Below are 112,124 nucleotides of genomic sequence, written 5' to 3'. Positions count from 1 at the left end.
CAAACGCAGGATATCTGCATAGTATTCATTGAGCCGTGTAACCTCAATATTCCCAAGCTCTGCTGGCTGTACGGGCCGGAAGCTCACCGTTTCCCTGAGCTGTGCAGCGTGCCATTCCAGTTCTTGTCGTAGCTCGTCATCGGCGACAAGTCGACTCAGAATGACAGTACCGTATAGAATTGCTTGGTTAGCAGTCGTGTCTGCCGTTAGCTCATCATACGTACACTCAAACCATTCGTCTTTAGCTAAGACTCACACCTCGGTTGTGTAGCGGTAGCGAGCGTCTCTTGTAAGATCGGTCGTTGTTGGTGGATCTTCTGAGCATCCTCGATCAGCCGCTCCAGCAACGGCGGTGGCGAGTAGCCGAGGTACTCACCGAGTTCGTGGAGGATGAGCTGGGCGTGCGACCGGAAGGTCGCCGCCCAGCGTTCCGGCGGAAACACGATCTCATCGTCGGCCTGCTCGGTGACCAGATCCAACAACTCTCGGCTCACCAGCAGTGACAGCAACGCAGCGTATAGTAGAATTTTCACGACATCAGGGTTGTTCGTGTCGAATTCGTCCAGTTCGTACTGCGTTTTCAACTCACGGAACAACGTTTCTACCTCCCATCGACACCGATACAGCGTCGCTAGATCCGCCGGGAGAAACTCCTCTCTCGGCAGATTCGTGATGTACAGGTGGTAGTCGTCGGCGTCCTCGTTGCGGACGCCGACGACGCGAAACCGCTTCGTGTCCAGCGACCGAGTTCCCTCGTACTGGCCGCGCTTGAATTCTGCTTCCACCTCTACGTCGATGTACTTCCGCGAGAGATCATTGACCACGTCGTGGATCTGCTTGCCCTCCAAGGGAATGGCGCGGCCGCGCCATTCCCGTAATTCCGCCGTTATCACCGGATTTGCGTTCTGCTTCAGCCGACTCACAAAGTAGCCGTCGTTCTCGTCGATCAACGCAAAGCGGCGGTATTTGAAGTACGCCCGATCAAATAGAACCAGTCGTCCTTGCAGCCACGATCCCGTCTTGAACAGCGCGCTGTCGTGCGTTTTCTCATCAGTCACATCGATCCGTTCAATCGTCTGGTCGGTGGCGTTGTGGAGCAGGTGGAGCTTCGCTCCAGCCTGCTCCTCGTGGCGGGCTTGAAACTCATCAGAGAGGAACTCGTGCAACCGCAACACGGTTCCATCAGCGATCATCACGTCCCTGAATCGGTCGATATCAGCGTCAACAGCATCAGGGACAGCGACCTCGTCGAGCGCGGCCTCGACGAGGTCGCGGAGATACTCTGCAAGAGTAGGCGTCAACCGGTGATAGAAACCGCCAGAAGAGATCGGTTCGTCAGCTGTAGCGTTGTAGCAGCGTCTAAACCCAGCGAGTGTTCGGCTCTCGCCTGCGGCGAAGCCGAACACGAGCGCCCACACGAGGACAGGAATCTGAAGCTTGCCCTCTCGCTCGACCACGCCGAGTTCCTCGGCGTGCTCTTCGAGGAACTCGGAGGGAAACAGTGTAGTGAGCCGACGCATGATTCTCGACGAGGAGGTGTCAGTGTGCACAGCGGACTCCTCCTCATTCCTCTCGAAAAGTAGCCTCGATAAGCCGCTGCTGTCACGTGGTTCGTCTCTTAGCTAAAGACAGATGCATACGTACACTCAAACTTAGTCGGCACCGGACCTTGACGCTGGAGTTGGCGCTGGACATCTAACCTACCCCGGAGTTGTTTCTCTTCACTGGATACTGTCTGATATTCGGAGTGTAACCCACGTCGGAGGATTTCTTGCAACTCTTGGTTGAATAGGGCAGCGAGTGCATCGACGAATGAGTCTCCCTGACCTAAGCCAGTTTGCTGCTCAATCGTAGTTGGACTGACATTCTGTGCATACCGCAAGAGGTACAGCAAATTGTTACCAGCAGCCTTTGGACTTATCTGGATCGTCGGTCCATCAGGCAATGCGACAACCCCGACAAATTGTCGGGCACGAAATGTTGCTCTCCCTTCCCGATCGAACTGATATTCAAGACGCTTCTTATCAGCATTAACCTCGGTACGTAGCGTATCCTCATCCGATGGTGAGAGCTCAACCCGCTCCTCGCTGGTTTCCCACTCCGTTAGTTCGATAACGTGGTCGCCCTGAGCATCGACCAAGCCAGCAATAGGTGACACAGCAGCATCGTCAGAACTCATCGTTACCCCGCATTAACGATTGCTTGAAGCGACTCTCTGAGTGTTTCGGGGTCGAAGTCTTTGATTTGTTCGCGCTCCCAGTCGACCAGACTATCTCCGTTTTGATTGAATAGCTCCTGCCTGATGCGGCTTAATTGCCCGTAGAAGTACTCCTCGAGAAGGGGGAGAATCTCATACCGCCAAGCATCGACCAGCGCCTGCTCGTCGTCTGGGTCGACTAACAGATATGAATGTCCGATCTGTTTTCCCTTTCCTAGATCAGGGAGTTCGATAATCGTCTCGTTGAGCTGCTCGACTGCTTGAATTGAAAGCGCTTGGAGTTGCTCAAGATCAGACCGTTCTCCTCTGGCTGCAGACGTAAGATCATACTCAGTGTCGAAACCAAACCGTGATCGAGCAACTCCGTAGTCAGGTGGAAAGTCGATAAATCGGAAGCGTCGACGTAGGGCCGCGTCGACAAGTGCAACTGACCTATCGGCAGTGTTCATCGTTCCAATCACATACAGATTTGGAGGAATAGTGAAAGACCCTCCTGAATGAGCGAGATCGACGTGTAATGTACCCCGTTTGTCTTCTTCTAATAGAGTGATTGTTTCACCGAAGATTTGAGCCAGGTTCCCCCGATTAATCTCATCGATCAGTAATACGTAACGAGGAGGCTCTTCGTTTGGCCCTGTCTCCTGATATGCGACCCTGGCATCTTCACAAATGGCTTTGAATTTTCCAGGCTTGATATCATAGCTGACGCTATTTTCGGTAGCATTTGCAGTCAGCCCTTCAATGAAGTCCTCGTAGGTATACGATGGATGGAAGGTAACCGAACGGACTTGACTTTCTCTCGGTTCAGACTGTAGGTTATGGAGCCACCAGCGAGCAAACTGCTGTGCATTGTATGTCTTCCCGGTCCCTGGGGGGCCATAAAAAACGACTTGACCTACTTCTTCTAATTGTCGTGCAATATTCGCATATGCCTCCTCATCGCGATCTGCTTCATCAAGAACTTCATCGACTACGGAATCATCGCCCTCGTCAGGATCTTGTGACCCGCCGGATGTCTGGATGTGGTTGCCGTCTGTTCGATTGGCGTTAATGTATCCCTCGATACTACCATATTCGTCGTTGATCTCGTCGACGGCGCTGCCGCGAAGCGACTGAAACCCTAGAATATAATTCTGCTTGTAACCAGCGTAATCGGCAATCTCATTTGAGTCAATATTGACCGGAATGGGCTCATTGAGGTAAATGATGAATTCCCAGGTATCCTCAAAACCAGGCCACAGATGCTCTGCTAGCCCCTCGTTTTGGTCTGTGGCTAAAACTTCTGCAACCTGTGAATACGTCTCATCACCTGTATAAAAGAAGAGATAGTCTCCCGCATCGATATCCTGCCAATGTGATTCGTTCCCTCCCTTAACGCCCCAAATAGAGACGGAATCTCCGAACCCAACGTTCGTATATTGTCCATAATCATCCCGGTCGACACCATTGATCACGGTGCGCTTGAGATGCTCCTGTGCATCGTTATTGCTGCACGGAGCGAGATAAATACCCGAATCAACAGCCATTCGTACCCGTCCAGAGACCGGTGATCCTCTTAAACCTGTACATACATGAAGTACAAGCAGAACTATTGCCATATCTAATTGACGTCTCTTCGAAACTTGGACTCGAGTCAATCTTCGAAGCCAGTCTGGAATCACTTGACTGTTCAGACTGATGTAAAATCGAGTTCAATTCGACACCAACCAGATACGCACCTTCTTATATGATCAGGCAGGAATCGATGACGATGGATAATAGTCTCTTTGCAGACTTTGCTGGATCTCTGGAGAGGGTCAAAATCAACGGCGAGGAGCGTTCTTTTGCCGACTGTGATGGAGTCATTCTTCGCCCCAAAGATAGCGATGAGCCGGAATTTTTCTGGCTATCAGTTACTGATCAGAATCGACTGCGTCTCTCATACCCTGGGCCAGGGCCAACTGAAACGATCTCACTCAGAACTCTAATTGATCTGTTCATGGCCAGGTGTTGTACTGTAGGTGTCGTGGATACGAACGGCCAGATCCGAACCCCTGATCGGAATCCTGCTACCCGATCTAGTCATAACCACAGGTATGAGATTCGAATCACGGGTCCACTGAATACCGAACTTGTGTATGGTCGGGATGACCAGAGTTCGGTGCTTCGAGATGCTACAAACTACCTGATCCGAGAGCACGACCTTATTCGAGCCGTTAGTCCTTTACCATGGGTACCCGGCCGCAACAAGGCCGTAATCAACGATACTCCAACCTATCCGGATGGCAACGAACAGATGCGCCAGTTCGAAGAACTGGATGGTGGATATTACCTCGATACGCACTACAAAATGAGTGACAAGAAACGTCGACTACGTCAAATGTGTGATGCAGTGTCCTCAGAGCTCGAAGTGTCGTTTGCAGGTGATTGGTGAAACCACTACAACTTCGAAATAGTTTCTGCTGAAAGGTTTTCGAGGCGGTGGCTCGCAACTCGCTGGAATCCACTCACAACCGGCTGCCCGTCATACCCGAGCTCTTCCCAGACCCGGTGAATCGATGGTGTCTCAGTTGAGAAATCTTCAACGGTGAAAATATACTTGCTGTCAGGATTATCCCAAATGAACTCGCCGATTTCTCTGTCGATGAATGTTGAACCAACTATCCCAGTACCGATGAAGTCTCCATCGTGGTAGAACAGGATATGGTCTCCTGTATCCATTTCTTCAGCATGTTTCTGTTTCTTTTTGCTCTCCGTCGCAGTCGTTCCCCAAATTCGATCTGCAGAAATATCACGAAGACTCTGGGGGACATCAGCGACTAACTCGAGCGACAACGCTGACATGACTGTCTGATTGAATTGTGGAAGCCACCCGTCTGAGACCGGAATCAAGTATAATTCTCCGGATAGACTGGACTTATCATCGGAATCCAAGTCGTCCTCCTCAGTTTGCATCTGCATCGAAAAGACGATCTCTTCGCGTTTCGCTTCGGGATTAGTCTGCCAATTCCATTCAACGACATCCACTAATCCGCGATATTCCCATTCTTGATCATCAGTTCCCTTATAAAAGAAGAATATTGGAATCGCCTCGTCAACCGCGTCGATAAGCACACTATTGCCCGATGAGCTAGTATTTTGATCACCGTTTTCTGGCATTCCTTCTCCAATATACTCGAATTCTTCATCTCCAATGTTATCTTCATATGGCCCATCTTCCTGAGAGAACAGCAGAACAAAACGGTCTCCCTCTTCTGTTCGCCGTGGATTTATGCCTGATATTTGATACCCAAATCCGGTATTGAACCACTGTTCGATCGCTTCCTGATTGAAACGCTGTCCAATAGAAGGTGTCTCAATGTTGAGCAGGTCACTCTGTTCGCTGCTTTGCTGCAGATCAACATCTGTGTGTGATTCAGTTCGGAAAAAGTCTGTCAGATCAGCTGTCCCCTCCAATTGGCTCTTGAGGACTGCTCTCACGTCTTCGTTAGTCCCAGCGTGGTCCAACAGCTCTTGGAAATAATCGTCTCGGTGTTCTGGCTGCAGCGAAGTGATGGCCCCTTGCAAATTATGCGTCGTGAATGAAACCTGATCCCAAGGCTCTGTGTAAATCTCATCCAATTCCCGCTGAATTGGCCTGCAGTAGAGCACGTACTCGTATTTTGCATCTTTCCAGGGAACGTTAGATTGGTCTCGAATTTTCTGGGCCTTGTGGAACCGCCAGATACCTAATACACCGTACGGATCACCAGATCCACTGGTGCGTCGAGCTAAAACCAAATCGCCACGATTGAGGCCGTCTGGCTTGTTTCTTGCTGAGGTACTAAGTCCGTGCCACGGTTCTCCAACATTCTCATTACCGTGAAAGTCACCATCAACTGGCCCACTCGAGCAAGAGTCCCAGTTCTCTGGACTAATATTGAATACCCAGGTGTTCGAGTGGCGAACCATCTTTCAGTATGAATTCGCTTGATCGGTTTGTGTCTTCCTTCTATCGGTCTTCCTCTTCATGCTCAGGACGGTCCGTTTGAGAACACAGCTCGACCTCACTGACCAAGAGTCCGGAACTTCGATTAGACGGACTACGACGTTTCGCAATTAGAGGTGGTCAGTGGGATCGACCCACGGGGTTAGACTCAGATGTAACGCCAATCCTCGATGTATGCACCCGTGGGCTGTGAGCCGTGGGCTACGGTGCATAGAGTCAAGCAGGTTGAGCTGGGAGCTTGCCTTGATCGCGCCGACGCCCGGACCCAGTTTATCAAGAACCGCCCCGTCGCTCACTCCAGAACGACGCGAATTAACCCCCGGTACATACACCCGTTTAAACAATGACCCGACGAACTAGTCTCAAGATTACTGACGAACGGCAGCGACTACTGGATGAGGCGAGTGCGATTGTGGCGAGCGATCAGCACGACGACCCACCGATGTCCGACGTGCTGGACGCGGCGTTGACCCATCTGGTCGAGAGTGAAGAGAATATCCAGAATGCGCGTGAAAAGTTGAATCCCGAGACGATTCAGCAGTTCAATACTAGCGTTCTTGGGTTGCGGTATCGGACGAGTGTCGAGAGTCGGTGGCGATAATAGGTCCTCCCACTGAGAGATTTATGTTTGGTGTTTTGACTGGTACTGATTTTAAATGGGCGCGTGGACCAGCTCATCGGTGGTACCAATATCCCTCAGTGTTAGTAGTATCATATGGCAACGAAGGGATACCCGAAAGCTACTGGTGCGAGGATCGAAGAAATATTTGATTCTATTGGCAATAGCGATTCAGTGAAAGAATTAGCAAAGGATACAGATGAAAGGGATTCAGTTATTCTTTCTGATGTTATCGACGCTCTCAAAAATTCAGAGGGTGCTCTAACTCTCAAGTTTCCATCAGCAGAAGGGCACCACTACATAACATATGCTGAATCTGGGGAACTTGTCGGGATCTATTCAGGACCATTCGGTCCTGAGAACCGTCCAGCATCGATGTCTCAAGAAGCGATTGAGCAATTATGGAAATCTGCTGATAATGCGACTGTCGAGGCTACAGAACAGACCCCATTAGCAGGTTCGGTTGTCGGAGATCTTCTCAAAGAATAGTGGTTTGCGGGCTATGCTCTTCGGTCAGCCTCAGTTACTTCCAGAACTCCCAGCGGAATGGGCCACCAACAACGTCGTCGGCTATCTGGTCACGAATGAAGTCTTGTAGGTCGCTGGTTGACTTGGACTTCGCACGTGATAGGTGGCTCGCCGCGTATCGCTTCACCAGACCCAAGAGGTAATCACGGTCGCCCGTGAGAACTTCGTAGTTTCCGCTGATGATTACTGCAGGGATACGCGTTGTCTTCGCACCGTCAATCCGACCTTCAGCCTTCATTTCTTTCGCGTTCTCTCGTGTGTAACTGTTGCTGTAGTCGATACCGTTCGCAATCTCGTTGACCGTTGACTGACCGTTTTTAGTCAGGTAGGTTTCAATGTCGTCTTGTACTGTCATCGATAGGGCGGAGATCCGGGCTCTCCGTAAGCCGCCATATTTCCGCCCGTGTTCACCGAAGAGGCTAAGATGTCGCAGTCACAAGACCAGATAGAGGCCAGACACAGACACCACCCCTTCTCCCACAGGGGACGAATTCGGCCGCCATCAACGACCGAATTCACCTTTTCTCCTTTGCCGTTCATCATTTCAGTTTATTCTGCTCTTCTTACGTACGTGTACGCGCTCTGTTATTATAAAGGGTGGAGCTCGTGTAGTAATTCGTAGATGTTTGCCATCCCATTCAAAAGTGAGCTACTAGCCGTTTTTGGCATTTTAGACGTTCTAGACATTTATCGTAAATAAATACCTACTGGATAATCTAGTTAGGAATAATCTTATATCCTACGCGGATTTTTCTCGTTTCATGACACTCCAGACCCCGCTACGAGTCCATATCGCCCCACAGGGATATGAAGAAGAAAGAATTTACAAACCAGCCATTGAGAGCAGAGCCGATGTCGTTTATTTGTTAGTAACAGAGGATGACGAACAATCCAACCAGTGTCAAGAAGCGGTGGAACAAAATTTGGCTGATGCGGGAATAGAATGTAAGGAAACTGTATGTGATATATTCGACATGAGTGAATCGATGCAGACTATTTCTGGCTTGATACAAGATCACCGTGATGATAATGTGAAAGTAAACATATCCACGGGGAGTAAAATAACTGCTGTAGGTGGCACATTTGCTTGTATGATGTATGGGGCTACACCGTACTACGTACAGGCAGAAGATTATGGTGAAGAAACGGTTAGTGTTGGTGTCAAGGACTCGTTTGAATTACCTGCATATCCAATTGAACCACCTGAACCCGAATTTGTTAGTATTTTAGACTTTCTCGAAGAGCAACGGTCTGAAGGTAATAAAGTGAAAATCAGAGATTTAAATACATTTGTTATGGAAAAAGAATTTGACGCAGTTCAAGGAGTAGAAAGAAAAGACAACGACAACATCTATGATATCGTACAGGAGGAATACCGTGAACCACTTTCCAAAGAGGGATTTATTAGAGAACAACCATATGCTGGAAGTAAATATATCACCCTCACGGAGAAGGGTGAACAAACTCTTGATTTCTCAAGGCATTTAGTAGATTAACGGGAAGTCCATTAATCAGTGTCCTCACCGGCCACCCGATGGTGTATTTCCAGTGGCACCAAACTCACCGGGAATAATTGAATATTGACGTTCATTCTTGCTTCCACCCACACAATACCCATAATTCGTTACATTAGTCTACCGGACTATACGTTTGACCCGCCACCTAATTCAACTTCCCACCGGAAGATCTCGGTCTGGCTCCCCCCATCACGGGCATACGCAACGAGTTCAGCACCCTCTGGAAGAGGGTCAAGGGTATTTGATGAAGTTCCAGAAGCAATGACTTCCGTTTCACCGCTGGCAATTCGCTCCACCTCTTCACCCTGATACTTGATTATAATTGATTCCGCTGCACCCCACGTATTCACTCCGGCTTCAACATAGTATCCCTCACCACTCTGTGACCGCTGAGAATAGAATGCAATCTCGGGGCCTGGAGTTGAAACCGGCTCAGGCGATTTAATCTCAATAGAGTCATCCGAGTCAGATGTTGCTGTAGCGGTCTGGACTGTGCTCTGTGATACGGGTGTCTCTGTAGATGGTTGTGGGCTACCAGAAGTAGTAGGAAATACATCTGCGATAACCAATCCACCCACTGCCAGCCCAGCACCCAGAGACATGGCAATCCCAAAGCCGATTACATAAACAGTTCGACGTTTCACAGACAGGACAACGAGAAATAAGAACTTGAAACTATTCGTTGTCTCACGATTTCGAATCCTACTTTTTTTGTCATTCTATATTACAGCCAACAATCAAATCAACGTAACCATCTGCCTTCACAGCAGGGCTCCGCTATGTGTGTCTGGCGAGTTATTTGATTTTCTCTCGGAAGTGTCGCACCAGTTTATATCCCTGTCTGTTCTCACCCTCACCCAGCATGATCGCCGACCCTGCTGTCTTCGACGACGAGCACCTCCCGCGTCGCCTCCTCCATCGAGAAGCCGCCGTTGACCACCTCTCCCGTGCGTGGGAACCGGCACTTGGTGGCGATCAAGCCCACGACGTACTGGTCCACGGCCCACCGGGCGTAGGGAAGACGGCGCTGACCCGGCACTCCCTACGGAAGCTCACTGGACACGCCGACGTTCAGACAGCCCATGTTCGCTGCCTCGGGAAAACGACTGCTGGTGTTGTCCGCTCGGTCCTTCACGATCTCCCCGGTAGTGACCCGTCGGTGAACGTCCCTCGCGAAGATCTTTGTATCCAGCTTCAGGAGCGCGTCACCAGTCCGGTGATCGTCGTCCTCGACGAGGCTGACGGTCTCCCATCGACTGATGCACTGAATCGGCTGGTTGATGTCGAGAACCTGTCTGTCGTCGTGATCTGCCACGACCCAGATGAGTGGCTATCCCGACTTGATGGGAGACTCCGGCGGCGGCTGTCATTCGCGGAGTTCGGACTGGACCGCTACAGTGTCGATGAACTGGCGGACATTCTCGAAGCACGGGCGAACCTTGGGCTTCCGTCGGAATCGGTCACCCGCGAGCAGTTGGAGACAATAGCTGATGAGGTAGCTGGTGTTGCACGGAACGGGATACAGGCACTCCGACAGGCTGCACTTCGGGCGGAGGAGCTGCAACATGATCGAATTACCGACGAGGATGTGAGAGAGTCGTTCGAGCGGGCGCGACGGCATATCCGTGAGTTGAATCTGGAGTCACTGCCGTTCCATCATCAACTGCTGTACGAACTGATCCGCGTGGGCGATCGGCTGGAGGCAGGTGAACTACACGACCGGTACGATGCCGTCGCTGATCAGGCGTACCGTGGGCGTGAGCAGACTCCGATTTCGGAGCGAGCGCGGCGGACAAAGCTATCGAAATTGGTAGAGTATGACTTGGTTGAGATAGAAGGAGAAAACCGTCACCGGGTATATCGAGTTCGTGATCGACAAGTAGTCGCACAGGTTTTGCTGAATCACGTTATTTGATTCAGCAATCATTAGGTCTAATTGATATCAGAACTATTTTTGATTGTACTTCTATTATATTTAGTAAGAAGAAGTCGCTCAGTCGTCAATCAGTATAGACGGGTCCCCTTTTCCTTCCTCAAGAACAGCTGTTATATTCCCATCAACATCAGTTTCGACGACAGCAAAATCTTCTGTTTCAAACGTTGTAGTCGGTGACTCAGGATGGTTGTCTCTCCCCGCTTTTGCTCCAAGGTGCTTCATGATATGCTGCCCTGTAAAGGTATCTCGGCAAAATGGACAGTATCGAGTTTCTTCCCCGATCTTTTGCTTATTCGGATATTCCATTGCTACCTTTTCAGTACCAGCAGATTCAGCTGAGTCAACACTGAGGTGTTCTGGAACCTCGAATTTCGGCCCATGACCATCACCGCTACTCATACGTATATGAGGGCCTATCCTTCGATTTGCACCACTGAAATCACATCCATCAGCAGGACAAATAACTGCTGGCTCGTCATTTGTATGTCGCGTCTTTCCTGATCCATCGCTAGAGCCATTCCCATCGTTATCAGATTGCTCCACCGCAGACATAAGCCCATCAATATTGAGTCCCATGGTCTTAGTACAAATGAAAGAATCATAATTAAGTCTTTGTAGTGTATGAAACACTCGCCTTTTCAGAGCTGCCAATACCCATTCAGCTCTTACCGACCTGCTGTGGTGGCCAACGTGATAATTCGTCACTCTATGTGAAAACTTGATATCAACCATACATTTTTCCAGTAGATACGCTTTTTCAGCCATCAATGTGACAACCCAACCCCTTTCACAATGTTACTCGTGTACACATCCGCATGAGTGTAATCGAGTTCAACGACGATACGGAAGACAAGACTGCCACACACGTAGAAGTCCACGACGAGTGGGTTGTTGCAAGGATTGAAGATTCGAATAGTAACATCAACCGACACTGTATTCCTCGAGAGAGAATCCGGCAAATCGTTGGCCATAAAAGCGGAGATGATCTAGACGTTAATTCATAAGTAGACCATCAGTACCGACCAGTAGAGAGTTTTCAAGGAATTTTGAAGATGCTCTGAGGTTCGGCCTCTCGGAAGTATAGTACCTTTTTAACCCGTTTCTTCCCCTCAGCCCACAGTGTATGGAAGGAACAATCGAAGTCTACACTGGTGAGGAGGTGAACGTCGAGCACATCAAAGCTCTCGGGGATGGTGGTGCGCGGTTCGACATCACCGCAGAAGACGGCCGGAAGTGGCGCGTCGACGTGGCCCGCGACGGCGATACAGAGATCGTGACGAGCTGGCACGACGGCAAGTTAGCCGATCTCGAATTACCGGAGTGGGCCGGTGACGTGACGGCACGACTCGCGAGGGTCTAAGAGAATGTCAGTCGGCGTCTTCGACAGGTGCGAGTTCGCTGGCGTCGAGTTCCTCGTTGAGGAATGCACGCCCGTCATCGGTCAGTCGGTAGAGACCGCGCCCGATCTTCTCGACCAGCCCGTACCGGGTAAGCTCAGAGAGTCGATCACGGGCGTAGTTGGCAGCGGCTATGTCGAAAGTATCATCGAGAGCTTGGGGAGTCATGTTCCCTTCATCTCGAATCGTTTCCAGAATTGCTTCGTCAGTCTGAGTCATCCAATCAGCACGCTGCCTAGGCACATCAAGCGGTGTGGCTGTGGAACTCATAGGTGTATCGGTGCATTAGACATCTATTTGCAATCACTTGTATCTCAGCGTAGTAGCACAGATTAATCTGTGCAATTCACAGAAAAGTATTTCAGTAGAGGCGTTATACAGGTGAAGTGACCCGCCCATCGGACCAGAAAGGTCCGGCGTGCTGGCACACGCCGGGTGGGTCGTTTCCCGTTTGAGGCTTAGACGACCCATGAAAGACGAGAACGAGCGGGCTATTGAAAGTAGCCCAACGAGCAGTGGTATAGCCAGTCGACCAACCTGCGGAGACCGGTACGTCCCGTCTGGAGGTGCGTGTGCGTGAGCGACCGCGTCATCGAAGACGTGGATAAATGCGAAACGGACGGCTGTGAGAACTTCTGCTATCCCGGTGAGTCCCGCTGTCTGGGCTGTTACCGGAAGCGAAAGCGGGGGCAAGCATGAGCGAGGATCTGATGGATCTCTCGCCGGAGGAAGGTATCGAGCGGTTCCTCCGACACCGCGAACCGTCCGTTCGCGAGAGTACGATGCGGAACGCGAAGACGCGACTCCGATTCTTCAACGAATGGTGTGAGGAGCGCGACATCGAGAACCTGAACAACCTCACTGGCCGCGATCTGGCTGACTTCGTGGCCTGGCGACGGGGTGACATCGCGGCGCTGACCCTCCAGAAGCAACTATCGACGATTCGTGAAGCGCTCCGATATTGGGCCGACATCGAGGGCGTCGACGATGGGCTGGCCGAGAAGGTCCATGCTCCCGAGCTGCCCGACGGAGCCGAAAGCCGCGAGGTCCATCTGAGCGCAGATCGGGCACACCAGATACTCGACTTTCTTCACGACTACCGTTACGCGAGCCGGGACCACGTTGTCTTCCTGATCCTATGGAAGACGGCAATGCGCCGGTCGGCCCTTCGGTCACTGGACGTTGACGACCTTCGGCCCGACGACTATGCGCTGGTGCTTGAGCACCGAATCGACGAGGGAACGAAACTCAAGAACGGTGAAGACGGCGAGCGGTGGGTCTACCTTGGTCCGAGTGATTACCAGGTCGTCGACGATTATCTCGACAACCCGGACCGCTACGAGCGAACCGACGACTACGGCCGGAAGCCACTCATCACCTCGCAGCACGGCCGGCCCGCAGGTGATACCATCTACAAGTGGGTGAACAAGCTCACCCAGCCGTGCGTTCTCAATGGCTGTCCACACGACGCCGACCCGTCGGACCCGTCGACCTGCGAGGCACTGGGTTCGCGTGCGGCCCACAGTAAATGCCCGTCTTCCCGGTCACCCCACGGACTCCGACGTGGCAGTATTACCTACCACCTGAACAGCGACGTGTCTCCGGAGATCGTCAGCGAGCGATGCGACGTATCGCTCGAAGTGCTGTACGAGCACTACGACGTGCGGACGAATCAGGAGAAAATGGCGGTTCGAAAGAAGCAACTGGAGCGAATCTAACATGACCATTACCAAACACAACCCCCCGTTGTCGTGTAAATTTCAGACTACTACCCGGCGAGTCCATACCAGATTTTCGTCATGTAGAATGTGATGGAGGAGCGACAGCGTCACGCTTGCAGGACAATTCCGATGCTACCCTGGTGTATTGTAAACTTTGCACTGATTACGTACCGTTGCTGTTGCGGGTAGGGAGTCTGTTCGCCCTATCGGCACGGCCGTCTAGTATTTTCCCGTAGGAATGCTTTCCACAAGAACCGGCTATCGTAACACCCGCGTTCGGGGCGGAGGGTTCCGCTGGGCAGAATGAAGTGGAAACGACGGAGTATCTGTAGCCGCGACGACGGTCGCGACTCACTGCTCTCCTTCCCGTCGATAGCCGAGCCAGCCAAGCAGCAGCGACAGCGAGACGACAACGGCGGCGAGACTGAAGCCGGGGCCGGAGCCGTCCGTTGTTGGCGTCTGCGTATCCGGGTTGGGTGTTGTCGTGCCGGTCTCAGCCTCCGAAGCTGTCGTCTGTCCAGCAGCCTGTGATGTGGTGGCCGTCTTGGTGTCGGTTACAGTGGCCGACGCCGTCGAATCCGGCGTGGATGGTACGGTCACGGTTGCTGTCCCAGTCGTCGTCTTGTTTCCGGTTGCGTTCGTCGTCCCGTCCGTCGTACTGTTTGCCGCCCGAACGGTCACGTTACCCACACTGGTCGTGTTGAGTTTCACGGCGTGGACACCGGAGGAGTTGAACCGGACTGTGAGGTTCACCTGACGCTGTTCTCCGTTCGGGATTTCGACGCTCGCGTTCGTCCCGGTCACTGTTCCGTTATCATAGACACGCGCCTCAAACGTCCCGTCCCCGTCACCAGCATTCTCGATGGTTCCAGACACCATGACCGACTGTCTGGGCGCGACCGATGTTCTGTTGAGCGACGTGTTTATGACCGAGAACGATGGTTCAGGTGGGGAGATAGCACCGCCTCCGCCCCCACCCCCACCGCTGTTGTCATCGTCATTATTGCTATCGTTGCTGTCGCTATTGTCACTGCTACCGCCGTCGTTGCTGCCGTCAGAACCGTTGGTATCGTTTCCATCTCCGCCGCCATTAGTGTCGGTCGCTGTTTCGGTAGCCGTTGCCGTGTCTGTTCCTGACGGTGTCGCGGTGTCTGTTGGAGTCGTCGAACCATTGTTGACGCGTAGCTCAATACTGTTGAAGGCTGCAGGTGCGACAGTCTCGCCGTCGCTGTTCGACAGTTTCGTGTCCGCTTCGATGAAGGCGAGTTGTGTGGACCCGGCCGCATCTGCTGGCACTGTGAGCGTGATTTCGGCGAGAACAGGGTCGCTCGTCTCTCTGGACCGAAGCTGATTGAACGCCACCCATCCGGCCTCGTTGTTCACGTTCGTGACGGGGCTGTCGAAGTCGTCGCTGCCGGCAACGCTGTCGATCTCCGCGATGGTGGGGTCGAACGTAACGTTGGTCTGGTAGCCACGCACCGCTGTTGCGTTGGCCCAGACCTGCACGGTGACTGTTTCACCGGGAGCAACGGAGAGCGCGTCGCCGGATGCTTCCGGGACTGTGTCATCGAGCGAAATCGCGCTTGCAGACCCCGGTGCCAGTGCGGCGACCGCTATCGGGAGCGTTCCGACCACGACCGTGAGGGCAACGGCGACGACAAGCGTTCGGCTGGTTCTCATTGGTCGTCCCCCGCCAGATTTCGGGCGGAAACAGCATCGCCGATGTCGACGTCACCGTCGCCGTCGATGTCTGCCGCGTCCCGGTCAATATCACTGTCCTCGCCGGCAACCGACCGCTGGATCCGGTCTACGTCGTCAGTGTCGACGTCACCGTCGCCGTCGGCGTCGCCGGCCACGGTTTCTCCGGGGGTGTAGCTGACAGTCAGCGTCGGTGGTATGGCGTTGTCGGCGCTCTGGATATCCCAGCCGTCGTTCCCGAGCGGGCGAAACACCCATCCGGCGTTCTGTGCGCCGTTAACCCACGCGTCTACGCTCGCCGTTACATCAATCGAAATCTCACCTGTTTCTACCGCGCCGGTCCGTGCGACCGCATCGGCGACGGCCTGGGACCCATCCGCCTGGACGCCGCCGTCCAGCGACGCCCATGTCGAATCAGCGCTCCAGTCCGTTCGCAGTCGGTGGACCGCTGCGCCATCCCCTGCGTCCGACGTCTCAAGCGTTACAGTGGCCTGTTTCACGTCCGACCCGGGCGGTATCTGCCCGCTCTCTGTCCCGGTGATACTACCGAACCGGAGGAGTGCCTGCGCGCTACTGCCCGACCCCTCTGGGTCGCTGCCGTCGATAGACAGTGTTTCAGCGGTGCTGTAGCTCGTCTCCGGATCAGCGGCGCGTATCATCGTATCAGTTGTCCCGCTGTAGCCGTCCGTCCCCTGCTGGAACGTGGCCGTCGGTCCGTCTGGCGTTTTCGGCGTCTCCGTTGGCTCCGGCGTCTTGGACGACGACCCAAACCGGGCGTCGAAGTCGAGGTCGAACCCGAACTGCGAGTCGCTGTCGGTCTTTTCGGCTCCCGTACTCGGCGAGTACGTCCGAACCTGAATCCGGTCTGGCGCGTCTGCCCCATCTCCGGGACGGAACTCGATGCGGCGCATGAAGCCGTTCCCGCCGTTGGGTCGGAACTGGTAGTTCGCCAGTAACTCGTACACTGATGCGCCGGCGTCGTTTGTTGACACCTGATGGGCCTCTCCGCCACTCTCGCCTGTGCCCTCGTGCCAGTGGCCACAGAGGACCATGAATATCTGGTCGTTTGGGGAGACGAGGTCTTCCCAGACGGTCTGACCCGTATTTCCGATTTCGCTCGCTTCCTGCAACTTCCGGGTCCGTCGCTGTGGTTTGTCGCGGAGATACGAGTGCGTTGTGAGTATCGCCGCCCGGTCCGGATACTGGTCGAGGACGCTCTGGCCCCATCCAAGTGGGGTCGATGGGTCGTCTACGGTTCCCGGTGGCTCCCACTCTAAAGCGAGATGCAGGAAGTCGTAGCCGCCGGCCGAAAACAGCTGGTAGGTGTTGAGGTTATCCCGACCTTCGTCACCGTTGCTCGGGCCCGCTCCGCCGAACCAGTCCCGTCCCTCGTACCGTGACGGGCCGAAGTACTCCCGGTACTTGGCAACAGAGGAATTCCGGTCCCATAGTGTCGCGTAGTCGTGATTGCCCGTCACGGTGGCGTAGGGGACCACCCCGTCGAGCGTGGACATGGCCTCATCTATGTACTGCCACTCCGCGTCGTCGTCGCCGTGGTCGACCACATCGCCTTCGTGGCTGACGAACGCGATGTTCTCTGCGGCCGTGTTGTCGGCGATCCACTGCGTCTGGTCCTTGGCGTAAGGTGTCCTCTCTTTGGCGTACACCTGCGTGTCCGGCAGTGCGACGACCGTCCAGTAGTCCGGCTGCTGGCCGGTACTGGCGGTGGTTCCCAGCGCGGTAAGGCCGACGCCAGCACCGGCGGCTTTGAGCACCCGTCGTCTGGTCGTCGTGGCCGACCGTTCGAACCTGTCGCTACTGTCCATACGCACACCCGGGACAGGTCCTGTGGTCAGTCAGGGCACAACCCGACCACTTCCCTGTGGTCCATCCGTTGTCTCGCCCGCCACGATGGCACCGTCGCATCTGCCATCTGCCGGCAGTTTCGGCATCCGATCGATACATTGCTAGGCTCTCGAACACAGACCCATCCGCCGGACGGCGATTAGTTATTGCTCGGTTACTGCGAGTATGCCGTTGTTTTTCCGCGCTATCGTTACAGGGACTCTTCGTCGCATCTATTCCCTTAGTCATAACCAGGGATTTCAGTGTCACTCTCGGTTTCACTCCGTTTTCACGACGCATATACGATACTCGGCTCAGTCCATCGCCTGTATCACACGCGGGGAATCAAGCGATTCGACGGCCTCAACAATGGCAGTGTCGAGGTTGTGGTCGCCCCAGTCCCGTGTCCGGGGGATGTGTGCGCGGTAGGTCGCAACGTCGTCGAACAGCTCTCGGAACGTCGCTCGCTCCTGTTCGACGACCGCATCAAGAGCGGCAACCATCGAGCCGTCGTCGACGAGTGAATCGTAGGCGTGGAAGTATTCCCTGAGCCGTCCATCCCATTCGAAGTTACAGATAGACGATGTGGCCGACATCGCGGTGTCGGTCGAGATGCCTTCTACAGTGATTGTATCCACGTTCGGCGCGGCCTGAAGGAACACGACGCTGTCGACCGTCGATTGCTCGACGTATTCTGCGCGCGGATACAGGTCTGAGATATTCGTGAAATCCCGGCTATCGTCGCCGAGAAACGTCTCATTCAGGAAGTTGAGCGCTGTTTCCGGGAACGAACCGGTTCTGTCGACTCGCTCGTCGATAGCCCTGTGGAGTTCACTGCACAGTCGGTCCCGCTCTGTGTCGTGCTGTCGTTTTATTTCGGGGAACGACTCGATATTGAACGGCTGGAGGTTCACACCGAGCGGGTAGCCGACAGCCGTGCCGTCCGCGCCGACCCAGAGCCGGTCGTCGGAGAGAAAGTCCGCGCCCTCGCGCAACAGCGACAGCAGGGTGTTGGTCTTGCCGGCCCCGCGCCAGGCCGGGAACAGCGTCGTCTGGCCGTCGAGTCGCACGCCTGAGGCGTGTATCAGTGCCTGCTGTCGCGCGGCCCGCTGCTGTCGGATGCGGAATTCGACCGGATAGATGGAGTAAAACGGCTCGAAACCGCGTGTCACTCGGAAGTGTTGCCAGCCCGGCGTGACGGCAATAAAGTCTGCCCCGTTCCGGATGACGAACTCGTCGCCAGTCCATGCGTAATGGTCGCTGGGGTCACCGAGGACGATCTCCGCGTGGACTTCGTCCGTCGTTTCCTCGATGACGATGTCAGGGTCGTTCGCGGGCGTGTCAGTCTCGAACTGATCGTACATCTTCCGGTACTGCCGGCTCGTCCGCCCGTCAGCCCCGAGAACCGTTACGACAACGTCGCCAAAGAAGTCGTACGAGCGTTGGTTCATAGCCACCTCGATAGATGCCGGCCCGGCGTCGGACCGAGATAGACAATCATCTGACTCATCGTGCTCATCTGTACGCGAATACTGCATATTGTTATATATGCGACAATATGCCACGGCTCACTACTAACGACTGATTAGTTCTTGAAAGCCACACATACGGTTCGGGACGAAGCATGATACGAAACGCCGGAGTCATGCTGTTCCACGGTGGGTTTTCGGGTAAGGCTGGGTTATGAACGATTTAGCCGCTTAAAAGAACTGAAACAGGTCGTCCCGCTGGACCTCGTGGAGGTGGTGTCGGACGGCTTCGTTCAGTGGCTCGGTGGAGCCGTGCTTTGCGCTGATCGGTGCGATAGTCTCCTGCCACTGCTGCCACGGCGGGTGCAGTCCGAGGCGGTCACAGAGTTCATTCAGCCGCGCATCCTTGTCGTCGACCTTGTCCATCTTGTTGACGGCGACGACCGGCTCGACGCCAACCTCCCGAAGGAAGTGAAACATCTCCACGTCGTGTGGAATCTCGTCGGGACCGGAGTGACGGTCGATGATGTCGATGACCGACTTACCGTCCACGACGAGAATGCCGACAAGAATGTGCTCGGCGTTCCGCTCGACGTACTGGACCACGTCGGTCTTGATTTCCTCGCGGACGTCTTCCGGGACGCCCTTCATGAACCCGAAGCCGGGGAGGTCACTGATAACGAAGTCGGCGCTGGCCCAGTCGAAGTGGTTGGGCGAACGCGTGACGCCGGGCCGCTGGCCCGTGTCGAACGTGTGGCCCGTTATCTCGCGCATCAACGTCGATTTCCCGACGTTTGACCGACCGATGAGCACCACCTCGGCGTCCCGGTCTGGTCGTGATTCGAACATACCCCGTATACTCCGCCGGCGGGGAAAAGCGCGTCCGTTTTGCAGGGACCGACAGTTTCCGGATTCACGGCCGCGTTTCCCGCTCGCTCTGCACCCGCGACCCACCGACTAGCCGCCTTTTTATTGTCGGCGGTCCCACCCGGAGCCGTGCGGCTGGTACAGCTACTAATTCCGACCGGGAAGCGAGACGCCGTTCTGGGCGTGTTGACCGAGGAAGGCATCGACTACGTGCTTACCGACGAGACGAGCGGTCGGGAGTTCACTGCTGTCGTCACCTTCCCAGTCCCGACTAATGCGCTTGAACCAGTCCTCGAAGCGTTGCGGGATGTCGGTATCAACGATGACGGCTATACCGTCGTCGTGGACGCGAACACTGTCATCTCTAGCCAGTTCGAGGAGGTAGAGGAGACGTACGCCGAGGAGGAAGACGAGGACCGCATCGCCCGCGAAGAACTCACATCGAAAGCAAAGGACCTCGCCCCCTCGCTGTCGAACTACGCGCTCATGACCATCATCAGCGCGATTATCGCGACCGCGGGGCTCCTGCTCGATTCCCCGGCCGTCGTCGTCGGTTCGATGGTGATTGCGCCCCTTATCGGGCCGGCGATGACCGCCAACGTCGGGACCGTCGTTGACGACAACGAGATGTTCGCCCGTGGCGTCAAACTTCAGGCTGTCGGGCTCGGACTTGCTGTCGCAAGTGCGACTGCATTTGCCCTGCTCGTCCGGTACGCTAACGTTATTCCGCCGCTCGCCGACGTGACCGCGGTTGGCCAGATACGCGAGCGGGTCGCCCCTGACTTCCTCTCGCTGATCGTCGCGCTTGGCGCTGGCGCGGCCGGCGTTGTCAGCCTCACCAGCGGCGTCTCGACGGCGCTCGTCGGCGTCATGATCGCCGTCGCGCTCATTCCGCCAGCGGCCACGGTCGGCATCGGCATCGCCTGGGGCCAGCCGCTCGTCAGTCTCGGGTCCGCCGTGCTTTTGCTGGTGAACGTTCTCTCAATCAACCTCGCAGTGCTCGTCGGGCTCTGGTACCAGGGCTACCGCCCGGAACACTGGTTTCAGGAGAGCAACGCACGGTCGGCGACTGTCAAACGCATCGGCGTCCTCGCCGTCTCGATACTCGTCCTGTCGGCGTTTCTGGGCGGCGTGACGCTGGACTCCTACCAGCGAGCGACGACGGAGTCGGACATCCGCGAGGGCATTGAGGAGAGCGTCGACCCGCCGGCGAGTGTCCTGTCGGTCGAAGTCGAGTCGACGAATACTGCAATTTTCCAGCGGCCGCGCCGCGTCGTTGTCACCGTCGGATTGCCGCCGGATGCGGAGCAACCACTACTTGCTGACCAGATCGATACCGTGGCCGACGACGCGGCCGGCCGAAACGTTGCGACGGAAGTCCACTACGTCACTGTTGAACAGAATGGCTGACGCTCAAAGCCGCGTTTGAGCGTTCGACGGCATAAATACCGCTGGGTGTGTCGGCGACAATATGGTATCACGACCACTCGCAATCGCTGGTGTGCTGACATTGCTCGTCGCCGGTGGCGTCGGGTTCGCACTCGCAGACACCGGGTCCGTCGCACCGTCGACGAATTCGACCGTGAGTGTCGACGCCGACGCGACCGTCGAACGCGCGCCCGACCGTGCAACTGTCGCCGTTGCCGCCGTTGGCCGCGGTGAGACCGCCGAAGCGGCGCGCAACAATCTCAGCGGTGATGCCGACGCCATCACGTCGGCGCTGGAGGACGAGGGCGCAACCGTGACCTCCTCGCGGTTCCAGATCCGCCCCGAGTACGAGGAGAGCCGCGACGGTCGCGAACAGGTCGGCTACGTGGCGATTCACACCGTTGAAGCGGAAACGAGCAACGTTTCGACTGCCGGGACATTCATCGATGCTGCAGTCGACGCCGGCGCGGACCGCGTCGAGGGCGTCCGATACTCCCTGAGCGAGGAGACGCGACAGGACGCCCGTGAAGAAGCGCTGACGACTGCTATGGACAACGCCCGGACGGACGCCGAAGTCGTCGCCGCTGCGGAGGATCGGTCCGTCGGTGACGCAGTCACGGTCCAGACCAGTAACCACGGCCGCCCCGTCGTGTACGCGGAAGCGATGGTCGCCGATGCCGGCGGACGGACGAACATCCAGCCCGGCGAGGTCACTGTCGACGCCTCCGTTAGTGTCACGTACGAACTCGAGTAAGCCGCTCTGATTCGCTATACCGCTCCCTGTTCGTGTTTTCAAACGACCGCTTGGGAGTGACTGCAGTCATTCTGAGAGTGACCACAGTCCTCGCGGGTCGCTGCGCTCCCCGCTCGGAGTTTTCGAGACGCCTCCCGCTGGTCGGCGTCTCGCTACCTCTCGCTACTCGTCAAACGGCAGTTCGAGTTCATAATCCACTGCGTCGATAGCGGCCTGCAACACGCCGTCGACGTTGTCGTCTTCGGTGACGCTCATGTAGTGGTCAGCCTCGACGTCCGTCGAGAGGTCGCTCTTGTTCGCGATGGTCAGCACGGGCACGTCGAAACGCGCCTCGATGGCGTTTCGCAGTTCCAGCTGGTCCGCGAGCGGATAGCCACACTCGCCACTCGGGTCGATGAACACGAGGACAGCGTCGGCGAGGTGTTCGAGCGCGCTCACGGCCTGTGACTCGATCTCGTTGCGGTCTTCCGGCGGCCGGTCGAGCAGGCCGGGCGTGTCGACGAGCTGGTAGCGGATACGCTGGTCCTCGAAGTGGCCGACGCGGATCTGCGTCGTCGTGAAGGGATACGAGGCGATCTCGTTGTCGGCCCGCGTGACGCGGTTGACGAACGACGACTTACCGACGTTGGGGTAGCCGGCGACGACGATGGCTGGCTCGTTCGGGCGGATGTCGGGGATGTCTTTGAGGGCGTTGTGCGCGGTCGAGATAGCGGCGAGGTCGTCTTCGACTTCTTCGACGACGTCGGCGATACGGGCGAAGGCCTGCTTGCGGAGCTTCCGGGCGGTGTCGATGTCGCCGCGGGCGACGCGGCTCTCGTACTCCTGACGGATCTCGACGACCTTGTCGGCGGCCCACGAAATCTCCGAAAGGTGCTGTTTCAGCGCGTCGATACCGGGGTCGTCGTCCGCGGGGTAGGCCTCGCCGACGACGGCGTCGGCGAGTTCGACGTAGAAGGGGTCGAGGTCGTCAATCGTCGGCCACGCGGTCACCACGTTCTCCATGTTGTCGGAGGCGATGTTCGACGCCGTCATCAGCATCGACTGCTGGGCTTCGTTCCCGTCCTTGGCCCCGCCGGCGCGTGACGCCCGCGAGAAGGCTTTGTCCACGAGCTCCTCGGCAGTGGGCGTCGTCGGCAGACCCTCGAAGGGATGGCTCATAGGTCCCGTTGACGGCCGGAGCGTAAAAGCGCGTTCAATCGCTCCCCAAACTGTTGCGAGTCACGTTTTTGAGCGTCCCGGACACAGTTCCGGCATGGCACAGATTGACGCCGGCGAGATTCTGCCCAACGACCACGTCCAGCAGATGGCTGCTGAGGGGCGGGTCACTCAGATGCACCGCGGCCACCAGTACGCCGACGAGGGCGACACGTTCGAGATCGACGGCACCGAGTTCGAGGTGACAGACGTAACACACCGGACGCTGGGCGACATGACTGACGAGGACGCACAGCGAGAAGGGTCGGAAGACCTCGCTGCGTACAAGAACCGGATGAAGAAAGTCCACGGCAGCTTCGAGTGGGACGACGACAGCGAGGTCGTCCGCCATCGGTTCGCACCTGCCGACGAGTAGCGCCCCGACGACTGAGCGCCCTATTACTCCGATACCACGTCGACGCCAGTAAACTCGAAGCGTGTGCCGCCGCTCGCGCTTTCCGCGAGCGTGACTGTCCAGCCATGCGCAGTGGCGATCTGTGAGACTATCGAGAGTCCGAATCCGGTGCCGTCAGTTGTCGTCGAGTAGCCGCTTTCGAACACCGCCTCCCGGTCGGCGTCGGGGATTCCCGGGCCATCATCCGAGACAGCGAACCCACCCGGAATCTCACTAATCGTCACCGTCACGCCCGGACTCCCGTGCTTGTCGGTCTCGCTGGACTGCCTCCGACTGTCCGCAGCGCTGTGCTCTATGGCGTTTCGGAGCAGGTTCTCCAGCAGCTGTTTGAGCCGCGTCATGTCTGCCTGTACCTTGCGGTCAGTGTCGACCACCAGCGCCGCGTCGCCGGTCTCGACGACCTCCCAGCAGTCCTCGACTGCCGTTCCCAGTGCCACCGTTTCCATCTCGGTGATGCTGTCGCCGGTCCGGGCCAGCAACAGCAGGTCGTCAATCAGCGCCTGCATCCGGTCGAGTGCCTGTTCTATCGCAGCGATGTTGTCGTCGTCACACTCCTCTTTCAGCGCTCCCAGCCGGCCGATAGCGACGTTCAGAGGGTTGCGAAGGTCGTGACTGACGACTGTTGCGAACTGTTCCAGACGGTCGTTTTGCGTCGACAGTTCCTGCTCACGGTCACGGAGCTGTTTATCGCGCTCAACGGCGGCGAGGGCCGCCTCCATGTTTGCCGCGAGGACCCGTCCAGCGACGATGTCTGCTTCGTTGAAAGCGTCGACAGCCGCCGATGCGGCGATGAGAAGGCCGTGTTCCCCCAGTGGCAGATATAGCTCGCTGCGTATCGGCGTCTCGGGGTTCTGCACATCCTCTTCCAGCCGCACGTCTGGAACTGCAGTCGCCTCGCCACGTTCGTACACCCGCCAGGCAATGCTGTCGCCCTGCTCGAACGTTGGGATATCACCGACCAACTCCCGAGCCGACGCGGTCGCGGCGACGGGTTCTAACTGCCCGTCATCGTTGATGAGGTGGACGGCGTTTGCGTCAAGTCCGATAATCTCTGCGGCAGCGTTGACACCGATACCGGCGACTTCGTTGTGGACTTCGGCGGCCATCAAGTGCCGGGTGGCCTCGTGTAGCGCTTCGAGTCGATGCTCGCGCTCGTCAGTATCGCTTCGGTCGCTGATGACCGACACTGTGCCGTCGTCGCCGTCCCAGGTCACGTCACACGCTGTGATGCTGGCTTGGACGCTGTTGCCGGCCAGCGTCCGTATCATCCGTCTGGCCTGGCCAGCCGTTTGGTCGTCCTCGACGACACGTTCGACGGTCTCGACTCCGCCGTCAGCCGTCGGTTCAACGAGGTCAGTCAGCGGCCGGTCGCGGAGTTCGTCGCTGTCGGCGGCACTGAACAGATCAACTGCCGCCGGGTTCGCGTACACGACGGTGTCGGCGACGCTGACGAGGACCGCATCGCTCGTTGCGTCGAGAATCCGTTTCGTCCGTGCCTGTGTGGCGTCGGCCGTCGCTTTCGCTCTGACTCGCTCGACCGCGTTTCGGACTCGCTTCGCGAGGACGGCGTACTGCTGGGTCCCGTGCGATTTTTGAATGTAATCGGTGACACCGGCCGAGACTGCCTCGCTCGCAAGCGCCTCACTCCCCTGACTTGTAAACAGTAGAAACGGCATGTCCGGGTCTCTGGCGCGGACCGTTTCTAGAAACTCCAGTCCGTCGGTACCGGGCATATCGTAGTCACTGATGATGCAGTCCACGTTGTGCTCGTCCAGATACGACAGCCCGTCCGTAGCGCTCGTGACCCCGGTAGCGTCGATTAGCTCGTCGTTGCGTTCGAGATGTGTCGCAATGAGGTCGGCGTACGATGGTTCGTCATCGACACAGAGGACTGTAACGCCCGACACCACATGGCCCATACACCATGATATGCACCGTGTTAGTGTCAATCTGTCGTGCGGTGAACCTGACGAGAGGGGGTCCTATCGTCGCTTTGCCAGTTCCGCCCGCAAATCGTCGATATCCATCTCCTTCATCGACAGTAGGACGAGCAGATGATAGACGATATCGGCCGATTCGTGGGCGAGTTCTTCGGTATCGTCGTCTTTCGCCGCCAGAATCAGTTCCGTGGTCTCTTCGCCGAGCTTCTCCAGAACGGCGTTTTCGCCCTTCTCGTGGGTGAACAGCGACGCCGTGTAGGAGTCTTCGGGAAGGTTCGCCTTGCGGTCCTCGATGACAGCGAACAGTTCGTCGATAACGTCGCCGGTGTCGTCGCTCATAGCCGTCGTTCGGTCAGCGGGGCCTTCAGGCCGTCGCTACGACTCCACGGAGTCGAAAAAGGCCAGATCGTGGATGCGCGGGTCCTCGGTCAGTTCGGGGTGGAACGACGTGCCGACGACCGGCCCGTCACGGACCGCGACCGGGCGGTCGTCCCACGTCGCCAGCACTTCGACATCCTCGCCCACGTAGTCGATGACTGGTGCGCGGATGAACACCGCCGGGAATGATTCGTTGAGCCCGGTCACGTCAAGCGGGGCTTCGAAGCTGTCCCGCTGTCGACCGAAGGCGTTGCGTTCGACGGAGACGTCGATGACATTCAGTGTGTCGACGCGGTCGTCCTGTGCGTCGGTCGCGCTGACGATGAGCCCGGCACACGTCGCCAGCACCGGCTTGCCCGCCTCGACGTGGGACTCGATTTCCTCTGCGATGCCTTCGCGGTGGATGAGCCGCGAAATCGTGGTGGATTCCCCGCCCGGTAGCAACAGGACATCGCAGTCCGGGACCAGTCCCGCCTCGCGTATCTCGACGACCTCTGCGGTCCGGTCGTGGGCCGCTGCTGCCCGCTCGATTGCGTCCCCGTGTTCAGAGACATCGCCCTGAACCGCGAGTACACCCGCGCGTAGCGTCATGTGTCCCTGTTGGTGGCCCCGTGCGAAAAGCCTCTCGTCTCCTGCAAGTGTCCGTTCCGGCAGGGGGTGTCCTGACTGAGCACCGTATCGTCGCTCCCGCCGCCCAGTGCTCCTTGGTTATACCCGAACCAAACGGTTAGGTGAGACGGGATGCAGACGTGAGACATGGGAAAGCGACGGCAGGACCCGGTCGAGGCAAACGCTGACGGGTCTGCTGATCTCTATGAGATATCGACTTGGGAGCCCCGGTCGACACTGGACCGGTTCGCCCACTGGCTCTACCATATCGGAATACGAACCCTGCGGTATCTGGTCATCGTTGCGGCCATTCTGATTCTCCTCTTGCAGGTGGCGTTCGGGAGCCTCGGCGCAGTCGGCGACCAGCCGTTGTTTGCTGGGATGGCGATTCTCTCCGCCGTGCCGGCGCTCGGACTCGCGGCCTACATCTACTACGCTGACGTGACCACGCCGGAGCCGCTGACGCTGCTCGTGGGGACATTCCTGCTGGGCGTGCTATTTGCCGGCTTTGCCGGCATCCTCAACGGTGTTTTCGGCACCCCGGTGCAGGCAATCGGCTCCGGGTTCGGCCTAGTGCCGTTTCTCGGACAGGTGTTTTTCTTTTTCCTTATTGTCGGCCCCGTGGAAGAAACAGTGAAACAGCTCGCGGTGCGGCTGTACGCCTTCCGTGACGAGCGTTTTGATACTGTCGTCGACGGTGCCGTGTACGGTGCTGCCGCCGGTCTTGGCTTTGCGACTATTGAAAACGCGCTGTATATCACCCAAAATGCCGAGATGGCCGCCGGGACTGTTGAGTTACTCGCCGCCAGCAGCGACATCACTGCGGTCAGAGCGCTCGCGGGGCCGGGCCACGTCATCTACTCGGCCTTCGCCGGCTACTACCTCGGCCTGGCCAAGTTCAATCCGGACGACGCCGGCCCGATTGTCCTGAAAGGGCTGCTCATCGCCTCTGTCATCCACGCCGTCTACAACACGCTAGCTGGCCCAGTTACGGCCATTGCGGCGACCATATACAACGTTGACTTCCTCGTCGCGTTCTTCGGCTTCGTCATCGTGTACGACTCGATCTTCGGCCTCCTGTTGCTGAAAAAGGTTCGCGCCTATCGGCAGGCGTACACTCGTGCTCACGAGGACCCGGACGAGACCGAGCTTCGCCCGGAACAGACCGAGTTCGACCCTTAAGCAAGCTGTTCGACGTACTTTGCGACCACGTCGACCTCCAGATGTACCGGATCGCCGACCGACTTCTCCGACAGCGTCGTCTCGGCGTACGTCGTCGGGATGATCGCCACATCGAACTCTTCGGAGCGACGGTCGGCGACGGTGAGACTGATGCCGTCGACTGTTATCGACCCTTTTTGAACCAGATAGTTCCGATGGGTCTCGGGTAGGGAGAACGTGAACGTCCAGTCCTCGCCTTCCTGCTCGATACCGACGATTTCGGCCGTCGTATCGACATGGCCCTGCACGATGTGGCCGTCGAACCGGCCGTCGGCGGGCATCGCCCGCTCAAGATTTACCTGGTCACCACCGTCGAGATTATCGAAGAACGTCCGGGCGAGGGTTTCCTGGGCGAGAAACACCTCGAACCACTCGCCGTCGGCCGCCTTCTCGACGGTGAGACAGACGCCGCTGACGCTGATCGACTGGCCGTGGTCGAGTCCCTCGAACGGCGCGCCGATCCGCATCCGGCGCCCGCCCTCGTCGTCAATAACCGCCTGCACCTCGCCGGTCGTCTCGACGATTCCGGTGAACATATGTCAGATACGGCGCGGCTGGCGGAAAGCACTTCGCTTCCCGGAGACGTAACATAGACTCGGAATCGAGTAATTATTTACGCTAATTTTGCAGAAGGAATTTACACTCGCCGCTGGTAACGCGGTATATGGCAGCCACGCCCGACGCTGACCACGACTGGACTGGCCGTCACGCACGGACGGAGCCGACCGAAACCGGTCGGATCGTCGAGGTGCCCGACGAACTAACCGAGGACTGGGACCTGCGACACGCCGAGACGAAAGGCCGAAGTTAACGCTGCAGCACTTCGACGCCGACCAGTTCCGCGCCGGTCAGTGCCCGGATGTAGGCCCCGCCCGCGATAGAGACGTGGCCGAACTCGTCTTCTTCCATCCCGTACATCTCGATAGCTCGCGAAGTGTCGCCGCCGCCCACGACGGAGAAGCAGTCGGTGTCGGCAATGGCTTCGAGGACGCCGGCAGTGCCGACCGAGAACCGCTCGTCTTCGAACATCCCCAGCGCGCCCTTCACGAAGACGGCCTCGGAGTCGCGGATGACCGGCGAATACTCCATGACGGTCTCGCTCCCAACGTCGAGGTAGGAGACGCTTTTTTCCTCGATGTCGTCGACGGCCTGCTCGGCGCGGTCACCGTCGTCTTCGTAGGCCAGATCGACCGCGAGCGTGATCTGGTCGCGGTGGTCTTCGAGCATGGACTCGATTTTCTCGCTGTTTTCCTCCCACTGCTCGTCGTAGAGGTTCGCGTCGTCGATGTCGTAGCCGACCGGGTAGCCAGCGGCCCGCAGGAACAGCTCCCCGGCGATACCGCCAAGCAGGAAGTCGTCGACCTTCTCATCGAGGTGGGTCATCACGTCGATAACGTCCGTTGCCTTCGTTCCGCCGACGACCATCGTCACCTGCCCGTCGAACTCCTTCTCGGCGATGGCGGTGTTGGCCTCGTACTCGGTTTCCATCACGCGGCCAGCGTAGGCGTCCATCACCAGCGGGAAGCCGACGAGTGAGGCGTGTGAGCGGTGGGCCGCAGAGTAGGCGTCGTTGATGTATGCGTCGAACTCGTCTTTCAACGTCTGGACGAACTCTGTCTGTGATTTGACTTCGGGGTCTTCCTCGGGCAGTTCATCGTCGCACATCCGCGTGTTCTCAAGCACGAGTACGTCGCCGCCGTCGAGGTCAGCGATGTCGTGAATCGCCTGTGGCCCGTAGGTCTCGTCGACGAAGTCCACGTCGTGGTCGATATGGTCGGCGAGGATCTCGGCGTGTTGCGCAAGCGAGACGAAGTCGTCGCGGCCCGGGCGGCCCTGATGGGCCAGCACCGCGACCTCGAACCCACGGTCGACGAGTTCGCTGACCGTCTCCGCGTGGCGGTCGAACCGTCGATTGTCCTGTACCGTGCCGTCCTCCACCGGTGAGTTGAGGTCGAGTCGGACGAGAACGCGCTGTCCGTCGTCGAGGTCATCGAGCGTCTGGAAAGTCATCACTCGAGAGGAAACCTGCCGGCCGCTTAACGGTTTCCGAGTCCGAACAGCGAGCGGCCTGTTGGAGGAGTAGCACCGCTATCTGCTCTGGTTGCCAACGCAAAAGCGAGGGGTGGGAGAGTGGGGTGGGGACACCTGCACCGGACACAGCCAACACCGGGTCAGGGTGTGTCAACTGCGGGCACAGTCGTCTGTCCGATACACAGAGACGGCCAGTGGTCAGGCACTGGCTCGGGCTCTGTGTGTGGCATCGTTAGTGAATAATAATTATAAATCTTACTGGCGTCGAAAACCGTTTCCGCGCTTACTCGGTGATGTACTCGGCTACGTCGAGCATCCGGTTCGAGAAGCCGTACTCGTTGTCGTACCAGGTGAGGATCTTCGTCATTCCGGAGACGACGTTCGTCGACTGCAGGTCGACCTGCGTGGAGTACGGGTCCCCGAGGATGTCGGAGGAGACGACATCATCGCTCGTGACGCCCAGCACGCCTTCGAGGTCGCCGGCGGCGGCTTCCTCGAAGGCGGCGTTGACGTCGCTCTCCGTCACGTCGTCGTCAAGGTCGACGACGAACTCGGTAATGGAGCCGTTCGGCACCGGGACGCGGATGGCCATCCCGTCGAGCTTGCCCTCAAGCTCGGGCAGGACCTCGGTGGCCGCCTGCGCAGCACCGGTCGAGGTCGGAATGATGTTTTCGGCGGCTGCACGGCGACGGCGGGGCTTGCCGTTCGGGCCGTCCATCAGGTTCTGGGAGCCGGTGTAGGCGTGGACCGTCGTTAGCTGGCCGGCGTTGATGCCGAACTCCTCGTCGAGGACCTTCGCGACCGGCGTGATGGAGTTGGTCGTACAGGAGGCGTTCGAGACGACATCTTCGCCCTCGTATTCGTCGTGGTTGACGCCGTAGACGAGCTGCTTGACCGGCTCGTCGCCCTTCGGCGGGGCGGAGATGAGAACCTTGTCGGCCCCGGCGTCGAGATGCTGGCTCGCGTCCTCCTTGGTGCGGAAGATGCCGGTCGCCTCGAAGGCCACGTCAACGTCAAGGTCCTCCCATGGGAGCTGTGTGGGATCGGTCTCGTGGAAGATGCCTGCCTCGAAGTCGGTGCCCTCGACTGTGAGGACGCCGTCGTCGACGCTGGCCCCTTCGAGTTCGCCCATGACGGTGTCGTACTGGGCGAAGTAATCGATCTCGGAATCGTCCATGACGTCGTTGATACCGACGATCTCGACGTCGTCGTTGTGTAACGATGCGCGGAATACGTTGCGGCCGATACGGCCGAAGCCGTTGAGGCCGACGCGGACTGGCTTACTCATTGGTGTCTAGAGAGGCAGTCGGTCAGTGTAAAATGTTTTCGGATTTGTTGTAAATTTGTGTTTGTTTATGCGTGTTCGGGCGCGAATGATTAATAGTGATGGTGCTAGCCCGACTGAGAGTGTCCCCTCGACAGTGTCAGCTAACAGGGACTAGGTTCGTCCGAAGGCTTTTGAAACGGACGGACGTACTGACCTATAGGAATGAGACGCGATGACAGTGACGACCCGTTCGACGAGTTCTTCCGGGAAATAGAGCGGATGATGGACGAGATGATGGGGGCCGAAGGCGACGTCCATATCGACCGGGACACCGGTGGCGGTGGGGCCGACCTCCACGTCGACGTTCACGAAACCGACGAGGAGATCCGGGTCGTCGCTGACGTTCCGGGTGTCGACAAGGACGCGATCGACCTCAAGTGCGACGGCACTGTCCTCACGATCAACGCCGAAAGTCCGGAGCGCGAGTACCATGAACGACTGACCCTACCGACCCGCGTCGACGAACACTCCGCCGCCGCGACGTACAACAACGGCATCCTCGAAGTCACCTTCGACCCCGAAGAGGACTCCGCGGACATCGAACTGTAGCGCGCACAGTACACCGTCTGTTTTTAAACTGAGAACAGCGCACTCGCTTCGCTACTGCTCCGCTGTTTGCCGTATCAACGCCGCCAGGTCGTCCCAGAAGCCGTCCTCGTACTTCGTCGCCGAGTCGATCGTCGGGCGGGCGTTCGTCTCGTTGACTACTGCACGGTCCTCGGTTACCAGCAGGTCGACGCCGAGGTACGGAATCGCCAGCTCGTCGGCCGCGTCTTCGGCTAGTTCCCGCAGCGCTGCTGGTAGTGCCTGCCCTTCAGCATCGGCCCCGCGGTGGACGTTGTGCTTCCACCGGCCCTGCTCGCGGCTCGCTTCGGGGAGGCGGCGCTCGACCGCCCCGACGTACTCACCGTCGACGACCATCACGCGGTAGTCGGCAGCGTCGGCGATGTACTCCTGCACGAGAAACGACTGGTCGCCGACCGCGCGGTAGTCGTGGACCAGGTCGAGGTAGTCGACGATGCCGAGAAACGAATCCAGGTCGTGGGCCTTTGCGACGCCGACGCCGCGGGTCGTCGAGTTCGGCTTCACGACCACGGGCGGGTCGAACTGCTCGAACGCCGCGGTCAGCTCGGCCTCACTCGCCGGGTTCGACACCATGACGGTCTCGGGAACGGGCACGTCCGCACGGCCGAGGCGTGCCAGTACGTCGGCCTTGTTTCGTGAGCGGAGGATGGCCTCGCGGTCGTTGACCCACGGCACGTCCAGCATGGCGTCGGCGACCGCTCCCTCCATGATTCGGGAGGGATAGACGAAGCCTATGTCGTATTCGTCGAAGGGGCTCTCATCAAGCGGCAGCGTCCGCTCGGCCGTTTCGACGTGGCCCACCTCAATATCCCGGGCCGCCAGCGGGGCCTGCATCCGCTCGAAAGTCTCGGCGTTCGTGGCGACGGCCAGCCTGTGCATGGCTTTTCGTTGTCGTGGAGAGATAAAATACGCTCGCAGCCACACAGTCGAAGCCCTGTCGCGCGCCTCGTTCCGACTGCCACAATCCACAGAATAGCGGGTAGAGTGGATGAATACGCAACTATATTCAAAATTGTCAGACAAATACTAAGTATGTTGGGGAGAATAGGCCACGCGTGTACGACGATATCCTCTTTCCGACAGATGGGAGTGACGGCGCAGACGAGGCGCTCGCACACGCGCTCGAACTGGCAGCGACGCACGACGCGACGATTCACGTGCTCTCTGTCGTCGATTCGACGTATCTCGGAAGCGCCGCGGCAGAAGCAACGACCATCGAATCGCTGCAGGAACAGACCGAGCAGGTCATCGACGAGACTATCGATGATATCGCCGCCCACGGCGCGGCCGTTGTTGCCGAGCACCGAATGGGCGACCCCTATGAGGAGATTATCGACTACGCCGAGACGGCGGGTGTCGATATGATCGTCATGGGAACCCACGGGCGGAGCGGTCTGGACCGGTTTCTGCTGGGGAGCGTCACCGAGAAAGTTGTTCGGACGGCGGACGCGCCGGTGTTGACGGTCCGACTGTCCGGCGATACGTAGCGGGCACCCGCTAGCAGCGCCGGTCACCCGTGTGGTGTGGCAGACCGTTCTGCCGAGTCACTCGCCGCTTCGACTTCGCCGGAGCACCCACAGCACGAGGAGTGCGCCCTCGACGCGGGCGGCGCTGTACACCCACGGCCGCAGGTCTACCCCGTCGCCGTTTGTCGTTGCGAGCCCCATCCAGAAGTCGACGACTTTCCGGGGCCGGAGTAGTTCGAGGACGCCGAGAGCCAGGAGTACGAGTCGGAACGCCATACGTGATGGTACGCTGGACGGGCCCAAGAGTATTGTGGGTGCTGGTAACATACAACAAGACCGCGGCTACGACTGCGTTATCCAGCGACTGGGATGGGACTCTTTGGAGCGACGCGGAAAAACGAGGCCGAGGCGGTTGTCCCGCCTGTGAAGGCGAGAAAACACCGCTGTCCGACTTACGCGGTACGCAGTTCTTCGCCACGTTCTGCGAACGGCGAGTGGCCGTTGCTGATTGACTTACGCAATCAGCAGCTCTTCGCCGCGCTCGACCTTGATGCGGCAAGAAGGAGTGATCTTGTTGTAGGCACGGCGGAACGCTTCCTTGACGTGCTCTGCGTCTTCGACGTTACAGTAGGCGGTGAACAGCTGTTCGCCGGCCTGAACGCGGGCGGCGGTGCCGACGATCTTCCCGAAGGCGGCACGCATCCCGTCGGAGACACGGTCGGCCCCGGCACCGGTCGCCTGCTTGTTCTCGCGCAGGACCTGGTGAGGGAACTTCCGCAGCGTCATCTTGTAGTCACCCTCTTCGCCGAGCTCTTTGATCAGGTGGCGGTTGGCCGACAGGCGGGAGGCCTCCAGCGAGCCGTGACGGAGCTGGACAGTCTCCTCGACGATGAGGCTGATCTGGACGGGGTAATCGTCGGCGTCCTTCTGTTTACGGCCCATCTTGTGCTGTGCGATCTTCGACCCGGGAATGCCTGTGATGTATTCGCGTCGGGTGTACGCGGGCTTGTCGATGTCCCGGTACATTGAGGCGGGTTTGTCCGACATAGGTACTCTTGGAGAATACGTCGCCGAGCGGCCCAATAAGGGCTTCGAACCCGCCCGGCGGCGTGCTGGTGTGTCCCACACAACCGTGAGCGGGCCCAAACTGGCCGTTGCTGTGATGGCTGTGTCGGCAGTTTGCTGTCCGTGTGGGTGTCAGTGTGTTCTGGTAACACCGCTGTCACCGCGTTCTTTTACGCTTTGCGCACATATCATAGATACCATGAATACGCTCGTTGACGGCGAGTGGCGGACTGACGCATACGAAACTACGAACGAGGACGGGGCCTTCGACCGGCAGGACACAACCTTCCGTGACCGGGTCGAGGACGACCCCGACGCGCGGTTCCAGCCCGAAGCCGGCCGGTACCACCTGTACGCTTGCCGCGCCTGTCCGTGGGCCCACCGGATTCTGGTCGCCCGGAAGCTGCTGGGACTCGAAGACGCCATCACCGTCGACTACGTCGACCCGTTCCGCGGCGAGGACGGCTGGCAGTTCACGCCCGAGAAGGCGGGCTGTACGCCGGATACGGTCAACGGGTCGGACTACCTCCGCGAGGTCTATGTCGAAGCCGACCCCGACGCGACCTGCCGCGTGACAGTGCCGGTGCTGTGGGACAAGCAGGAAGAGACCATCGTCAACAACGAGTCCGAGGAGATCCTCCGAATGCTCGATACCGAGTTCGACGACGTGTCGGACAACGACGTTGACCTCTACCCCGAGGGCTATCAAGACGAGGTCGACCGCATCATCGACGACATCTACGAGCCGATCAACAACGGCGTCTATCGGTCTGGCTTCGCCGATAGCCAGTCGGCCTACGACGAGGCCGTCGAGGAACTGTTCGACGCGCTGGACCACTGGGATACTGTCCTCGAAGACCAGCGTTTCCTCGCCGGCGACCGCCTGACCGAGGCGGATATCTGTCTGTTCACGACGCTCGTTCGCTTCGACGAAGTGTATCACACCCACTTCATGTGCAACCACAAGCTCATCCGCGAGTACGACAACCTCTGGCCGTACCTCCGGGACCTCTACCAGCTCCCCGGTGTCGCTGAGACGGTGAACATGGACCACATCACGGAGCACTACTACACCACCCACCCCGACGTGAGCCCGAAGCGTATCGTCCCGATGGGTCCCGACCCTGACTTCGAGGCTGTCCACGACCGCGACGAACTGCCGGGCGACCTCCCCGAGACGCTCTTTCCGACGGCGTAACCGGGCAGTATCGCTGTCGGATATCGAACGCTGAGTCGACGCTGTCCCTTTTATACACCCAGTTCTCACCTGTGTTCAATGAGTCGGGTAGATGAGCGAAGACGGGCTGTGAGCCCGGTCATTGGTGTTGTTATCCTTGTCGGCATTGTTGCAATTCTCGCCGCCACCGTCGGCGTGTTCGCGCTCGGCTTCAGCGAACAGCAGCCGACACAGGCCCCACAGGTCGCTATCGTGGCTGACTACAACGAGCGGACCACCGGCAACGGGGAGTATCTGAATCTCAGCTTCAGCAGCGGTGACACCGTCTACAGGAACAATCTCTCTGTCGTCGTCTCCGGTGCCAAGAGTTCCGGCGGCACCGACGTGACGCTTGACACTAATCCAATACAGGCACAGGCCTCGACGCGGATTACGTCGGGGACAGAAATTACGATACATCAGGGGCAGTTCACCGGCATCCCGAGCGGGGACCATCTGGACCTGCGTGACGCGACGCTGCGACTCGTCTGGAACCCCGCTGACGAACCGGAGTCAGAAACGTACGTTATCTATCGCTGGCCGGACCCGAGCCAGCGCAACTGAGCCGCTTGGGTTTCAGGCGGGACGAAGTCCGTCACTCGGCCAGCGAGAGTGTGACTGCGTCGGTTTCGTAGTCCTCGAGGAACGACCCGGAGCCGCCCAGCGAGACAGTCCGGTCGCCGATATCGACGACCAGCGTGTGTTCGATGGGGTAGGAGTTTGTCTCCGGCTCGACGAGGCCCTGTTTCGTCTCAACGACGGTCCCCTCGATGGTGGTGGTGTCGTCGTCGGCCTGTACCGCCCGCACGTCTGCGGAGACGTGGATATCGTGGTCGGCGCGCAGGTGGAGCGTCGCCTGCAGAACGGCGTGACGGAAGTCGTGGTATGTGGCCGGGAGCGGAGCCGGGTCGGTGACGGCCACCTCGGTGGCCATCAGCCAGTAGTTCCCGAGGAACGACCCCGACAGTACCGGGACGAGTTGTTGCTGGACGAAGGCGATAGCGCGCTGGTCGGAGTTGGTGCGTGTCACCATTTCGGCCGGCGAGACGAGGCCGAACTGGGCGTCGACGGTGAGCATTATTGGCATCGGCTGGTCCCAGGACCGGACCACGGAGGCCAGCCCACTCGCGTCGTCCGAGCGCAGGTTGTCGGCGCTGCTGACGACCAGCATCACGAGGACGCCGCGGTCGACGGCCGCACCCAGTTCCTCCGAAATCTCCGGGAGGTACTGCTGGGGAACCGACAGCATGATTTCGCGCTCCGCGTTCCTGATGTACTCCGTGAGCCGTTTGATGACCGTCACCCGCGACTTGATGACGTCGAACTGCTGGGGTTCTCGCGCACTCGCAGAGTATCGGGAATCGAGTGCCCCGCTCATCTCTTCGAGCCGGTCGGTCAGGGCGTCGATGACCTCCTCGGGTGGCCGGGCGCGGATCGTCGTGGGCACGACGTGGTCGTTGACCTCGACGAACCCGCGGTCTTCGAGCGATTCACTGATGCTGTAGACGTACCGTTTGGAAACGCCGGTGTCGTCGGCGATTTCGCTGGCTGTGGCCTCGCCGCTGCTGAGAATCGACAGGTACGTGTCGACTTCCTTCTCCGACAGGCCCAGTTGTTCCAGCCTGTCCCTGAGAGTCGAATCGTCCATCTGTTCACATCTGGTAACGGCGGCGGATAACTGTGTTTCGGTGCTGTGTAGCCCGGAAACGCCTTCGAAGCTGCCGGCACGGGTATCTACCTTCGACTGCCCGACACTGGATTTATAAGAATGAAAAACTATTACACCATATTTTATATCCCCTGCAGTGGTGTCTCTCTCTAATGACGCTCCGGACGGCACTCAACGACTTCAAGCGGACGCGGGACCGCCGCCACCAGTTCCCGGGTGAACTCCGCTCTACGACGGGCAGTTTCTCCGGACTTGACAGCCGCTTGGTGCATGTTGACAACGACGGCTCGCTGCGGGACTACTCCTATCCGCTGTGTGGGCTCACAGGAATCGACCGCTCGCGGTTCGGCATCGAAACGGGTTCGACGACGTGGTTCAGCGCCGACGCTGACCAGCGGTATCGCGGTGACGCCGGCGTCGTCGAGACGATCCACGACTGCGGCGACTGGGCCGTTGTCCAGACGGACTGCACCATCGAGCAGGCCCACGTCACCCGGTTCGAACTTCGCGGCGACGCGCCCGCCGACGTATCGCTTCGGGCGTTCGTCGATTTCGCACCAGACGGACGGACCGGCCAGCAGAGCCTGCTGATGCACGGAAACTCCGTCGAGGCCTACCACCGGTCCGAACACGACTTCATTGGCGTCTCTACCGAACTCGACACTGTTGCGGGCCAGATTCCCGAGCGGTTCTCCGAACTCGTCGACGACGACCCGGTCTCGTTCCCTCGGGACACCGGTGCGCGCCGGTACGAGGACACGACGCTAACTGGCGGCGTCCTGCTGTCCGCGCCGTTCGTCGACGGTGGCGTCACGCTGACGACGCTGCTGACGGACGCGAACGACACCGACCGCGATACGGCGCTGTCGACCATCGACCGGCTGGTGAGCGACCACTACACTTCGGAGACACTGCTCGAAGCAGGCCAGGCACAGCGGCGATGGACCGTGCCCGCAGAGACGCCGAACCGGGAGAGCGTCGTCGCCGACCTCCGGGTCCTCTCGCTGCTTTCGGCCGCGAACGGGGCCAGAATCGCCGCGCCGGACTTCGACCCGTACTACGTCACCTCCGGCGGCTACGGCTACACGTGGTTCCGCGACGACGCCGAGATATCGGCCTTCCTGCTCGAAGCCGACGGGACGTTCGACCTTGGACTCGATTCGTGGCACCAGCGCTCCGCCGAATTCTACTGTCGCACGCAGCAACCGGACGGGAGCTGGCCCCACCGTGTCTGGCCCGGCGACGAGACGCTCGCGCCAGGCTGGGCGAACGCCCGGCTCGAAAGCGGTTCTGACGCCGACTACCAGGCCGACCAGACCGCGAGCGTCACCAGCTTCCTCGCGACGTATCTCCGGACCGGCGAGCCGGCCGACCCGGAGTGCATCGAAGCCACGCTCGGGCGCGCCGTCGAGAGCATCGACGACACGCTGGCCGACGACGGCCTCCCCATTGCCTGCCAGAACGCCTGGGAGAACATGCAGGGTCGGTTCACGCACACCGCTGCGACCTTCCTGCACGCCTACGCGGCCGTTGCCCGCGCGCCCGTCTGCGCCACGCTCCGAGACCACGCCCGGTCGCAGGCCGAGACGGTGTTGTCTTCGCTGGACGCGCTGTGGACCGGTGACCGCTACGCCCTTCGTGAACACGATGGGACCATCGACAACCGACTGGACTCCGCGACGCTGGCCCTCCCCGCTGCCTGTCGCGTCGCTGCCGAAGCTATCGACCTGCCAGCGGAGACCCGCGACCGGCTCTACACCCACGTCGAGACGACACTTGACGGGCTGGAACGGGACACCGGCGACATCCGTGGTCTCATCCGCTTCGAGGGCGACGACTGGCGGCGTGGCTCGCAAGACCGCGAGAAAATCTGGACCGTCTCGACGGCGTGGGGCGCAAACAGTGCCGCCCAGCTGGGTGCCCTCCTGCGTGACGCCGACGACAGCAGAGCGGCGGCGGCCTACACCCGGTCCCGGGACCTGCTGGGGGAGATTCTTCCCGGCGGCTCACTCGTCCAGTCCAGCGGCTACCTCCCCGAGCAACTGTTCGACGACGGGACGCCGGACTGTGGCACACCGCTCGGCTGGCCCCACGCACTCCGGCTGGCCACTGTGGCCCACCTCGATGACGCCGGGGAACTCACTGCTGAGCCGCTGAGCGTCCGCGAATAACTCCTTCTACGCGGCCTGTTCACTTCGGAACGTCGCGAAGGAATGGAAGAATGTCTGCCTGACCGAAAACAGTGACTACGTCCGGGACCGGACCACTGACTGCTGCCCTACTGTGGCGTTGCAACGGGCGCGTCCTCGCCGGCCGTAACAGCTTCTCCGGTCTCCGGGTCGAACAGATGGACGGCGGATTCGTCGAACGACACCTGCACACGGTCGCCGATGGCCGGCTCAACGTCGGTGCTGACCCTGGCGATGAAATCCGGCGCGCCATCGCCCTCGAATCCGGTCTTCGATTCGCCCAGGTCGAGATAGAGATAGTTGTCGCTGCCGATGGGTTCGAGCACGTCGACTGTCGCCGGGACGGCGTTCTGGTCGCCGCCGTCGCTGACCGAAACGTGCTCCGGTCGGATACCCAGCACGTACGACCCGCGCTGGATGTCGCCGAAGGCACTGGCGCGGCCGCCCGTGAGGTCATAGGAAAAGTCGTCGTGCGCGCCGGTAAGCCGTACGCCGCTGCTGAGCGGCTCCGCGGTCACGTCGAGGAAGTTCATCGAGGGCGAGCCGACGAAGCCGCCAACGAACTGGTTGGTCGGGTTCTCGTACACCGTCTTCGGCCGGCCGGCCTGCTGGAGCTTCCCGTCGTTGAGGATGACGATGCGGTCGCCCATGGTCATGGCTTCTTCCTGGTCGTGGGTGACGTAGACAGCCGTAATTCCGAGCTCCTCTTGCAGGCGCTGGATTTCCGTCCGCATCGTCGTCCGGAGCTTCGCGTCAAGGTTGCTGAGTGGCTCGTCGAAGAGGAACACGTCGGGCTCGCGGACAATGGCGCGCCCGAGCGCGACCCGCTGCTTCTGGCCGCCGGAGAGCTGGTCCGGCGTGTCATCAAGCAGGTCGCCGATACCCATCATCTCCGCCGTCTCGGTGACCCGCTCCTGCCGTTCCGCCTTCGAGAGGTCCGTGCTCATCCGGAGGCCAAACGCCATGTTCTGTCGGATGGACTTGTGCGGGTACAGCGCGTAGTTCTGGAACACCATCGCCACGTCGCGCTTGCGGGCGTGGACGTCTGTTACGTCCTCGTCGCCGATGCGGATACGGCCGCTCGTCGGCCGCTCAAGCCCGGCAATCATCCGCAGTGTCGTCGATTTCCCACACCCCGACGGGCCGACGACCGTTACGAACTCCCCATCGTCGATGGACAGGTCGATGTCGTCGACCGCCACGATGGAGCCACCGTCGAACTCCTTCCGGAGACCGTCTAGTTCGAGACTCGCCATTACACAGAGTCTCACACCCATCGCTAATAAGTTTGATGGGATTTTTCATAGAAGTTCTAGCAGAGTCGGTTCGGTTGTGGAACCGAGCGCTGTCAGCGCTCTCTCGTCGCCGGTACCACAACGATATCGCCGACCTCGACTGTCCCGTCGCCGCCGACCGGATTGCCGCTGAGAAGGTCGGTCTCTTCGTCGATGGTGTCGAGTGAGACCTTCGCTGTTCCGTCGCCGAAGTGCAGGACGACCACCAGCGTCTCATCGCCGTCGGTGCGCTCGTACGCGACGACTCTGTCAGCATCGCCTGTCTCGACGGTGTGGGCAACCGGGCACACCCCGGGCACGCGCAGTGCCGCGTGGTCCGCTCGCAGCGCCACCAGTCGCCGGTGGAAGTCGGTCAGTGCGTTATCGCCGTCGTGCCAGCGCATCGTCCCGCGCTGTTGTTCGACGCCCCGTTCCTGGCCGGCGTAAACCATCGGCGTTCCGGGGAGCGTGAACGTGGCCCCGACGGCCGCCTGCAGTGACGCGGCTCCGCACTCGTCGAGATAGCGGTCTTCGTCGTGGTTGTCGACATACCGCATGTGGCCGGCACGGTCGGGGTAGCCGTGCTCGGCCGTCGCGTCGAGCGCCTCGAACAGCACCGACGCTGGTTCCTCGCCGGTCCCGATGTCGCGGAGCGTGTCGAACAGGTCCGTGTCGTAGTGAACGTCGAACTCGTTTTCGGCGAAGGCGGCGTCGCGTGGGACCGTCTCGTCGAGCAGCAGGAACTCGGGGTCGTCAGCTTTCACCCGCTCCCGGACTTCCTTCCAGAACCCGTGTGGCACGCCCCAGGCGACGTCACAGCGGAACCCGTCGACCACGTCGCGCCACTCGTCTACCACGTCGAGCATCCAGCGCCGCACCGCGAGCGAGTCGTAGTTGAGGTTCGGAATCCGTGTCCAGTTGAAGTAGTAGCCCGGTGCGTCCGTTCCTGCCCAGTCGACGTCGGAGACATCCTGTGACACCGGGATTCGCTCGTAATAGTCGGCGTACTCGGGGACACCGGCCCGGTGAAGCTGGAACGCCGGGTGGTCCCGCGAGCTGTGGTTGATGACTAGGTCGAAGACAACCCGAATCCCGGCGTCGTGGAGTCGGTCGACCAGCGACTCGAACTCTTCGCGTGTTCCCAGGTCCTCGGCAGTGTCAAAGAAGTCAGTGATGTGGTAGCCGTGGCGGGTCGGACTTGCCTGAACAGGGGTGAGCCACACTACGTCGACGCCCAGCGACTCGATGTAGGGGACCCGCCGCTCGATAGCCTCGAAGGTCGTGTCGACGGTTTCGCCGGCGAACGACCGGACGAATATCTCGTAGATGGTGGCGTCGCCGGCCCAGGCCGGCGGGTCGGCCGGCCGCGAGACGGACACTGTCTCGCCTGTGCCCGTCTCCCCGTTCTCTCCGCCGCGTTCCACGACCAGCGTGTCCGCGACGCTGTGGCGCTCGGCGACGGCAACCGCGTGAACGCGGGCCATCTCCGGCAGGGCTTCGTGTGGCACCCGGAGTTCGTCGCCGTCGATGGTCACGGCCGACTCTTCCAGCGCGTCGCGGCCGTCGAGATAGAACTCGACTTCCGGTTCGCTCCCCGACGGGGCCGCGCGGGCGTCCGCCGAGACGACGAAGTCTCCGTCCTCCGCCTGACTGGTGAGTTCGACCCGGGGGCGACCCGGTCCCTCGACAGTGACCTCGTCGGTCGCGGTCGATTCGAAGGAGCCGTCGAAACTGAAAATGGCGTGGTGGGTTCCCGGTGGGAGGTCGGCCTCGATGACCCACTCGTCGCCGTCGCGCTCGGCCCAGTGGGTTCCCATCGTGAAGTCGTTGAACGTTCCGATGACGATGGCGCGGTCGGCGACGGTGAGCTCGTCGCCGTCGAAGTCGTCCGCCGTGACGCTGAATCGAGCCGTCTCGGTGACGCCCGGGAACGCTCGGATGACTTGCTCGTGCGTGCCGTCCGGCACGATTAGCTCGGCACGATAGACGCCCGGCACGTCGGGTTCGAGGTGACAGACCGGGCCGTCGCCAAGCGTTGCCGTACTCGCCGCCGGCCGCTCGACTAACCGCCACTCGGCAGCCATGCCGGGGTCGGGCTGGCGCGGGGCCAGTTCGACCGATTCGCCGACGGTGGCGAACCGCGGCGGGCCTGGATGGTGCATACGCCTACGGTACGGGGTCGGTACTGTGAGTGTTACGCTTCCGGTTGAATTTTAGAAAAGATATTACTTCGTTTATTCTCCCCTATCCGATCTGTTGAAACCGATACACAGCGGGACGATTTCACACCGACTCTCGGAATCTATCATCATTGTCTCCTTCTATTTCCGAATGATTTAAGTTGTGAAAGACTATTTCATCCCATATCTAACCATGACAATGGAACGACGGACGGTGCTCAAACGGATCGGCGGTGTCGGGGCGGCTACAGCCCTTGCTGGCTGTAGTGTGCAAGAGCAGGGCAATGGCGGCTCAGAGGGGGAAACGGCTTCTGGCGACGGATCGGGCGATGGGGCAAGCGGCGGGAGTCAGCAGTCCGGCGGGACCGCGACGGCGTGGTACCAGCTTCAGGATTCAGAGATACCTGCCCGCGAGGACGCGATGGAGACGTTCGCGAGTGAGACGGAGTTCGGCGTCGACGGGTCGGACATCTCCAACATGGAAAAGAAGACCACGAGCGCGATTCCGGCCGGGCAGGGGCCGGAGGTCTTCGAATGGGCACACGACTGGGTGGGCGACTACTACCAGCGCGAGTTCGTCGTCGACCAGTCCGACGAACTCTCCGTGAGCTTAGACCAGTTCACGGACGCCGCCGCCTCCGCCGTCCAGTTCGACGACGCCGTCGTCGGCCTCCCGCACTCGGCGGAGACGGTGACGCTAATCTACAACACGGACATCGTCGACGAAGCGCCCGAGACTATCGACGACATGGTGTCGGCCATGGAATCGTACCACGACCCGAGCAGCAGCCAGTACGGCCTCGCCGCGCCGTTTGACCCGTACTTCACGAGCGGGTGGATACAGGCCTTCGGTGGCTACTACTTCGACCCGGAGCAGGACCCGGCGCTCGGGCTGGATGCCGACGAAGCTATCGAGGGGCTCCAGTTCGCTCTCGACACCCTCCGTCCGTACATGCCCGACGACCCGAACTACGAACCGCAGGCTGCGACGTTCTCCGAGGGGAACGCCGCCTTCGCGGTCAACGGACCGTGGTATCTGGCGACGCTGAACCAGAGCGACGTGAACTACGAAGTGGCGACGTTCCCCGATATCAACGGCGGCGAGGTGACGCCGTACACCGGCATCTCGATGTGGTACTTCGCGGATGGGATGAGCGAGGGCGGGGCCGACGCCACGGCCGCCCGGAACTTCGTCGAGTGGTTCGCTACCAACGAGGACCACGCCACGCGACTCGCCGAGGAGCAGGGTTCGATTCCGGTGCTCGACAGCCTCGTCGGCAGCGACGAACTCCCCGACCACGTCCAGACGTACTCCCAGACCGTCAGCCAGGGGGTCCCGATGCCGACCGACCCGCGCATGAACAAGGTGTGGTCGCCGCTTGAGAACGCTCTTATCGAGGCGTTCAACGGCGATTCGAGCGCCGAAGACGCACTGACAACCGCCGCCGAGGAAATCCGCAGCAACTGGGAGTAAGAAGCGCCCATGAGTACCGTTTCACGAGCGGCGGACCGCATCGAGTCGGTCCCGTTTCTGACGCGGGACGACGCGTCGTTACTGTTAGTGCTCCCGGGGCTGTTCGTCTTCTCGGCGTTCATGCTGTTCCCGGTCCTTTATCTGCTGGGGATCTCCTTTACCAACGCCCAGCCGGCGAATCTATTCGCCGGCGAGGGCGTCGTTGCCGTGCTCACGTTCGGTGACGCGCTGTTCGTCGGGCTGGAGAACTACGCCGACGTGCTGACTGACGGCCAGTTCTGGAACTCCTTCGGTGTCACCTGGCTGTTTGTTGCCACGAGCGTCACGCTCAAAATCGGAGCGAGTCTGGCTATCGCACTCGTCGTGACCAGCGAACTCGTCCGTGGCAAGCGTGTCCTGCGCTCGCTCATCATCTTCCCGATGGGGCTGCCGCCGATTTTCACTATCACCGTGTGGCGCGGCATCTTCAGTTCCGCCGAGTTCGGGCTGATGAACCAGCTACTGACCGCGTTCGGGGCGAGTTCGGTCGCGTGGCTTTCGGGCCGCTGGACTGCCTTCGTCGCATACAACGTCACGGAGGCGTGGCTGGCGTACCCGTTCATGGTCATCATCACCGTCAGCGCACTCCAGGACGTGCCCGAAGAACTCCACGAGGCGGCCGTCGTCGACGGCGCGGGGTTCTTAGCACGCTTTGCGCACATCACCCTGCCGTCGATCAAGCGGCCCGTCCTGTTTGCGTCGATTCTGACATCTGCGGCGTCGTTCCAGCAGTTCCTCATTCCGTTCGTGTTCAACCAAGGCGGCCCGGCACGGGCGAACGAACTCATCGTCGTCTACGGCTATCGTGAGGCACTGTCGTTCCAGCAGTACGGTCGTGGTGCGGCCATCAGCATCATCGCGCTCGTGTTCATCGGCGCGTTCATGTGGCTCAACGTCAAGAAAGGGAAACTCGCCGACGGGGTGAACGACTGATGTTGCTCGGTGCAATCGCCCGGAAGCTCAGCGATGACATCAAGACGTTCGCCACGATGCCCGCCCGAACCGTTCGAAAGTGGTCCTACACTGTGCAGGCGGTCCGTCGCGGCGAGCTACCCGCGTCGGAGGTTCTGAAGGTCATCCTCTCGACGATTGGCGCGACACTGGTGGTGCTGGCACTCCTCTTCCCGATCTACTGGATTCTGATGGCGGCTCTCTCCGGCTCCGGAAGCTCGCTGTACACCTCAGAGAGCTTCTCGCTGTTTCCCGCGAATCCAACGGTCAAACCGTTCATCTGGGTTATCGGTGACCTCATCGTCCCGTCGTATTCGATCTCCGCCGCCATCCCGTTCACTGACCTCGCCTTCGTGTTCCAGACGCCGGGGATCGAAATTCTGGACGCCTCCGACTACGGCGTCGACCGTCCGTCGGATTTCAAGCACTTCCTCTGGAACAGCCTCATGGTAGCGATTCCGACCGTGCTGATCGCGATGTCGCTCATTATTCCGGCAGCGTATGCCCTCTCGCGGCGGGAGTTCCTTTTCCGTCGGAAAGTGCTGTTCCTCTACGTCCTGATGACGCAGGTCGGAGGCGGTCTCGGCGTGGCCTTGCTCATCGGGATGTACGCGCTGTACGTCCAGTTCGGCATCAACGACAGCAAGCTGGCGCTTGCGGTGTACTACGCTGCGACTGCCGTGCCGTTCAACACGTGGTTGCTGAAGACCTACATGGACGGCATCCCGGTCTCCTACGAGGAGGCCGCCGTCGTCGACGGCGCGCCGCCGTGGCGCGTGGTGACGGAGGTCATTATCCCGATGTCGACTGCCGGGCTGGCGACGGTGTTCATCTTCGTCTTCCTCACCGGCTGGACGGAGTTCGTCGTCGCCCAGACGCTGCTGGGGACGGAGAACTACACGCTGCCGGTCGGCCTGTACGCGATGGTTGACGAGTACTCCATCCCGTGGGCGCGCTTCTCCGCGTTCGCGCTCACCTTCGCCTCGCCGATCATGCTGGCGTACCTGTTCGCCCAGCGCTACATCGAAGGCGGCCTCTCCTTCAGCGGGATGGAAGGTTAGGCCGGCGCGACGCCCGCCGTCATCCAGCAGCCCTCGTAGGGCGCCTCGGTCTGCTTTTCCACCGTCCACCGGTAGCGCGTCGTCGTTTCGTTCGCGTCAACGACCGTCACTGGCTGTGAGGCGGTGTCGCCGTCGCGGTCCAGCGGCCCGTACCGCACGCCCGTCGCGTTCAGGAGCGGTTCGAATCCGCTCTGGATTGTCCGGACGAAGTTCGCGTACGGTCCTGTCAGGTCCCGGTTCGACGGGGACGCGAACTGCCAGGTGGTGTTGATGCCCTCGTTCGTCGCCGGGTCGTTGTTCTGCAGCGCAAGCACCTGAATGTGGACGACAAGTCCCGGCGGCCGCTCGCAGTTCGGTCGTAGTTCGAGGACCCGCGGCTGTGTCACCGCCGACCTGTTGGCGTCGACGGAGACGTTGCCCCAGTACCCGCTCGTCGTCTCCGCCGCTTCCGGCTCATCCGTCGGCACGGCGGCGGGCGTTACCGTCGCCTCGGAGGGTGCCTCTCCGCCGCTGCCGAACAGCGCCCCGCAACCGGCCAGCGAAACGAGAACGGCGATCGCGACGAGCACGAGCGGCCGAACGGCTGTCATACCCCTGTATTGGGGTGGAACCCCTTCGGTGTTCTGTCACCGTGTCCGCGCGCTGTGTCGCCTGGCAGCGGCCGAGCTGTCACGCGAGCCGGTCCTCAACCGCGTCGATGTCGCCCGGTTCGTTGACGTTGTGACACCACCCGTCGAGTTCGACCGCCTCGACGCGGTGACCGGCACTCAGCAACAGGTCGATTGCGTCGGGGAGTTCGTACTCGCCGCGTTCGGAAGGTCGCGTCAGCACGCAGGCGTGGCCGATAGCCGGTTCGAAGACAAAGAAGCCCCGCGTGACCAGTGTCGACGGCGGGTCCGATGGCTTTTCGACGAGGCCGGTCACCCGGCCCTCGCTGTCTGTCGTGACGACACCGGTCGACCTGGCTTCCGCCCGCGACACGCTCTCGACGAGTAGCGTCGCGCTGGCGTCAGTCTCGCGGTGACGGGCAATCGCGTCGCTCAGGTTCGCCCGGCAGACGTTGTCGCCGTTCAGCACGACGAAGGTTCCGTCGACGGCGGATCTGGCCTGTTCGAGCGCATGGGCAAGCCCCAGTTGCTCGTCCTGCCGGACGTACGCTATCGGCGTGCCTCGGTACTGGTCGCCGTAGTGAGACAGGATGTCGTCGGCGCGGTAGCCGATAACGACGACCAGCCGGTCGCCGCCGACTGACCGTAGCGTCTCGAAGCAGTGTGTCAGCAGCGGCTTTCCGGCCACCTCGACCAGTCCCTTCGGCTTGTCTGCAGTGAGCGGTCGCATCCGCGTCCCTTCGCCGGCAGCGAGCACGACGCCGTCCATATTTGGTCCCATGCTCGTGCCGGCTAAATGCCTGTGGACGAGCGGGTTCTGTCTGTGGCCCGCCAACAATCCGTATGGCTGAGGAGTGTGATACCTGCTCCCGGTCGGTCACCGTTGAGGAAGCCATTCGCCGGGCGACGTTCGGTGACCTCGACATCGACCGCTGGCAGACGCTGTGCTGTCCAGATTGTGGTGCGCGGCTCCGGACGGCATTCGTTGGGGCGCACTCCTGACGGGGAAAGAGACAGGTGGGAGTGGCGTGTGACTCTAACACATGGAAGACGAAGCGTGGCGCTCGGTCGACATCATACGGGACAACGACGGCATACCGCACGTCCTCCAGCAGAAGATGCTGGTGTTCACCAGCGGCGTCTCCGAGGAGTCAGCTGGCTACACCAAGCCGGCGATGGAACACCGGCTCGTCCCGCTCAAGGACCTCACGAAATTCGGGCGGTCATAACCTTTCGTCGGGGCAGTCAGCGCTTCGACCGATAGCCCGAAGACCGACTGGTTGGCCAAAAAACACCTCGGGATACACTTTTGCGCCCGTCGGAACGAGTATTCATAATGGCGGAACCGTTGTACGTCGGCGTCGATCGAAGCGACGAGTCCTGGGTCGCTGTGGCGTTCACCGGCGACGGCTTCGACCACACGTCCGTGTTCGATAGTATCGGCGCGTGCTGGGCAGCTTACGAGGAGCGCGCCCGCCGGATTCTGGTCGGGGTGCCGATCGGACTTGTCGAATCCGGCGAGCCGGACCGCCGGTGTGATGAACTCGCTCGGTCAGTCCTTGGTGAGCGAAGCACGACGGTCCGCACGCCGCCAGTACGAGAAGCGACCCGGAAACAGCGATACTCGACGGCCAATCGCGTCCACAAGCGCAAGACTGGACACGAACTCTCCGAGCGGGCGTTCGCACGGAGCGACAGCCTCGCCAGAGTCGACGAACTCCTGCAGGAACTGCCCGAGGCCGCCGCTGCCATTCGGGAGTCTCATCCGGAAGTCTGCTTCCGAGCACTTGGCGGCGAGCCGCTCACTCACCCGAAGCACACTGCCGGAGGGTACGCTGAGCGGATGCGGATTCTCGCGCATTACGACCGTGACGCAGCCCCGACAGTCCAGAAAGCCGCCGAAGCGACCGGTGGCACAGCGGTGGCCGTCGACGACGTGCTGGACGCCGTCGCTCTCGCGTACACAGCACAGCCGGGTGATGGAGAACTGTACACGCTCCCGCCCGAGCCGCCGCGAGATGCGACGGGGCTGCCGATGGAAATCGTCTATCGGGCAGCGTCGCCACTGATGACGTAGTGACGCGCCGGCGAGCGCTGTTGCTCGTCGTGAGTTATGTACGTGCCAGCGACACTGCCGTGTACGCTATGGTACACCGCGACCGCTGACAAGTGATTATAATGCTAGACTGAAGACAGATGCCGTCTTACAGTCGCGTGAGGTTGGTCGCACGCGGACCCTTGTCCGCCTGCTCGATGTCGAACTCGACTTCCTGCCCCTCTTCGAGGTCAGGGCCGCCGACGTCTTCCATGTGGAAGAAGACGTCTTCGTCCGCATCGTCGGTTTCGATGAAGCCGTAACCACCAGTGTCGTTGAAGAAGTCGACAGTGCCTTCCGCCATTGTTAGAGCCTCGTGACGTTGTTGGCGCGCGGACCCTTGTCCGCCTGCTCGATGTCAAATTCGAGCTCCTGTCCTTCCTCGAGGTCCGGGCCGCCGATGTCTTCCATGTGGAAGAAGACGTCCTCGTCCGCGTCCTCAGTGTCGATGAAACCGTAACCGCCAGTGTCGTTGAAGAAATCAACCGTTCCTTTCGCCATTGCAACCAAAGAGATGCCAGCACCACGGATAACAGTGTCGGTACGATGCTCTGGTGGGAAACAGAAAGATCCGACCGCTGTCTGGCGATTAGGGAGTGTGTAATACTGTCATGGCACATGCGCCGCCGGCTCTCCCGGCTGGCTATAGACGCCACGGCGTCGCGTTCGGTCTTACCGGATCACTAACCAAATGGAATTAGCCGTTCGAGCACAAGTCATAATTATGTACCGTGGTAGCCGGGCCCGCCTTGCGCCGTGGCTGCTTGCTGGCTTCGGACTCGCGTTCACAGGTGCGGCCATCGTCTGGCACCTCGGTATCGAGACACAGCGTATCGGACAGGTCGGCGGCCCTGCGCTCGCGTTGGTCCTCGACGGGCTACTGCCGCTGGTGCTAGTGTATGGCAGCTATCGCCTCGTCTCGTCGTCGACACCGGGGGAGCAGATATGGACCGTCTTCGTCTGGAGCGTTATCGGCAGCCTTGCAGTCGGGGCTGTCATCGGTTTGAGCGTCTTTATCCGCATGATGGAGGGTCGAACAATCGCCGAACCGGTGTTCGTCACCCTGTTGGCGATGGAGACGGGCGCTGTCACGGGACTCATCGCGGGCACGCTTGCGGTTCGGGCCCGTCAGGATGCCAGTCGCGCGACCCGAACCGCGAACACGCTGTCGTTCGTCAACGACCTGTTTCGACACGATATCGCGAACGGACTCGTCGTTATTGATGGCCGCGCGACGATCATTCGACGGAACGCCGACTCGGACACGGTTCAAACGGCAGCGGACGCGATCCACGAGCAGGTAACCGAACTCGATAGCTTGGTCGACAACGCCGGGGCGGTCGTTGAGACCCTCAGTTCCGACCCGGCATTCGAACCGACCGACATCGTCGGGATTGCCGGGGCGGTGATACAGCGAATCGAGCAAACACATCCCATCACCATCGAACTTCAAGCCCCGGACAGCGCAATGGCATACACCAACGAGGCCGCTCGCCCGGTTCTCCGGAACCTCATCGAGAACGCTATCGAACACGGGACGCCGGCAGCAGAACTCTCCGCTGAGGGGACCGCGACGGACGGAGCAGCGCTGCCGAGCGAGGCACAGCGGGCGGAGACGACAGAGTTGACGGGAGACAGATATCATCAGCCATCGGTGTTCGTCGCGATCCGCGAGACCGACGATGTCATCGAGACCCACGTTGTCGACGACGGTCCGGGAATTCCCGACGACCAGCGTGACAGCGTTTTCGACCCGCGGGCGGGCGACACGCACGGCGGCGGACTCCATCTCGTCGAAACGCTCGTTACGAGTTTCGGCGGCGATATCTCCCTCGCTGACACCGCCAGCAAAACCGACGCGGCCTTCCCCGATACCGACCTTGACGGCGCGCACTTCGTCGTCGAACTCCCGCGAGCGTGACACCTGTCCGCACGACCGACGTTTCTTGATTGTGGGGGGCACAGTGAGGCGTATGTTCCCTCGCTTGCGTGCACAGGGTCCGACCGTCCTCATCCCGCTGGCGTGGCTGCTCGTGGGGCTGGCCCATCTCGATGTGGTCACTGACCGGACCGTGCTGATATTCCACGTCGTTGCCGCCGTCCTCATCGCTGCGTTCGCCGTCCTTTCGTGGGACGAGATGGTGACGGGCGTCCTCCGGATCTGGCGCGATATTCTGCTCGTTGGACTCCTGCTCACCGTCGGCGGCATCGTCGGTTTCCTCTACTCTCCGCTCCGGGTTCCGTTCCTGACGACGACACTACTGGGGTGGATGGCTGTTCCGGGCGTCGGCCTCTACTACACTGGGAAGCACGTTCCGGCAGGCCAGCGGGCGTACACGGCCGGCGCAGTGCTGAGTGTTCTCGGTGCGGCGGTGTACGCTGGCGCGCTGTTCCCGCCGGCGGAAACCACGTTGCTCGCCGGCATCGGACTTGCGCTGGTCGGCCAGACGGTCGGCATCGTTCAAGCGGTTCGCCAGCCCGACGAACCGTCAGGCTAGGGCCGCATCGAGCTTCTCCACCGGATGCGGCGGTTCGCCGTCGCTTTCGTCCCAGTCGTCCAGTTGCGTGCGACAGGATGCGCCGGGCGCGACCACGGTGTCGCCGCGACTCTCGCCGATCTGATCGAACAGGATCGCGCCGATGGCTTTGCTCATCGAGAAGTGCTCGGCCTCGTAGCCGAAAGAGCCGGCCATGCCACAACAGCCCGAATCCAGCGGGTCCACGTCGTAGCCGGCCCGTCGGAGGACACCGACGGCGTGGTGGTCCTTCTTTGTCGCCTTCTGGTGACAGTGGCCGTGGTAGGTCAGCGTCTCGGCCGGCACGTCCCAGTCGGCCGCTTCGTCCAGTCGGAAGGTATCGAGGTACTCACAGACGCCGTAGGCGTTGGCGGCCAGCGTCTCCACGTCCTCGCCCGACAGCAGGTCTAGATAGTCCGACTGGAACATCACGGCGTCGCTTGGTTCGACCAGCACCACGTCCCAGCCCTCCTTGACCGCGGGGACGAGCGCATCAATGTTGTCCCGCGCGGTCGCCCGGGACTGGTCCAGAAAGCCCTTCGAGTGGGCCGGCCGTCCGCTGTCGGTTCGGTCGGCGAGCTGGACGTGGACGCCCGCGGCTTCGAGGACGCGAACGGCGGCTTTCCCGACCTCGGGATGGCTGTAGTTCGTGTACGTATCGGGGAACAGCAGCGCCCGCCGCTCGGCTTCGTCCGCCGGGATTTGCGGGCCGCGTTCGTCGAACCAGTCCTGCAGCGTCGTGCGCTGGAAGCTCGGCAGCGTGCGGTCGGGGGCGATACCGACCGCCTTCTCCAGCACCGTTCGAGCGCCCGGCACCTTCGTCGCGAGGTTTGACAGTGGCGCGAAGGAACTGCCTAACCCGGCCAGCGCGTCGACGTTGGCGAACACCTTGTCCCGCAGGCTGGACCCGTGTTCCTGATGGTAGGCGTGTGTCACCTCGGCTTTGAGCTTCGCCATGTCGACCTCGCTCGGGCAGTCCTTCGCACACCCCTTGCAGCCGATACAGAGGTCGAGCACCTCGTGCATGAACTCCTCGTCCGTAGGGTCGTCCGGCAGGTCGCCGCTCATCGCTTGCCGGAGCATATTTGCCCGCCCCCGCGTCGTCGTCATTTCCTCCTCGGATGCTCGATAGGTCGGGCACATCACGCCACCGGTCGTCTCCTGCGGGCCGCGACAGCCGCCACAGCCGTGACAGAGTTCGACCATCCCCTGCATCCCGTTGTCGTTGTCCCACTCCAGCGCGGGGTCAAAGCCCGCATCGAACTCGTATTCCGGGTCGAAACGGAGGTTCTCGGTCATATCGACAGTGCGCGCCCGCTCGGGCATCGCGCCGGACTCGACCTCGCCCGCGTCGACACCGACGACCTGCCCGGGGTTGAGCAGCCAGTCGGGGTCGAACGCGGACTTGAGTTCCTGGAAGGTCTCCCAGAGGTCCGGGCCGTAGAGCTTCTCGTTCCACTGCGTGCGGGCGCGGCCGTCACCGTGTTCGCCCGAGACGCTCCCGCCGTATTTGACGACGAGGTCGGTCACCGCGTCGGCGATGGACTCCATGGTCTCGACGCCCTCGACCGACTTGGTGTTGATGAGCGGCCGGATGTGGAGCACGCCGGGGCCGGCGTGGGCGTAGAAGGAGGCGAAGGTGTCGTGCTCCTCCAGAATCTCTTGAAAGTCGGCGACGTACTCCGGGAGGTTCGCCGGCGGGATGGCGGTGTCCTCGATGAACGAGCCGTGTTTCTCGTCAGTCGTCCGCGAGAGTAGTATCGGGAGGCCGGATTTGCGCATCTTCCAGAATTTCTCGCGTTTCGCCTCGTCGTGGGCCTCCATAGCGTCGAACGCCCGTATCGGCGTGTCAACGACGGTCCGGTCCGCGGTCGGGTCGGCGGCGGGGTCGACGCCGTTCGTTCGGTCCACAAGCAGGTCGGCGACTTTCTGTCGCCCGCTCTCCTCGTCGTCGGCGTAGAACTCTACGATGAGGACCGCCCGAGTCCCCTCGGGCAACATCCCAACCACGTCTTCGAACTCGGCGGTGTCTTGGGCCAGGTCGATGAGTACGTCGTCGAGCACCTCGACGGCAGCCGGATCGTGTTCGAGAATGTCCGCCACGTCTTCCATAGCCTCGATGAGCCCCTCGTAGGCGAGCAGGCCCATCGACTTGGTTTCTGGAATCGGCTCCAGAGACACCTCGGCCTCGGTGACAATTGCGAGGGTCCCTTCGCTGCCGGCCAGCAGCGAGGCGACGTTGATGGTCCCGTCCTGTGCGTCGTCGAGCACCCAGTCGAGGTTATACCCAGAGACGTTGCGCTTCAGGTCCGGGTAGTGGCTCTCAATCTCCTCGCCCTCCTCGGCGAGTATTCGCTCGATTTCGGCGTAAATCCGGGCTTCGAGGTCACCGTCGGGGTCCGCTCGGTCGCGCAGTTCCTCGCGGGTGACCTCGCCGAACGTGGTGACGGTGCCGTCCGCGAGGACGACCTCGCACTCTTCGATGTAGGCGTCGGTCTTGCCGTACTGCAGGGAGTGTGCGCCGGTGGAGTTGTTACCGATAGCGCCGCCGAGAACGCTCTTGTCGCCCCACGCCGGGTCCGGCGCGAACTTCAGCCCGTGGTCGGCCAGCTCCCCGTTCAGGTCGCCGAGCTTGATGCCCGGCTGGGCTCGCGCTCGCCGGTCGTCGGGCCGGGCCCCGACGAGGTCGTTCATGTACCGTGAGAAATCCAGCACGACGGCTTCGTTGACGGTCTGGCCGGCGAGGCTCGTCCCGCCGCCCCGCGGTAGAACCGGAATCTCACGCTGGGCGCAGTAGGACATGACCGCGGCCACGTCCTCGGTTGACTGTGGATAGACGACGCCAATGGGCAGCACCTCATAGAGGCTGGCGTCGGTCGCATACAACTGCCGCGAGTACTCGTCGAACCGGACCTCGCCGTTGACGCGCGCCTGTAGGTCGTCGACGAGGCCAGACCGAGCGACAGTCTCATTCTGGTAGTCGTAGTTCGATACCTCGTCAGCCGAAGGGTCTATCCGGGTGCCGGAATCGGTTGCCATGGTGTGTTTCGTGTCCAGTCGCCCGGCCACCGACGGACCGGGTACTCGGCGGTTATCTGTGGCTGTTCTAGCTGTACGCCTGACAAAACAGTTCCGCTACGGTATCTCACCACGCATTTTCGAGCCGGCCGAACGCAGCCTACGGACGGCACTTCCGTCTCCCCGTGATAGCACGTGTTACGCAATTGTTAATATCAGTACGAGCTTATATAAGGTGATTATGACACACAGCAACGACCCCTTCGAGACAATGTTCCGACTCTTCGCACAGACGCAACGAGAGATGATGGACGACAATCTGGGCCGGCGGATGGATGACGATTCGAGACGCCGAATGGCTGACAGTCCCGGATACCGTGCCGACCGACCAGCCGCTAGCACGCGCTCGGTCGACCACCGCCAGCACGGCATCGACACGAACCTTCATGTCGACGAGACCGACGACGGGTACGCCGTGATGGTCGACCTCCCGGGCTTTGAGCGCGACGACCTCGCCGTTCGCTTCGAGGATGGTGTCCTCAGTATCCAAGGCGAATCGACTGTCGCTGCGGAAACGAGCGATGGCGCTCGCCGACACAGCCGACGAGTCACCGAACGTGTCACCGTTCCCGAGCCGGTAATGGACGATGACATCACGGCCACCTACCACAACGGCGTGCTCGAAATAACGCTGCCGCGCGCGGACGATGCCAGTGACTCGAACCGAATCGAAATTGAGTAGCCCTCTTTTTTCGACTGTTGCTTGCCGATGTTAGACGGCTTCCCCAGCAAAAGCGCTCTTAGTACCCTGCTATCCCGCTATTCCTCAGCTACTGTGATATCTTATCCCCTCTATGGTCGCGTGCGCCCGCTGTCGACTCCGTAAAAACAGACGCTCGGGTCGCAACTGATGCTCGAAGCATCTCCGAGCCGACTGCGCCGGCGCGGCTTCCCGACCTGTATGAACGCACGGAGCGCGTCAAGTGGTGGAAGTTCGTGTGGGCGAGTGTCCCGAGTCTGTCGCGTGACTACAGGTCGACAGTCACACGCAGTTCGCTGTCAGTTATCGTTCCGATGGCGTCGGCGGCGACCTCAATGTCGTCCTCGTCGGCGTCACCGAACCCGAGCCCCTGCACCCAGGCCTCGGTGAGGTCCGGGTCCGGTTCGACGTACGCAATCTGCCCCTCCGGGTCAACCTCGGTCACGATGCCGATCTGTTCTCCCTGTGCGTCCATGAGAAATTTCCCCTCGTCTTCTGTCGATAGTACTGCCATTTCGACTGACACCACAGACTGGACCAAGTAATAAACGTCGGTCACGCCGACTCCGTCCCCGTGCCCTTTCCCGCCTGCCGTCGGCTGGCATCCGCCCTTGTTCGCTAATATCGCGAGAAGTTCTCGTCGGGGTAGACCCCTTCGTCAGTGATATCCACCACGTCCAGCGTCGCCAGTCGACTGAGGCGGTCTGCCGCGTCTTCTTCGTCGACACCCAGTTCCACCGCCCGCGCTAGCACGCGGTCGCGGCTGGGCACGGACTCGATGAAGCCATCCCTGTCTGTCTCCGTTTCCTCTGCGATGATCGCCTTCAGGATGGCCCCGTGTTCCCGCTTCGAGGGTGTGGTACTGTCGCCGGTCCAGTCCACGCTCAGCGTCCCATCCTCGTTGACGTGGGAGACGACGAATCCGTCCGGCAGCGCTTCCGTCACCGCCGCCACCAGCGCCGCCCGATCAAGCCGCGCCTCGAATCGAAACCGCTTACCGTCTTTGGACTGCCCGAGACTCCCGACGTTCGTCCCCGCTTTTGCTATGGCCTCCGAAACCGCGTCGGCAAGCCGGTCCTGTACTGACGCCGCAACGGCATCCCGCTCCGCATCGAGGTCTGCGAGTTCGTCGGTCAGGGTCGCATGGTGCTCCATCTGCTCGTGTGCTGGCTCCTCTGTCATACCCATGCTACTCGTCGCCACGGACGTACCTGTTCCGGCGACTGTGCCGAGTCAACGGGGCAACCAGTGGTCGCTACTTACTCACCTTGTTCAAATCCGCTCGAGAGCGTTTTCACTGTTCACTTTGTTCGTAGGAAAATGCCGCCTCCCGGACCTCAACTGGTGGTTTACATGCCCATAACACAACCCCCCGTGTAGATGACGAGAAACGCAGATCGTCGCATCGAGAATCTGCAGGAGCGTATCGAGTGCGCCGAAGAGATGAGTGAAGACGACCAGGACGTGCTGCAGGCCTTCGACAACAGGCTTGCCCTGCTCGGGAGTCAGTACGGAAAGGAGCGCCGTGAGAAGCTCCTCAGACACTGTGTGCGAATCGCCGAGGAAGTTGGCGGGCTGGCTGACACCCTTGACGACAAGCGAGCTGCCGAGGACATCGTCCGCTGGATTCACGATACCTACGGCAACGAGGAGTCCAACCGGGACTACCGTGTCGCCTTCAGGATGTTCGGGAAGCACGTCACTGATGGCGACGAGATTCCCGACAGTATCGCGTGGGTCTCGGCGACCACGTCGAAGGACTACAACCCGATGCCGAACCCGGCCAAGATGCTCTGGTGGGACGAACACATCAAGCCCATGCTGGATGAGTGCCGACACGCCCGTGACAAGGCGCTCATTGCCGTTGCGTGGGACTCCGGAGCCCGCAGCGGGGAAATCCGCAACCTGACTGTTGGAGACGTTTCTGACCACAAATACGGCCTGCGTATCTCCGTCGACGGGAAGAAGGGCGAGCGGTCGGTCATCCTGACGACCGCTGTTCCCCAACTGCAGCAGTGGCTGAACGTGCATCCAGCGCCGGAACAGCCCGATGCCCCGCTCTGGTCGAAGCTCAACAAACCGGAGGATATCAGCTACCAGATGAAGCTCAAGATCCTCAAGAAGCACGCACGAAAGGCGGGCGTGAACCACTGCGACGTGACCTTCACCCGTATGCGGAAGTCCTCCGCGTCCTATCTTGCTTCGGACGGCGTGAATCAGGCCCACATCGAGGACCACCACGGCTGGGACAGAGGATCTGACGTTGCCTCTCGCTACGTCGCTGTCTTTGGCGACGCCAACGACCGCGCTATCGCACAGGCACACGGCGTCGACGTTGAGGAAGACGAGTCCGAACCGATTGCGCCGGTTACGTGTCCGCGGTGCCGAAACGAAACGCCCCGAGACGAACCCACCTGCGTCTGGTGCAGTCAAGCGATGGACGCGGCGGCTGTCGAGGAACTGGAAGCGGAGCAGCGGGAGACTCGGGCGGAACTGCTCCGTATCGCTCGGGATGACCCCGAGCTGCTCGACGACCTCGACCGCGTCGAGCAGTTCATCGAACTCGGAGACGAGAACCCCGAAATCCTCCGAGAAGCCCGGGAGTTCGCCACTACCGGACAGGGCTGAAGCGGACACCGGCTACACCTCCTCCTTGGCGCGCTCGATCTCGTTCTGTACGTCGTGTAGGGCCGGTTCGTCCCCGTACCGAATGAGTGCTCGCAGTGCAAGCGCCCGGACGAACTCGTCGTCACCGTGCTTGATGATGCGGACGAGCGTGTCCTTGTTCTCTTGGACAAACTGGTCACCGTCTGCGCTCTTCGCCGTCATTGAATCACCCCCTGCGGCGACAGTCCGAACTCACTCGGTCGATGCGATGCGACGTGGTGGGAGACTCGCTTGTCCCGAAGGTCGATGCCACAGACCGGACATTCGACGAGTCGAATCTTGTCGTGGCCGAACCGCTCAATCATCCCGCTCACCCCCAGACTGGCGACTGTTCAGGTGGCGTGCGATACTTCGCTGGGTCGACGTTAGCTCATCGTGTCTGAATTCCATCGTCCGATGAAGGCCGGTTAGGCCGGCGACACCGGACCGGGAGCACGTCATCCCCAAGTGCTAAGTATCTAGCTCTAGTAACTAAGAGTGGGAAGACATCTTCCCGGTCCACTCGATTCAAAACGTATGGCCCAAGCCTGGTGAGCTTGTCAGGGCCATACGTTTGCACTTTACCACTTTTGAGAGTCATCTGTCTGAATCCTGTAAATTGTGAGTTGGCTGTGTTCTGCGTACTGAGTCCCTATTCGGTGGTTTCACTTAGTTTCTGTTGATTAGTTAATAAGTTAATTACTTAGTTAATTACTAATCACCCATCCACAGTTTCGGGCAGTTTTGTGCGCCATGTGTATCCCATAGTGACTGGCTCTACTTAGTATATGTCAATGAGTGAATGAGTGATTAGGTTAGTTACGCCTCCCGTTGGGGTGTGTTTCGGCTTCCTTTCGGAGTTGAGAAAGGGCGTCTTCGAGTTTTGGAATCGCTTCAGACCTGTTGTAGTCTTGGCGTGTCAGCGCCCGGAGGGCGGGTTGGACGTGTTCAGTGGCGACGTGTGCGGCGAAATCATCTGGGATAGCGGGCTGTGGGTCCGCTGGTAGGTCGACCGAGAGTGTGGCGACCGTGGCCGCAGCACCGAGAAACTGCCGTCGGCTTGGATCGTTCGTTGAGGCGATGCTTTCATTCCCGCGTGTATCGTCAGTTGACATGGGTTCTTGACTCGCTTGAGAACCCGTGGTCGGTGTCCTTGCACCGGCCATCTTCAAAATGGCGTAGCCACGGTATTCCCATTCCCATTTGTGGGAACGTGCTACTTAGTATTTTGCCATATATGGGAAGTTGCCGCAATTGGGAATCTTATGAGCGGATAGAAGGGTACTGTATAATGTGATGCCTCACAAACAGGGCTCACAAATGGGACGCCGCCGCGCGCTACTCACAGACACAGAGCGTGAACTTCTAGAAGCCGAAGAGAAATCTGACCGGTACTACCAGGCTGTTTCTCGAATACGCCGGAAGATCGATGAAGAACTGTCTGAGGATCTTGATATTCTAGAAAAGCATCATCCAGAGTTGTTCGAAGAACTATGTGAAGCTGTTGAGGAACAAAGTTAGAACTTCTAGAAGCCTCGACTGGGCCTTCTCAGGTACTATAACACGCTGAAAATAGGATCTCTTGATGTCTTATTCAGCAACCGCGTCAAGTCGTTCTTGCAGATAAGCCTGCAGCTCATCATCACAACAGTAGATATAGCACCCTTTCATCCCTCGTGTCATGAGCGTCCGGTAAGTATTCTTGATTAGTTCACCAGCCAGCTCCTGTGCTTCCTCAGGCTCTTCGTCAAACATCTTCTTCATACCGAAGACAGAGCGATCGCTGCTAGCGCGTTCCTCGTAGTCGGTAATTATCTCGCCATTCCGATACCGGAGATCGGGACCAATGATCACTCCTACATAGTCGAACTCGAGCCCCTGGCACGTGTGGATGCAACCCACCTCGTCGATTGAACCTTCGTCGATAGCCCATGGATCGCTACTTTTGAGATTCCAGCTACGTCTGTAGTCACCTATCTCGATATCGACGTAATCTGGGTCACTCTGGCCATCCGTATCCCACTCCCAGCAATAGCCGGCCACGACTCGAGACAAATCGGTTTGCTCATTCTTTCGCTCAACAGCTTCATGGAGTGTTTCTGGTGAATCGAATAACCGAACATCATAATCAAGACCAATGTCTTCAGGTGTTTCTGTATCGCCTATCTCCAGCACATCATCAACCCATTCAATGTAGTCTCCGGACCCGCCACATCGTAACTGAGACTCCAGCGCAGTCTCTTTTATTTCCGCGCCCAGCTCATCTGCGAACTTTCTGATTTCGTCCTTAGACCCGATATCGTCGATATGCACGCGCTGACTCTCGTCGATAAAGAATACACTGAATTGCGCGGCGTTGATAATTTCCATAATCTGGTTCTCGCCACGACCAAAGAAGTTCGACTCCTCGTTGAGACGGTGTGCTTCATCGGCGATGAGCGCTGGGACCGCATTTGCCTCTTCATCGACATAGCTGCCGGCACCCTTGAATAGATGATTGATGGTCTTGACCATCATGTCGCCTCTGAGCTTCTGTTCGTACACATCTCGGGGTGCGGCGTTCTTCGAGACGTACTGTGCGGTCAGATCGTTTTGCAGTAGCTCTGCTAAAATATTAATCGCCACAACGGTCTTGCCCGTTCCTGGCTCTCCCTCCACGAGAAGAACACGTTTCTGTCCGTCTTCTTGGCACTGCTCCGCCAGCTCAACTGCTCTTTCGAAGACTACCTTCTGTGAATCGAGTAGGGTAAACTCATGATTGCCGTTGAGCATCTCCTGAACCGAATCTTGTAGCGATTTACTGGGCCTGAGACCGCTGTCTGCAATCTCGCGGAGCAGCTCACCTCTGTCACCGACCTGAATTCGCTCCTCCAAGTAGTCCCGGAACTCAACGGCATCGCCCTTGAGGTACAACGGTGCTTCCTCTGTATACGGTGCGTAGATTTCGTTATCGATAGCCGAGCGATATTCGGGCTCGTAGTTATGGAGGTATGCGACCGGATGAAGGTTGATCGGTGTCTCCTGGATCTGGATATTGAAGTCTCGAAGGAAATTCGCGTAGGCCCACGCTTGGTAGCTCGGGTGCGTTGTCTCCCGGATACCACCACCGACGTACGTTTCTACGATACCGTCTTTTCCACTGACTCGCTCGGTGTCTTCCCCTTCCCACTGTTTCAGCTCCACCACGACGACATTCGCGTTACCGTCTTTGTCCCTCCCAGAGATCATGAGATCCACACGCCGTGATGTTAGCGGAATTTTGAACTCAATGGCAACACCAGCGTCGTCTGGAATTTCGCTTCCAGCGAGGACCTTGTGGATATACTGGAACGAGTTCCGCCAAGCCCGTTTCTCATTGGGGCTCACCCCACCGAGCCCCTTCGCTGCGTACTTGGCCTCTATTCGTGAAACAAGGTCATCCGACAGAATATCCTTCAGGAGTCCCGATTTGGTGTTCTCGTAAATCAGCATTTAGGTTACTCGTTATATTTTCTGTTGCTGGACTCGTATTCTTCTTTCGGGTACCGCTCTCGGTTCTTTTCAATCTTCTTCTCCAGCGCGTCCTCAAGATCAATGTCATGTAAATCTGCAAATCGCAGGAGAAAGAACAGTACATCGGCGAGTTCGTCTTCAACCTCGGATTGCCTATCTGGGTTGGATATCATCTCTAATTGTTCGCTCTGGCTCTTGAAACGGAAGATATCGAGCAGTTCGTTGGATTCGGTGGAGAGCCCAATAGCGAGGTCTTTCGGACTGTGGTACTGACTCCAGTTGCGCTTCTCACAAAACTCTCGGATCTCTTTGTTTAGATCGTCGAACTCCATATCCCCGACTGGGCGTATAAAATACATAACTGCAATGCTGTGAGCGAACCATACTGGGTCGGTTGACTATTTACGGTGTGACGTACCTGATTTTAACAATAGAAAACTGGCTTTCTGGGGGAGGCTTTCCCTCTGGAGAGTACAAATACAGTGATGGGTGGACGCTTGCTATGTGTTTGACTTTGCTTTCTCCGTGATTGCGTCACCCACACAGGCACAAAAGCCGGTGTGGATCTGTTCATCTATTAGTTCAGCCTAATTAAGTAGCTATACGTTTATCTCAATGTTTCGGCTACATCACTACAGACGGCTCATCCTTTCTGGCTGCCCTTTCCCCTTCGCTTCAGATCTAGCGGAAAATACCACAGTACAGGCGGTATTTTAGCCACTGGTCGCCTTGCCGTTTGAGCGCTGCTTGAGGGCGCTCATTCCCCTGTTTTGCTGCTCTTCGATTCCAACCACTGCGACCAACTTGAAACGGGGTGAATCACCTCTCTGAATACCCCTGTCTGGGTCCTCTCTTCCCTCTTCGTTACAGATCGAAGGAATATCAACCACTCAGGCGCTACTCTTAGCGCTGGTAGTTCTACCGCTTGTACGTTGCTTGAGTTACTTCTTCTCCCTGTCTTGGCTGCTCCCCGATGCCGATCATCGAGACCATGTTTTCAGGGGGGTAAACCACCCCTTTAGCACCCCTGCTCTGGCTCCTTTCGCCCCATCATCCCAGATGGAGCGGAACCGACCACCACTCAAAGACTACTCTTGCTACTGCTAGTTCTGCCGCTTAAGCGCTGCTTGAGGGCGCTCGTTGCCCTGTTTTTCCATCGTTGTCGAGACGAGGGAGAAGAGCAGGCAGGTTGAGGGGATTATGTTACCCCTGATACCGCCGCTTGAGCGCTGATTGGCACCGCTCTACTGTTCGTTTTTGCTCGACATGGTTGAAGCGCCCCTTGAGCACCGGTTTACCCCCTGCTTCGAGTGAATGGGGAAAGCGCTATTTATTATCCGAAACCATCGAAATTCATGTTGAAACCCTCGGTTGTCCTCCAGCGAATCGCTCGCGATTTTGCCGATGTGATTCCGAAGGCCGATGCCGACGCACAGCACAGCCGGTGGAAGTCTGGCATCGGTCCCTTCGAGGAGGAAAACCAGATTGAGATGATCTTGGACGAACTGCCAGCGGAACGGGCTGGCGAGATCAAGACCGAAGTTCCGTATCCGGGCAACCAGCAGCGGTGTGACATGGTGGTCGAGGCCGGCGGTATCCGCCTCCCAATTGAGGCTAAGCTGCTCCGGTTCCGGCTGGATAACGGGAATATCGATCCCAATATGTACAAGAGCGTCTTCAGCCCCTTCCCCGAGCACAGCTCATCGTCGATGCTCACCGATGCTCCGAAGCTTGTCGAGTCAGACTTCGACCAACCGACCGGGCTGCTCGGGCTCTACTACGAGAAGAACAGCGAGGAGTACGACCAACTACGAGCGGAGGCAATAGCCGAGAAGTTCCAGCGTGACGTTTCGTACTGGTACGACATCAACATCGAGACCACGGCCATCGAGCCTTTCGATGGACTCCAGCACCCACACCACCAGCACGGCGCAGTCATCACTTGGCTGCTCTTAGATGACTAAATTCTCTGAGCTATGTGATTCGTTGCTCCTTACGATTTGAACTCTCCGTTTTCGAGTCGCCCTGCCGATGTATTCCTCTATAACCCACCGGAAAGCGATGAACACTGCAGCTCTTGATGATTAGTCGACTCTCCTAACCTGTGGATTACAACCGAACCGGCACATATCACAGACACATATGGTCCAGTTCCATACATCCTCCTCGACGGAAGATTCCAATACTCAGAAGACTCCACACGAGAACGAATCTGATGCGTTCAAGCAGCAGATTGGAGAGGTAGTTGTGACCCATCTCAGTGGAGCGGAATCGGTTCGCGTCTGGTACGCCGATGAGATGATTCAGGTGGCAGAATCTGGTCAGTCAAGCGAACGAGTGAACCCAGCGACAGAGTCCCCACCTCCCAGCGATAGGGAGACGGAGAGAAAAACAGAAAATCTAGAGATAGCACCCTCGTATCTACCAGACTCACAGGCTGGCGATAGAGAAAGTTCCCTACCAGCAGATAGCGAGACAGCAGGTCACGAATCGAACGGGCTTTCGAACGTTCAAAACCTCACAGAGAAGCAGGCCAAAGCGTTCCTGCTCTTGGAGCAAACAAATGGTGAGATCCCGATCAGTGAGCTGGCTGAGCGAGCAGGCTATTCCAGTAAAGGTGGTGCCCACAGTGCGAAGGAGAAATGGAGAGGCTCTCCGGACTGATCTTAGCTTATGAGAGGGTTGTTCCCTCGAACTCCTCGTTGACTACGCCAGCGGTCGGCGCATTCAGATACGGTTCGATGGCAGAGAACGACGACCAGCCACCGACTTCCATCACTACACGGGGATTCATCCGCTCTCTGACGAGCAGTGTCTGAGCATAGTAGCGCCGGAGATCATGACTCGATACTTTTTGCCAGTCGGCGTTTCCTGTCTCCTCCCCCACGCGCTCCGCTGTTTCCTTCACACGTCGTTGCACAGACCGCTCGGTTAGATCAATGATCGGCTCGTCGCGATCAATCTCTTCGACGTTAGCGTAGCGAAGGACTTCGCTTTCAACCTGCTCCGGGAGATATGCATCTCTGGGCTTCCCACCGCTACCTTCGGTGTCCTTTCCCTCGGGAACACGAAGCCGAGCGTGCCCATCGACCTGCGTGATGTGCTTTGGACAGACCTGTGGGATCTCGAAAGAACGGAGCCCGACTTCACCGCCAAGCTGAACAATGAGCGAATCTCGATAGCTCCCAGCTGTCTGTTTGAGTTGCTTGTACTCATCTGGGGTAAGCCAGCAGCGATACGAGTGATGATTCTCGTTACGCTTGATTCGCATGGATAGTTCTCAATGACAAGTCTGACATCATAAACCACCGTTTGGATCGAAGCAGTCAGCTATAACCCGATATATCGGGTTACGTGTCGTAGTTCTTGGACAACTCAGACATCACCTACATATGGTGAACCGTTGTGTATTGAATATAAGATGGTAAACGAGTCTGGTATCTATAACTTGGATTGGTTGGGCTTCGACTGGTCTCCGTGGTTGTCTCTTGATCCAGACAGTGAAGAACTGGCAGCTCTCTCGACCGATGCCGGGCTCTATCGAGTCCGTCATGAGACATATGGCGGACTGATTTATATCGGAGAAACAGGGAGAAGCCTGCGCGGTCGCATCCGGTCATTAATTCGCGGTGTGTTTGATGACGAGATGCCATTCAGCGATCCACACACTGCATCACCGAGTCTCTGGGCTATTGCAGATCGCCATGGATCTGGGTTCGAGGTATCAGGAACAACGCCACCAGAAGCTGAAGACAAGCAGCAACGAAAGGCAATTGAGGATGCTCTTATTGCGCTGCATCGGAGAGAAACCGAAACGAATCTCATCGGAAATTTCGGACGGATGCCACCGGGATACAGTAAATCGAAGAAGCGTAGCTCAGGAGTCCGTGGGGGACACAGTGACGACGATACGCTTCGAAGTTTTCTGCGAGGTATTGACCCACTCCCCTGGAGCAACCCTACCGGGATCACTGATCAGGATTGGATGGGTCTCTCTTGGTCATCACCCAGGCCCCTGAGCGAGTCCGCTGGCAACGTTCCTGTAGATGGTGGACTGTATCGGATCTGGAACCCTGATAACGTTCCACCGCTTGAATATATTGGAGAATCTGTTACCCTCAGTGATCGGCTCAATCGTCATCGGCGCAACCGTGATAAGGGCCTGTACTTTTCTTACGTCACTCGTCCGGAGTTTGAAGAAAAATTCCAGCTAAGCCAAGCTGAATCAGAACTCCTCGGGGCACACTGGCTTGCTTGTAGGAAGGCTCCTCGCGATCAGTATTAGACAAGATGGTGTTGGTCTGAATTCTTCAACAACTGTGACAGTAAAATGTGCTCTCAGTAAATCACAAACCTTGGTGAGTGTGTATCAGATACGGTGATTAAACATTCCAGATGTGTATAGATGGCGACAAATATTAGATTCTGTTCCTCTACAAGACTGATATCTCTCAGAATGTCTTCGCAAAAGGTAGTTCGCCAACCATTTGTGATGCTTTAGAATATTTTAAGATGGTATCTCTTTGTACCGTAGCTCTCTTGGCGGATTTCGATATTAGCTGATTTTTTTCCAATCCGGCTCAACCTCTCCTTCGCGTATCGCGCTTAGATATTTCTCAAACTCCATCTCATCATTGTAGTCTGTCTCGTCAAAGAGATAGGTAGATTTACTCCACTGAGCAAGATCGTCGCTACTCATACGTCTGGTCATATTTGTAACTACCTCAACGAGGTCTTCGACATCACTAGGGATGTCCAGATCCTCTATTTCGCCTTTGTAGGTTGTTTTGCTATTCCGATACCTATGCTGATTCTCTGCTTTCACCTCTGGATCACCTCTTAATTCAGAGAGCGTATCATCGACATCTTCGGAGTATGCACCGTACATATACGGCTTATATTCAGCCTCAGTCAGCGGACGTCCTTCGTGTTTTTCACGGTACATCAACTCTGCAAGATATATTAGCTTCTGTAATCGGTATTGGTGTAAGAATTGGTGTGTCTGCAGAAATGCTTTAATTACCTCTTGAAGAGAGACTGGAGGATCCTTATCGGAGCCCACATCTGAACCGCTCTCTTCAACAGACATAATGATGTTTCCTCCCTGTTGGTATATAAATAATAGGCTTCAAACCAATAAATGCTCTTGCCGTGTTACAGTTCTTCAGTGCTGAGTTGATGTCTAATCCAGAATAGACGTAGTGTATATCTCTGTTCATTCTTCACCAGCGTATAACGAAAATTCTGCTACAAGGTATTCCACATAGTGCTCTTTATACGTCCCAGCAGCATCCAAGAACAGAATACAACTAATTGCTAGCATTCCTGGTATCAAGCTTGTCTGATTGAGAGGGAATACAGTGGCAGCCACTGAGATATAATCAAATTGGCTGATAATATATCCTCTATTCGCTATGTATATCACGAAATGAATGATTGAGAATATCATTAAGGTAACCCACATTGATCGACAAAATGAATAGATCGACTGAAAGCGGCGAAATTCCGCGCCTCCAGACCTAGTTACCTCCCCTGTTATCAATGGATAAATTTCCATAAGCTCTGACTTATTGGTCTTTGGGAGGTCTGTATCAAACTTCTTCTCGAAACTATCGGCAAATTCTTCGAATATTTTCTTGGGTTCTTCGTCTTTTCTTGGCCCCCATTTTGTTCCATAATTTGTCTCACAGGTTTCTGCAAACAGCCTTCGATGACTTTTAACGGAAGCATTCAATCCAAAATATCGCTTTTTATACCATTGCTTGGTATTAGCGATAACCCTATAAACGCGTGCCTCAGACGGGGTCGCGGCAGCGTAGTCGGTGTACTCTGAATTCAGAAATCTATGTAGTTCTGGCAAATTATCACGAACAAACCCGGCCGCACTGATTGCTCTTCTCCCCAACCAAGCAACAAACTGCTCTGAATTGTTAGCGAGTGTGTGAATTGCTTCCCCAAAAACTAACCCCATGCCAATCGCTAAGAGCAAAATGACGACAAAGTTACCTGCTGGTAGTTCTGACCAGTTCGTTAACTGTGCAAATAGCTCGGACTGAACCGGGAGCACTGAAATAATCCCAAAGAAAAAGACGGCTCCTGGGAGAGATTTTCCGAGGATGTCGTACGAGGAAAATAGACCAACTAATTTATTTTGAACCATCTGTTGCAGCCTCGCTTTCTCCTTCATTCACGTCCGTGTCACCATCGTCACTTTCGTCGTCGACATCAGTTTCGCCCGCCATGTAATCTTCGGCACTATGGTCTTGACCTGGGGAGGGGTCGCCTTGTCTCGAGGATTCCGTCGAGTCATCCCCATTCCAACACCACGCTACCAGTCCTGCAACCAGAGAAATCAGGCCAACAACCCCCACTATTTCTGGTCTCCCACTCATTTCTGGGACTAATCTGGGCATTATCTGCGCTTCCGGACCATGAAGAGTAATGATAGAAAAAGCGACCAGTGATATCAAGAACGTTGGATAACTGTCTTCAACTCTATCCTCCTTCCAACGGGATAATTCTCTTAGACTGAGTGAGATCCCTGATGCGCCTATGATGGTCAAAACAGCGATTATAATGCCAATATCGACCCCTGGAGAAAAAAGAATGACAGGCACTATAACAAGGCCAGCGTACAAACTTCGCTCAGCTGTTGACACGACTGATACCAATCATTGTAGTACGATGTAATAAAACAATATGCATCGAATGCTTAGCAAGCATTTCATTGTCTAATGTATTTCTCTAAGACAAATCACGGAACCACACTCTCACCTATTGTTGACTGTGACTATGTTCTTCTGAACTCGTCGTTGACAGCATAGATCCTTCCAGCCTCTTTCAGCTGTTCCACATCATACTGCAGTATCTCTTCCTCAAATTTAACCTTGTCATCTATTTCACCTACTGTCGCACCATCTAACCGTTCTATAACAGTAACAATCCTTTCCCGACGCTCGCGCTGATTCTCCGACAATCCTGTCTCGATGATATCAGCATCAAACTCACCACTCTCAGGATCATATCCGACCTGTCTCATGGACTTCGTCACCAGTTTAATCGCCCGTTCAATGTCTTCAATCTCCACAGTATCCGAAAGACGAACCCTTGCACTCGACTCCGCAAGCCGCTGTATCGCCTCTACCTTCCGAAACGTCACCGGAATCGGTGAGTCGTCGTCTTGCTCACCAGCCCCAGCTCGGAACTCGACGAAGAACTGTTTCAGTCGCTCCGCCACTTCTTCGTCCTCAATGATCGGATGACATATCTGCTTGGCGTGAGCGATGTAGGCCCGCATCACCGACCGGTCTATCGCGGGCTCGACCCGCTTCTGTTCCTCTTCACTCAGATTCTCTCCTCGGGTGTGACGACCTGCAGCCTGCCGGCTCTGGAGCATATGTTCGACGACATCCGCATCGTCCTCCCGGTCTGGCTCGTCGGACACCATGAACATCAGGTCGAACCGAGAGAGAAGAGTCGGGCCCATGTCGATCTGCTCCCCTTTCGGACGGTAGCGGTCGAAGCGGCCGTCCTTCGGATTCCCTGCCGCCAGCAGCGAAGTCCGAGCGTTCAGCGTAGCGTTGATACCCGCCTTGTTGACGTGGACCTGCTGGCTCTCTAAGGCGTCGTGCATTGAGGACACTGCGTCGGACTGCATCTTGTCGATCTCGTCGACGCAGGCGATACCACCGTCCGCCAGCACCAGTGCGCCGGCTTCCAGCCCCCACTCTGTATCACCAAAGTCGTCGGATACAGCTGCTGCCGTCATCCCTGCCGCCGTTGCCCCCTTTCCCGAGGCATACGTCGACCGTGGTGCTATCTGATCGACGTAGCGGAGGAAGGTGGACTTCCCACAGCCGGGGTCACCGAGAAGGAGCATATGGCAGTCACCGCGGTCGCGGCTTCCGTCCGGGTATTCGTGAGCCCAGCCGCCGAAGAGCTGCAGTGCGACGGCCAGCTTGACGTGCTCGTCGCCCCGGTGCTTCGGGTTGATCGAGTCGATGAGCAGCTGGTACGGGTCACCGCGTTCCCCGTTGGCGATAGCTTCGATCTCATCGAGGTGTTCCTCTACATCGACATCGTCGTAGTCGCTCTCCTCTTTCACGACTGAACGCGCATCGAGGTTCGTGTCGAAGTCGAGCCCCTGGTCGGCTCCGGGCTCTTCGATGTCGAGAACCCCAGTCAGAACCACCCTGTCACCAGCGTCGAAGCCTTCGATAAGGTCATCTTCGAGATGTGCGTCGACGCTCTGCGCTTCCCCACCGTTCGTTTTCTCGGGCGGCTGCTGGATACGGGCGTACTGGTGGTCGATCCAGCTACTGGCACTTGCATCGAGCGAGAACGGTCCCTGTCGTTCGCACCCTTGGCACTCGTGCGGTTCTTGCAGACTATCGCCGTGCTGTGGAATCTCAGTCTGAGTTCCGCAGCGTTGGCACTCCCAGACAGCCTCTGTGAGGCGCGGCTTCACGTCGGACACCTTCTGGACCTGTCCGCGGATATCGAGCAACTGCCCGATGTTCTCGTGGCGAGACACACCAGAGGGGTCGAAGACGTGTATCTCCGGAAGATTGTAGATGCGTACGTGGGCGTCGTTGAGTTCGACTGCTACCGGCAAGTCGTACAGGCGGAGTGCTTCTTCCAAGTGTTCCTGCAGTTCCTTCGGATGGTTCCGCACGTCGTCGGCAATACCCGGGTCGAACCGGTACAGGTCGTCGTAGTCGACGTGGAGTGATTTCTGCTCTCGTGGGTAGCGTTGTGCGAGCTGTGCGATCTCTTCCGAGTAGTAGTCCCGGAAAAATTGTATCAGTTCTTCGACGAGTTCGTGATTTTGGGGCATCGTTGATTTCTGTGAAGTCTTCACAACAGCCGCGACGGCTGTTGATTCGTCTTGACTGCGAGCGGTGCGAGCGGTTTGCGAGCGTACTAACAGCTAATCGATAGTTGTTTACACAACCGTCCTACCCTGCAAAATCTAAGGTTTCAGACGGTTTCGCTCAGAGTGGACCAATCCGGAGGGGGCTTCCCCCATCGCATCTGTTGTGAGGACTTCACAGATTCTCGCCCTCTTGGTCAGCCGTGTACTTGCGGGGGAGACTCCCGGCGTCAAGATCGAGCCGTAGCTCTCCGTTCGTGTACTGGAGCGCATCGCCATCGATCAACCGGGCCGCGCGCTCCATGTCCCGGTAGATCGTCGTCCGGTCAATGTTCGGGTAGTGAAGCGCTTCCTCGGCCTCGTCCCGGTCGACGGTCGCTGCAGGCGGCTCGTCACGCCGTTCACGCGCTTTCGCCGCTCGGTGTAGGTGCTGGACCAGCGTGACCGCGCGCTGCTTACCAGACATCTTGTCAGCGTTCTCGACGACTTCCAGAATGTCGGTGCGCGCATCGAGGCGCGCAACTTCAGCCTCCAGTTCGTCGATGCGTTCATCACGCGCAGCCAGTTCGTCCTCTAGCTCTTCACGTTCGTCGCGCTCGTCGTGAAGTTCCTCCCGAAGTCCCGAGACTTGCTTCGAGAGGGCGTCAAGACGTGCTCCCAGCGCTTGAACGGTGGTTTCGAGGCTCTCTTCCCTACAGTTTTCGTCGGGAGAAGTGCCCTCGCTGTCGGGGTCCGAATCGGTCACGCCGACCACCCCCTGACAGACCCCCGGCTAAGTGGGGTTGTCTTTCGGGCATGTAAACCGAGAAGGGTATGCCGCCTCCCGGATTTGAACCGGGGACAGCTCGATCTTCAGTCGAGTGCTCTCCCAGTCTGAGCTAAGGCGGCGCGCACTCCAATCGATGACGAGGGTAGAAAAAAGCATTTCGAAAGCGGGCGGAGGTTTTGTGGCATCCGCCGGGAGGGTCGACCGCTGATTACGGGAGAAATAGGTCCGCGCTGTCGAACGTCTCGCCACAGTCGTCGCATTCGTACTCAGTGCCATTAGTCGTCGAGACGTCCCCGCTGCAGGCCGGACACGTCGAGCCATCTATCATGTCATGCACTACCACCACTCCGGATATATGGATTACGGGCGACTATCAATCGAGATAGAGGGCCCCGTTTCTGCTGGCTGTGGGTGTTTGCCCCGCTGTAGTTGGCTCTCCCACAGACCGAGGTGTAATTGAATGCCCCGAGAAGCCCGGTTGGTCCGGGCGTCACAGGCTGGGTCTGAGCGGATTCGAACCGAAGGAAGACTCACTATGTTCGTCTTCCGGGGCTCGAACCACCATTTCCCACACAGACACCGCTGGCTCCGCGTTACACTCGTCGCAGTCGGTGTCAGAAGTGGGTCTGAACGGATTCGAACCGAAGCCAGACGTGCTCACTGCGTTGCGCGCGACTGGCAGGAATCGAATCCACAGGAACCATCCGCTCCTCACGTCCGTTCGTCGCAGGATGGGTCCGGGCGGATTCGAACCACCGGCCTCGGCCTTGTAAAGGCCACGTCATAACCAACTAGACCACGGACCCGTACTCCACCGTTTTCCATCGGCAGGAATAACGCTTTCTCTCTCGGTCGACAGTGGGCACCGACAGTATTACCCACGACCTACCCCTCACACGGAGTATGCAGCGCCCTGCCGTGGTTGTCCTCGGACTGGTTGGCCTGCTCGTTGCCGCCGCCGTGGTCCTCCAGACCGGCCTCTGGGTCGAGGTGCTTGGCACCGGCGAGTACGAGGAGGGCACAGTAACGGTCCGTGAGGGGTCAGACGCGGTGACAACAACCGCAACACAGCCCTCCACGGATGCTTCGACGCCAGGGACGACCGTCGCGGTGCGTGAAAAAAATGCTGGGGAACCGCTGGGGACGGTCGAGGTTCGCATCGCACAGACGTTCGATCAGCGGTACGTCGGCCTGAGCAACACCGAGTCGCTTGGGCCAAACGAAGGAATGCTGTTCGTCCACGACGAGGCGGGCCAGTACACCTACGTCATGCGGAACATGTCGTTCCCGCTTGACATCATCTTCATCGACGCCAACGGCACTATCACGACCATCCACCACGCGCCGCTCCCGCCGGAGGGGACCTCCGAGAGCGGCCTGACAGGCTACGCGGGGCGGGGCAAGTACGTCCTCGAAGTGAACCGCGGGTGGACAAACCGGACCGGCGTTGCGGTCGGCGACCGGGTCGAACTGCCGCCCGAAGCCACGTAGCCCGACGGCCTTTTGCGGGTTCGGCCCCTGAATCCGATAATGGATTTCGACGCGGGTTCGGACGACGACGTGTTCGAAGACGCCAGGGAACGCGTCGACCGGCCGATGCTTCGACTGTTCACCGGTTACGGACAGGGCCACTGGGGAGCGTTCGTCGTCGGCCTCTGCAGTTCTATTGTCGCTCGGATGCTGGACCTACTGCCACCGATCCTCTTGGCGCTGGCTATCGACGCTATCTTTCTACAGGAGGCCGAATACGGCCTCTTCCTGATACCCGACGCCTGGATTCCCAACGGGCAGGGGCCACAGCTGTGGCTCACTGCCGGCATCATCGCCGCCTCGTTCGGCCTCGGGGCCGTCTTCCACTGGAGTCGGAACTGGGGCTGGAACAAGTTCGCCCAGCACGTTCAACACGCCGTCCGCACCGACACCTACGAGACGATGCAGCGGCTGAACATGGACTTCTTCGCCGATAAGCAGACCGGCGAGATGATGTCGGTGCTGTCGAACGACGTCAACCGGCTGGAGAAGTTCCTCAACGACGGCCTCAACTCCGCTTCGCGGATGATAATCATGGTCGTCGGCATCGCCACGTACCTGTTCTACATGAACTGGCAACTGGCGCTGGTCGCGCTGTTGCCCGTCCCGATTATCGCCGTGTTTACAAAGCGGTTCATCGACGTTATCCAGCCGAAATACGCCGAGGTCCGGTCGACGGTCGGCAAGCTCAACTCCAGACTGGAAAACAACCTCAGCGGCATCCAGATAATCAAGACCGCCAACACCGAGCCGTACGAGGCCGACCGAGTCGAGGACACCTCTGAGGACTACCTCGACGCCAACTGGGACGCCATCGAGACGCGTATCACCTTCTTCCCTGGCCTCCGGCTCGTCTCGGGCATCGGCTTCGTCGTCACGTTCATCGTCGGCGGACTGATGGTCACCGGGCAGGCACCCGGACCGCTGACGGCGAGCCTCTCCCGCGGGCAGTTTGTCGCCTTCATCATCTACACCCAGCGGTTCGTCTGGCCGATGGCGCAGTTCGGGCAGATCATCAATATGTACCAGCGGGCCTACGCCTCCGCTGAGCGCGTGTTCGGGTTGATGGACACGCCCGGTCGCCTCGAAGAGGCCGAGGACGCGCCGCCGCTTGCCGTGACCGACGGTCGCGTCGCGTACGAGGACGTGGTCTTTAGCTACGATGGCGACGACGAGCCGGTGCTTTCGGACATCTCATTCGAGGCCGACGGCGGCGAGACAGTCGCCCTCGTTGGCCCGACCGGCGCGGGGAAATCAACCGTGCTGAAGCTCCTGCTCCGGATGTACGACGTTGACTCCGGCACGGTTCGCATCGACGGCCAGAACGTGCAGGACGTACAGATACAGAGCATCCGTCGCGCCATCGGCTACGTCAGTCAGGAGACGTTCCTGTTCTACGGCACCGTCCGCGAGAACATCGCTTACGGAACCTTCGACGCGACCGATGAGGAAATCGTCGCCGCCGCGGAAGCCGCCGAAGCCGACCAGTTCGTCCGTAACCTTCCGGACGGCTACGACACGATGGTTGGCGAACGCGGCGTCAAGCTCTCGGGCGGCCAGCGCCAGCGCATCGCCATCGCCCGGGCGATTCTGAAAGACCCCGAAATCCTCATTCTCGACGAGGCGACAAGCGACGTGGACACGGAGACGGAAATGCTCATCCAGCGCTCGCTTGACGACCTGACCGCCGACCGGACTACGTTCGCCATCGCGCACCGTCTCTCGACGGTGAAAGACGCCGACACGATTCTCGTCGTCGAGGACGGCCGTATCGTCGAACGCGGGAGTCACGCCGAGCTGCTCGCCGCTGACGGCCTCTATGCCAACCTCTGGGCAGTTCAGGCCGGCGAAATCGACGAGCTTCCGGAAGAGTTTGTCGAGCGGGCGATTCAGCGACGGGCGCGGACGGATGCTGATGACTGAAGCGGCGAGGACGGCATGTCCGAGCCGTCAGTGGTCGGTATTGGCTAATGCCTGAACCAGCGAAAACACCGGTTTCTGGTTGGCCGAGCACAAACGATTATTACGCATTGTGTTGTAATGCTATCACATGTCAAACACGTACCTCGCTAGCATGGCACTGATGGGTGCGTTAGTGGTGGCGGTGGTCACATGGATGGTCCGCGGGCGAGGGTGGTATCACTACAGCCCGGGGTCGTCAACGAGCGGCCGGTCTCCAACGAGTGACCGCGAGAGTCGCTTCGAGACGTATGCCGACCAGCCGATGGTCTGGGTCGGCGCGTTCGCGGTGCTGGTCGTCGGCCTCCTCGTCGGCGTCGTCGCGTCTATCTCCGGCCCCGTCGAGACCCAGTCGATAGCGGGGCTTGCGGTCGCCGTGGTCGGTGGGGCGGGCCTCTGTGGCTACCTGCTGTTTGGGGTGTATCTCTCGGCGACGCGACGGGGACATCCCCGCTCGCTAGCGGTCGCCGAGTCCGCGACTGTCGCGGGCGTTCTCTTTCTCATCGCGGTCGGTTTCCAGCTTGTCGGGGCCTGATACCCTCACAGTATCGAGTACGCCGCCGCGCCGGTCAGCGCGAGCGCAGCAACAGTCCCGCCTAGCACGAGGTACGTGACGGCCCGTGGTTCCCAGCGGAGGTGCTGGTAGTACGCGGCGACGCCGACGGCCTTGACGACCGACAGCACCATGATGAGCGCGAAGGCGGGCCAGTAGGCGCTGTCGACGAGGCCGGTGAACTCGACGACGGCCTGCGCGGTCGCGAAGGCGAACAGTACGACGTATATGACGGTGTAGCCTTTCCAGTCCATTGTTCTATAGGATGTAAAACAGCGGGAACAGGAACAGCCAGACGATGTCGACGAAGTGCCAGTACAGGCCGAAGTACTCGATGGCCCTGTCGTCGCCCTGGTAGGCCCCGTTCCAGGCCCTGACGGTCATGTACGCACAGATGATGAGCCCGATGATGACGTGGGCCCCGTGGAGCCCAGTCGTCAGGTAGAACGTCGACGACGCGATGTTCGTCGAGAGGTTCCAGCCGTTCGGGAACGCCTCCGTGCTGATGTGGAACAGGTGGTTCCACTCGATCCCCTTGTTGATGAGGAAGCCGACGCCGAGCGCGAACGTCCCGACGAGCGCGGCGACGGTCCCGCGCTTGCTCTCGCGCTCGGCGGCGACCATCGCCAGCACGACGAGGAAACTCGACGTGAGCAGCAGGTACGTGTTGATGAGGCCGGGCATCGTCACGTGCTCGGCGGGGATGAGGTCGTGGTGCCAGGCCGTCCAGCCGTACGCGACCCGGACGAATGCGTAGGAGCCGATGAACGCGCCAAAGAGGACGATGTCGCTGGCGAGGAATGTCCACATCCCGAGTTTCATCTTCTCGACCTTGTCGAAGGGCCACCGTTCGGCGATAGCCATTTCCGGCGCGTGGAACGGTTCGCGGGTCATCCCGACGAGCGAGCCGAACGTCGTCACCCCGCCGACGGCCGCCATCGACAGGTAGAACACGCTCCCTGTTCGCACGCCCGAGAGCCCGAGGAAGGCGATGAACCCGCCGAGGCTGACGAGGAACGGCCAGAAGCTGGCGTGGCTGGCGTGTTCCTCGCCGCTGACCTCGTGGGTCGACTCCATCGCCGTGGCCGTCGCTGCGGCCCTCGCCGTCACCGCGCCGCCGTCCGTCGCGGTCCCGCCGTCGGTCGCCGCGTGGCCATGCGCCGCGGCTCCGGGTATGCTTTCGGTCCGCTCGGCGACCGTCTCCTCGTCGAGGAACTCCAGTTTCCCGGTGCCGTAGCTCGGTACACCGGGGAAGTTTTCGAGCGGCGGCGGTGAGGCGGCGGCCCACTCAGCGGAGGTGGCGTACTCCCAGGGGTTCGGCCCGACGTCCTCCCCGCGCCAGAGGCTCACGAAAAGGTTGTAGAACATGAGGAGGAAGCTCGCGCCGAGGATGAACCCGCCGACGGTCGCCATCGAGTGCCATATCTGCAGGCCCTCGGGGTAGACGAACACCCGCCGCGGCGTCTCCCAGGCGATGAACATCGGGAAGTACAGCAGATTGAACCCGAGGAAGTAGACGCCGAACTGTATCTTCCCTAGCGTCTCGTTGTACATCTTCCCCGTTATCTTCGGATACCAGTAGTAGAGGCCGCCGAACAGCGCCGTCGCGCCCGCGACCATCACGTAGTGGAAATGCGCGACGACCCAGTACGTCCCGCGGAACTGGTAGTCCAGCACGATTGCGCCGAGGAAGACGCCGGTGATGCCGCCGATGATGAACAGGATGAGCGCGCCCAGCGAGAATAGGAACGGCGTTGTGAACCGGACCCGCCCCTTCGCCATCGTGTAGATGAGCGAGAACACCATCAGGTCGAATGGCAGGGAGATGCCGATGGTCGTCGCCATGAAGATGGTCTTGATTGGGAGGTTGATGCCGGTCAGGAACATGTGATGCATCCAGACGACGAAGCTCTGGAGCGCCACCAGCACCATCGAGATGATGAACCACTTGCGGCCGACCAGCCGCCGGCCGGTGAAGGTCTGGAAGCACTCGGCCATCACACCGAGCGCGGGGAAGAAGACGATGTACACCTCCGGATGGCCGAAGAACCAGAACAGGTGCGCCCACAGCAGCGACGCACCCGGATTGTCCGCGTCGGTCGCCATCGTCGTCCCGTCGATGGAGTACTGGAAGTAGGTCGTCCCGAGGATGTGGTCCGAAGCGAGTATCATCAGCGCCGCAAGCAACGCCGCGAAGGCAAAGAGCATCATCCAGACGGTGAGGTTGATCGATAGCGAGAAGATGGGGATGTCCCGCATCCGGAGCCCCTCGGCGCGCATCCGGTACATCGTCGTCAGGAAGTTCACCGACCCCAGCGTCACCGCGGCGGTGAACATGATGAGTGCCAGCACGACCGAGGTCGCCCCCAGTCCCTCGCCGGGGATGTACGCCGGCGTGTTCAGCGGGGCGTACATCGTCCACCCGCCCGCGAAGGTGGTCCCCTGGAAGAAGGAGACGCCCATCAGGATGCCAGAGAACAGGTACAGCCAGTACGACAGCGCGTTCAGCCGCGGGAAGGCGAGGTCGTCCGCGCCGATCTGTAGCGGGACGAGGTAGTTCGCAAAGCCGAAGGCAAACGGCGAAATGAACCAGAACACCATCAGGAGGCCGTGGGTCGACACTGCCTGATTGTACCCCATCGACCCCAGCAAGTCAGCGCCTGAGGAAATCAGTTCGAGGCGGAATAGCAGGGCGAGAACGCCCCCAAAGACCAGAAAGAACAGCGCGGTGATGAGATACAGCACGCCGATGTCCTTGTGGTTGGTTGTGAGGAACCATCGGCTGACCGACGACTTCGGCGGGAGGCCGTGGTCGTGGCTCATGCTGGGGCACCTCCGGTGGTCGCTACGTCGCCTGCGGTCGGTGTCCCGAGGCTGGTCGATTCGGTTGCGGTCCCGTTCGCGGCCGGTTGGTCTCCGCTTCCGGCCGAACCTTCAGTCCCGTTGTACCACGCCTCGTACTCGTCCTGTGGCATCACAACCACGTCTGTCGTCATCAGCGAGTGGCCGCTGCCACACAGTTCGTAGCACTTGGCGGCGTAGGTTCCCGTCTCGTTGGCCGTGAACCAGGCCGACGTGTACTGGCCCGGGACGGCGTCGGTCTTGACTCGCAACTCCGGGATCCCGAAGTTGTGGAACACGTCCGTCGAAGTCACCTGTAATCTGACCACGCGGTCCTGTGGCACCCGGAGCGTGTTGGCCGTGTGTCCGTTCGGGTAGATGAAGTCCCAGCCGAAGCGGTACCCTTCCACATCGATTTCAAGGGCCTCCTCCTGGGCCGGGTCGGGGCCCTGTTCGATGTACAGCAGTTGCGAGTACGTCCAGGCGATGAGCGAGACGACGATGATGGCGCTGATACTGAACGAATAGAACACCTTCCGCCCCCCCGTGCCGCCGGTTGGCAACTCGCCCATCTCGGGCCGCTCGACCTTGTCGGCGTACGGGTCCGTTCCGCTCCCGTCGTCGCGGTACTTGAGCGCGTGGTACATGGTGTAGGCCACGACGACCACCCCGACAGCTGTCCCCAGCAGCAGGAACACCTCGAATATTTGCTCGAACACCGCACTGGGTGCCCTGACGTCGCCACCGTGCAAGGGGAACACAACCGTGGCGTATGTTATCAAGGATGTCGCCATTTCTTCATGATTCTTCCCACCCTGTAATAGGTATTGCGGACAGAAATCTGACACATATCCTTTGGTGGCCTAACGTGTGCGGGAACCTTTTTGTCCACTGCCATGTTACAACACACCATGGAAGATACGTCATCCGGCGTCGAGGACCCGCCCGTCAACGACGACGGTCTCACCGAGGCCGAGGAGTTCGATAGTCTCGCCGGGATTCTCGCTGACGGCGTCGTCGGCGCCGCCGGTGGACTGGTCGGGACAGCGATGATGACGGTCGTCTTCCTCATCGCCCAGTCACTGGGCGCGTTCAACCTCGAGGACTTCGCCATCCTCACCGAACTCGTGGGTCTGACTGGCTACGTACCGGAGGTCCTGTTCGGCTTCTTCATCTTCCTCGGCGGCGGGATGTTCCCGTGGCCGCTGCTGTTCGCCTCGTTGAAAGCGTACCTCCCGGGCCAGTCCGACCCCGTCAGCGGCGTGTTTTTCGGCGCGGCCATGTGGACTGGATTCGTACTCGCCTTCTATACCGGTCAGTCCGGACTCATGTTGGTGCTGTACGCAGTGCTGACACTCGTTGCTCACATCGTCTACGGCATTGGCCTCGGCGCAGTGTTCAACTACTTCTCGACGCGCCCGGACTCTATCGTCTGAGCCGGACCGCCGGCATACTTGAGCGATTAAAGGGTGTCGCACCGACCACCTGAACAGCAGTCAGGCTTGGCTATAGAGCCGAGCACGGTGGTATATCGGTCCGAAAAAACGCTGGACGACGCGAGCGACGCGCTAGCTACCGGCGGAGCACGCGGCGAGCATTCGCCGGAACGTGGCTGTCCCGAACTCAGGCTTCCGCTTCCGCGTCGGCGTCGCCGTCCGCCTCCGCGTCCGCCCCGTCTTCACCCTCGAATTCTTCGAGCGTGCTGCGAAGCTGTGGAATCGTCGCTGTGAGGTCGCCGACCTGCTCGCGGGCATCGTCCACATCGTCGATGAGGTCCGCGATGGTCTCGATTTCTTCAGCGAGGTCATCAGCGTCCTCAAAGGCGTCCGCGCGTTCGCCCATCGTGTACCACTTCTTTGCGTCGCGGAGGTGGTCCTCGGCGTCGCCCACATCGAGTGCTGTCTTGAGCGAGTTCAGCACACCGAGCGTGTTGTCGGCTTCCACGTCCCAGACCGAATCGGCCGCCGGGAGTGCGTTTCGGGCTTCTGCGAGCGACTCCTCGACGTCGGTTCGCATCTCGTTTGCGGCCTCGCCGAACAGTTCGTCGTCGTCCAGACTTGACTGACTCATATGGGACGATTTGTGTGGTAAGGGATTAAAAGCCCGCCTGAAAGTGAAAGTGAAACCGCAAGACGTGACCGACTGGTCAGCCCTGAAACCGAAAAGCCATTCTAGTTACTCGGCCCGGATGTCCGAGCGCACCTCTGGAATCGGGTCCATGTCGGCGTCGATGTCACCCAGCACGAGCATCGCGTAGTATCGCAGGAACGTCGTCAGCGGGACCTGAATGAGTGCACTGAGGACGATGAAAACCAGTCCGCCTAGCAGGCCAATAACGCCGGCTACAGCGATTCCGACAGTCCCCTGAACGACAAGATAGAGTGCGAACGCGCCGAGTCCGACCGGAATCCCAACGACGATGAGTGCGATGATGCCGAGAATCGCGCTGACGATACCGACACCAATCTGAAGGACGATAGAGAAAAACAGGTAAGCGAGGTACTGCTTGGGGTGGCGTTTGATTGAACCCCAGAGTCGCGACCAACCCGAGAGAACGCCGCCGTTGTCTGCCGTCATCAGCGGGACGACAAACACCGTGGTGAAGCCAAAGACGATGCCGTAGCTTATCGCGAGCACCGCGAACACAGCGATGAACAGTCCCGATAGCGCGAGGACGCTCGATGCCCCGACGTTTGCGGCCTCGCCACCGAGCACGAGGAAGAACCCGGCTGCGCCGATTACGAGTGCGATGCCGAGCCAGATAATCCCGAGGACAAGTCGAAACAGGAACAGCCGTATGCCGTTCCCGACGTGCTCGCTGAAATATCGGCGGACGTGTATCTCGCGGTCGATGAGCGCCTGGGTCAACACGAACTCCATGAAGTTACTCAGGACACCATACGCGAGTGCTAGCAGAATGAACAGGCCGATAACGGCGAACACGAGGAGCCCAGCCCCGGCGAGTAGTTCGTCCGGCACACCGGACGGGACACCGGGTTCGGAGACTTGCAGAGCGAAGTCCCCCGGCAGGGACAGCACAGTTTCGAGTGGCGCGGTCAGCTGAAAGTCGCTTCCCGGACCGCTGGGGCCGCCCGGGCCGCCGTTCCCGCCGAAATCACCGAAGTTGCTGAACGACTGGACGTTGTTCAGTCCGACACCGCCGCCACCGATGAAGAACACGACGAACGCCATCCGCAGCCACGTCCATTTCTCGAACGGGAACAGAAACGACTTCGTCGCGTCAATTGCGTCGTCGATATCGTCGACTGCGTGGAGGGCCATGTCGGAAGTCTCACAGCCCGCTCTGGTAAAATTTTCGGGGCTGTGCCAGGGATTCAGGCCGCTCTCTGGCTATTTCATTCCTGCACTGCGTCGACCTGCATCAGCGGGTACCCGTCCTCCATCGCCATGCTCGTCTCGACCGTGACCCCCTCGTATTCGATTTGCATCTCGACGTCGATGAATCGCCCGGTAAGTTCCGTGTAGTCCGCCCCGCCCTCAGCGATAGCGCTTTCCAGCGCCTCCATGCGGACGCTGACGGTGACCGCCTCACAGAACGGCTGGTTCTCGATGGCCTCCTCCATCGCCGCTGCGAGCGAGTCAGCACTGTCCGGGCTGATTGGTGTCCCTGCGAACTGGTGATACAGCGAGCCGAACTTGACGCCCGCTTCGAAACACGCCTCCTGCGGAGCTGTGGGTTCCATACAATCGGTCCGGCTGGGCGACACAAAAGCGAACCGCAAGCTACCTATTGCGTGCGACGTATCGTCTCATACGAATGGACGACCCGGTTCTGCTCACCGGCGCTGGCGGCGCTGTCGGGGCGGCCATCCTCGAAGGACTCGAGGACGCCTACGAGTGGAAACTCATGTTCCACAGCCCACCCGCCGAGGAGCCCGACCACGAGTACCTCGTCGGGGACGTGTCCAGCGAGGGCGACGTGGCCGCGGCGATGGACGGCGTCGGCGCTGTCATCCATCTGGCCGGCGACCCCCGGCCGGAAGCCCCCTGGGACTCCGTCCTCGAAAACAACATCGACGGCACCCAGAAGATGTACGAGGCCGCTGTCGACGAGGGCGTCGAGAAGTTCGTCTTCGCGTCCTCGAACCACGCCGTCGGCTCCTTCGAAACGGACGAGCGCACGCCCGAGATGTATCGCCCGGACGACCAGTACCGCCTTGACGGGACCGAGCTCCCCCGCCCCGGCAACCTCTACGGCGTCTCGAAAGCCACCGGCGAGGTGCTGGGCCGCTACTACCACGACGAGCACGGCCTCTCCGTCTGTAACATCCGTATCGGCAACCTCACGCGGGGCCACCCGCCGATAGACTACGAGCGCGGGCAGGCGATGTGGCTCTCTTACCGGGACTGCGCCCACATCCACGACTGCGCGCTGCAGGCCGACTACGAGTATGAAATCGTCTACGGCATCTCCGACAACGACCGCAAGTACTACTCCATCGAGCGCGCCAAGGACGTGCTTGGGTACGACCCACAGGACAACTCCGCGCACTTTGACGGCGAAGAACGCGTCGCCGAACCGGAACCGTAGCCGTCTCCTACTTACCGTCGCCCGCTATCCCGAGCCGTCGAACAGCCCACGGACGTCGTCGTCTTTCTGCTGCTCTAGTTCGACGTGGTCTCGAAGCCGCTGGTAAACAACGGGCCGCTGGTCGCGCTCGCGCACGAACGAGAACAGCATCCCGACGAACTGCGAGTTGCCGTTGCCTCCAAGTTCACTCCGGGCGCGGGCAACAGCGTCGGCGATGACCGCCCTGTCGTACCGGCCAGCCTCCGCCAGCACCTCGGCGGTGATGACCGTGGCGTCGAAATCCAGCGCGCCGTAGCCGACGGCTTCGCCGTCATGTGTCAGCGTCGGCGGGTCCGCCGCTGCGTGGTGGGGGTCAGCCGCTGTTGCCGCGAGGAACGACCGGACCTCGTCTAGCGCCACGCCGTGATACGGGTCGGGCAGGCCGTCGAGGTACTCCGCCGCGCTCTCGGCCAGTCCCTGCGCGCCCGACCAGTTCTCCTCGCTGGCGTGGTAGACGACCGCAGTGAACTGGATGAGGCCGTGCAGGAATCGTTCATCGTCGCCCGGATCGAGGTCCAGCCAGTACTCTTCCCACGCGTCATGTGCGGCGTGGTAGCGACCTTCGTTGTACACTGCGATGCCGGCACGGAGATGGTCGCGCACACAGCGAGTTGGATTCGCGGTCGGAAAACCGCATCGGCGTTTCGAACAGAGTTGTTGCTGTGGATTCTTCTCTTGTATCGGTCGGAGTGATCCACAGCACTGACCGCTCGCTACGCTCGCGGTGTTGTGCTGTAGAGAAACGTCCGGACGGAGATTTGAACTCCGGTCCCTGGCTCCGCAAGCCAAGAGGATAGTCCACTACCCTATCCGGACTCATATCGAGAGAGGGTGGTGCACCTAAAAAGGGTGACGATTCGCGTACCGTCACGCGACTGGTAGGCACACTTCGCTATAACGCTGGCTTGAACAACCGGGAGTCCCATTCAACGACCATATCTTAGGGTGAATATGAAGCGCCACCAACTCCTGCAATACGGTGGTCTCGGTTGTTCGATAGCGCTTGCTGGCTGCTTCGGCGGTGCGTCCGGTAGCGGGGAAACATCCACGGAGGGTGCGTGTGAATCCCAAGTGTGAACGAGACGACATTCAGTATTATCAGGCGACAGTCCGGCGCACAGACAAGTTCGGCGACGGTGGCTTTCGACGGGGATCAGGTCGTCGTTGACGGGACTATCTGGGGGTCTAACGGGTGCAAAACGGCCGACCTGACAGACATCTCGTATGATACGAGTGCCGATGAACTGAGCCTCAGCGTTGGGACGAGAGAGATGCCAGATGCCGGCGATATGTGTACGCAAGCCATTCTGGAAATCAACTACCGGGCTACGGTGACGTTCGAGAACGGGCTCCCTGATACGGTGTCTGTCTCCCACGACAGTGGCGACGGCCTGAACCCTGTGACAACAGCGACACCCTAACGGCTACCTGCGCCGCTCTCACCGTGGTGGAATGTGAGTGTCTGCTGTCGAGCCAGCGGACGAGAGTTTATATCCCATCCCGTAACCACTTTCGAGTCATGGACGAGACACGACCGAAATCGACCGACAACGGCCGCTCGCTCGCCCAACGACAACGCTTAAGCGCGCCCCAGCCCAGCGTCCCATAGATAGATGGGTGCGATAGAGGACATTTACGAGGACCTAGAGACGGACGTCCCCGAGGAGGAGTTCCGCGAGGCCGTCGAGGAGAAGGTCGAGCAGATGGGAGGGCTCGCCGACGAGGAGACGGCCGCGATGCTGTTGGCCCACGAACTCAACGAGAATGAGGTCAACGCCATCGCCGATATCGAACCTGGGATGGACGAGGTGAAGTTCCTCGCCAAGGTGATGGCCATCGGCGACCTGAAGACCTTTGAACGCGACGACGAGGACGAGGACGGCCGGGTCATCAACGTCGAGGCCGCCGACGAGAGCGGCAGCCTCAGGCTCGCCTTCTGGGACGGTCAGGCCGTCGACATCGACGAGGGGAAACTGGAGGTCGGCGACGTGCTCCGGGTCAAGGGTCGGCCGAAGGACGGCTACAACGGGCTGGAGGTGTCCGTCGACAAGGCAGAGCCGGACGAGGACGCCACAATCGACGTGGAGCCGGGCGCTGGCTCGTCCATCGACGCGCTGACGATGGGACAGTCCGATGTGACGCTGCGCGGGCTCGTGCTTGATACCGATTCGATTCGGACGTTCGACCGCGACGACGGTAGCGAGGGCCGCGTCTCGAACCTCACACTTGGCGACGAGACGGGGCGCATCCGGGTGACGCTGTGGGACGACCGAGCCGACCGCGCCGACGAACTCGATGCGGGCGCGGCCGTCGAAATAATTGACGGCTACGTTCGGGAGCGGGACGGCTCGCTTGAACTCCACGTTGGCGACCAGGGGGCCGTCGACGAAGTGGAAGACGACGTGGCCTTTGAGCCCGACGCCGACCCAATCGCAGAGGTCGAACTCGAAGAGACGGCCGATATTGCTGGCGTCGTGCGCTCGGCCGACCCCAAGCGGACGTTCGACCGCGACGACGGCAGCGAGGGGCAAGTCCGGAACGTCCGCATTCAGGACGCCACCGGCGACATCCGCGTGGCGCTGTGGGGCGACAAGGCGGACAAGGACATTGCACCGGGGGACGAGGTGCTCGCGGCCGATGTCGAAATTCAGGACGGCTGGCAGGACGACAAGGAGGCCTCGGCGAGCTGGAACTCCACGATTGTCGTGCTTGATGACGGTGCGGATCTGGCGACTGGTGGCGCAGGCGGGGGAGCCAGCGCCGAGACGACCGACGCCGAACACGCTGGCCTGTCCTCCTTCGGCGACGAAGGGGACGACACTGACGCTGATAGCAGCGGCAACGAGGCGGCCGCTGTCAGCGCCGGCACCGGCGACACGTCACCGGACGGTGGCGCACAGAGTGCCGGCCAGCAGGTTGAGTTCACCGGCACCGTCGTCCAGACTGGCGACCCCGTCGTACTCGACGACGGTGAGCAGACGATGAGCGTCGAAACCGGCGAGCGCGTGCAGTTAGGGCAGGAAATAACTGTCCGTGGGGAACTCCGTGACGACCGGCTTCACGCTGAGGACGTGTTCTGAGTCGCCGAGCGACGCTACGGAAACTCTTAAGACCGCAACACTCCCGGGTTTGGGTATGAGTGTCGAGCTACCGTTCGCACCGGTGGATGCGGTCATTCGGCGGAACGCGGGCGGGCTCCGGGTGAGTGCCGACGCTGCGGAGGAACTGGCTCGTCGAATACAGGACCACGGCGCGTCGCTTGCCGTCACGGCAGCCACGGAGGCCACCACGGACGGGCGAAAGACGCTGATGCCGGCCGACTTCGGCATCGAGCAGGTCCCCGAAAAGGACGGCCTCGAACTCCCCGTCGCGCCGGTCGACCGCATCGCACGGCTCGACATCGACGACGACTACCGCGTCGCCATGGATGCTCGCGTCGCGCTCGCGTCTCTCCTCGAAACGTACGCCGACGAAACGGCCGCCGCGGCCGCCGCGTTGGCTCGTCACGCTGACCGCCGGACGATCAAGGCAGCTGACGTTGAAACGTACTTCGAACTCGAACAGTACTACTGAATGAACTTCGGCTACCGCGAGGTCTGTCTGGACCACGACACCGGGCCGCGACATCCGGAGAGTCCCGACAGACTTCGAGCGATACGGCGCGCGCTCAAGGAAAATCACGGTGTCGAGTACGTCGCCGCTGACAACGCAGACCTCGACCTCGTCCGTGCGGTCCATGACACCGACTACATCGCGGAGTTCCGCGAGTTCTGCGACGACGGCGGCGGAAACTGGGATGCCGACACCGTCGCGGTTGAGGAGACGTGGGACGCCGCACTCGCGTCAGCCGGCCTCGCTGTCTGGGCAGCAGAAGCCGCGCTTGACGGCAATACCGGCCGTGACACGCCGTTCTCCTTGGGCCGACCACCCGGTCATCACGCAGTTGGCGACGACGCGATGGGGTTCTGTTTCATCAACAATGCGGCCGTCGCGGCACAGGCGGCCCTCGAAGCCGACGCCGACCGCGTCGCCATCTTCGACTGGGACGTTCATCACGGGAACGGCACGCAGGACATTTTCTACGACCGCTCGGACGTGTTCTACGCCTCGATACACGAAGACGGGCTCTACCCCGGTACCGGTGATATCTCGGAGACTGGCACGGGCGACGCCGACGGTACGAATCTCAACGTGAAGTACAAGCCCGGTGCTGATACCGCCGACTACCTCGCCGCAATCGACGAGTGCATCGCGCCGGCGATCAGGGACTACGATCCCGACCTGCTGCTCATCAGCGCCGGCTTCGACGCGCACGAACACGACCCGATTTCACGGATGCGCGTCTCTACGGAGGGGTACGGCGCAATGACTGACCGGATGCGCTCGCTCACAGACGCCTGTGACGCTGCACTGGGAATCATCCTCGAAGGCGGATACGGACTTGACACGCTCTCGGATTCGGTTACAACCGTTCACGAGGTCTTCGACGGCTACCAGCCGATGGAGCCCGACGACGATGTCAGCGACGACGCCCGCGATGTTCTCGATGACCTCGCCGATCAGGGCTTCGGATCGAAGTAGCTCGCCAGATCGACACCGAAGCCGTCGGCAAGCGCTGCGATATCTGTACCGACCAGTACCTCGTACCCGTTCTCCAGCGCCGACTCGATCCGCTGTCCCAGCCCAACGTCGTAGACGGCAGCACTCGACAGGAACCCAGTCGCTGTGGTAAACGCTCGCTGCCGTTCGACAACGTATCGGTCGCCGTCGATGAAGGGGCCGGCCACCTCGGAGTTGTCGTCGTACTTCTGGAAGAACCCGCTCGCGTGCTCGCGGACGTGCACTGGTGGCCCCTCGTGACGCTCAACAGCCGGCTGCTCGGCGACAGCGAACTCAAGCAGCAGGACGACGTCTCGTCCCCGGCTTTCGGTGTCCAGCGTTTCCGGCTTACCGCTGTCGTCCTCAACGAATGCGGCCGACCGCAGGACTTCAAACCCGCGTCGGTCGAGTTCGCTGCAGAGCCCGTCGAGGGACTTCCGGAGCTGTGGCCAGAGCTGGTCATCGACGACATCCGGGGCCGCGAAGCGAAGCGCGACCGGCGTGGTGCCCCGCTGTGATACCGCGGCTTCAACGTCCGCTGCTTCGAACGGGCACGGGTCGTCTTCGGTGAACAGCGACACCCGCGGCTCGGCGAGGAGGTCCCGGGCGTAGTGCTGGAGTGTGGCGACGTTCGTTTCGGACAACACTGCCGCGACGTTGCGCTCCGGGTCCGTCGGGTCGATGACGACCAGCGGGTCGTCGAACGTCTCGCTCCCGTGGTCGTCCGGGTCCAGTCGAACTGGCGGGTGCCAGTCCGCGACCGCTTCGAGGAACGCTCGGAAGCCACCGAACTCAAGCACCAGTAATTCCGTTAGATAGCCTGAGAACCCGCGTGTCCGGAGGTCGCTCCCGTAGACGCCGATCCCCTTCAGGAACTGCTTTGCCACCCGCACCTCTGCCGCGCTGTTGTCGTCCAGTCGCTCCTGCAAGTATCTGGTGTGAAACGGCGTCCGGTCCACCGCGGACTGGATTTCTGTGGCGTTCTCGACCGCATAACAGGGCACCAGATCCACGGCGTACCCCTCGCGCTCGCCGACGACGTAGGGGTGTTCGGCGTACTCCTCACGCCCATCGGGCAGGACATCGTGCCCGACAGCCAGTCCGTACTCCTCCAGCGCTTCGCGGTCGATAGACGGCGGAAAACAGACGAACACGTCCACGTCTCGGTCACCGGCGGTCCACGTCCCTCGCGCCGTCGAGCCGACCTGCACCACTTCCGCCTCGACTGGAAGGTCAGCGATAGCTGCTTCGGCGTCAGCCATCACCGCGTCGGCGACCCGCTGTAACTGCGCTCGTTCGTCGTCGGTCGGCGAGGCCCGTGCTCGCACCTTCCCGACGACGGCGTCGAACTCATCGCTCATACCGCCGCTTGCGCACAAGTGCGTGAAAGCGTGTCGATGCCGACTGGAAACGAAAGCCCTAATTACCAACTCTGGCAATGATTGAATGCGTTCGCGCCGCCGTAGCTCAGTTGGTAGAGCACCTGGTTGTTACCCAGGTTGTCCCAGGTTCGAGCCCTGGCGGTGGCGTCGTTCTTTCACTCACAAATCGACGAGCGCTGCGACTCCGTCACTGCGGCTTTCAGGGCCGCTGGACGGTGAGATATGCAGCCGATGCACGAAACTCTCTGTATCGACCCACCTGTCTCTCCGAACCCCACCACTCCAACCCGACAGGCTAAAGATGCGGACTCATCAACACCATTCTGAAGGGCCCTTAGCTTAGTCTGGTTAAAGCGATCGGCTCATAACCGATTGAGCGCTGGTTCAAATCCGGCAGGGCCCATCCAGTTTCTGCCCGAAGCGTATCTGTTACGAACCGGCAGCGATAGGTGTGCGAGCGGGCGGAGAACAGCGGAATCGGGGTACGAAGACACCCCCGCTAAATTCTGAGTTCAACAAGCATCTTGTTGGGGGTAGCCGCTGTCTGGCGATTTTGCGATCCGGAGGTGCGGGCGATGAGTAAGGCGTCAGCGCCCACTACGCTGCCCGAGAAGGGCGTGCGGAACCGTTCGCAGTACGCGGACACGCTACACCGCCTCGATCCGGACGCTGCTGAGCCAACACCCGCCTGTCCCGAAGCCGATTACCGAAGTGACGCGGACTTCACGGAGGTTCCCATTGCCGCGTATCGGCCGCACTACAAACTCTGTGGGAACCCGGAGTGTTTCGGAGGTGACTGGCGGTGAGCCCCCAGTCTTCTCTTTTCGACTACGAACCGGACCTGTCGCCGCTGACTGACGCCGAGCGAGAGGTGTACGAGGCTGTGGGCATGGGCCAGTATGGGCCCCGCGAGTACGCCCGCCAGACTGGCCGCTCGCCCGGTACTGTCGGGAATCTGCTCCGTCGAGCCCGCGAGAAAGTGGAGGTGACTTCGGCATGACGGGGTTCGTCCGAGCATCCCGGCTGTACGATGTAGAAGCGGGTGAACCCCTTCAGTTCGACTGGACAAATCACCAACCTCTCGAACAGAGTCAGGCCGAAGTCGAGCAGGCCGTCGCGGAGATTGAGGCCCGGAGGTAGGGATGTCGCGGCATCTCAAATGCGCCCCTCATGAGGGCGACGTGCGCTTTACGATTGGTGTGCATCCCGATCCCGGCGTCCCGGACTACGGGCTGAAACCCTACTACGCGATGGATTCGCTCATCAAGGAGTGGGGAGACCGGTGGGAGACCGAAGGCAAACCCACGCGGGATATCGAACTCGCGGGTGAGACATGGGCAACCTGCTTCGACTACTCCGAGAGCGGGCTGGACGCTTGGGACAATCCGGAGTTCCAGATCCAGAACGTCCGCGAGTTCCAGTTCTACTTCGTCGCGAAGGATTCGCCCACGTACGAGGGGAAGCGGGCAGATCGGGACAAGCGCGTGAAAGGCGGGACGATAACCGTCCGCCCACGGTGGCCGAATCTCACAGCTGATGGCGAACCCGTCTCTGTGCCCCAGTACGGCGAGCCCTACATCGACGTGCAGGTACAGGCGTCCAACATCCCCCACGAGCGGTATCTGTCGCTCGTGAAGCGCGTGATGGACGCCTACGGGATTGCCGCGCGGTACTTCGACCAGCCACACCCGGACAGCCACATAAACGATCTGGCCTACTACGTCCGGTTACACCGTGAAGACAGCGGGCCGCTGTACGCGCCGGATGGACCGATAGCGCGCTGTCACACACTCATTCAGGGTGACCGCTCGGGGTATCGCAAGCACGTCGAAGACAACACGAAACTGCCCGGCTACTACGTCACGGCCACGGTCGAAGACGAGAAAGCCGACCAGCTGGTCCGTGGGCATGGGCTGGGGAAGGAACTCAAGCACTACTATCCGAACCACCCGGACAACTACGAACCGGATCAGGCCCCCTACCATCCGAAATTCGAAGTGTCCTACCAGACCAGCCGAACCGAGCAGACTGTTCGGTGGGACGACCTCGACGACGCCCGGCGCGAGTTGGAAGAGACGATCTTGAACTGTCTGGATTGGTGTGGGCTGGCGACAAGCGCCGAGAGCAGTGTGTTCGTGGATTTCGATCCGTTCTGGAACATTCGGGATACGACGGAAGCCCGGAAGTTCGTCCAGTGTCCCTTGCCGAAGATCGAAGACGACCAGGAACACCGCGTGATGCAGCTGTGGGGAGACATGACCACTGCCGACCGCGACGTGACGGAACTACTACTCACCGACGGTGGGAAGGTCTCACCACAGAAGGCAGCCGAAAAGACCGGCTACACGTACCGGACGATCCGGACTGTCATCCAGCGGATGGAGGGGCTGATCGAGCACACCTACGGCGAGATGGAGCTGTCCTCGAAGAAGATCCAGCAGGAGCTACTGAAGCGAGTCCGCGCAGCGGGCGACCGCTTCGAGCAGGAGATCGGGAGCGCGACGATGGAGCTGGCCGACGCGGCCGAAGAGCGTTCCCGATCACGGTGGGCGCGAATCCGCCGTGAGTATGCGATCACGGAAACCGACGCTGACGACTGCCGGAAACTGTTGAAGGTGGGCTATACGCCGGCCGACTTCGAGGAAGCACAGACCATCATGCGGGAAATCCAGACGGCCTACACCGAGTGCGTCGAGGAGAACACCTACGGCGTTCACGTCGTCGTTGAGACCGCGGAGACCGGCCGTGAGCGGTTCCGCGATCTCTCGAAAGCCTTCGAGACAGCATACCGATCCGGCGACTATCTGCGTGAAGCGCGGGCGGCCGAGAAGGGCCGCGAAGGCTTCGACTTTGAGGCGTGGCGGGCGGCCGGCTGCCCGCCAGCTGACGAGTGGCGCGGCGGGTAGCGCGCCACCTGCATAGAGGCATCACTGTCCAACACACTGATTTTGCGGCAATACTGTGGTCTTTCCCCGAAAATCGCGTGTCGCGCGGCTGGGTTCGTTCCCGTTGGTCACGTCACCCAGCCGCGCGACCAGGGGGAACCCGGAAAGCGAGTTTCCGGGTTCCCCTTAGTCGTGTGGCTAAGGCCACTTCTCCAAAATACACAGCACAACTGTCGGGGGATATTTTTTTAACGCTCGGTGGAATCTCTGGGATAATGCAACGTGCCTATCTGGATTATAAGTCGGAAATGGAGAATCGAATAGAGGCCTGTATTAGTGAATTAAAATCTCAGCCTATTTTGTTTGTTGGGACAGGACTATCAATCAGATACTTTGGTGCACCTAATTGGACCGAGTTACTGAGAAAAATCTCTGAAATCAGCGCGATTGAACGAGATTATGAATTCTATGAGCAAACAAAAAACAATGAGAGGGAAATTGCAGAAGAATTTGCTCAAATGTATAATGAATGGGCATGGAACAGCAGCGAGGATGGAGGAAAAGACCAATTTCCACCTTGGTTATTTGATGGGGATGCTCCCGAAGATATCTATCTGAAATATGAAGTTGCAAACTTAATTCGAAATTTAACCCCATCTTCCATCTCGGATTTGTCCAATCGTAACAAAGAAGAGATAGAATTATTAAAGGATATCCAACCTCATGCCGTTATAACCACAAATTACGACACATTTCTGGAAGATTTCATCTTTCAAGATTATGAAAGAGTTATTGGACAACGGCTGATTGAGGAACCTTTTGCTAATATTGGAGAAATATTCAAAATCCATGGTTGTGTTACCCGACCATCAGAGATTGTCCTCACTGAGTCTGATTTTACTGACTTTGATGAAACGAAGAATTATCTGAGTGCAAAACTATTAACATTCTTCACAGAACATCCCGTCCTAATTGTAGGATACCGTCCTAACGACCCGAATGTAAAAAAGATCTTGTCAGATGTCAAATCTGCAATAGAAACGTCTGATCGACAGCCAAATATTTTCCTGGTAGATTGGGAGAGTGATATTCCTGAAAGTGGTAATTTTAATCAAGAGAGACTGATTGACTTGGGAGATGGTGATCAAATGACGGTCAATTATATTATTGCTGATGATTTTGACTGGGTTTTCGATGCCTTTTCTGGAGGCGGTGAAATAAAAGGAGTAAACTCTAAACTACTCAGGAAACTTCTGAACAATACGTACGATATCGTTCGTGAGGAAGCTCCACGGAGAGAAATTGCATTTAGTGAGTTAGAATCAGTCGCAGATAACAAAGACAATCTGTTGAATATCTTTGGAATTTCACCTTTGGATGGTGAAGATGGTAGTGTTGGTAATAGTACAAACCCATCGAGTATCGCTGAAGCGGGAGTTCCTGTTGGACAAATTATTAGTGATGAAGATGTAGATAATTTAGATGATATATTAACAGTCGCAGTTGAAAGTTGGAACCAATATGATGTCTTGATGGAACATCGAGAAGCTATCTATACCTTCTATAAGCAGAGAAGAGAACTAGAATTGACAAATGAAAAAATAGATTTTCTATATCGAAGTAGTATAATTAATAATGTACAGGGTTCAGAATGGCTCATACGATACGAAGGAGATATTGATAACCTATTGACAAATATGCATAGTATTCTTAATGGACGAAATATTGCAAACCTAGAGCGAAATTTACTGATTTTAGGGAAATCTGAGCATATTTCTGACATTTGTGATACTGAATTAGCGGATTCAAGTTATTCAAACGCCGAGAGATATCTAGAACTCTGCGAAGAACCTCTTGAAACAAGAGTTCGAGAGTATGTTGGTGAATCTATAAGATTCCAAGATACTGACTATTCTGTTGACGACCTGTTGTCCGGGAATGAGAGTATTATAAACCTTTTAGATGATATCGTTGATTCCCTGATCGCTGACGATCAAGGACCTACTCGTAGGGCTTTCAGAAACATTGAATTAGTCAGAATTGCAAATTCACCACTAGGGCAAAATTAATCAAATCTATTCATATATTTCTATAAGTTTAATTTTCCCTTGTAGCGACTTCCGATGTTCACCACCACCGTGCCAATGTATCTGAGGTAGTCGAGAGGAATGTCTCATCTCCCACTCTAACACTTTAACACCACGTCCACACACCCGATACACACCGAACACGTACCATCCGTTCGCTGCCCGTAATCGTTCGTGGTACTGGTCGTATAGCTTGAACGTACCGGGCTGGCCATCGGCATGCCGATGCATCGCGGCCTTGATTTCGACCGGCGTCCCGTCAGGTCGCTTCGCGTCGTGCCAGCTGCATCGATCTAGTTCAAGATCGTACCGCTCGGCAGCTTTCCGCTCGACGAGCGTGCCGTAGTGATTGGCCTTATGACTTCGACTCATTCGCGCACCTCGCGTGCGTCATATATAGATACTCCTCCGGGCTGTTCGCAGCCGTTGCCCATGGCTCGCGCGTGCTCGCACCGCGAGCGCACGCCATGGGCCAACAACAGGGCTACGCCGGGGGGTTGGTTGTTGTTGGGTTGGTCGAATCCCATCGCTGTCATGCGGTTAGATCCGTCACCTCACCAACCACATTGCGGTGCTTGCCATCGTCCTGATACTCGTTCCAGCGCTGTCGGACCCATTCGGCGCTGTACGGGACGAAATCGGCAATTTCGTGGTTTGGTCTATCCGGTTCAGATTCCTTGGCCGTGATGACCGTGTAGATCGCGAGCTTCCGAGAGAGGTCTTCCGGGTCCACTTCGTCGTCATCATCTTCCCCGCTCGACCACGACCACGTAGTCGGTTCTTTGTCGTCGTAGCGCCAGTCTGTTTCGGGGATTCCGGACACGGAGAAGATCGGGTTGACGCCCTTCCGGTTCCGCACGTCTTCGTAAAAGGTCGCTTCCTTCAGCCCTTCCTTGTGGACACAGACGCCGAGTTCCCGAACGAGCGGGTGGACGTCCCGGCCGTCGTGGCCGATGATGATGAGCGACCCGCCGTATTTCCGGATCTTGTAGGTGAGTGGCCCGAGTTTCGTCTTCGTGTCGTAGCCGTCTTTCCCGCTGCCGCCGGCATTGCTGCTGGCCTCGTCGAAGATGAACAGCTTCGGGACCTGCTCGTTGTGCATGGGATCACCGTCCTGTTTCAGCCACTCGTTCAGCTCACCGTAGTTGGCGAGCCAGCCATCACGACGATCTCCGTCCGAGTCGGTCCACTCGTCGGTCTCTTCGAGTGTGCGGATGTTTGAGGCCACGAGTGCATCCGAAGGCTGCTGTTCTTTCCAGAGTTGGCCGAGCAAACAGGCGAAGTTCGACTTCCCTGTACCCGGTTCGGCCCATTCGTAGAACATCGGCGCGGGACCAGTCATCTGTGCCCGGAGCTGGTCGATGGCTTTGATACCGGAGATATCGGCCCGCTGGCCGGCGTCTCCAGTGAAGTGCTTCAACGACTGCATATCGCCGTTCGCCATGGCCTGTCGGGCTGTTTCAGTGCCTTCGATGCGGACGATCTCCCGAACGTGAGAGAGGTCCTTGGCTTGTCCTGGCATCTTCTCTGGACGGTCGCAGTGTCGTGGATCGTAGTGCGTTTCGAGTATCGAGAGGTAACGGGATAGCTTCTCATCGCGAACGATTCCGGCGTGCTGGTGTACCTCGTCGGGATTGCGTTGGCCGTAGCCGTCCTGATACTCGCGGAACTGTGCAGGCGTGTAGAGGTCGTTGCCGTCGTCAGTCATCGTTTAGTCGTGGGTCCTGCGGTTGCTCGCCGGTCGGTTCGTCTTGCCCATAGCCCACAGCGGCGTCTGCTGTTGGGTCGGGTGCGTCGGTGAGGTCGTGGATGGTGGGTGCGTCTTCGGGATTCTCGCCGTCTTCGATGAGGTCACCGAAGGTCTCCTTGGCCGCTGTTTTCTGAATCATCTGGCCGCGCTCGTTGGCTTCGGCGTCAGCAGTGACGAGCTTCTTTTGCAGCTCGACGGACCCACGGGACCACCGACCACGGATTGCGGCGAGTTCTTCGGCGCGGTCGATGAGCCAGCCGTGGATATCCTGCATCTGCTTCTTGCTGGTCATCAGCTGGGTGTCTTGGCAACCTTCGAGCCAGACGCCCTCGACGCGGAGCTGGCCGATGTCTTCGAGGTATTCGTATTCGCGGACGGCCCACGCGCTGCCACCGTTGACAGGATATGGGTCCGGGCCGTCGATCTCTTTCTCGCGCCAGAGTTCCGGGGGGACATAGTACTTCTCGGTCGTGTCCTCGACGGCGTTGACGTGGTGAACTTCGACCCAGTTACGTCGACGGAGCCAGCGGGCGATCTTCGCACCGACAAGATAGCAGGGGATCGCCAGCACGAGCCAGCCGACGGCGATGGCGGGAATCCACGTCGGCAGGGTCGGCAGCTGCGGCTGGTAGTAGGCGAACAGCACGGCCGCACCGACGAGCATCCCACCGATAAGTAGCTTGTACTCGGCAAGCAGGTAGACAAGCCGGTCGCGGTTGTTCTGGAAAGTCGGTGCGGGCTTCATGCTACCTCCGGACGGCCATTCTCGCCGCGAATTACGTTGTAGCCGGCGACGATCATCCAGATAAACGCGACAGTTGCCCCGGCGAGCCACGCCTGCAACGATGAGAGTGCGCGGAGGATTTCGAGTCCGCCACCGGAGGGCCGTTGTACGATTTCGGCGTATAGTGGCGTGTTCGCCGTGGAAATGGCGACGCCGACGTAGCCGTCCTTCTCAGTGACGGGAATCTCGACAGTGGCGGTGTCGTCCGAGCGCATAGCGACCGTACGGACGGGAATCTTCCCGCCTTCCTGGAAGCGGCCGGCGTCGGAGATCGTCACCGTTTGTACCGCGCTCGACCGGAGGGTGATTCGGGCGATTCCTTCGTCTGGCAGGTACTCCGAGCCGACGATCTCGGTCTGCCCGTCGATGCGCGTGGTATCAGTAGCGTTGGCTGTGGGCTGTGGGCCGGGTGTTTCGGCGGGGAGGTTGCCCGCAGACTGTGCGGCGGTCGGGGCGCTGACGCAGCCGAGGCTGACCACGAGCAGCGCGACGAAGAAAATGGAACGCATGGGTGGGTTAGTTCTGGAGAACGACGATAGCCAGTAGCGTGCCGATGACGGCCAATGCAACGACGGGCGGAACACTGCCGCCGCCGAGGAAGCCACCGCCCGCAGACTGTTTCAAGGCCTTCTCGCGAGCTTCGATCTGTGCGCGCTTGTAGGCGAGATCCTCGTACTGCTGTTTGAGTTCGGTGACGTTGGTTGTCTCGTACGTGGTTTTCTGGATAGTAACGTTCTGGACGGTCTGACCGTCCTGCGTGGATATGCTGTCAATAGTGAACTCTCCATCCAGTTCGACAATGCGATCCGAGGTAACGACGTACTGCGTGCCACCGATATTGGACGTGTTGTAGGTCGTTCCGTTCTCGAACTGACCGCTGGCTGGATTTTCTTGAGAGAACAGTACGCCCTCGTACTGCGTACCGGATTCAGTGGTGACGTTGAAGCTCCCGATCTGGTCGAAGTTCTCTGGGGAGTTCGTGCCGAGCAGGGTGAGCTGTGCGGCGGCCCAGCCTTGGAAGTCGTCGCCCGGCGACTGCTGGGACGCCAGCACGTACGGGTCCACGAGGTCGCTATTGTTGATTTCGCCAGCCTGATAGGCGCTATACGTGTTCTCTGCCAGCGTATACATTTCATTCCGAACAGTCTGGTCTTGATTCTCGATAGTCGTCCACGTAGACTGGAACCGCTCGAAGGGTACGACAGCAACATATGACGTATCGGAATTGTATCCATGGACTCCGAGCGACTTAGCCGATATACCGAGGGTTGCACCAGATTTCGCAGTGTTTGTGATGTAGTGGTCGTACGTTTCGGTGTCGCCACCCGGACCGTAGGTCTTGGATATTTGGACGTATGTGTAGTCCTCAGTCGTGCCATCAGTGAGAGTTACGGAGTCTGTCGGTTGATTCCAGTCGTAAGTGTAGTCTCCGGTGCTTGATAGCGACTGGTCGTCAGTATCCACGTAGCTACTGTCTATGCTCTCGTTGAGGGCAGTACTACGCAGGTACTTGAAGTGGGAGACGGTCAGTGTGTACTCAGCCAGCAGGTTCTTTTGATGCGTGGCGTAGAAATCACTTACAGCCTCTTTAGCCGCATTCTTAGCGGCTGACTTACTGCTTCCGTTGTTTAGTGCGCGGATATAGGCGTTTTTGCCCTCAATGCGAGCTTGCGTCTTAGCATCCTTCAGGTCGTTGTTCAGGACGGTTAGCGTGTTGTCAGTGCTAGCATTGCTGTTGAGGGCAGACTGATAGATGTCCGTTTTGACCTGTGCAGTGTCCGTATTCGTCGTGTTGACGGTCGTCGTGCCCGGTTGAGGCGTACAGTCCAGATTCTCGACGCCGGAGAGTGCATTACCGATTTTGTCGGACGTGTCGCAGGTCAAATCAGAGTCGCCGCCAGTCGTTCCGACGACGGTACGAACGAGGTTCACACCGCCGAGAAGCCCGCTCTTGGAGTCGAACGTCGGTTCGCCGCCGGAGTAGTCCGACACGGTGACGTTCACGGATTCATACGCGCCGTCGTTGAAGAACAGGAGTTGGTCTTCTTTGAGGTTCGCAGTATTGTACGTTTCGCGGGCTAAGACGGTCGTCCCGGTGGACGGGCCGCCCTGCGTGGTGTACTCGACGGTGAACTCCGTGCCGCCATCGAGATTGCTGGTATCAACAATCAGCGTCGTTGGGGAGCCGGTGTACTCGTAGGTCACTGGCCCGCTGTCGGTGGCTGTCTGTGCCAGTGCGGGACCGACGGCCCCCACGACGGCGGAACAGATGATGAGCGCGGCCAGCAGGACCGAGCGAGCACGGGTCACTGTTCTTGCCCCCCGTCGGTTTCGACCTGCTCGACGCTGGTGCGACCCTCTTGGTCGTCAGCGCCGGCGGCGGTGTCCTTCTGCTGTGCGTGGTGCGCGGCGATCACGCCGCCGGCGACGACGGCGGGACTGACGACGGGGAGCGGGGAGCCGATGACAGCCGCGGCAATTGTGGACGCAGAGACGCCGATAACGCCCACGAGCCCATAGCTAAGTATGCGGTCCATCGGATTCACCCCAGGTAGCTGATGACGTAGTAGCCGGCGGCCTCAACGCCAACGACGACAAGACCGATAGCGGCCGACCCAACCACGATATCCTGCGCGCCGAGGATGTTCAGCCCGGTGAACAGGACGATGACAAGCGTCCCGAGCGCGAGGTAGGTTTCGACAGTGGCCGAGCCCTTGGCGATCTCGACGAGATCGGTGTCGAGCTGGTAGTTCTTGTTACGACTCTCGTTGACGCGGTTGGTGGCGTATGCCATCGCCAGGGCGGCGAGCGATAGCAGAAACGCGAGGTCGATGCTCGTGCCCTGGACGGTGAACACGGACGCGGCGAGGTCGTAGCCAAGCAGGCTGATTGAAGCGATACCGTTGGTGACGAACGCACTGGCGGTGAAAATCACACCAGCCAGGGCGTCTTCGATGTCTATCTTTCCGAACATGGTAGGACTGGCCGCGAATGCGACCATGTCCGCTGGTCTGGGATGGTTCGGTAAAAGTGAGGTATCAACGCAACTGTGATTTAATAAAGGGCATCGTTCTTTCGTAAGAATATATTAGCGGAAGCAACATTGATACAGCAAAGAATAAAACTGCAACAATAAGCGATCCAAGCATAAATGATGTTGCGATAGCCACTCCGGGATTATTGGTAGTGATATTAAAAACTGTAGACAGACCCAGCCCATATCTCTGAATGTTGTAGCCTATTCCGTACGAAGATATTAGACCCACAAACGCCGGAACCGAGACTGTAAGGAGAAAATATTTGATGAAACCCAAAATACCCATCTCCATCATATTTATATCGCCAATTCCTGATACTTTTTCTATAATGTTGAATCCGAATACAACCGTACTGAAACCACATATGAAGACTGTTATTTTGACTATGAATATTATTGAGGCAAGGTAGTTTGTGCCGATTCCTAGTAGTGAGACGATTAAGATTACAAAAGGGACTGCGAACATTATAAACTCAAATGAACCACTGTCTACCTCAAACATGTATGACGGTAGGTCCGAGACTACCCCATATTGCTTATCTGCTTCTTTGCAAATTGCGTATATAACTACCATAAAAATGGCAACAGACGAGGCAAATCCGATATTCAGAACAGTAGATTGACCGGATTCTGAAGCTAACCTTGGAATGTATACTGAGAGGGCAGCGAATACACCGAGTACAGCGAACAAGTCCCTGTTTTCAGTGAGGAATTCTACAATCTCAAAAGATGAGTGTTCCTTGTCATCTCCGCCCTCTTTATCATCCTCAAACTGACTATTTTCAGATTCATATTCAATATCTCCTGTAATCGCCATATTTCGTAAACAGTACCCATCCTAAAATTATTATTTGAAACTCGTCTCAGATTTCAATTCTCCCCACGGGGTCGCAGCTCGGAGATCATCTTCGATACGATATGCACACGAGACGAATCTACACGTGTGCATATCTACAGAATAAACCAGTCGTTTTGAGATCATAGCACCACAGAACCACATTGAACTCTCGGTTTTCCTGATATAGGGGGGTTTTCACAACTCACTCAACACAAGATATGAGGTTCGTGTGTACGAGTGAATGTATATGTCGGATAAATCTGAGGAAGATTCGGGGGTTGAACAGGATAATTTTGATATATGGGTGACAGAATATGAGCAAGCCGGTGAGGAGGGCCGATATCGAGATAGGATGATACATAACACATACTACTTGACGGTTATCGTCGGGGCGGCTTTTCTCTCTCAAATATTCCGATTGTGGAGCGGTTCAGAGTATCTTCGGTTATCTGTTCTAATGTCGATTGGAGGAGCAGTAGCGCTATTTCTCGGTGGTGTTATTCTGGCGCACGAATCGAAACGACATTCAGCTTGGTCGCTTCGAACTGATATAGAAACAAGATTTCACCGTGAAGAGATTAACACCCTCAGAATTCAGAAGAGGGTGTTAGGACAGAGTTCGAAATTCAATCTTGAAACAGGCGAACTGGAAGAGGCTGATCGTTGGATAGATCGTGTGAAGTCTGCTCGGCTAATTGGGAAAATTATGCTCGTTGGCGGAATAGTCGTTTGGATTTCCTTTGGGATGATCTCTCTTTTTAAGCTGTTTGCCTGAGTTATTATCTCCAACACCAATTCAAAGATATGCGAATCCGCGAAGACGGTAAGCACGCGCATCGCACGGATACCATCGAGCAAGCTGCTGAGTTCTGGGACTGCAACAAGACGAAGGCACTCATGCGGTCTGCTGAGTTTTCGTGGCGGATTGACGAACGAATACAGGCTGTTCTTAGCCGGGATGATCTGACTCTCCAGCAGAGGAAAGAAATCGCCAACACGCTTTGTATACCGGGAACGTACGAAGTTGAGACGGCCCAATCGATATCAATCAGAAAATAGCCAGGCCGACAGGAGGATATAGTTCAATAAGCCATATTTTATACCAGTGGACAGGTCACAAATTAGCATCTATGCCGGAGACAGGATCAACGGCTTCTACATTTTTTCTGCCAGTCTTAATACTAGTTATTGTTCAGTTCGCGAAAGTCGCACGTGAAGCTGACTTAACTACGATAGTCAAAGAAGAACATCCACCACTTCTGATTTCACCAATTACTAGTATATTGTTCGCTATCATCCGAGGGATTACCTGGGGCTTATTCACAAGTCTTGTAGTGAAACTCGTTTCAGATTCAATTGAAGCAAGACTTCAGTCGATATTTTATGAGAGGCTGAGACCACTTCTAGAACCGATACACAGTATACAAAGAGAGGCTTTGGAGAGGATCACCGGCAGCGACATTAAGGATGAATCTGAGAGGATACAATTCCTATTGCACTTCAGAAGACTCCGTCCCAGAATTTTACCGTCTCTGCCGATGATGCTCTTTCACCAGAAGCCTGACCCAGAGATCCCGCAGGAGCAAATAAGGACAGTCGAAGAAATGAGGATACGTACTATAGATCTAATTTATGCGGCTGAGGCACGCTTAACCCCAAACTTAGGGAGATTTGTATTCATCCACGGTATAAACAATGTCCTCTTGGTACTTGGACTAGTATTCTCCACAACACTCTTAACTGATATTGTTCTCTTAATTTCAGGCTCACTTACGGTTTTAGTATGGAGTGCACTACCTGTCTTCGAGATTGACGAGTACGATCTGCTACTCTCTGATGATACAGTCGTATTTTCACTCCCGACACATATTCTGTTCGTTTCTTTAACATGTATAATAATATATGGGGCTGGCAATAGCATTCAAATTCTCATTCCAATAGTTGACATTAGTTTCAGTTTCCAATATAGTCTAAAATCCGCTTTAGTTATTGTTGGACTGTTGACTATAACCTCCGTCTGGACGTTCTCTACCATATTAGAAGGTGAACTCAAGAATACAATCAATATATGACAGTATTAGAATAACAATTCAGATCTATTGAAACTGTTTTAATTATTGTATCTATTCGTTGATGGAATTTAACCTCGCAATACTTTTTTTTGCCGATGGCCGTGGCTGATTATTCGCATCCAGTCTTCCTTCCAAATACCGCAGCCCATACCCTGTGATATCGTAGTTCTGGAACTGACGGGTCAGTGGTTCGATCATCTGTGCGTACGTAAGCATCCGACAGCGTTCACGCACGCGGCCTACAGAGGCACGAAGGGATACTTTCTGTGCGATATACCGCGGTGATGACCAGCCTTCGGCTTTCAGTATTTCGAGGATTCGTTCATCCAACGGGACCATCCATTTGGCGGGCTTACGTGACATGATTCAGGGCAACGTCGTCAGCTGTTGATTCCGGGACCGTCAGGTGCGTCAGCTCCATTCTCCTCGTCAGTGGAATTTCCACGGTTGATATACCGCTCCTTTCCTGCGTCGTACTCTCCGTTTAGATATGCCTCCCCTTCCTCAGTGATTACATACACCCCATTTGCCAAGGGTTGGAGGAGATCGTGATCAGCGAGTTTTTTCAGTCTTCGAGAGACTGAGGATTTCGAGATCCGTATCTCATCACGATCTTCCAGTTCTTTCGGCGAGCCGTTTCCTTCCTCGTGGATGATCTCAAGGATTCTGTCGTCCCAAATTGTCATCCACGAGCCAGACTGTCTCATTGGTTGCCCGTATGGGATAGCATCTTGTTTGTACTGGTAATGTTCTACCTATCCCATATAATACTGCTATTGAAACAGCGTTGCATTTATGCAACAGTAGGTACTTGGTAAGTATGCGAAGCACCCTACTCGGTCGAAGATGACTCTCCTTGGTTCGTGACGAACGGGCGGTCTGGTACACCGCCCGAAAAGGTGGCTTCGCGCTCTGTAGACCATGAGCGAATCCACCATTACGGGGCTACAGCCCCGCACGAACACCGAAGCATCGCAATCGAATAGTTCTGACGACGGCAGTTGCGCCACCTGTCGAGCTGACGCTGACGGGATTGATGCACGGACCCTCAAGCCGATCTGTTCAGGCTGTGCGACTCGTCGCTTTGATCACGGGCGGTCAGTGCGCGGAGGTGAGCAGGTGTGAGTAACGATCTCCAACCACTGAAACCGGGCCGCGCCGTCGATATGTACCTCAAGGCCCGACAGGACGAACTAACGGAATCAACGATCCAGTCACAGGAGTACCGGTTAGAAGCCTTCGAACAGTTCTGCCGCGAGGAGGGTATTGAGAACCTGAACGACCTTTCGGGCCGGGATCTGTACGCCTATCGTGTTTGGCGGCGTGAAGGAAACGGGAAGGGCCGCGACGAGATCGAGCCCATAACCCTCCGCGGGCAGCTGGCCACGGTCCGTTCGTTCCTCCGATTCGCTGCTGAGGTAGATGCAGTTCCCGAGGATCTTCGGACGAAGGTCCCACTGCCGACGATCAGCAACGCTGGCGAGGTGAGTGCATCGACGCTCGACCCAGAGCGCGCCGATGTAATTCTCGACTACCTCCAGATGTACAAGTACGCATCGAGGGTCCACGTCATCGCCCTGTTGTTGTGGCACACCGGAGCCCGCATGGGTGCGATTCGTGGGCTGGATATCGATGACTGCGAACTCGAACAGGACAATCCGGGCATCCAGTTTGTCCATCGCCCACAGACCGATACGCCGCTAAAGAACGGGGAGAAGGGACAGCGATGGAACGCGATCAGTGATCACGTTGCCAACGTTTTGCAGGACTACATCGACGGGCCACGTGAACCGGTTTTCGACGAGCATGGGCGTCGACCGCTCGTTACGACTCCGCAGGGTCGTGCTTCCACGTCGACGTTCCGGACGACGATGTACAGAGTCACTCGGCCGTGCTGGCGGGGAGCGGAATGCCCGCATGACCGCGATCCGGAAGAGTGCGAAGCTACGTCGAATCGCAAGGCTTCGACGTGCCCATCCGCTCGGTCACCACACGACGTTCGGAGTGGCAGGGTTACCGCGTATCGGCGCGAGGATGTCCCGCGCCGTGTGGTGTCGGATCGACTGAACGCGAGCGACCAGATTCTCGACAAGCATTACGACCGCCGTGGCGAGCGTGAGAAGTCCGAACAGCGCCGTGATTACCTCCCTGAAGTGTAACAATGATTCACCGACTTACTTTTAGTAACCGCATGACGGAACCGCGAAACCGGCAGGGCCCATTTCTGCTGTCTCAAAACTTGTAATATGGCTATCTGCTGGACTGAATAGCGTTATTGCTTCGGGCCCGCCTCCGCTCACCGTCCGCTGCTCACTCGTCGACAACGACGACCTTGACCTGTTGGACGCCACCAATTGCCCGGAGTCGGTTGGCCAACTCGGTGATTGTGCCACCCGCGCCCTCAACGACCAGCGTCTCCATACAGGTATCGTGGGAGAGATGAATGTGCTGGACAGAGGTGATGATGTCGGCCATGTCGTGTTGGACTGTCTGGAGTTCGTCAGCGATGCCTGAGACGTGGTGGTCGTGGACAATGACAATGGTCCCATGGTGGTGTTGCTCGTCACCGGATTCCCACTCGTAGGTCGCAAAGAAGTCACGCAGCGAGTCGCGTATCGCCTCCGACCGACTCGCGTATTCCCACTCGTCGACGATGCCGTCGAGCCGGTCGACCATCGACGATGGAAGTGTCAGACTTATCCGGTCGAGATCGTCACTCATGTGTGTCGATAGGGCGGGGCCCGCATATGGATATCCGGGCTTCGGTAATACTCACCCGCCGGCAGTAATACTGCCCGATGAAAAAGTATTATTACTGCGCCGGGACCAGACTTGGGTAGCATGCATATTCCCGACGGATATATCGATCTCCCGCTTGCACTGCTGTTCGGTGCGCTTGCGGTCGTCGTTTTGAGCGTCGCTGCAAAACGCGTCAGCGGTGAGATATCCGACGCGCGCGCACCGTTGCTCGGCGTCGTTGCGGCGAGCATCTTTGCTGCACAGATGCTCGACTGGCCGATTCCGGGCGGGACCAGCGCTCACTTCGTCGGCGGCGCGTTCGCGGCGATTCTCCTCGGCCCGCATCTGGGCGCACTCTGTGTCGCGACCGTCGTCACGATTCAGGCGCTCGTCTTCGGTGACGGCGGGCTCGTGGTGCTTGGCGCGAACGTGTTCAACATGGCTGTCGTCGAGGTGTACGTCGGCTACGCCATCTATCGCCTGCTTGTCCCCTACGGTGAGTTCCGGGCCGCCTTCGCTGCGGGGTGGCTGGGAATCACGGCCGGTGCACTGACCGCCGCGTTCCAGCTTGGCCTCTCCTCGGCGTTCCAGTACCAGTTGCTGACAACGCTGTCGATAATGGGCGTCGGGCATCTCGTGCTCGGGCTGATTGAGGGGGCCATCACCGCCTCGGTCTACCGCTACCTCGCTCGCGCTCGCCCCGACCTCCGGCCGAACGCCGCTTCAGAGGTGAGCGCATGATGGCTCGGAACCGCCCCGACTGGCTGCCTCGTGCGCTCGCCGCGCTCTTGGTCCTGACATTGCTTGCGCCGGTGTTCGGGTGGGCAGCCGGGCAGGTCGGCTACGCCGAGCCCCTTGAGAACGCCGCCGAGACGACAGGTGCGACAGAACACGCCACCGCCGTCGGTACCGCCCTGTTCCCCGACTACGGTGTCCCCGGACTCGGCGGCGCGACCGGGACGTTCGTGTCGGCTGTCGTCGGAACGGCACTGACGCTCCTCCTCGGTGCTGGCATCGGTCGTCTGCTCGGGGCGGATACCGACCAGCGGCAGTAGCTGATGTCCGGTAGAGACCTGCTTGACCGGACCGTCGCGGCTATCGCGGCCAGCGCTCAGTGGTTCCTGCTCGCGGAGGACCTCCCGGACCGGGACGGGTTTCTTCAGGCCGTTACGCCGACGGTCAAACTCGTCGGCGTCGCGACGCTCGTCGCCCTTACCGTGACACAGCGGACACTGGCAGTCGTCAGCGCGCTCGCGCTTGTTGCCACAGTGCTCGCGGCGCTGTCGCGGGTCCCCGTTCGGACCTTTCTGGGTCGCCTGACTGGCCCGCCGGCCTTCGCGCTCGTGGTCGTCGCGCCGCAAGCGTTCTTGATGGGTGGCCCCTCGCTGGGGTCGCTCCCACTCTCGGCCGCTGGCGTCGACTACGTCCTCACGTTCGCCGTCCGCGTAACTGCGTGTGTCGGTTTCCTGTCCGTGCTGCTGTTGACGACCCGTTTCGCCGACCTGCTGGCGGCGTTTCGCCGGCTCCGAGCGCCGCCCATTGCCGTCTCACTGCTCGGAATCACGTACCGCTATTTGCTCCTCTTTTTCGCGGAACTCGAACGTATGGTCCGGGCCCGCCGGAGCCGAACCATTGCTGAGCCGAGTCTTCGCCGGAACTGGCGCGATTCGGGACACTTCGTTGGCTCGTTTCTCGTCCGGAGCTTGGAACGCGGCGAGCGGGTCCAGCGGGCCGCTCGTGCCCGTGGCGGGACTGGCTCGACACCGGCACAGCCCCGGGAACCGCTCGGGCGGGCCGACTTCGCCTTCGGATTGGTCGTCGCACTCGCCGTCGTGGTGGTGGTCGCGTGACTGCCATCGAGGCGACTGCCCTCCGGTACGCCTACCCCGACGAAACGCTGGCCGTCGACGGCGTTGACGTGTCTATCGAGCACGGCGAGCGTGTGGCATTGCTCGGCCCAAATGGGGCTGGCAAGTCGACCCTGCTGGAACTGCTGGGTGGGTTAGTCGACCCCGACGGCGGGCAGGTACGGTACTTCGGGGCGACGACCGACGCCGATACCGTCCGCAGCCGTCTGAGCGTCCTCACGCAGAACCCTGCGGACTACCTGTTCAACCCGACCGTTCGCGAAGACCTCGCCTACGGGCCGGCGCAACTCGACTGCGAGCGCGCGGAGGTTGACCGCCGCGTCGAGCGAGTCGCGGACCGGCTTGACCTCGATGGCCTCCTGTCGAAGCCGCCGTTCCGACTCAGCGGCGGCGAACAGCGTCGAGCCGCCCTCGCCAGCGCGCTCACCGTCGAGCCCGACGTACTGCTGCTCGATGAGCCGGTGAGCAACGTCGATGCCGCGAACCGGGAAACGATTCTCGACCTGCTCGACGAACTCGCGGCCGATGGCGTCACGCTTGTCGTCTCAACGCCGGACACCGAACTCGTCCCACACGTCGCAGACCGGGTGCTGTTGCTCGACGATACTGGCACGATTGCTGCGAGGGGGACGACCCGACGTATCCTGACCGACACTGACCTGCTGCGGGACTGTGACCTGCGCCCGCCGCAGGTCGTCAGACTGTTCGAGGGTCGAACAGTGGACGTGCCGCTGACTGTCGATGGTGCCGCCGAACGGCTGGATGCGGCTGGGTTAGATACCAGAGAGTGACGGCATAGCGCATGGAGACACTGGAGCCTATCAGCTGGATCTCATTCCGACGCGTCAAGCAAGCGGCCGTGCACGTCGATTTCGCCGTTCCGAATCCGAGTACTGCTGATTCGTGTGCCGTCTTCGGCGACGACGAACGGCGGCGTGTGGATTTCCAGCGGGTGGAGCCCCGACTCCCGCCGCTGCTGATTGAGTTCGTAGGCGCGGCGCTGTGCCTTTGCCTCCGGCGAAGCGACGAGCGCATCCACGTCCGCCCGTGTCGCGGCCGGTCCCTGCGTGTCGTCTAACCGGACAATCTCATACGTGGCGGTGTATGGCTCACCTAGCTGGTCTAGCTCAGAAGCGAGCGCGCTCCGACGGTCATCGTACGCACCCAGCTGCTTGACGTGTGTTGGGTCGCTACGCGTCTCTGTGGCCAGTTCGGGGCTCGTCAGACCGACGATGACGTGGCCGTCGCCACTCCCGTCGTGGCTTGCGGTCTGAAACGCTTTGTGTAGGAGCGCCCGGTGGCCGTTGTGAATCGGTGTGAAGGTCCCGCCGAGAATCGCTGTCCGGTCCGCGTCTGCCATACGCGAATGTCCCACCAGCATCATATATAGCTGCTGTCCGTCGTATGACTCGTCAGCGCCAACTGCTTCCATCGACTGTAACCCGGTAACACTCGCGTCAGCAGTCACTCAAGTAGTTCCGGCACGTATTGATACCAATGACCGAAGTCACCCCCACACCGGGTATCCACCACGTCACATGCATCGCGAGCGACCCGCAACAGAACATGGACTTCTGGGTCGAAACGCTTGGACTCAGGCTCGTCAAGCGCTCGATCAATCAGGACGACCCCAGTACGTATCACTTCTTCTTTGCCGACGCTGAGGGGAACCCGGGAACGAGCATGACGTTTTTTCCGTGGGAGGACCACGCACAGGGGAAGGTCGGCTCCGGACAGGTCTCACGCACCGCGTTCCGCGTTCCCGAAGGGAGTCTCGATTACTGGGAGGGCCGCTTTGACGAGTACGGCGTCGACTACGACGACCGCGTCAAGCGGTTCGGCGAGACTGTCCTCCCGTTCCGCGACCCGGACGGGCTGCCGGTCGAACTGGTCGAAGTCGAGATTCCTGACGACGACCCGACCGAGCCGTGGACGGAGTTCGTTCCCGAAGACGCCGCTATCCGCGGCTTCCATTCCGTAACGCTGTGGCTCGCTGACCCCGAACCCACAGCGGACCTGCTCCAGACGATGGGCCTAGAGGAAGTCGGGACGGAGCAGGCACAGGGGGATACGCCTGGCGACGAGCGGACCCGCTTTGCCGCGACAGGCTCCGTCGGGAAGTACGTCGACGTGTTACCGACAATTCAGGGTGGCCGACAGGGCCACGGCACGGTTCACCACGTCGCCTTCCAGACGCCGACTGACGAGGACCAGCAGTCGATGCGCGAGGCCGTCCGCGGTGCGGGGCTACGCCCCACGTCACAGATCGACCGTCACTGGTTCCGGTCGGTCTACTTCCGGGAATCCGGCGGCATCTTGTTCGAACTCGCCACAAGCGGCCCCGGCTACGACAGCGATGAACCGCTTGACGACCTCGGTGGCCGGCTGGTGCTGCCCGGGAAGTTCGAGGGCCGACGCGAGGAAATCGAAACGGGGCTCACGGACGTGACGATTCCCCGGCCAGCGGCCGCCGAAGCCGACGACTAACACCGACGAACCGACCGGTATACGCCTCATTCTTCCTGTTAGCCTGTGAGTAAATATGAGTGTCCGGACTGTCCCACGTTATATGTCCACAGAGGGGCAGGAGTACGTTATCGCGCCGTGGGGTGAGAGCGAGTGTGAGACGACCGATGTCACGGTCGACTTGCCGTCCCGAGAGCTTGCAGCCCAACTGGAAATCCCGACAAGTGTGCTAGACCGCATGGCACAGCTCAGCGACAAACACGACATCCCAGTGACGCAGGCGCTCGGGGAGCGACTGGAAATCAACCGGGCGCGGATGTCGCTGTATGCCGCGAAGTCGGTTGACGACGTGGCCGCCGTCCAGCAGCACCTCACTGACGCCCGTGAGTACCTGTCCGGCGTCGAGACGCTCGATACCGACGACCTCGAAGCCGACATCGAACATCTCTGGACCAACGAACTCGGCAGCGCATAATCCCGTCGGTGAAGTGGACAGCGGACGAGAGCGGCTATGTGTCCCCATAGCGGCTTAGAAAGTGGTTTACTCATACCCTGGACTAGTTGGTAATGAATCGGGAGATAGGGCGCGGTACAATACGCGAGGTCGAATTCCGTCCCCGTAGCACTGGTCAGAGTGCCCTTTTCAGGTTTTCTCTCAATTCTTTACCGTTGGCTTGGAGTTTACAGTAACTTTAATTCCCTGAGTATCTCACCTGTGTCCGTAGAATTATAATGAACGATAATAGACGACTTTGGATCGTAGCTGCAGTGTCGTTGCTCCTGATATTCGGCGGGAGCGGGCTCGCATGGACAGTGCAAACAGACGCCGGTTCCGTGGAGGTTCGCGACGTGACGTTCTCCGGGGCCAACGGGACGATGATGAGCGGGACGCTGTACATCCCCGAGGAGGCGAGCAGTGCGTCCCCACAACCGGGGGTGCTGGCCGTCCACGGGTACATCAACTCGAAAGAGACGCAATCGCCGTTCGCTATCGAGTACGCGAGACGGGGCTTCGTCGTGCTCGCTATCGACCAGACCGGCCACGGCTACTCGGACCCGCCAGCGTTCAACAACGGCTACGGTGGCCCCGACAGCCTCGAATATCTCCGGTCGCTGGACTACGTCGATAACGAAAACATCGGGCTCGAAGGCCACTCGATGGGTGGCTGGACTGTCATCACGGCGGCGGCGGCCCATCCGGACGGGTACGAGTCGATGGTCATCGAGGGTTCCTCGACTGGGTCGAACCGTGCCCCCGAAGGTACTGACTCGTTCCCACGGAACCTCGCCGTCGTGTTCAGCGAGTACGACGAGTTCGCCCCGTTGATGTGGGGGACGGCGAGTGCTTCAGACGTTGAGCAGAGCGAAAAACTCCAGACGGTGTTCGGTACGGACAGCGCCGTTGAAGAGGGGCGCACTTACGGCAGCGTCGAGGACGGGACCGCACGGCAACTGTACACGCCGGCAACGACCCATCCCGGCGACCACTTCTCGACCGCAGCCATCGGCGCGTCCATCGAATGGCTCCAGTTCACGCTCGAAGGTGAGGACGAAATAAATCCTAGCAACCAAGTCTGGTACTGGAAATCGCTGGGGACCTTTATCGCCCTCATCGGCGGTGTGCTGTCACTGTTCCCGGCCGGTGGACTGCTCATCGAGCGGGCATCGACTGACAGGCTTCGACGGGAGTACCCCGACGGGAAGGGGATGACCGGCGGCAAGCGGTACGCGGCGGCGCTCCTCGCAGCGGCCATCCCGATTGTGACCTACTTCCCGCTGCAGGACATCGCACCGGCGGTCATCGGGCTCAGTTGGCTGTTCCCACAGCAGATCAACAACGGCGTGATCGTCTGGGCGCTGGGGAACACGGTCATCACGGCGGTGCTGTTCGCGGTGTGGCATTACACGAGCAACGCTGACGACCCGTCGGTGTCGCTGGCGAACTACGGCCTTGACACGGGCGATGGCGCACGAACGCTCGGCATCTCGGTTCTGGCCGGTGTCGCTACCGTCGGTGTGTTGTATCTGCTGGAAGCCGTCGTGGCGTTCCTGTTCCAGACGGACTTCCGTATCTGGGTGTTCGCCATCAAACTCCTGTCCCCGGCGCAGTTCCGGATCAGCGTCTCGTATCTCCTGCCGTTGTTTGCTTTCTTTGTCGTCCTCGGTGCGCTCCTGCACGGCCAGCTCCGTCCCGAGGGCGAATCCCGCTCGCTCCGCCGGGCGATGGCGACGAATTGGCTCATCGTCGTCGGTGGGTTCGTCGTCCTGTTGGCGATTCAGTACATCCCGCTGCTGACCGGCCAGCCCCTGCCGCTTGGCCACCCACTGCTGACAATCTTGGCGCTACAGTTCGTCGCCTTGCTCAGCATTGTGGCCTTCGTTAGCACGTACTTCTTCAGAAAGACGGGTCGGGTCTGGGTCGGCGCGACGATCAACGCCGTTCTCGTGACGTGGGTTATCGTTGCCGGGACGGCGACGCAGTTCCCCGTCTAGACCCGGCGTTTCCTTCTCTATTCGCTCTCGGTGACGGTGGCGTTCCGGCCGTGACGACACACAGCCGAAACCGGGCGGTAACTCAGTCGTCGCCCATCACACCCTCCGCGACGGCCATGTCCTCGACCGTGGGGTCATCCTCGGACGCCCGGAGGACGAACCGCTTGCGGATCAGGTCGGCCGCGTAGATGGCCGTCCCGAGAATGATGAGCGTGTCACCGGGGAGTCGCGCCCAGAACAGCGTCTGGACGAGCGGCTGGTTGTAGAACGCCACGCTCCGGGCCGCGGCGTAGCTGCCGGTGAACGCCGCCTCCAGCTGGAGGAAGCCCACGGGCAGGACGGAGACGAACACCATCAGTGCGAGGCCGACGTTCCAGCACCAGAACGCCGCCCGGAGCCAGGACCCGTCCCAGCGACCGGGTTTGATTGCGAGCTGGAGCATGTAGGTGACCATCCCCAGCGCGAGGAAGCCAAAGGCTCCAAACATCGCGGCGTGGGCGTGGCCGACCGTGAGGTAGGTGCCGTGCTCGTAGTAGTTGATCAGCGGGAGGTTGATGAAGAACCCGAGCACGCCGGCCCCGACGAAGTTCCAGACCCCGCTGGCGATGATGAACATGAACGGGAGC

General features: G+C 58.9%; 118 protein-coding genes, 5 tRNA genes and 1 pseudogene (2 of these 124 running past the window's edge). 57 read left to right on the top strand and 67 right to left on the bottom strand.

All coding sequences use genetic code 11. The annotated features are described in order from the left end of the window. The 4 genes and pseudogenes from RR_RS14675 to RR_RS14660 all read right to left on the bottom strand — a co-directional run. A pseudogene (locus RR_RS14675) lies at positions 1–231 on the bottom strand (restriction endonuclease); its annotated part reaches 552 nt to the left of the window's first position; the annotation flags it as partial. 14 nt (positions 232–245) lie between these two features. Then, positions 246–1,520 carry an IS4-like element ISHma1 family transposase gene (locus RR_RS14670; RefSeq protein WP_011222252.1) on the bottom strand — a complete coding sequence of 425 codons (1,275 nt, stop codon included), beginning with the start codon at positions 1,518–1,520 and terminating at the stop codon, positions 246–248. A gap of 98 nt (positions 1,521–1,618) precedes the next feature. Then, entirely contained in the window at positions 1,619–2,179 is a 561-nt protein-coding gene (locus tag RR_RS14665; RefSeq protein WP_011224202.1) for a 5-methylcytosine restriction system specificity protein McrC, read from the bottom strand. 2 nt (positions 2,180–2,181) lie between these two features. Then, entirely contained in the window at positions 2,182–3,744 is a 1,563-nt protein-coding gene (locus RR_RS14660) for an McrB family protein (protein ID WP_049938998.1), read from the bottom strand. A gap of 224 nt (positions 3,745–3,968) precedes the next feature. On the opposite strand from RR_RS14660, the gene RR_RS22105 reads away from it, so the two are divergent. After that, a complete protein-coding gene (locus tag RR_RS22105; protein WP_137440622.1) occupies positions 3,969–4,631 on the top strand; it encodes a hypothetical protein in 663 nt (220 codons plus the stop codon). Between the two features lie 5 nt (positions 4,632–4,636). Here the strand turns inward: RR_RS22105 and RR_RS14655 are convergent, their stop codons facing one another. Beyond that, positions 4,637–6,148 (bottom strand): hypothetical protein, encoded by a 1,512-nt coding sequence (locus RR_RS14655; protein WP_011224199.1) that lies wholly within the window; start codon positions 6,146–6,148, stop codon positions 4,637–4,639. Positions 6,149–6,528: 380 nt separating this feature from the next. Here RR_RS14655 and RR_RS14650 point away from each other — a divergent pair, with 380 nt between their 5' ends. Further along, complete coding sequence (locus RR_RS14650; protein ID WP_011224198.1) at positions 6,529–6,786, top strand: DUF7386 family protein; 258 nt, start codon at positions 6,529–6,531, stop codon at positions 6,784–6,786. Between the two features lie 114 nt (positions 6,787–6,900). Next, the gene (locus RR_RS22100) at positions 6,901–7,293 is read left to right on the top strand and encodes a hypothetical protein (RefSeq protein ID WP_137440621.1); all 393 of its coding nucleotides are present in this window, start codon (positions 6,901–6,903) and stop codon (positions 7,291–7,293) included. A 34-nt stretch (positions 7,294–7,327) separates the two neighbouring features. Here RR_RS22100 and RR_RS14645 read toward each other — a convergent pair whose 3' ends face one another. Continuing rightward, entirely contained in the window at positions 7,328–7,687 is a 360-nt protein-coding gene (locus tag RR_RS14645) for a hypothetical protein (protein ID WP_011224197.1), read from the bottom strand. Between the two features lie 406 nt (positions 7,688–8,093). Between RR_RS14645 and RR_RS14640 the strand changes: the two genes are divergently transcribed. Then, on the top strand, positions 8,094–8,828 hold the full coding sequence (locus RR_RS14640; protein ID WP_011224196.1) for a DUF6293 family protein: 735 nt from the start codon (positions 8,094–8,096) through the stop codon (positions 8,826–8,828). 146 nt (positions 8,829–8,974) lie between these two features. On the opposite strand, the gene RR_RS22095 is transcribed toward RR_RS14640, so the two are convergent. Further along, a complete protein-coding gene (locus tag RR_RS22095) occupies positions 8,975–9,493 on the bottom strand; it encodes a hypothetical protein (protein ID WP_137440620.1) in 519 nt (172 codons plus the stop codon). Between the two features lie 218 nt (positions 9,494–9,711). On the opposite strand from RR_RS22095, the gene RR_RS14635 reads away from it, so the two are divergent. Further along, a complete protein-coding gene (locus tag RR_RS14635) occupies positions 9,712–10,764 on the top strand; it encodes a Cdc6/Cdc18 family protein (RefSeq protein ID WP_011224195.1) in 1,053 nt (350 codons plus the stop codon). A gap of 78 nt (positions 10,765–10,842) precedes the next feature. On the opposite strand, the gene RR_RS22090 is transcribed toward RR_RS14635, so the two are convergent. Then, on the bottom strand, positions 10,843–11,550 hold the full coding sequence (locus RR_RS22090) for a hypothetical protein (protein WP_137440619.1): 708 nt from the start codon (positions 11,548–11,550) through the stop codon (positions 10,843–10,845). A gap of 358 nt (positions 11,551–11,908) precedes the next feature. On the opposite strand from RR_RS22090, the gene RR_RS14630 reads away from it, so the two are divergent. Then, positions 11,909–12,145 carry a hypothetical protein gene (locus tag RR_RS14630; protein WP_011224194.1) on the top strand — a complete coding sequence of 79 codons (237 nt, stop codon included), beginning with the start codon at positions 11,909–11,911 and terminating at the stop codon, positions 12,143–12,145. Positions 12,146–12,152: 7 nt separating this feature from the next. On the opposite strand, the gene RR_RS14625 is transcribed toward RR_RS14630, so the two are convergent. Next, positions 12,153–12,401, bottom strand: coding sequence for a type IV toxin-antitoxin system AbiEi family antitoxin domain-containing protein (locus RR_RS14625; protein ID WP_049938996.1), 249 nt, complete (start codon positions 12,399–12,401; stop codon positions 12,153–12,155). 357 nt (positions 12,402–12,758) lie between these two features. Between RR_RS14625 and RR_RS23005 the strand changes: the two genes are divergently transcribed. Beyond that, the gene (locus RR_RS23005; RefSeq protein WP_255359480.1) at positions 12,759–12,881 is read left to right on the top strand and encodes a hypothetical protein; all 123 of its coding nucleotides are present in this window, start codon (positions 12,759–12,761) and stop codon (positions 12,879–12,881) included. Beyond that, a complete protein-coding gene (locus tag RR_RS14620; protein WP_011224192.1) occupies positions 12,878–13,900 on the top strand; it encodes a tyrosine-type recombinase/integrase in 1,023 nt (340 codons plus the stop codon). Before RR_RS23005 ends, RR_RS14620 begins: the two co-directional genes overlap by 4 nt. Positions 13,901–14,254: 354 nt before the next feature. Here the strand turns inward: RR_RS14620 and RR_RS14615 are convergent, their stop codons facing one another. The 4 genes from RR_RS14615 to engB form a co-directional block, all read right to left on the bottom strand. Then, complete coding sequence (locus RR_RS14615) at positions 14,255–15,583, bottom strand: cohesin domain-containing protein (protein ID WP_011224191.1); 1,329 nt, start codon at positions 15,581–15,583, stop codon at positions 14,255–14,257. Next, a complete protein-coding gene (locus RR_RS14610; RefSeq protein ID WP_011224190.1) occupies positions 15,580–17,427 on the bottom strand; it encodes a DNRLRE domain-containing protein in 1,848 nt (615 codons plus the stop codon). The genes RR_RS14615 and RR_RS14610 overlap by 4 nt, the downstream gene beginning before the upstream one ends. Before the next feature lie 333 nt (positions 17,428–17,760). Next, positions 17,761–18,897 (bottom strand): hypothetical protein, encoded by a 1,137-nt coding sequence (locus RR_RS14605; protein WP_049939180.1) that lies wholly within the window; start codon positions 18,895–18,897, stop codon positions 17,761–17,763. Between the two features lie 249 nt (positions 18,898–19,146). After that, positions 19,147–19,764 carry a GTP-binding protein EngB gene (gene engB / locus RR_RS14600; protein WP_011224188.1) on the bottom strand — a complete coding sequence of 206 codons (618 nt, stop codon included), beginning with the start codon at positions 19,762–19,764 and terminating at the stop codon, positions 19,147–19,149. Between the two features lie 147 nt (positions 19,765–19,911). On the opposite strand from engB, the gene RR_RS14595 reads away from it, so the two are divergent. Together RR_RS14595 and RR_RS14590 are read left to right on the top strand one after the other, a co-directional pair. Then, positions 19,912–21,192 carry a TIGR00341 family protein gene (locus RR_RS14595; RefSeq protein ID WP_049938995.1) on the top strand — a complete coding sequence of 427 codons (1,281 nt, stop codon included), beginning with the start codon at positions 19,912–19,914 and terminating at the stop codon, positions 21,190–21,192. Between the two features lie 61 nt (positions 21,193–21,253). Further along, positions 21,254–21,964 carry an SIMPL domain-containing protein gene (locus RR_RS14590; protein ID WP_011224186.1) on the top strand — a complete coding sequence of 237 codons (711 nt, stop codon included), beginning with the start codon at positions 21,254–21,256 and terminating at the stop codon, positions 21,962–21,964. A gap of 162 nt (positions 21,965–22,126) precedes the next feature. Here the strand turns inward: RR_RS14590 and RR_RS14585 are convergent, their stop codons facing one another. After that, positions 22,127–23,122: an NOG1 family protein gene (locus RR_RS14585; protein WP_011224185.1), complete on the bottom strand. Its 996-nt coding sequence runs from the start codon at positions 23,120–23,122 to the stop codon at positions 22,127–22,129. 94 nt (positions 23,123–23,216) lie between these two features. Here RR_RS14585 and RR_RS14580 point away from each other — a divergent pair, with 94 nt between their 5' ends. Continuing rightward, the gene (locus RR_RS14580; RefSeq protein ID WP_004959051.1) at positions 23,217–23,534 is read left to right on the top strand and encodes an ASCH domain-containing protein; all 318 of its coding nucleotides are present in this window, start codon (positions 23,217–23,219) and stop codon (positions 23,532–23,534) included. Positions 23,535–23,557: 23 nt separating this feature from the next. On the opposite strand, the gene RR_RS14575 is transcribed toward RR_RS14580, so the two are convergent. The 3 genes from RR_RS14575 to pdxT all read right to left on the bottom strand — a co-directional run bounded on the left by RR_RS14575 (position 23,558) and on the right by pdxT (position 26,482). Then, positions 23,558–25,492 carry a response regulator gene (locus RR_RS14575; protein WP_011224184.1) on the bottom strand — a complete coding sequence of 645 codons (1,935 nt, stop codon included), beginning with the start codon at positions 25,490–25,492 and terminating at the stop codon, positions 23,558–23,560. Between the two features lie 63 nt (positions 25,493–25,555). Next, on the bottom strand, positions 25,556–25,852 hold the full coding sequence (gene hisE / locus RR_RS14570) for a phosphoribosyl-ATP diphosphatase (RefSeq protein WP_004959048.1): 297 nt from the start codon (positions 25,850–25,852) through the stop codon (positions 25,556–25,558). A 36-nt stretch (positions 25,853–25,888) separates the two neighbouring features. Then, entirely contained in the window at positions 25,889–26,482 is a 594-nt protein-coding gene (gene pdxT, locus RR_RS14565) for a pyridoxal 5'-phosphate synthase glutaminase subunit PdxT (protein ID WP_011224183.1), read from the bottom strand. 165 nt (positions 26,483–26,647) lie between these two features. On the opposite strand from pdxT, the gene RR_RS14560 reads away from it, so the two are divergent. Beyond that, positions 26,648–27,682: a PrsW family intramembrane metalloprotease gene (locus RR_RS14560; protein WP_004959044.1), complete on the top strand. Its 1,035-nt coding sequence runs from the start codon at positions 26,648–26,650 to the stop codon at positions 27,680–27,682. Here the strand turns inward: RR_RS14560 and RR_RS14555 are convergent. Beyond that, positions 27,679–28,257 carry a riboflavin synthase gene (locus tag RR_RS14555; protein ID WP_011224182.1) on the bottom strand — a complete coding sequence of 193 codons (579 nt, stop codon included), beginning with the start codon at positions 28,255–28,257 and terminating at the stop codon, positions 27,679–27,681. The two genes, RR_RS14560 and RR_RS14555, sit on opposite strands and share 4 nt — an antisense overlap. A gap of 128 nt (positions 28,258–28,385) precedes the next feature. On the opposite strand from RR_RS14555, the gene RR_RS22470 reads away from it, so the two are divergent. Further along, entirely contained in the window at positions 28,386–28,532 is a 147-nt protein-coding gene (locus RR_RS22470; protein WP_011224181.1) for a hypothetical protein, read from the top strand. On the opposite strand, the gene RR_RS14550 is transcribed toward RR_RS22470, so the two are convergent. Together RR_RS14550 and gap are read right to left on the bottom strand one after the other, a co-directional pair. Then, positions 28,529–29,731: a phosphoglycerate kinase gene (locus RR_RS14550; protein ID WP_011224180.1), complete on the bottom strand. Its 1,203-nt coding sequence runs from the start codon at positions 29,729–29,731 to the stop codon at positions 28,529–28,531. The two genes, RR_RS22470 and RR_RS14550, sit on opposite strands and share 4 nt — an antisense overlap. Before the next feature lie 304 nt (positions 29,732–30,035). Further along, a complete protein-coding gene (gene gap / locus RR_RS14545) occupies positions 30,036–31,040 on the bottom strand; it encodes a type I glyceraldehyde-3-phosphate dehydrogenase (RefSeq protein WP_004959036.1) in 1,005 nt (334 codons plus the stop codon). A 201-nt stretch (positions 31,041–31,241) separates the two neighbouring features. Here gap and RR_RS14540 point away from each other — a divergent pair, with 201 nt between their 5' ends. Continuing rightward, on the top strand, positions 31,242–31,628 hold the full coding sequence (locus RR_RS14540; protein ID WP_004590910.1) for an Hsp20/alpha crystallin family protein: 387 nt from the start codon (positions 31,242–31,244) through the stop codon (positions 31,626–31,628). Positions 31,629–31,679: 51 nt separating this feature from the next. On the opposite strand, the gene RR_RS14535 is transcribed toward RR_RS14540, so the two are convergent. Next, the gene (locus tag RR_RS14535) at positions 31,680–32,543 is read right to left on the bottom strand and encodes an ATP-grasp domain-containing protein (RefSeq protein ID WP_007189395.1); all 864 of its coding nucleotides are present in this window, start codon (positions 32,541–32,543) and stop codon (positions 31,680–31,682) included. Between the two features lie 176 nt (positions 32,544–32,719). On the opposite strand from RR_RS14535, the gene RR_RS14530 reads away from it, so the two are divergent. After that, positions 32,720–33,151, top strand: coding sequence for a universal stress protein (locus RR_RS14530; protein WP_049938994.1), 432 nt, complete (start codon positions 32,720–32,722; stop codon positions 33,149–33,151). 57 nt (positions 33,152–33,208) lie between these two features. Here the strand turns inward: RR_RS14530 and RR_RS14525 are convergent, their stop codons facing one another. Continuing rightward, positions 33,209–33,406, bottom strand: coding sequence for a hypothetical protein (locus tag RR_RS14525; RefSeq protein WP_049938993.1), 198 nt, complete (start codon positions 33,404–33,406; stop codon positions 33,209–33,211). A 237-nt stretch (positions 33,407–33,643) separates the two neighbouring features. Continuing rightward, positions 33,644–34,177, bottom strand: a complete 534-nt coding sequence (locus tag RR_RS14520; protein WP_007189393.1) for a 50S ribosomal protein L16 — start codon at positions 34,175–34,177, stop codon at positions 33,644–33,646. A 217-nt stretch (positions 34,178–34,394) separates the two neighbouring features. Here RR_RS14520 and RR_RS14515 point away from each other — a divergent pair, with 217 nt between their 5' ends. Both RR_RS14515 and RR_RS14510 read left to right on the top strand, forming a co-directional pair. Continuing rightward, positions 34,395–35,393, top strand: a complete 999-nt coding sequence (locus RR_RS14515; protein WP_049938992.1) for a glutathione S-transferase family protein — start codon at positions 34,395–34,397, stop codon at positions 35,391–35,393. A gap of 108 nt (positions 35,394–35,501) precedes the next feature. After that, positions 35,502–35,975 carry a type IV pilin gene (locus tag RR_RS14510; protein ID WP_007189391.1) on the top strand — a complete coding sequence of 158 codons (474 nt, stop codon included), beginning with the start codon at positions 35,502–35,504 and terminating at the stop codon, positions 35,973–35,975. Positions 35,976–36,006: 31 nt separating this feature from the next. Here the strand turns inward: RR_RS14510 and RR_RS14505 are convergent, their stop codons facing one another. Then, entirely contained in the window at positions 36,007–37,059 is a 1,053-nt protein-coding gene (locus RR_RS14505) for a TrmB family transcriptional regulator (protein ID WP_011224175.1), read from the bottom strand. Between the two features lie 173 nt (positions 37,060–37,232). Here RR_RS14505 and RR_RS14500 point away from each other — a divergent pair, with 173 nt between their 5' ends. Then, positions 37,233–39,251: a glycoside hydrolase family 15 protein gene (locus RR_RS14500; RefSeq protein ID WP_011224174.1), complete on the top strand. Its 2,019-nt coding sequence runs from the start codon at positions 37,233–37,235 to the stop codon at positions 39,249–39,251. Between the two features lie 107 nt (positions 39,252–39,358). Here RR_RS14500 and RR_RS14495 read toward each other — a convergent pair whose 3' ends face one another. Beyond that, entirely contained in the window at positions 39,359–40,525 is a 1,167-nt protein-coding gene (locus tag RR_RS14495; protein ID WP_004959020.1) for an ABC transporter ATP-binding protein, read from the bottom strand. Positions 40,526–40,617: 92 nt separating this feature from the next. After that, positions 40,618–42,705, bottom strand: a complete 2,088-nt coding sequence (locus RR_RS14490; protein WP_011224172.1) for an alpha-amylase family glycosyl hydrolase — start codon at positions 42,703–42,705, stop codon at positions 40,618–40,620. 211 nt (positions 42,706–42,916) lie between these two features. On the opposite strand from RR_RS14490, the gene RR_RS14485 reads away from it, so the two are divergent. The 3 genes from RR_RS14485 to RR_RS14475 are packed head-to-tail and all read left to right on the top strand — an operon-like array spanning position 42,917 to position 46,248. Further along, entirely contained in the window at positions 42,917–44,197 is a 1,281-nt protein-coding gene (locus RR_RS14485) for a substrate-binding domain-containing protein (RefSeq protein ID WP_011224171.1), read from the top strand. A 9-nt stretch (positions 44,198–44,206) separates the two neighbouring features. Continuing rightward, on the top strand, positions 44,207–45,169 hold the full coding sequence (locus tag RR_RS14480) for a carbohydrate ABC transporter permease (RefSeq protein WP_011224170.1): 963 nt from the start codon (positions 44,207–44,209) through the stop codon (positions 45,167–45,169). Next, positions 45,169–46,248 (top strand): sugar ABC transporter permease, encoded by a 1,080-nt coding sequence (locus tag RR_RS14475; protein ID WP_011224169.1) that lies wholly within the window; start codon positions 45,169–45,171, stop codon positions 46,246–46,248. The genes RR_RS14480 and RR_RS14475 overlap by 1 nt, the downstream gene beginning before the upstream one ends. Here the strand turns inward: RR_RS14475 and RR_RS14470 are convergent. Next, entirely contained in the window at positions 46,245–46,838 is a 594-nt protein-coding gene (locus RR_RS14470; protein ID WP_011224168.1) for a DUF4864 domain-containing protein, read from the bottom strand. The two genes, RR_RS14475 and RR_RS14470, sit on opposite strands and share 4 nt — an antisense overlap. 79 nt (positions 46,839–46,917) lie before the next feature. Next, positions 46,918–47,625, bottom strand: a complete 708-nt coding sequence (locus tag RR_RS14465; RefSeq protein WP_049938990.1) for a nucleotidyltransferase family protein — start codon at positions 47,623–47,625, stop codon at positions 46,918–46,920. A gap of 74 nt (positions 47,626–47,699) precedes the next feature. On the opposite strand from RR_RS14465, the gene RR_RS22465 reads away from it, so the two are divergent. From RR_RS22465 to RR_RS14455, 3 genes are all read left to right on the top strand, one after another. Beyond that, positions 47,700–47,858: a hypothetical protein gene (locus tag RR_RS22465; protein WP_011224166.1), complete on the top strand. Its 159-nt coding sequence runs from the start codon at positions 47,700–47,702 to the stop codon at positions 47,856–47,858. 41 nt (positions 47,859–47,899) lie between these two features. Then, positions 47,900–48,085 (top strand): hypothetical protein, encoded by a 186-nt coding sequence (locus RR_RS14460; protein WP_004959004.1) that lies wholly within the window; start codon positions 47,900–47,902, stop codon positions 48,083–48,085. Between the two features lie 107 nt (positions 48,086–48,192). Continuing rightward, positions 48,193–48,933 (top strand): DUF429 domain-containing protein, encoded by a 741-nt coding sequence (locus RR_RS14455; protein ID WP_004959001.1) that lies wholly within the window; start codon positions 48,193–48,195, stop codon positions 48,931–48,933. A gap of 127 nt (positions 48,934–49,060) precedes the next feature. Here RR_RS14455 and RR_RS14450 read toward each other — a convergent pair whose 3' ends face one another. Next, complete coding sequence (locus tag RR_RS14450; protein ID WP_004515391.1) at positions 49,061–49,255, bottom strand: cold-shock protein; 195 nt, start codon at positions 49,253–49,255, stop codon at positions 49,061–49,063. 2 nt (positions 49,256–49,257) lie between these two features. Next, positions 49,258–49,452: a cold-shock protein gene (locus RR_RS14445; protein ID WP_004515390.1), complete on the bottom strand. Its 195-nt coding sequence runs from the start codon at positions 49,450–49,452 to the stop codon at positions 49,258–49,260. A 223-nt stretch (positions 49,453–49,675) separates the two neighbouring features. Here RR_RS14445 and RR_RS14440 point away from each other — a divergent pair, with 223 nt between their 5' ends. Together RR_RS14440 and RR_RS14435 are read left to right on the top strand one after the other, a co-directional pair. After that, positions 49,676–50,872, top strand: coding sequence for an ATP-binding protein (locus tag RR_RS14440; protein WP_232508532.1), 1,197 nt, complete (start codon positions 49,676–49,678; stop codon positions 50,870–50,872). A gap of 52 nt (positions 50,873–50,924) precedes the next feature. Then, entirely contained in the window at positions 50,925–51,449 is a 525-nt protein-coding gene (locus RR_RS14435) for a hypothetical protein (RefSeq protein WP_011224164.1), read from the top strand. Here RR_RS14435 and RR_RS14430 read toward each other — a convergent pair. Then, positions 51,441–54,506, bottom strand: coding sequence for an FAD-binding and (Fe-S)-binding domain-containing protein (locus RR_RS14430; protein ID WP_011224163.1), 3,066 nt, complete (start codon positions 54,504–54,506; stop codon positions 51,441–51,443). The genes RR_RS14435 and RR_RS14430 overlap by 9 nt on opposite strands. A gap of 220 nt (positions 54,507–54,726) precedes the next feature. Here RR_RS14430 and RR_RS14425 point away from each other — a divergent pair, with 220 nt between their 5' ends. Beyond that, complete coding sequence (locus RR_RS14425) at positions 54,727–55,227, top strand: Hsp20/alpha crystallin family protein (protein WP_007189378.1); 501 nt, start codon at positions 54,727–54,729, stop codon at positions 55,225–55,227. 286 nt (positions 55,228–55,513) lie between these two features. Here RR_RS14425 and RR_RS14420 read toward each other — a convergent pair whose 3' ends face one another. Continuing rightward, positions 55,514–55,759, bottom strand: a complete 246-nt coding sequence (locus tag RR_RS14420; protein ID WP_004958991.1) for a hypothetical protein — start codon at positions 55,757–55,759, stop codon at positions 55,514–55,516. Positions 55,760–55,863: 104 nt separating this feature from the next. After that, positions 55,864–56,433, bottom strand: a complete 570-nt coding sequence (locus RR_RS14415; protein WP_011224161.1) for a hypothetical protein — start codon at positions 56,431–56,433, stop codon at positions 55,864–55,866. A gap of 192 nt (positions 56,434–56,625) precedes the next feature. Here RR_RS14415 and RR_RS14410 point away from each other — a divergent pair, with 192 nt between their 5' ends. Next, positions 56,626–57,873, top strand: coding sequence for a site-specific integrase (locus RR_RS14410; RefSeq protein ID WP_011224160.1), 1,248 nt, complete (start codon positions 56,626–56,628; stop codon positions 57,871–57,873). A 12-nt stretch (positions 57,874–57,885) separates the two neighbouring features. Here the strand turns inward: RR_RS14410 and RR_RS14405 are convergent, their stop codons facing one another. From RR_RS14405 to RR_RS14385, 5 genes are all read right to left on the bottom strand, one after another. Then, the gene (locus tag RR_RS14405) at positions 57,886–58,074 is read right to left on the bottom strand and encodes a hypothetical protein (protein ID WP_011224159.1); all 189 of its coding nucleotides are present in this window, start codon (positions 58,072–58,074) and stop codon (positions 57,886–57,888) included. Next, complete coding sequence (locus tag RR_RS22460; RefSeq protein ID WP_154021022.1) at positions 58,071–58,217, bottom strand: hypothetical protein; 147 nt, start codon at positions 58,215–58,217, stop codon at positions 58,071–58,073. Before RR_RS22460 ends, RR_RS14405 begins: the two co-directional genes overlap by 4 nt. A gap of 489 nt (positions 58,218–58,706) precedes the next feature. Continuing rightward, positions 58,707–59,006: a hypothetical protein gene (locus RR_RS14400; RefSeq protein WP_049938988.1), complete on the bottom strand. Its 300-nt coding sequence runs from the start codon at positions 59,004–59,006 to the stop codon at positions 58,707–58,709. Between the two features lie 475 nt (positions 59,007–59,481). Further along, a complete protein-coding gene (locus tag RR_RS14390) occupies positions 59,482–61,362 on the bottom strand; it encodes a DUF2075 domain-containing protein (protein WP_011224156.1) in 1,881 nt (626 codons plus the stop codon). Positions 61,363–61,367: 5 nt separating this feature from the next. Continuing rightward, positions 61,368–61,715: a nucleotide pyrophosphohydrolase gene (locus tag RR_RS14385; protein WP_049938986.1), complete on the bottom strand. Its 348-nt coding sequence runs from the start codon at positions 61,713–61,715 to the stop codon at positions 61,368–61,370. Positions 61,716–62,738: 1,023 nt separating this feature from the next. On the opposite strand from RR_RS14385, the gene RR_RS14380 reads away from it, so the two are divergent. Beyond that, entirely contained in the window at positions 62,739–63,347 is a 609-nt protein-coding gene (locus tag RR_RS14380) for a hypothetical protein (RefSeq protein WP_011224154.1), read from the top strand. A gap of 178 nt (positions 63,348–63,525) precedes the next feature. Continuing rightward, positions 63,526–64,047: a hypothetical protein gene (locus RR_RS14375; RefSeq protein ID WP_011224153.1), complete on the top strand. Its 522-nt coding sequence runs from the start codon at positions 63,526–63,528 to the stop codon at positions 64,045–64,047. Positions 64,048–64,054: 7 nt separating this feature from the next. Here the strand turns inward: RR_RS14375 and RR_RS14370 are convergent, their stop codons facing one another. Further along, positions 64,055–64,654 (bottom strand): site-specific integrase, encoded by a 600-nt coding sequence (locus RR_RS14370; protein WP_011224152.1) that lies wholly within the window; start codon positions 64,652–64,654, stop codon positions 64,055–64,057. Between the two features lie 150 nt (positions 64,655–64,804). Between RR_RS14370 and RR_RS21545 the strand changes: the two genes are divergently transcribed. Continuing rightward, positions 64,805–65,668 (top strand): GIY-YIG nuclease family protein, encoded by an 864-nt coding sequence (locus RR_RS21545; protein WP_011224151.1) that lies wholly within the window; start codon positions 64,805–64,807, stop codon positions 65,666–65,668. Between the two features lie 270 nt (positions 65,669–65,938). Here RR_RS21545 and RR_RS14365 read toward each other — a convergent pair whose 3' ends face one another. The 7 genes from RR_RS14365 to RR_RS14340 all read right to left on the bottom strand — a co-directional run bounded on the left by RR_RS14365 (position 65,939) and on the right by RR_RS14340 (position 71,830). After that, a complete protein-coding gene (locus RR_RS14365) occupies positions 65,939–66,472 on the bottom strand; it encodes a Panacea domain-containing protein (RefSeq protein ID WP_011224150.1) in 534 nt (177 codons plus the stop codon). A 126-nt stretch (positions 66,473–66,598) separates the two neighbouring features. Next, complete coding sequence (locus RR_RS14360) at positions 66,599–67,543, bottom strand: hypothetical protein (RefSeq protein WP_137440618.1); 945 nt, start codon at positions 67,541–67,543, stop codon at positions 66,599–66,601. Further along, entirely contained in the window at positions 67,530–68,042 is a 513-nt protein-coding gene (locus RR_RS22085) for a hypothetical protein (RefSeq protein ID WP_137440617.1), read from the bottom strand. The genes RR_RS14360 and RR_RS22085 overlap by 14 nt, the downstream gene beginning before the upstream one ends. Positions 68,043–68,173: 131 nt before the next feature. After that, positions 68,174–70,219, bottom strand: a complete 2,046-nt coding sequence (locus tag RR_RS14355; RefSeq protein WP_011224149.1) for a minichromosome maintenance protein MCM — start codon at positions 70,217–70,219, stop codon at positions 68,174–68,176. Positions 70,220–70,430: 211 nt separating this feature from the next. After that, complete coding sequence (locus RR_RS14350; protein WP_232508531.1) at positions 70,431–71,000, bottom strand: hypothetical protein; 570 nt, start codon at positions 70,998–71,000, stop codon at positions 70,431–70,433. 69 nt (positions 71,001–71,069) lie between these two features. Beyond that, positions 71,070–71,143: transfer RNA gene (locus tag RR_RS14345), tRNA-Phe, on the bottom strand. Between the two features lie 613 nt (positions 71,144–71,756). After that, positions 71,757–71,830, bottom strand: a tRNA-Val gene (locus RR_RS14340). Positions 71,831–71,927: 97 nt separating this feature from the next. On the opposite strand from RR_RS14340, the gene RR_RS14335 reads away from it, so the two are divergent. The 3 genes from RR_RS14335 to RR_RS14325 all read left to right on the top strand — a co-directional run bounded on the left by RR_RS14335 (position 71,928) and on the right by RR_RS14325 (position 75,048). Further along, positions 71,928–72,515, top strand: coding sequence for a DUF192 domain-containing protein (locus RR_RS14335; protein ID WP_011224147.1), 588 nt, complete (start codon positions 71,928–71,930; stop codon positions 72,513–72,515). Between the two features lie 39 nt (positions 72,516–72,554). Next, a complete protein-coding gene (locus RR_RS14330; RefSeq protein ID WP_011224146.1) occupies positions 72,555–74,477 on the top strand; it encodes an ABC transporter ATP-binding protein in 1,923 nt (640 codons plus the stop codon). A gap of 127 nt (positions 74,478–74,604) precedes the next feature. Next, positions 74,605–75,048 carry a hypothetical protein gene (locus RR_RS14325; protein ID WP_011224145.1) on the top strand — a complete coding sequence of 148 codons (444 nt, stop codon included), beginning with the start codon at positions 74,605–74,607 and terminating at the stop codon, positions 75,046–75,048. Between the two features lie 5 nt (positions 75,049–75,053). On the opposite strand, the gene RR_RS14320 is transcribed toward RR_RS14325, so the two are convergent. The 3 genes from RR_RS14320 to coxB are packed head-to-tail and all read right to left on the bottom strand — an operon-like array spanning position 75,054 to position 78,701. Next, positions 75,054–75,320, bottom strand: a complete 267-nt coding sequence (locus RR_RS14320) for a cytochrome C oxidase subunit IV family protein (RefSeq protein WP_007189372.1) — start codon at positions 75,318–75,320, stop codon at positions 75,054–75,056. Between the two features lie 4 nt (positions 75,321–75,324). Further along, the gene (locus RR_RS14315) at positions 75,325–77,889 is read right to left on the bottom strand and encodes a cbb3-type cytochrome c oxidase subunit I (RefSeq protein ID WP_011224144.1); all 2,565 of its coding nucleotides are present in this window, start codon (positions 77,887–77,889) and stop codon (positions 75,325–75,327) included. Then, on the bottom strand, positions 77,886–78,701 hold the full coding sequence (gene coxB, locus RR_RS14310) for a cytochrome c oxidase subunit II (RefSeq protein WP_011224143.1): 816 nt from the start codon (positions 78,699–78,701) through the stop codon (positions 77,886–77,888). Before coxB ends, RR_RS14315 begins: the two co-directional genes overlap by 4 nt. 117 nt (positions 78,702–78,818) lie before the next feature. On the opposite strand from coxB, the gene RR_RS14305 reads away from it, so the two are divergent. Beyond that, positions 78,819–79,343: a DUF6789 family protein gene (locus tag RR_RS14305; RefSeq protein ID WP_004958973.1), complete on the top strand. Its 525-nt coding sequence runs from the start codon at positions 78,819–78,821 to the stop codon at positions 79,341–79,343. A gap of 187 nt (positions 79,344–79,530) precedes the next feature. On the opposite strand, the gene RR_RS14300 is transcribed toward RR_RS14305, so the two are convergent. The 3 genes from RR_RS14300 to RR_RS14290 all read right to left on the bottom strand — a co-directional run bounded on the left by RR_RS14300 (position 79,531) and on the right by RR_RS14290 (position 81,611). After that, the gene (locus RR_RS14300) at positions 79,531–79,977 is read right to left on the bottom strand and encodes a DUF5790 family protein (RefSeq protein ID WP_004958971.1); all 447 of its coding nucleotides are present in this window, start codon (positions 79,975–79,977) and stop codon (positions 79,531–79,533) included. 105 nt (positions 79,978–80,082) lie between these two features. Continuing rightward, positions 80,083–81,189 (bottom strand): DUF7544 domain-containing protein, encoded by a 1,107-nt coding sequence (locus RR_RS14295; RefSeq protein ID WP_004958969.1) that lies wholly within the window; start codon positions 81,187–81,189, stop codon positions 80,083–80,085. Positions 81,190–81,263: 74 nt separating this feature from the next. Beyond that, complete coding sequence (locus tag RR_RS14290; protein WP_005537251.1) at positions 81,264–81,611, bottom strand: dihydroneopterin aldolase family protein; 348 nt, start codon at positions 81,609–81,611, stop codon at positions 81,264–81,266. Positions 81,612–81,685: 74 nt separating this feature from the next. On the opposite strand from RR_RS14290, the gene azf reads away from it, so the two are divergent. Then, positions 81,686–82,459, top strand: coding sequence for an NAD-dependent glucose-6-phosphate dehydrogenase Azf (gene azf / locus RR_RS14285; protein WP_004958965.1), 774 nt, complete (start codon positions 81,686–81,688; stop codon positions 82,457–82,459). Positions 82,460–82,483: 24 nt separating this feature from the next. Here the strand turns inward: azf and RR_RS14280 are convergent, their stop codons facing one another. Next, positions 82,484–83,101 (bottom strand): DUF309 domain-containing protein, encoded by a 618-nt coding sequence (locus RR_RS14280; RefSeq protein WP_049938983.1) that lies wholly within the window; start codon positions 83,099–83,101, stop codon positions 82,484–82,486. A 140-nt stretch (positions 83,102–83,241) separates the two neighbouring features. After that, positions 83,242–83,314 (bottom strand) — tRNA-Arg (locus tag RR_RS14275). A 257-nt stretch (positions 83,315–83,571) separates the two neighbouring features. Between RR_RS14275 and RR_RS14270 the strand changes: the two genes are divergently transcribed. The 4 genes from RR_RS14270 (at position 83,572) to RR_RS14255 (ending at position 87,079) form a co-directional block, all read left to right on the top strand. Then, positions 83,572–83,919 (top strand): hypothetical protein, encoded by a 348-nt coding sequence (locus RR_RS14270; RefSeq protein ID WP_049938982.1) that lies wholly within the window; start codon positions 83,572–83,574, stop codon positions 83,917–83,919. Positions 83,920–84,111: 192 nt separating this feature from the next. After that, on the top strand, positions 84,112–85,578 hold the full coding sequence (locus RR_RS14265; RefSeq protein WP_011224139.1) for a single-stranded DNA binding protein: 1,467 nt from the start codon (positions 84,112–84,114) through the stop codon (positions 85,576–85,578). A gap of 55 nt (positions 85,579–85,633) precedes the next feature. Further along, entirely contained in the window at positions 85,634–86,071 is a 438-nt protein-coding gene (locus tag RR_RS14260; protein ID WP_004958956.1) for a histone, read from the top strand. Next, a complete protein-coding gene (locus tag RR_RS14255; RefSeq protein WP_011224138.1) occupies positions 86,072–87,079 on the top strand; it encodes a histone deacetylase family protein in 1,008 nt (335 codons plus the stop codon). Here the strand turns inward: RR_RS14255 and cca are convergent. Further along, entirely contained in the window at positions 87,058–88,458 is a 1,401-nt protein-coding gene (cca, locus tag RR_RS14250) for a CCA tRNA nucleotidyltransferase (RefSeq protein ID WP_011224137.1), read from the bottom strand. The two genes, RR_RS14255 and cca, sit on opposite strands and share 22 nt — an antisense overlap. A gap of 95 nt (positions 88,459–88,553) precedes the next feature. Between cca and RR_RS14245 the strand changes: the two genes are divergently transcribed. The 7 genes from RR_RS14245 (at position 88,554) to RR_RS21540 (ending at position 93,433) form a co-directional block, all read left to right on the top strand. Then, positions 88,554–88,626 (top strand) — tRNA-Asn (locus tag RR_RS14245). A gap of 181 nt (positions 88,627–88,807) precedes the next feature. Then, positions 88,808–88,882, top strand: a tRNA-Ile gene (locus RR_RS14240). 172 nt (positions 88,883–89,054) lie between these two features. Further along, positions 89,055–89,285 carry a hypothetical protein gene (locus tag RR_RS14235; protein WP_049938981.1) on the top strand — a complete coding sequence of 77 codons (231 nt, stop codon included), beginning with the start codon at positions 89,055–89,057 and terminating at the stop codon, positions 89,283–89,285. After that, the gene (locus RR_RS14230) at positions 89,282–89,479 is read left to right on the top strand and encodes a helix-turn-helix transcriptional regulator (protein ID WP_049938980.1); all 198 of its coding nucleotides are present in this window, start codon (positions 89,282–89,284) and stop codon (positions 89,477–89,479) included. The genes RR_RS14235 and RR_RS14230 overlap by 4 nt, the downstream gene beginning before the upstream one ends. Next, the gene (locus RR_RS22455; protein ID WP_011224136.1) at positions 89,476–89,619 is read left to right on the top strand and encodes a hypothetical protein; all 144 of its coding nucleotides are present in this window, start codon (positions 89,476–89,478) and stop codon (positions 89,617–89,619) included. Before RR_RS14230 ends, RR_RS22455 begins: the two co-directional genes overlap by 4 nt. A 2-nt stretch (positions 89,620–89,621) precedes the next feature. Continuing rightward, entirely contained in the window at positions 89,622–91,385 is a 1,764-nt protein-coding gene (locus tag RR_RS14225; RefSeq protein ID WP_011224135.1) for a hypothetical protein, read from the top strand. Between the two features lie 254 nt (positions 91,386–91,639). After that, positions 91,640–93,433, top strand: a complete 1,794-nt coding sequence (locus RR_RS21540; RefSeq protein WP_011224134.1) for an SIR2 family protein — start codon at positions 91,640–91,642, stop codon at positions 93,431–93,433. A gap of 6 nt (positions 93,434–93,439) precedes the next feature. Here the strand turns inward: RR_RS21540 and RR_RS23135 are convergent, their stop codons facing one another. The 8 genes from RR_RS23135 to RR_RS14190 all read right to left on the bottom strand — a co-directional run bounded on the left by RR_RS23135 (position 93,440) and on the right by RR_RS14190 (position 99,839). Further along, a complete protein-coding gene (locus RR_RS23135) occupies positions 93,440–93,823 on the bottom strand; it encodes a hypothetical protein (protein ID WP_079890992.1) in 384 nt (127 codons plus the stop codon). Positions 93,824–93,983: 160 nt separating this feature from the next. Then, on the bottom strand, positions 93,984–95,159 hold the full coding sequence (locus RR_RS14220) for a hypothetical protein (protein ID WP_011224133.1): 1,176 nt from the start codon (positions 95,157–95,159) through the stop codon (positions 93,984–93,986). Continuing rightward, positions 95,152–95,946: a hypothetical protein gene (locus RR_RS14215; protein WP_011224132.1), complete on the bottom strand. Its 795-nt coding sequence runs from the start codon at positions 95,944–95,946 to the stop codon at positions 95,152–95,154. The genes RR_RS14220 and RR_RS14215 overlap by 8 nt, the downstream gene beginning before the upstream one ends. Beyond that, positions 95,943–96,494 carry a hypothetical protein gene (locus tag RR_RS14210; protein WP_011224131.1) on the bottom strand — a complete coding sequence of 184 codons (552 nt, stop codon included), beginning with the start codon at positions 96,492–96,494 and terminating at the stop codon, positions 95,943–95,945. The genes RR_RS14215 and RR_RS14210 overlap by 4 nt, the downstream gene beginning before the upstream one ends. A 7-nt stretch (positions 96,495–96,501) precedes the next feature. Continuing rightward, positions 96,502–98,295 (bottom strand): hypothetical protein, encoded by a 1,794-nt coding sequence (locus tag RR_RS14205; RefSeq protein WP_049938979.1) that lies wholly within the window; start codon positions 98,293–98,295, stop codon positions 96,502–96,504. After that, positions 98,292–98,522, bottom strand: coding sequence for a hypothetical protein (locus RR_RS14200; RefSeq protein WP_011224129.1), 231 nt, complete (start codon positions 98,520–98,522; stop codon positions 98,292–98,294). The genes RR_RS14205 and RR_RS14200 overlap by 4 nt, the downstream gene beginning before the upstream one ends. A gap of 5 nt (positions 98,523–98,527) precedes the next feature. Continuing rightward, a complete protein-coding gene (locus RR_RS14195; RefSeq protein WP_049939178.1) occupies positions 98,528–98,959 on the bottom strand; it encodes a hypothetical protein in 432 nt (143 codons plus the stop codon). A 64-nt stretch (positions 98,960–99,023) separates the two neighbouring features. Further along, positions 99,024–99,839 (bottom strand): hypothetical protein, encoded by an 816-nt coding sequence (locus RR_RS14190; RefSeq protein WP_011224127.1) that lies wholly within the window; start codon positions 99,837–99,839, stop codon positions 99,024–99,026. 268 nt (positions 99,840–100,107) lie between these two features. Here RR_RS14190 and RR_RS14185 point away from each other — a divergent pair, with 268 nt between their 5' ends. Next, a complete protein-coding gene (locus RR_RS14185; RefSeq protein WP_137440616.1) occupies positions 100,108–100,635 on the top strand; it encodes a hypothetical protein in 528 nt (175 codons plus the stop codon). A 559-nt stretch (positions 100,636–101,194) separates the two neighbouring features. After that, a complete protein-coding gene (locus RR_RS14175; protein ID WP_137440615.1) occupies positions 101,195–101,932 on the top strand; it encodes a hypothetical protein in 738 nt (245 codons plus the stop codon). 380 nt (positions 101,933–102,312) lie between these two features. Here the strand turns inward: RR_RS14175 and RR_RS14170 are convergent, their stop codons facing one another. After that, positions 102,313–102,639, bottom strand: coding sequence for a PhiH1 repressor (locus RR_RS14170; protein WP_011224124.1), 327 nt, complete (start codon positions 102,637–102,639; stop codon positions 102,313–102,315). Positions 102,640–103,098: 459 nt separating this feature from the next. On the opposite strand from RR_RS14170, the gene RR_RS14165 reads away from it, so the two are divergent. After that, a complete protein-coding gene (locus RR_RS14165) occupies positions 103,099–104,091 on the top strand; it encodes a tyrosine-type recombinase/integrase (RefSeq protein WP_011224123.1) in 993 nt (330 codons plus the stop codon). Positions 104,092–104,242: 151 nt separating this feature from the next. Here the strand turns inward: RR_RS14165 and nikR are convergent, their stop codons facing one another. Beyond that, positions 104,243–104,653, bottom strand: coding sequence for a nickel-responsive transcriptional regulator NikR (nikR, locus tag RR_RS14160; protein WP_004958951.1), 411 nt, complete (start codon positions 104,651–104,653; stop codon positions 104,243–104,245). 120 nt (positions 104,654–104,773) lie between these two features. Here nikR and RR_RS14155 point away from each other — a divergent pair, with 120 nt between their 5' ends. Genes RR_RS14155 through RR_RS14140 form a run of 4 tightly spaced genes read left to right on the top strand, consistent with a single transcriptional unit; the run spans position 104,774 to position 107,330 of the window. Continuing rightward, entirely contained in the window at positions 104,774–105,412 is a 639-nt protein-coding gene (locus RR_RS14155) for an energy-coupling factor ABC transporter permease (protein ID WP_004958950.1), read from the top strand. Continuing rightward, positions 105,412–105,726, top strand: a complete 315-nt coding sequence (locus RR_RS14150; RefSeq protein ID WP_049939177.1) for a PDGLE domain-containing protein — start codon at positions 105,412–105,414, stop codon at positions 105,724–105,726. The genes RR_RS14155 and RR_RS14150 overlap by 1 nt, the downstream gene beginning before the upstream one ends. A 3-nt stretch (positions 105,727–105,729) precedes the next feature. Beyond that, positions 105,730–106,521: a cobalt ECF transporter T component CbiQ gene (gene cbiQ / locus RR_RS14145; protein ID WP_007189361.1), complete on the top strand. Its 792-nt coding sequence runs from the start codon at positions 105,730–105,732 to the stop codon at positions 106,519–106,521. Then, a complete protein-coding gene (locus RR_RS14140; protein ID WP_049938977.1) occupies positions 106,518–107,330 on the top strand; it encodes an energy-coupling factor ABC transporter ATP-binding protein in 813 nt (270 codons plus the stop codon). The genes cbiQ and RR_RS14140 overlap by 4 nt, the downstream gene beginning before the upstream one ends. A gap of 41 nt (positions 107,331–107,371) precedes the next feature. Here RR_RS14140 and RR_RS14135 read toward each other — a convergent pair whose 3' ends face one another. Further along, on the bottom strand, positions 107,372–107,899 hold the full coding sequence (locus RR_RS14135) for a phosphopantetheine adenylyltransferase (RefSeq protein WP_049919126.1): 528 nt from the start codon (positions 107,897–107,899) through the stop codon (positions 107,372–107,374). A 137-nt stretch (positions 107,900–108,036) separates the two neighbouring features. On the opposite strand from RR_RS14135, the gene RR_RS14130 reads away from it, so the two are divergent. The 3 genes from RR_RS14130 to RR_RS14120 all read left to right on the top strand — a co-directional run bounded on the left by RR_RS14130 (position 108,037) and on the right by RR_RS14120 (position 111,498). After that, positions 108,037–109,026, top strand: coding sequence for a VOC family protein (locus RR_RS14130; RefSeq protein ID WP_011224121.1), 990 nt, complete (start codon positions 108,037–108,039; stop codon positions 109,024–109,026). An 82-nt stretch (positions 109,027–109,108) separates the two neighbouring features. After that, on the top strand, positions 109,109–109,480 hold the full coding sequence (locus tag RR_RS14125) for a hypothetical protein (RefSeq protein WP_004958939.1): 372 nt from the start codon (positions 109,109–109,111) through the stop codon (positions 109,478–109,480). A gap of 257 nt (positions 109,481–109,737) precedes the next feature. Beyond that, positions 109,738–111,498, top strand: coding sequence for an alpha/beta hydrolase (locus RR_RS14120; protein ID WP_011224119.1), 1,761 nt, complete (start codon positions 109,738–109,740; stop codon positions 111,496–111,498). A gap of 82 nt (positions 111,499–111,580) precedes the next feature. On the opposite strand, the gene RR_RS14115 is transcribed toward RR_RS14120, so the two are convergent. Continuing rightward, positions 111,581–112,124, bottom strand: partial view of a nitric-oxide reductase large subunit gene (locus tag RR_RS14115; RefSeq protein ID WP_011224118.1) — the 3' portion only. 1,739 nt of this gene lie beyond the right edge of the window; 544 of the gene's 2,283 nt are visible here — the last part of the coding sequence; its start codon lies off the right edge, out of view; its stop codon occupies positions 111,581–111,583.

The organism is Haloarcula marismortui ATCC 43049, assembly GCF_000011085.1.
Classification (GTDB): domain Archaea; phylum Halobacteriota; class Halobacteria; order Halobacteriales; family Haloarculaceae; genus Haloarcula; species Haloarcula marismortui.
This window is presented reverse-complemented; position numbering and strand designations above follow the sequence as displayed.

Coding starts and splice junctions, on each gene's coding strand:
- cbiQ (WP_007189361.1), top strand. CDS start 105,730: ATGTCCGGTAGAGACCTGCTTGACCGGACCGTCGCGGCTATCGCGGCC.
- nikR (WP_004958951.1), bottom strand. CDS start 104,653: ATGAGTGACGATCTCGACCGGATAAGTCTGACACTTCCATCGTCGATG.
- RR_RS14440 (WP_232508532.1), top strand. CDS start 49,676: ATGTACCGTGGTAGCCGGGCCCGCCTTGCGCCGTGGCTGCTTGCTGGC.
- RR_RS14120 (WP_011224119.1), top strand. CDS start 109,738: ATGAACGATAATAGACGACTTTGGATCGTAGCTGCAGTGTCGTTGCTC.
- RR_RS14505 (WP_011224175.1), bottom strand. CDS start 37,059: ATGGACGATTCGACTCTCAGGGACAGGCTGGAACAACTGGGCCTGTCG.
- gap (WP_004959036.1), bottom strand. CDS start 31,040: ATGAGTAAGCCAGTCCGCGTCGGCCTCAACGGCTTCGGCCGTATCGGC.
- RR_RS14370 (WP_011224152.1), bottom strand. CDS start 64,654: ATGCGAATCAAGCGTAACGAGAATCATCACTCGTATCGCTGCTGGCTT.
- RR_RS14540 (WP_004590910.1), top strand. CDS start 31,242: ATGAGACGCGATGACAGTGACGACCCGTTCGACGAGTTCTTCCGGGAA.
- RR_RS14330 (WP_011224146.1), top strand. CDS start 72,555: ATGGATTTCGACGCGGGTTCGGACGACGACGTGTTCGAAGACGCCAGG.
- RR_RS14320 (WP_007189372.1), bottom strand. CDS start 75,320: ATGGACTGGAAAGGCTACACCGTCATATACGTCGTACTGTTCGCCTTC.
- RR_RS14555 (WP_011224182.1), bottom strand. CDS start 28,257: ATGTTCACCGGAATCGTCGAGACGACCGGCGAGGTGCAGGCGGTTATT.
- RR_RS14660 (WP_049938998.1), bottom strand. CDS start 3,744: ATGGCTGTTGATTCGGGTATTTATCTCGCTCCGTGCAGCAATAACGAT.
- RR_RS14360 (WP_137440618.1), bottom strand. CDS start 67,543: ATGGTTCAAAATAAATTAGTTGGTCTATTTTCCTCGTACGACATCCTC.
- RR_RS14225 (WP_011224135.1), top strand. CDS start 89,622: ATGTCGCGGCATCTCAAATGCGCCCCTCATGAGGGCGACGTGCGCTTT.
- RR_RS14655 (WP_011224199.1), bottom strand. CDS start 6,148: ATGGTTCGCCACTCGAACACCTGGGTATTCAATATTAGTCCAGAGAAC.
- RR_RS14515 (WP_049938992.1), top strand. CDS start 34,395: ATGAATACGCTCGTTGACGGCGAGTGGCGGACTGACGCATACGAAACT.
- RR_RS14325 (WP_011224145.1), top strand. CDS start 74,605: ATGTCAAACACGTACCTCGCTAGCATGGCACTGATGGGTGCGTTAGTG.
- cca (WP_011224137.1), bottom strand. CDS start 88,458: ATGAGCGATGAGTTCGACGCCGTCGTCGGGAAGGTGCGAGCACGGGCC.
- RR_RS14135 (WP_049919126.1), bottom strand. CDS start 107,899: ATGGCAGACGCGGACCGGACAGCGATTCTCGGCGGGACCTTCACACCG.
- RR_RS14420 (WP_004958991.1), bottom strand. CDS start 55,759: ATGGCAGTACTATCGACAGAAGACGAGGGGAAATTTCTCATGGACGCA.
- pdxT (WP_011224183.1), bottom strand. CDS start 26,482: ATGACGCTACGCGCGGGTGTACTCGCGGTTCAGGGCGATGTCTCTGAA.
- RR_RS14405 (WP_011224159.1), bottom strand. CDS start 58,074: ATGACGGCGAAGAGCGCAGACGGTGACCAGTTTGTCCAAGAGAACAAG.
- RR_RS14290 (WP_005537251.1), bottom strand. CDS start 81,611: ATGGAACCCACAGCTCCGCAGGAGGCGTGTTTCGAAGCGGGCGTCAAG.
- RR_RS14430 (WP_011224163.1), bottom strand. CDS start 54,506: ATGGCAACCGATTCCGGCACCCGGATAGACCCTTCGGCTGACGAGGTA.
- hisE (WP_004959048.1), bottom strand. CDS start 25,852: ATGAGCGACGACACCGGCGACGTTATCGACGAACTGTTCGCTGTCATC.
- RR_RS14475 (WP_011224169.1), top strand. CDS start 45,169: ATGTTGCTCGGTGCAATCGCCCGGAAGCTCAGCGATGACATCAAGACG.
- RR_RS14575 (WP_011224184.1), bottom strand. CDS start 25,492: ATGGGCCATGTGGTGTCGGGCGTTACAGTCCTCTGTGTCGATGACGAA.
- RR_RS14155 (WP_004958950.1), top strand. CDS start 104,774: ATGCATATTCCCGACGGATATATCGATCTCCCGCTTGCACTGCTGTTC.
- RR_RS14170 (WP_011224124.1), bottom strand. CDS start 102,639: ATGAGACAGTCTGGCTCGTGGATGACAATTTGGGACGACAGAATCCTT.
- RR_RS14260 (WP_004958956.1), top strand. CDS start 85,634: ATGAGTGTCGAGCTACCGTTCGCACCGGTGGATGCGGTCATTCGGCGG.
- RR_RS14670 (WP_011222252.1), bottom strand. CDS start 1,520: ATGCGTCGGCTCACTACACTGTTTCCCTCCGAGTTCCTCGAAGAGCAC.
- RR_RS14480 (WP_011224170.1), top strand. CDS start 44,207: ATGAGTACCGTTTCACGAGCGGCGGACCGCATCGAGTCGGTCCCGTTT.
- RR_RS22460 (WP_154021022.1), bottom strand. CDS start 58,217: ATGATTGAGCGGTTCGGCCACGACAAGATTCGACTCGTCGAATGTCCG.
- RR_RS14150 (WP_049939177.1), top strand. CDS start 105,412: ATGGCTCGGAACCGCCCCGACTGGCTGCCTCGTGCGCTCGCCGCGCTC.
- RR_RS14295 (WP_004958969.1), bottom strand. CDS start 81,189: ATGGCCCTCCACGCAGTCGACGATATCGACGACGCAATTGACGCGACG.
- RR_RS14645 (WP_011224197.1), bottom strand. CDS start 7,687: ATGACAGTACAAGACGACATTGAAACCTACCTGACTAAAAACGGTCAG.
- RR_RS14215 (WP_011224132.1), bottom strand. CDS start 95,946: ATGAAGCCCGCACCGACTTTCCAGAACAACCGCGACCGGCTTGTCTAC.
- RR_RS22470 (WP_011224181.1), top strand. CDS start 28,386: ATGGCAGCCACGCCCGACGCTGACCACGACTGGACTGGCCGTCACGCA.
- RR_RS14265 (WP_011224139.1), top strand. CDS start 84,112: ATGGGTGCGATAGAGGACATTTACGAGGACCTAGAGACGGACGTCCCC.
- RR_RS14365 (WP_011224150.1), bottom strand. CDS start 66,472: ATGTCTGTTGAAGAGAGCGGTTCAGATGTGGGCTCCGATAAGGATCCT.
- RR_RS14490 (WP_011224172.1), bottom strand. CDS start 42,705: ATGCACCATCCAGGCCCGCCGCGGTTCGCCACCGTCGGCGAATCGGTC.
- RR_RS14255 (WP_011224138.1), top strand. CDS start 86,072: ATGAACTTCGGCTACCGCGAGGTCTGTCTGGACCACGACACCGGGCCG.
- RR_RS14415 (WP_011224161.1), bottom strand. CDS start 56,433: ATGGGTATGACAGAGGAGCCAGCACACGAGCAGATGGAGCACCATGCG.
- RR_RS14470 (WP_011224168.1), bottom strand. CDS start 46,838: ATGACAGCCGTTCGGCCGCTCGTGCTCGTCGCGATCGCCGTTCTCGTT.
- RR_RS14560 (WP_004959044.1), top strand. CDS start 26,648: ATGGGAAAGCGACGGCAGGACCCGGTCGAGGCAAACGCTGACGGGTCT.
- RR_RS22105 (WP_137440622.1), top strand. CDS start 3,969: ATGGATAATAGTCTCTTTGCAGACTTTGCTGGATCTCTGGAGAGGGTC.
- RR_RS14635 (WP_011224195.1), top strand. CDS start 9,712: ATGATCGCCGACCCTGCTGTCTTCGACGACGAGCACCTCCCGCGTCGC.
- RR_RS14400 (WP_049938988.1), bottom strand. CDS start 59,006: ATGTCAACTGACGATACACGCGGGAATGAAAGCATCGCCTCAACGAAC.
- RR_RS14235 (WP_049938981.1), top strand. CDS start 89,055: ATGAGTAAGGCGTCAGCGCCCACTACGCTGCCCGAGAAGGGCGTGCGG.
- RR_RS14315 (WP_011224144.1), bottom strand. CDS start 77,889: ATGAGCCACGACCACGGCCTCCCGCCGAAGTCGTCGGTCAGCCGATGG.
- RR_RS14455 (WP_004959001.1), top strand. CDS start 48,193: ATGGCGGAACCGTTGTACGTCGGCGTCGATCGAAGCGACGAGTCCTGG.
- RR_RS14200 (WP_011224129.1), bottom strand. CDS start 98,522: ATGGACCGCATACTTAGCTATGGGCTCGTGGGCGTTATCGGCGTCTCT.
- RR_RS14465 (WP_049938990.1), bottom strand. CDS start 47,625: ATGGACGGCGTCGTGCTCGCTGCCGGCGAAGGGACGCGGATGCGACCG.
- RR_RS14445 (WP_004515390.1), bottom strand. CDS start 49,452: ATGGCGAAAGGAACGGTTGATTTCTTCAACGACACTGGCGGTTACGGT.
- RR_RS14195 (WP_049939178.1), bottom strand. CDS start 98,959: ATGTTCGGAAAGATAGACATCGAAGACGCCCTGGCTGGTGTGATTTTC.
- RR_RS14385 (WP_049938986.1), bottom strand. CDS start 61,715: ATGGAGTTCGACGATCTAAACAAAGAGATCCGAGAGTTTTGTGAGAAG.
- RR_RS14525 (WP_049938993.1), bottom strand. CDS start 33,406: ATGGCGTTCCGACTCGTACTCCTGGCTCTCGGCGTCCTCGAACTACTC.
- RR_RS14590 (WP_011224186.1), top strand. CDS start 21,254: ATGGTATCACGACCACTCGCAATCGCTGGTGTGCTGACATTGCTCGTC.
- RR_RS14390 (WP_011224156.1), bottom strand. CDS start 61,362: ATGCTGATTTACGAGAACACCAAATCGGGACTCCTGAAGGATATTCTG.
- RR_RS14380 (WP_011224154.1), top strand. CDS start 62,739: ATGTTGAAACCCTCGGTTGTCCTCCAGCGAATCGCTCGCGATTTTGCC.
- RR_RS14305 (WP_004958973.1), top strand. CDS start 78,819: ATGGAAGATACGTCATCCGGCGTCGAGGACCCGCCCGTCAACGACGAC.
- RR_RS14640 (WP_011224196.1), top strand. CDS start 8,094: ATGACACTCCAGACCCCGCTACGAGTCCATATCGCCCCACAGGGATAT.
- RR_RS14210 (WP_011224131.1), bottom strand. CDS start 96,494: ATGCGTTCCATTTTCTTCGTCGCGCTGCTCGTGGTCAGCCTCGGCTGC.
- RR_RS14615 (WP_011224191.1), bottom strand. CDS start 15,583: ATGAGAACCAGCCGAACGCTTGTCGTCGCCGTTGCCCTCACGGTCGTG.
- RR_RS14605 (WP_049939180.1), bottom strand. CDS start 18,897: ATGAACCAACGCTCGTACGACTTCTTTGGCGACGTTGTCGTAACGGTT.
- RR_RS14495 (WP_004959020.1), bottom strand. CDS start 40,525: ATGGCGAGTCTCGAACTAGACGGTCTCCGGAAGGAGTTCGACGGTGGC.
- RR_RS14520 (WP_007189393.1), bottom strand. CDS start 34,177: ATGTCGGACAAACCCGCCTCAATGTACCGGGACATCGACAAGCCCGCG.
- RR_RS14550 (WP_011224180.1), bottom strand. CDS start 29,731: ATGACTTTCCAGACGCTCGATGACCTCGACGACGGACAGCGCGTTCTC.
- RR_RS14165 (WP_011224123.1), top strand. CDS start 103,099: ATGTACCTCAAGGCCCGACAGGACGAACTAACGGAATCAACGATCCAG.
- RR_RS14220 (WP_011224133.1), bottom strand. CDS start 95,159: ATGACTGACGACGGCAACGACCTCTACACGCCTGCACAGTTCCGCGAG.
- RR_RS14580 (WP_004959051.1), top strand. CDS start 23,217: ATGGCACAGATTGACGCCGGCGAGATTCTGCCCAACGACCACGTCCAG.
- RR_RS14435 (WP_011224164.1), top strand. CDS start 50,925: ATGTTCCCTCGCTTGCGTGCACAGGGTCCGACCGTCCTCATCCCGCTG.
- RR_RS14355 (WP_011224149.1), bottom strand. CDS start 70,219: ATGCCCCAAAATCACGAACTCGTCGAAGAACTGATACAATTTTTCCGG.
- RR_RS14625 (WP_049938996.1), bottom strand. CDS start 12,401: ATGACTCAGACTGACGAAGCAATTCTGGAAACGATTCGAGATGAAGGG.
- RR_RS14500 (WP_011224174.1), top strand. CDS start 37,233: ATGACGCTCCGGACGGCACTCAACGACTTCAAGCGGACGCGGGACCGC.
- RR_RS23135 (WP_079890992.1), bottom strand. CDS start 93,823: ATGAGTCGAAGTCATAAGGCCAATCACTACGGCACGCTCGTCGAGCGG.
- RR_RS14485 (WP_011224171.1), top strand. CDS start 42,917: ATGACAATGGAACGACGGACGGTGCTCAAACGGATCGGCGGTGTCGGG.
- RR_RS21545 (WP_011224151.1), top strand. CDS start 64,805: ATGGTAAACGAGTCTGGTATCTATAACTTGGATTGGTTGGGCTTCGAC.
- azf (WP_004958965.1), top strand. CDS start 81,686: ATGGACGACCCGGTTCTGCTCACCGGCGCTGGCGGCGCTGTCGGGGCG.
- RR_RS14185 (WP_137440616.1), top strand. CDS start 100,108: ATGTCGGATAAATCTGAGGAAGATTCGGGGGTTGAACAGGATAATTTT.
- RR_RS22100 (WP_137440621.1), top strand. CDS start 6,901: ATGGCAACGAAGGGATACCCGAAAGCTACTGGTGCGAGGATCGAAGAA.
- RR_RS14610 (WP_011224190.1), bottom strand. CDS start 17,427: ATGGACAGTAGCGACAGGTTCGAACGGTCGGCCACGACGACCAGACGA.
- RR_RS14450 (WP_004515391.1), bottom strand. CDS start 49,255: ATGGCGGAAGGCACTGTCGACTTCTTCAACGACACTGGTGGTTACGGC.
- RR_RS14650 (WP_011224198.1), top strand. CDS start 6,529: ATGACCCGACGAACTAGTCTCAAGATTACTGACGAACGGCAGCGACTA.
- RR_RS22455 (WP_011224136.1), top strand. CDS start 89,476: ATGACGGGGTTCGTCCGAGCATCCCGGCTGTACGATGTAGAAGCGGGT.
- RR_RS14335 (WP_011224147.1), top strand. CDS start 71,928: ATGCAGCGCCCTGCCGTGGTTGTCCTCGGACTGGTTGGCCTGCTCGTT.
- RR_RS14585 (WP_011224185.1), bottom strand. CDS start 23,122: ATGAGCCATCCCTTCGAGGGTCTGCCGACGACGCCCACTGCCGAGGAG.
- RR_RS14125 (WP_004958939.1), top strand. CDS start 109,109: ATGTCCACAGAGGGGCAGGAGTACGTTATCGCGCCGTGGGGTGAGAGC.
- RR_RS14620 (WP_011224192.1), top strand. CDS start 12,878: ATGAGCGAGGATCTGATGGATCTCTCGCCGGAGGAAGGTATCGAGCGG.
- RR_RS22090 (WP_137440619.1), bottom strand. CDS start 11,550: ATGGCTGAAAAAGCGTATCTACTGGAAAAATGTATGGTTGATATCAAG.
- engB (WP_011224188.1), bottom strand. CDS start 19,764: ATGTTCGAATCACGACCAGACCGGGACGCCGAGGTGGTGCTCATCGGT.
- coxB (WP_011224143.1), bottom strand. CDS start 78,701: ATGGCGACATCCTTGATAACATACGCCACGGTTGTGTTCCCCTTGCAC.
- RR_RS14300 (WP_004958971.1), bottom strand. CDS start 79,977: ATGAGTCAGTCAAGTCTGGACGACGACGAACTGTTCGGCGAGGCCGCA.
- RR_RS14665 (WP_011224202.1), bottom strand. CDS start 2,179: ATGAGTTCTGACGATGCTGCTGTGTCACCTATTGCTGGCTTGGTCGAT.
- RR_RS14425 (WP_007189378.1), top strand. CDS start 54,727: ATGACACACAGCAACGACCCCTTCGAGACAATGTTCCGACTCTTCGCA.
- RR_RS21540 (WP_011224134.1), top strand. CDS start 91,640: ATGCAACGTGCCTATCTGGATTATAAGTCGGAAATGGAGAATCGAATA.
- RR_RS14410 (WP_011224160.1), top strand. CDS start 56,626: ATGACGAGAAACGCAGATCGTCGCATCGAGAATCTGCAGGAGCGTATC.
- RR_RS14630 (WP_011224194.1), top strand. CDS start 11,909: ATGGAAGGAACAATCGAAGTCTACACTGGTGAGGAGGTGAACGTCGAG.
- RR_RS14130 (WP_011224121.1), top strand. CDS start 108,037: ATGACCGAAGTCACCCCCACACCGGGTATCCACCACGTCACATGCATC.
- RR_RS14535 (WP_007189395.1), bottom strand. CDS start 32,543: ATGCACAGGCTGGCCGTCGCCACGAACGCCGAGACTTTCGAGCGGATG.
- RR_RS14460 (WP_004959004.1), top strand. CDS start 47,900: ATGGAAGACGAAGCGTGGCGCTCGGTCGACATCATACGGGACAACGAC.
- RR_RS14375 (WP_011224153.1), top strand. CDS start 63,526: ATGGTCCAGTTCCATACATCCTCCTCGACGGAAGATTCCAATACTCAG.
- RR_RS22465 (WP_011224166.1), top strand. CDS start 47,700: ATGGCTGAGGAGTGTGATACCTGCTCCCGGTCGGTCACCGTTGAGGAA.
- RR_RS14190 (WP_011224127.1), bottom strand. CDS start 99,839: ATGGCGATTACAGGAGATATTGAATATGAATCTGAAAATAGTCAGTTT.